This is a genomic window from Synechococcus sp. HK05 (assembly GCF_019104765.1).
Lineage (GTDB): Bacteria > Cyanobacteriota > Cyanobacteriia > PCC-6307 > Cyanobiaceae > Vulcanococcus.
The window spans coordinates 114,602-223,890 of sequence record NZ_JAHRXJ010000002.1 but is presented as its reverse complement, the minus strand read 5'-3'; the positions used below and the strand labels follow the sequence as shown (position 1 = coordinate 223,890).

General features: G+C 66.2%; 119 protein-coding genes, 2 pseudogenes and 1 riboswitch (2 of these 122 running past the window's edge). Of the genes and pseudogenes, 65 read left to right on the top strand and 56 right to left on the bottom strand.

The features are described from left to right. On the bottom strand, positions 1-397 hold the 5' end (the start) of the coding sequence (rpoD, locus tag KUL97_RS02345; protein ID WP_217795362.1) for an RNA polymerase sigma factor RpoD. It extends 1,019 nt beyond the left edge of the window; only the first 397 of its 1,416 coding nucleotides appear in the window; the start codon lies at positions 395-397; its stop codon lies off the left edge, out of view. A 545-nt stretch (positions 398-942) separates the two neighbouring features. On the opposite strand from rpoD, the gene priA reads away from it, so the two are divergent. Further along, positions 943-3,201 carry a primosomal protein N' gene (gene priA / locus KUL97_RS02340; protein ID WP_217795502.1) on the top strand — a complete coding sequence of 753 codons (2,259 nt, stop codon included), beginning with the start codon at positions 943-945 and terminating at the stop codon, positions 3,199-3,201. Position 3,202: 1 nt separating this feature from the next. On the opposite strand, the gene KUL97_RS02335 is transcribed toward priA, so the two are convergent. The 3 genes from KUL97_RS02335 to KUL97_RS02325 are packed head-to-tail and all read right to left on the bottom strand — an operon-like array spanning position 3,203 to position 5,783. Then, positions 3,203-4,330, bottom strand: a complete 1,128-nt coding sequence (locus tag KUL97_RS02335) for a DUF3153 domain-containing protein (RefSeq protein WP_217795361.1) — start codon at positions 4,328-4,330, stop codon at positions 3,203-3,205. 7 nt (positions 4,331-4,337) lie between these two features. After that, complete coding sequence (gene argB, locus KUL97_RS02330; protein ID WP_217795360.1) at positions 4,338-5,228, bottom strand: acetylglutamate kinase; 891 nt, start codon at positions 5,226-5,228, stop codon at positions 4,338-4,340. Between the two features lie 9 nt (positions 5,229-5,237). Beyond that, positions 5,238-5,783, bottom strand: coding sequence for a DUF2854 domain-containing protein (locus tag KUL97_RS02325; RefSeq protein WP_217795359.1), 546 nt, complete (start codon positions 5,781-5,783; stop codon positions 5,238-5,240). On the opposite strand from KUL97_RS02325, the gene KUL97_RS02320 reads away from it, so the two are divergent. Then, positions 5,773-6,009 (top strand): hypothetical protein, encoded by a 237-nt coding sequence (locus KUL97_RS02320; RefSeq protein ID WP_217795358.1) that lies wholly within the window; start codon positions 5,773-5,775, stop codon positions 6,007-6,009. The genes KUL97_RS02325 and KUL97_RS02320 overlap by 11 nt on opposite strands. Before the next feature lie 4 nt (positions 6,010-6,013). On the opposite strand, the gene KUL97_RS02315 is transcribed toward KUL97_RS02320, so the two are convergent. Next, a complete protein-coding gene (locus KUL97_RS02315; protein ID WP_217795357.1) occupies positions 6,014-6,499 on the bottom strand; it encodes a single-stranded DNA-binding protein in 486 nt (161 codons plus the stop codon). A 32-nt stretch (positions 6,500-6,531) separates the two neighbouring features. On the opposite strand from KUL97_RS02315, the gene KUL97_RS02310 reads away from it, so the two are divergent. Together KUL97_RS02310 and cutA are read left to right on the top strand one after the other, a co-directional pair. Continuing rightward, positions 6,532-7,329 (top strand): precorrin-6A/cobalt-precorrin-6A reductase, encoded by a 798-nt coding sequence (locus KUL97_RS02310; protein WP_217795356.1) that lies wholly within the window; start codon positions 6,532-6,534, stop codon positions 7,327-7,329. 7 nt (positions 7,330-7,336) lie between these two features. Beyond that, on the top strand, positions 7,337-7,657 hold the full coding sequence (gene cutA / locus KUL97_RS02305) for a divalent-cation tolerance protein CutA (RefSeq protein WP_217795355.1): 321 nt from the start codon (positions 7,337-7,339) through the stop codon (positions 7,655-7,657). Here cutA and KUL97_RS02300 read toward each other — a convergent pair. From KUL97_RS02300 to KUL97_RS02285, 4 genes are all read right to left on the bottom strand, one after another. Next, positions 7,618-8,625 (bottom strand): adenosine kinase, encoded by a 1,008-nt coding sequence (locus tag KUL97_RS02300; RefSeq protein ID WP_217795354.1) that lies wholly within the window; start codon positions 8,623-8,625, stop codon positions 7,618-7,620. The two genes, cutA and KUL97_RS02300, sit on opposite strands and share 40 nt — an antisense overlap. An 8-nt stretch (positions 8,626-8,633) precedes the next feature. After that, positions 8,634-9,953 carry an adenylosuccinate synthase gene (locus KUL97_RS02295; RefSeq protein WP_217795353.1) on the bottom strand — a complete coding sequence of 440 codons (1,320 nt, stop codon included), beginning with the start codon at positions 9,951-9,953 and terminating at the stop codon, positions 8,634-8,636. A gap of 168 nt (positions 9,954-10,121) precedes the next feature. After that, the gene (gene psb27, locus KUL97_RS02290) at positions 10,122-10,529 is read right to left on the bottom strand and encodes a photosystem II protein Psb27 (protein ID WP_217795352.1); all 408 of its coding nucleotides are present in this window, start codon (positions 10,527-10,529) and stop codon (positions 10,122-10,124) included. Positions 10,530-10,564: 35 nt separating this feature from the next. Next, positions 10,565-12,394: a proline--tRNA ligase gene (locus KUL97_RS02285; RefSeq protein WP_217795351.1), complete on the bottom strand. Its 1,830-nt coding sequence runs from the start codon at positions 12,392-12,394 to the stop codon at positions 10,565-10,567. Positions 12,395-12,584: 190 nt separating this feature from the next. On the opposite strand from KUL97_RS02285, the gene KUL97_RS02280 reads away from it, so the two are divergent. Then, the gene (locus tag KUL97_RS02280; RefSeq protein ID WP_217795350.1) at positions 12,585-13,028 is read left to right on the top strand and encodes a hypothetical protein; all 444 of its coding nucleotides are present in this window, start codon (positions 12,585-12,587) and stop codon (positions 13,026-13,028) included. A gap of 330 nt (positions 13,029-13,358) precedes the next feature. After that, entirely contained in the window at positions 13,359-13,874 is a 516-nt protein-coding gene (locus KUL97_RS02275) for an inorganic diphosphatase (protein ID WP_217795349.1), read from the top strand. Here KUL97_RS02275 and KUL97_RS02270 read toward each other — a convergent pair. Further along, positions 13,867-14,523 (bottom strand): class I SAM-dependent methyltransferase, encoded by a 657-nt coding sequence (locus tag KUL97_RS02270; RefSeq protein ID WP_217795348.1) that lies wholly within the window; start codon positions 14,521-14,523, stop codon positions 13,867-13,869. The two genes, KUL97_RS02275 and KUL97_RS02270, sit on opposite strands and share 8 nt — an antisense overlap. Before the next feature lie 130 nt (positions 14,524-14,653). On the opposite strand from KUL97_RS02270, the gene KUL97_RS02265 reads away from it, so the two are divergent. Together KUL97_RS02265 and KUL97_RS02260 are read left to right on the top strand one after the other, a co-directional pair. Continuing rightward, positions 14,654-15,013: a 2Fe-2S iron-sulfur cluster-binding protein gene (locus KUL97_RS02265; protein ID WP_010307298.1), complete on the top strand. Its 360-nt coding sequence runs from the start codon at positions 14,654-14,656 to the stop codon at positions 15,011-15,013. Further along, positions 15,010-15,381 carry a Spx/MgsR family RNA polymerase-binding regulatory protein gene (locus KUL97_RS02260; RefSeq protein ID WP_217795347.1) on the top strand — a complete coding sequence of 124 codons (372 nt, stop codon included), beginning with the start codon at positions 15,010-15,012 and terminating at the stop codon, positions 15,379-15,381. The genes KUL97_RS02265 and KUL97_RS02260 overlap by 4 nt, the downstream gene beginning before the upstream one ends. Here KUL97_RS02260 and KUL97_RS02255 read toward each other — a convergent pair. After that, positions 15,347-16,813, bottom strand: coding sequence for a hypothetical protein (locus tag KUL97_RS02255; protein ID WP_217795346.1), 1,467 nt, complete (start codon positions 16,811-16,813; stop codon positions 15,347-15,349). The genes KUL97_RS02260 and KUL97_RS02255 overlap by 35 nt on opposite strands. Before the next feature lie 62 nt (positions 16,814-16,875). Between KUL97_RS02255 and lepB the strand changes: the two genes are divergently transcribed. Beyond that, positions 16,876-17,625: a signal peptidase I gene (gene lepB, locus KUL97_RS02250; RefSeq protein WP_217795345.1), complete on the top strand. Its 750-nt coding sequence runs from the start codon at positions 16,876-16,878 to the stop codon at positions 17,623-17,625. Here lepB and KUL97_RS02245 read toward each other — a convergent pair. Next, positions 17,585-18,883, bottom strand: coding sequence for a dihydroorotase (locus KUL97_RS02245; RefSeq protein ID WP_217795344.1), 1,299 nt, complete (start codon positions 18,881-18,883; stop codon positions 17,585-17,587). The two genes, lepB and KUL97_RS02245, sit on opposite strands and share 41 nt — an antisense overlap. Beyond that, positions 18,880-20,232, bottom strand: coding sequence for a histidine phosphatase family protein (locus tag KUL97_RS02240; RefSeq protein ID WP_217795343.1), 1,353 nt, complete (start codon positions 20,230-20,232; stop codon positions 18,880-18,882). The genes KUL97_RS02245 and KUL97_RS02240 overlap by 4 nt, the downstream gene beginning before the upstream one ends. A gap of 100 nt (positions 20,233-20,332) precedes the next feature. Here KUL97_RS02240 and KUL97_RS02235 point away from each other — a divergent pair, with 100 nt between their 5' ends. From KUL97_RS02235 to KUL97_RS02215, 5 genes are all read left to right on the top strand, one after another. Continuing rightward, on the top strand, positions 20,333-21,760 hold the full coding sequence (locus tag KUL97_RS02235; RefSeq protein ID WP_368656062.1) for a lysostaphin resistance A-like protein: 1,428 nt from the start codon (positions 20,333-20,335) through the stop codon (positions 21,758-21,760). 25 nt (positions 21,761-21,785) lie between these two features. Further along, positions 21,786-22,295 carry a hypothetical protein gene (locus tag KUL97_RS02230; RefSeq protein ID WP_368656061.1) on the top strand — a complete coding sequence of 170 codons (510 nt, stop codon included), beginning with the start codon at positions 21,786-21,788 and terminating at the stop codon, positions 22,293-22,295. After that, a complete protein-coding gene (locus KUL97_RS02225) occupies positions 22,295-24,100 on the top strand; it encodes a penicillin-binding protein 2 (RefSeq protein WP_217795342.1) in 1,806 nt (601 codons plus the stop codon). The genes KUL97_RS02230 and KUL97_RS02225 overlap by 1 nt, the downstream gene beginning before the upstream one ends. Before the next feature lie 89 nt (positions 24,101-24,189). Then, entirely contained in the window at positions 24,190-25,362 is a 1,173-nt protein-coding gene (locus KUL97_RS02220) for a transaldolase (protein ID WP_217795341.1), read from the top strand. A gap of 41 nt (positions 25,363-25,403) precedes the next feature. Then, positions 25,404-25,784 carry a Crp/Fnr family transcriptional regulator gene (locus KUL97_RS02215; RefSeq protein ID WP_217795340.1) on the top strand — a complete coding sequence of 127 codons (381 nt, stop codon included), beginning with the start codon at positions 25,404-25,406 and terminating at the stop codon, positions 25,782-25,784. An 11-nt stretch (positions 25,785-25,795) separates the two neighbouring features. Here the strand turns inward: KUL97_RS02215 and KUL97_RS02210 are convergent, their stop codons facing one another. Genes KUL97_RS02210 through pyrH form a run of 3 tightly spaced genes read right to left on the bottom strand, consistent with a single transcriptional unit; the run spans position 25,796 to position 28,221 of the window. Then, on the bottom strand, positions 25,796-26,947 hold the full coding sequence (locus KUL97_RS02210; RefSeq protein WP_217795339.1) for a geranylgeranyl reductase family protein: 1,152 nt from the start codon (positions 26,945-26,947) through the stop codon (positions 25,796-25,798). Continuing rightward, the gene (frr, locus tag KUL97_RS02205) at positions 26,944-27,483 is read right to left on the bottom strand and encodes a ribosome recycling factor (protein ID WP_217795338.1); all 540 of its coding nucleotides are present in this window, start codon (positions 27,481-27,483) and stop codon (positions 26,944-26,946) included. The genes KUL97_RS02210 and frr overlap by 4 nt, the downstream gene beginning before the upstream one ends. 24 nt (positions 27,484-27,507) lie before the next feature. Then, positions 27,508-28,221, bottom strand: coding sequence for a UMP kinase (pyrH, locus tag KUL97_RS02200; protein WP_217795337.1), 714 nt, complete (start codon positions 28,219-28,221; stop codon positions 27,508-27,510). 100 nt (positions 28,222-28,321) lie between these two features. Here pyrH and KUL97_RS02195 point away from each other — a divergent pair, with 100 nt between their 5' ends. After that, positions 28,322-28,528 carry a hypothetical protein gene (locus KUL97_RS02195; RefSeq protein WP_217795336.1) on the top strand — a complete coding sequence of 69 codons (207 nt, stop codon included), beginning with the start codon at positions 28,322-28,324 and terminating at the stop codon, positions 28,526-28,528. Positions 28,529-28,534: 6 nt separating this feature from the next. On the opposite strand, the gene cobO is transcribed toward KUL97_RS02195, so the two are convergent. Both cobO and KUL97_RS02185 read right to left on the bottom strand, forming a co-directional pair. After that, on the bottom strand, positions 28,535-29,158 hold the full coding sequence (gene cobO / locus KUL97_RS02190) for a cob(I)yrinic acid a,c-diamide adenosyltransferase (RefSeq protein WP_217795499.1): 624 nt from the start codon (positions 29,156-29,158) through the stop codon (positions 28,535-28,537). A gap of 96 nt (positions 29,159-29,254) precedes the next feature. Then, positions 29,255-30,469, bottom strand: coding sequence for a site-specific integrase (locus KUL97_RS02185; RefSeq protein WP_217795335.1), 1,215 nt, complete (start codon positions 30,467-30,469; stop codon positions 29,255-29,257). 111 nt (positions 30,470-30,580) lie between these two features. Between KUL97_RS02185 and hemH the strand changes: the two genes are divergently transcribed. The 5 genes from hemH to KUL97_RS02160 all read left to right on the top strand — a co-directional run bounded on the left by hemH (position 30,581) and on the right by KUL97_RS02160 (position 34,766). Next, on the top strand, positions 30,581-31,756 hold the full coding sequence (gene hemH, locus KUL97_RS02180; protein WP_217795334.1) for a ferrochelatase: 1,176 nt from the start codon (positions 30,581-30,583) through the stop codon (positions 31,754-31,756). Then, complete coding sequence (locus KUL97_RS02175) at positions 31,725-32,279, top strand: M23 family metallopeptidase (protein ID WP_368656060.1); 555 nt, start codon at positions 31,725-31,727, stop codon at positions 32,277-32,279. The genes hemH and KUL97_RS02175 overlap by 32 nt, the downstream gene beginning before the upstream one ends. A 107-nt stretch (positions 32,280-32,386) precedes the next feature. Next, complete coding sequence (gene ilvB, locus KUL97_RS02170; RefSeq protein WP_368656070.1) at positions 32,387-34,180, top strand: biosynthetic-type acetolactate synthase large subunit; 1,794 nt, start codon at positions 32,387-32,389, stop codon at positions 34,178-34,180. Continuing rightward, entirely contained in the window at positions 34,180-34,545 is a 366-nt protein-coding gene (locus tag KUL97_RS02165) for a nuclease (RefSeq protein WP_217795331.1), read from the top strand. Before ilvB ends, KUL97_RS02165 begins: the two co-directional genes overlap by 1 nt. Before the next feature lie 5 nt (positions 34,546-34,550). Next, positions 34,551-34,766 carry a GIVxVP protein gene (locus KUL97_RS02160; RefSeq protein ID WP_217795330.1) on the top strand — a complete coding sequence of 72 codons (216 nt, stop codon included), beginning with the start codon at positions 34,551-34,553 and terminating at the stop codon, positions 34,764-34,766. 13 nt (positions 34,767-34,779) lie between these two features. Here the strand turns inward: KUL97_RS02160 and KUL97_RS02155 are convergent, their stop codons facing one another. After that, entirely contained in the window at positions 34,780-35,535 is a 756-nt protein-coding gene (locus KUL97_RS02155) for a Tic22 family protein (protein ID WP_217795328.1), read from the bottom strand. Between the two features lie 184 nt (positions 35,536-35,719). On the opposite strand from KUL97_RS02155, the gene KUL97_RS02150 reads away from it, so the two are divergent. Continuing rightward, on the top strand, positions 35,720-36,802 hold the full coding sequence (locus KUL97_RS02150; RefSeq protein ID WP_368656059.1) for an ABC transporter substrate-binding protein: 1,083 nt from the start codon (positions 35,720-35,722) through the stop codon (positions 36,800-36,802). Continuing rightward, positions 36,795-36,944, top strand: a pseudogene (locus KUL97_RS02145) (PEP/pyruvate-binding domain-containing protein); the annotation flags it as partial. The gene KUL97_RS02150 and the pseudogene KUL97_RS02145, both read left to right, overlap by 8 nt. A 398-nt stretch (positions 36,945-37,342) precedes the next feature. On the opposite strand, the gene KUL97_RS02140 reads toward KUL97_RS02145, so the two are convergent. Continuing rightward, positions 37,343-38,218 (bottom strand): LysR substrate-binding domain-containing protein, encoded by an 876-nt coding sequence (locus KUL97_RS02140; protein WP_368656058.1) that lies wholly within the window; start codon positions 38,216-38,218, stop codon positions 37,343-37,345. Between the two features lie 84 nt (positions 38,219-38,302). Beyond that, positions 38,303-38,593, bottom strand: coding sequence for a trehalose-phosphatase (locus KUL97_RS02135; RefSeq protein ID WP_254896085.1), 291 nt, complete (start codon positions 38,591-38,593; stop codon positions 38,303-38,305). Positions 38,594-38,597: 4 nt separating this feature from the next. Between KUL97_RS02135 and KUL97_RS02130 the strand changes: the two are divergent. Together KUL97_RS02130 and KUL97_RS02125 are read left to right on the top strand one after the other, a co-directional pair. Continuing rightward, positions 38,598-38,759 (top strand): annotated as a pseudogene (locus KUL97_RS02130) (Photosystem Q(B) protein 1); the annotation flags it as partial. 138 nt (positions 38,760-38,897) lie between these two features. Then, entirely contained in the window at positions 38,898-39,077 is a 180-nt protein-coding gene (locus KUL97_RS02125) for a hypothetical protein (RefSeq protein WP_217795322.1), read from the top strand. On the opposite strand, the gene chrA is transcribed toward KUL97_RS02125, so the two are convergent. The 3 genes from chrA to KUL97_RS02110 all read right to left on the bottom strand — a co-directional run bounded on the left by chrA (position 39,027) and on the right by KUL97_RS02110 (position 42,106). After that, positions 39,027-40,340 carry a chromate efflux transporter gene (gene chrA, locus KUL97_RS02120; protein ID WP_217795320.1) on the bottom strand — a complete coding sequence of 438 codons (1,314 nt, stop codon included), beginning with the start codon at positions 40,338-40,340 and terminating at the stop codon, positions 39,027-39,029. The genes KUL97_RS02125 and chrA overlap by 51 nt on opposite strands. A gap of 35 nt (positions 40,341-40,375) precedes the next feature. Then, positions 40,376-41,287, bottom strand: a complete 912-nt coding sequence (locus KUL97_RS02115; protein WP_217795318.1) for a fatty acid desaturase — start codon at positions 41,285-41,287, stop codon at positions 40,376-40,378. 84 nt (positions 41,288-41,371) lie between these two features. Further along, a complete protein-coding gene (locus KUL97_RS02110; protein WP_217795496.1) occupies positions 41,372-42,106 on the bottom strand; it encodes an MBL fold metallo-hydrolase in 735 nt (244 codons plus the stop codon). 82 nt (positions 42,107-42,188) lie between these two features. Here KUL97_RS02110 and KUL97_RS02105 point away from each other — a divergent pair, with 82 nt between their 5' ends. Further along, positions 42,189-43,871: an NAD(P)/FAD-dependent oxidoreductase gene (locus KUL97_RS02105; protein ID WP_217795316.1), complete on the top strand. Its 1,683-nt coding sequence runs from the start codon at positions 42,189-42,191 to the stop codon at positions 43,869-43,871. Here KUL97_RS02105 and KUL97_RS02100 read toward each other — a convergent pair. After that, positions 43,810-44,175 (bottom strand): AbrB family transcriptional regulator, encoded by a 366-nt coding sequence (locus tag KUL97_RS02100; RefSeq protein ID WP_217795314.1) that lies wholly within the window; start codon positions 44,173-44,175, stop codon positions 43,810-43,812. The two genes, KUL97_RS02105 and KUL97_RS02100, sit on opposite strands and share 62 nt — an antisense overlap. 111 nt (positions 44,176-44,286) lie before the next feature. Here KUL97_RS02100 and KUL97_RS02095 point away from each other — a divergent pair, with 111 nt between their 5' ends. Beyond that, entirely contained in the window at positions 44,287-45,999 is a 1,713-nt protein-coding gene (locus KUL97_RS02095; protein WP_217795313.1) for an FAD-binding domain-containing protein, read from the top strand. Between the two features lie 39 nt (positions 46,000-46,038). Here the strand turns inward: KUL97_RS02095 and pgeF are convergent, their stop codons facing one another. The 3 genes from pgeF to KUL97_RS02080 are packed head-to-tail and all read right to left on the bottom strand — an operon-like array spanning position 46,039 to position 49,171. Beyond that, on the bottom strand, positions 46,039-46,851 hold the full coding sequence (gene pgeF / locus KUL97_RS02090; RefSeq protein ID WP_217795311.1) for a peptidoglycan editing factor PgeF: 813 nt from the start codon (positions 46,849-46,851) through the stop codon (positions 46,039-46,041). Between the two features lie 11 nt (positions 46,852-46,862). Next, complete coding sequence (locus KUL97_RS02085) at positions 46,863-47,780, bottom strand: Tab2/Atab2 family RNA-binding protein (protein WP_217795309.1); 918 nt, start codon at positions 47,778-47,780, stop codon at positions 46,863-46,865. Continuing rightward, positions 47,777-49,171: a S1 RNA-binding domain-containing protein gene (locus KUL97_RS02080; RefSeq protein ID WP_217795308.1), complete on the bottom strand. Its 1,395-nt coding sequence runs from the start codon at positions 49,169-49,171 to the stop codon at positions 47,777-47,779. Before KUL97_RS02080 ends, KUL97_RS02085 begins: the two co-directional genes overlap by 4 nt. Before the next feature lie 63 nt (positions 49,172-49,234). Here KUL97_RS02080 and KUL97_RS02075 point away from each other — a divergent pair, with 63 nt between their 5' ends. The 6 genes from KUL97_RS02075 to folE all read left to right on the top strand — a co-directional run bounded on the left by KUL97_RS02075 (position 49,235) and on the right by folE (position 54,575). Further along, on the top strand, positions 49,235-50,062 hold the full coding sequence (locus KUL97_RS02075; protein WP_217795306.1) for a creatininase family protein: 828 nt from the start codon (positions 49,235-49,237) through the stop codon (positions 50,060-50,062). Between the two features lie 97 nt (positions 50,063-50,159). Then, a complete protein-coding gene (locus KUL97_RS02070) occupies positions 50,160-50,873 on the top strand; it encodes an aldehyde oxygenase (deformylating) (protein ID WP_217795304.1) in 714 nt (237 codons plus the stop codon). A gap of 79 nt (positions 50,874-50,952) precedes the next feature. After that, complete coding sequence (locus KUL97_RS02065) at positions 50,953-52,020, top strand: long-chain acyl-[acyl-carrier-protein] reductase (protein WP_217795302.1); 1,068 nt, start codon at positions 50,953-50,955, stop codon at positions 52,018-52,020. Positions 52,021-52,070: 50 nt separating this feature from the next. Continuing rightward, entirely contained in the window at positions 52,071-53,060 is a 990-nt protein-coding gene (locus tag KUL97_RS02060) for an acetyl-CoA carboxylase carboxyltransferase subunit alpha (protein ID WP_217795300.1), read from the top strand. 45 nt (positions 53,061-53,105) lie between these two features. Next, complete coding sequence (locus KUL97_RS02055; RefSeq protein ID WP_217795298.1) at positions 53,106-53,831, top strand: SDR family oxidoreductase; 726 nt, start codon at positions 53,106-53,108, stop codon at positions 53,829-53,831. Between the two features lie 21 nt (positions 53,832-53,852). Next, on the top strand, positions 53,853-54,575 hold the full coding sequence (gene folE, locus KUL97_RS02050) for a GTP cyclohydrolase I (RefSeq protein ID WP_217795296.1): 723 nt from the start codon (positions 53,853-53,855) through the stop codon (positions 54,573-54,575). 77 nt (positions 54,576-54,652) lie between these two features. Here folE and KUL97_RS02045 read toward each other — a convergent pair whose 3' ends face one another. Continuing rightward, a complete protein-coding gene (locus tag KUL97_RS02045) occupies positions 54,653-55,174 on the bottom strand; it encodes a hypothetical protein (RefSeq protein ID WP_217795295.1) in 522 nt (173 codons plus the stop codon). Positions 55,175-55,183: 9 nt separating this feature from the next. Further along, a complete protein-coding gene (locus tag KUL97_RS02040) occupies positions 55,184-55,876 on the bottom strand; it encodes a phosphoribosylanthranilate isomerase (protein ID WP_217795292.1) in 693 nt (230 codons plus the stop codon). Between the two features lie 56 nt (positions 55,877-55,932). Between KUL97_RS02040 and KUL97_RS02035 the strand changes: the two genes are divergently transcribed. Further along, on the top strand, positions 55,933-57,159 hold the full coding sequence (locus tag KUL97_RS02035; RefSeq protein WP_217795291.1) for a site-2 protease family protein: 1,227 nt from the start codon (positions 55,933-55,935) through the stop codon (positions 57,157-57,159). Positions 57,160-57,178: 19 nt separating this feature from the next. On the opposite strand, the gene KUL97_RS02030 is transcribed toward KUL97_RS02035, so the two are convergent. Beyond that, the gene (locus tag KUL97_RS02030; protein WP_217795289.1) at positions 57,179-57,904 is read right to left on the bottom strand and encodes a lipoate--protein ligase family protein; all 726 of its coding nucleotides are present in this window, start codon (positions 57,902-57,904) and stop codon (positions 57,179-57,181) included. Positions 57,905-57,946: 42 nt separating this feature from the next. Between KUL97_RS02030 and KUL97_RS02025 the strand changes: the two genes are divergently transcribed. Next, entirely contained in the window at positions 57,947-58,705 is a 759-nt protein-coding gene (locus tag KUL97_RS02025; RefSeq protein WP_217795495.1) for a sulfite exporter TauE/SafE family protein, read from the top strand. On the opposite strand, the gene KUL97_RS02020 is transcribed toward KUL97_RS02025, so the two are convergent. Continuing rightward, positions 58,698-59,174 (bottom strand): CRR6 family NdhI maturation factor, encoded by a 477-nt coding sequence (locus KUL97_RS02020; RefSeq protein ID WP_254896084.1) that lies wholly within the window; start codon positions 59,172-59,174, stop codon positions 58,698-58,700. The two genes, KUL97_RS02025 and KUL97_RS02020, sit on opposite strands and share 8 nt — an antisense overlap. Positions 59,175-59,314: 140 nt before the next feature. Here KUL97_RS02020 and psaM point away from each other — a divergent pair, with 140 nt between their 5' ends. The 4 genes from psaM to KUL97_RS02000 are packed head-to-tail and all read left to right on the top strand — an operon-like array spanning position 59,315 to position 61,298. Next, entirely contained in the window at positions 59,315-59,416 is a 102-nt protein-coding gene (gene psaM / locus KUL97_RS02015; protein WP_043717315.1) for a photosystem I reaction center subunit XII, read from the top strand. A gap of 60 nt (positions 59,417-59,476) precedes the next feature. Then, positions 59,477-59,992, top strand: coding sequence for a hypothetical protein (locus KUL97_RS02010; protein WP_217795287.1), 516 nt, complete (start codon positions 59,477-59,479; stop codon positions 59,990-59,992). A gap of 27 nt (positions 59,993-60,019) precedes the next feature. After that, positions 60,020-61,015: a protochlorophyllide reductase gene (locus KUL97_RS02005; protein ID WP_217795285.1), complete on the top strand. Its 996-nt coding sequence runs from the start codon at positions 60,020-60,022 to the stop codon at positions 61,013-61,015. A 34-nt stretch (positions 61,016-61,049) separates the two neighbouring features. Further along, positions 61,050-61,298 (top strand): hypothetical protein, encoded by a 249-nt coding sequence (locus KUL97_RS02000; RefSeq protein WP_254896083.1) that lies wholly within the window; start codon positions 61,050-61,052, stop codon positions 61,296-61,298. A gap of 7 nt (positions 61,299-61,305) precedes the next feature. On the opposite strand, the gene bchL is transcribed toward KUL97_RS02000, so the two are convergent. The 6 genes from bchL to KUL97_RS01970 form a co-directional block, all read right to left on the bottom strand. Then, positions 61,306-62,190, bottom strand: a complete 885-nt coding sequence (gene bchL, locus KUL97_RS01995; RefSeq protein WP_217795283.1) for a ferredoxin:protochlorophyllide reductase (ATP-dependent) iron-sulfur ATP-binding protein — start codon at positions 62,188-62,190, stop codon at positions 61,306-61,308. A gap of 164 nt (positions 62,191-62,354) precedes the next feature. After that, a complete protein-coding gene (locus KUL97_RS01990) occupies positions 62,355-64,220 on the bottom strand; it encodes an amidohydrolase (protein WP_217795281.1) in 1,866 nt (621 codons plus the stop codon). 73 nt (positions 64,221-64,293) lie between these two features. After that, positions 64,294-65,928 (bottom strand): ferredoxin:protochlorophyllide reductase (ATP-dependent) subunit B, encoded by a 1,635-nt coding sequence (locus KUL97_RS01985; protein ID WP_217795279.1) that lies wholly within the window; start codon positions 65,926-65,928, stop codon positions 64,294-64,296. Between the two features lie 11 nt (positions 65,929-65,939). Next, positions 65,940-67,217 carry a ferredoxin:protochlorophyllide reductase (ATP-dependent) subunit N gene (locus KUL97_RS01980; protein WP_217795277.1) on the bottom strand — a complete coding sequence of 426 codons (1,278 nt, stop codon included), beginning with the start codon at positions 67,215-67,217 and terminating at the stop codon, positions 65,940-65,942. 118 nt (positions 67,218-67,335) lie between these two features. Continuing rightward, positions 67,336-68,040 (bottom strand): TrkA family potassium uptake protein, encoded by a 705-nt coding sequence (locus tag KUL97_RS01975; protein ID WP_217795275.1) that lies wholly within the window; start codon positions 68,038-68,040, stop codon positions 67,336-67,338. Between the two features lie 25 nt (positions 68,041-68,065). Further along, complete coding sequence (locus tag KUL97_RS01970; RefSeq protein ID WP_217795273.1) at positions 68,066-69,472, bottom strand: TrkH family potassium uptake protein; 1,407 nt, start codon at positions 69,470-69,472, stop codon at positions 68,066-68,068. A gap of 50 nt (positions 69,473-69,522) precedes the next feature. Between KUL97_RS01970 and KUL97_RS01965 the strand changes: the two genes are divergently transcribed. Further along, the gene (locus tag KUL97_RS01965; RefSeq protein WP_217795272.1) at positions 69,523-70,536 is read left to right on the top strand and encodes a CNNM domain-containing protein; all 1,014 of its coding nucleotides are present in this window, start codon (positions 69,523-69,525) and stop codon (positions 70,534-70,536) included. On the opposite strand, the gene KUL97_RS01960 is transcribed toward KUL97_RS01965, so the two are convergent. Together KUL97_RS01960 and KUL97_RS01955 are read right to left on the bottom strand one after the other, a co-directional pair. After that, a complete protein-coding gene (locus KUL97_RS01960) occupies positions 70,527-71,042 on the bottom strand; it encodes a DUF2062 domain-containing protein (protein ID WP_254896082.1) in 516 nt (171 codons plus the stop codon). The genes KUL97_RS01965 and KUL97_RS01960 overlap by 10 nt on opposite strands. Positions 71,043-71,086: 44 nt before the next feature. After that, positions 71,087-72,919 (bottom strand): SLC13 family permease, encoded by a 1,833-nt coding sequence (locus KUL97_RS01955; RefSeq protein WP_254896081.1) that lies wholly within the window; start codon positions 72,917-72,919, stop codon positions 71,087-71,089. Between the two features lie 162 nt (positions 72,920-73,081). Between KUL97_RS01955 and KUL97_RS01950 the strand changes: the two genes are divergently transcribed. The 3 genes from KUL97_RS01950 to KUL97_RS01940 are packed head-to-tail and all read left to right on the top strand — an operon-like array spanning position 73,082 to position 74,214. Further along, complete coding sequence (locus KUL97_RS01950; protein WP_217795270.1) at positions 73,082-73,510, top strand: Rrf2 family transcriptional regulator; 429 nt, start codon at positions 73,082-73,084, stop codon at positions 73,508-73,510. A gap of 36 nt (positions 73,511-73,546) precedes the next feature. Beyond that, a complete protein-coding gene (locus tag KUL97_RS01945; RefSeq protein ID WP_217795268.1) occupies positions 73,547-73,864 on the top strand; it encodes a multidrug efflux SMR transporter in 318 nt (105 codons plus the stop codon). Further along, positions 73,864-74,214, top strand: coding sequence for a multidrug efflux SMR transporter (locus KUL97_RS01940; protein WP_217795266.1), 351 nt, complete (start codon positions 73,864-73,866; stop codon positions 74,212-74,214). Before KUL97_RS01945 ends, KUL97_RS01940 begins: the two co-directional genes overlap by 1 nt. Here the strand turns inward: KUL97_RS01940 and KUL97_RS01935 are convergent. Further along, a complete protein-coding gene (locus KUL97_RS01935) occupies positions 74,185-75,348 on the bottom strand; it encodes an aromatic ring-hydroxylating dioxygenase subunit alpha (RefSeq protein WP_217795264.1) in 1,164 nt (387 codons plus the stop codon). The two genes, KUL97_RS01940 and KUL97_RS01935, sit on opposite strands and share 30 nt — an antisense overlap. Before the next feature lie 97 nt (positions 75,349-75,445). Between KUL97_RS01935 and KUL97_RS01930 the strand changes: the two genes are divergently transcribed. Beyond that, positions 75,446-78,208, top strand: a complete 2,763-nt coding sequence (locus KUL97_RS01930) for a cation-translocating P-type ATPase (RefSeq protein ID WP_254896080.1) — start codon at positions 75,446-75,448, stop codon at positions 78,206-78,208. Here the strand turns inward: KUL97_RS01930 and KUL97_RS01925 are convergent. Beyond that, positions 78,169-78,492 (bottom strand): hypothetical protein, encoded by a 324-nt coding sequence (locus KUL97_RS01925; protein ID WP_217795262.1) that lies wholly within the window; start codon positions 78,490-78,492, stop codon positions 78,169-78,171. The two genes, KUL97_RS01930 and KUL97_RS01925, sit on opposite strands and share 40 nt — an antisense overlap. Before the next feature lie 86 nt (positions 78,493-78,578). Beyond that, positions 78,579-80,039, bottom strand: a complete 1,461-nt coding sequence (locus KUL97_RS01920) for an ammonium transporter (RefSeq protein WP_217795260.1) — start codon at positions 80,037-80,039, stop codon at positions 78,579-78,581. A 235-nt stretch (positions 80,040-80,274) separates the two neighbouring features. Next, positions 80,275-80,344, top strand: a riboswitch (Glutamine riboswitch). 63 nt (positions 80,345-80,407) lie between these two features. On the opposite strand from KUL97_RS01920, the gene KUL97_RS01915 reads away from it, so the two are divergent. Continuing rightward, positions 80,408-80,623, top strand: coding sequence for a DUF4278 domain-containing protein (locus tag KUL97_RS01915; protein WP_217795258.1), 216 nt, complete (start codon positions 80,408-80,410; stop codon positions 80,621-80,623). Between the two features lie 88 nt (positions 80,624-80,711). After that, the gene (locus KUL97_RS01910; protein ID WP_217795256.1) at positions 80,712-80,936 is read left to right on the top strand and encodes a hypothetical protein; all 225 of its coding nucleotides are present in this window, start codon (positions 80,712-80,714) and stop codon (positions 80,934-80,936) included. Here the strand turns inward: KUL97_RS01910 and KUL97_RS01905 are convergent. From KUL97_RS01905 to KUL97_RS01885, 5 genes are read right to left on the bottom strand one after another with little or no spacing between them, the layout of a single operon-like run. After that, a complete protein-coding gene (locus tag KUL97_RS01905) occupies positions 80,923-82,008 on the bottom strand; it encodes a calcium/sodium antiporter (RefSeq protein ID WP_217795254.1) in 1,086 nt (361 codons plus the stop codon). The genes KUL97_RS01910 and KUL97_RS01905 overlap by 14 nt on opposite strands. A 19-nt stretch (positions 82,009-82,027) precedes the next feature. Continuing rightward, the gene (locus KUL97_RS01900) at positions 82,028-83,149 is read right to left on the bottom strand and encodes a DUF389 domain-containing protein (RefSeq protein WP_217795253.1); all 1,122 of its coding nucleotides are present in this window, start codon (positions 83,147-83,149) and stop codon (positions 82,028-82,030) included. 48 nt (positions 83,150-83,197) lie between these two features. Next, positions 83,198-84,043, bottom strand: a complete 846-nt coding sequence (locus tag KUL97_RS01895; protein ID WP_217795251.1) for a DUF6671 family protein — start codon at positions 84,041-84,043, stop codon at positions 83,198-83,200. Continuing rightward, positions 84,044-85,387, bottom strand: coding sequence for a cation:proton antiporter (locus KUL97_RS01890; RefSeq protein WP_217795249.1), 1,344 nt, complete (start codon positions 85,385-85,387; stop codon positions 84,044-84,046). Positions 85,388-85,424: 37 nt separating this feature from the next. Beyond that, on the bottom strand, positions 85,425-85,586 hold the full coding sequence (locus KUL97_RS01885) for a hypothetical protein (RefSeq protein ID WP_217795247.1): 162 nt from the start codon (positions 85,584-85,586) through the stop codon (positions 85,425-85,427). Positions 85,587-85,676: 90 nt separating this feature from the next. On the opposite strand from KUL97_RS01885, the gene KUL97_RS01880 reads away from it, so the two are divergent. The 12 genes from KUL97_RS01880 to KUL97_RS01825 all read left to right on the top strand — a co-directional run bounded on the left by KUL97_RS01880 (position 85,677) and on the right by KUL97_RS01825 (position 94,680). Then, positions 85,677-86,036: a cation:proton antiporter subunit C gene (locus KUL97_RS01880; RefSeq protein ID WP_217795245.1), complete on the top strand. Its 360-nt coding sequence runs from the start codon at positions 85,677-85,679 to the stop codon at positions 86,034-86,036. Next, a complete protein-coding gene (locus KUL97_RS01875; RefSeq protein ID WP_217795243.1) occupies positions 86,033-87,505 on the top strand; it encodes a proton-conducting transporter membrane subunit in 1,473 nt (490 codons plus the stop codon). The genes KUL97_RS01880 and KUL97_RS01875 overlap by 4 nt, the downstream gene beginning before the upstream one ends. A 2-nt stretch (positions 87,506-87,507) precedes the next feature. Then, positions 87,508-87,924 (top strand): sodium:proton antiporter, encoded by a 417-nt coding sequence (locus tag KUL97_RS01870; protein ID WP_254896079.1) that lies wholly within the window; start codon positions 87,508-87,510, stop codon positions 87,922-87,924. After that, on the top strand, positions 87,921-88,169 hold the full coding sequence (locus KUL97_RS01865; protein WP_217795239.1) for a hypothetical protein: 249 nt from the start codon (positions 87,921-87,923) through the stop codon (positions 88,167-88,169). The genes KUL97_RS01870 and KUL97_RS01865 overlap by 4 nt, the downstream gene beginning before the upstream one ends. Then, the gene (locus KUL97_RS01860; RefSeq protein ID WP_217795237.1) at positions 88,166-88,435 is read left to right on the top strand and encodes a monovalent cation/H(+) antiporter subunit G; all 270 of its coding nucleotides are present in this window, start codon (positions 88,166-88,168) and stop codon (positions 88,433-88,435) included. The genes KUL97_RS01865 and KUL97_RS01860 overlap by 4 nt, the downstream gene beginning before the upstream one ends. After that, on the top strand, positions 88,432-88,932 hold the full coding sequence (locus KUL97_RS01855; RefSeq protein ID WP_217795235.1) for a hydrogenase subunit MbhD domain-containing protein: 501 nt from the start codon (positions 88,432-88,434) through the stop codon (positions 88,930-88,932). The genes KUL97_RS01860 and KUL97_RS01855 overlap by 4 nt, the downstream gene beginning before the upstream one ends. Continuing rightward, entirely contained in the window at positions 88,929-89,588 is a 660-nt protein-coding gene (locus KUL97_RS01850; protein WP_217795233.1) for a Na(+)/H(+) antiporter subunit B, read from the top strand. The genes KUL97_RS01855 and KUL97_RS01850 overlap by 4 nt, the downstream gene beginning before the upstream one ends. Before the next feature lie 82 nt (positions 89,589-89,670). Then, complete coding sequence (locus KUL97_RS01845) at positions 89,671-91,356, top strand: SulP family inorganic anion transporter (RefSeq protein WP_254896078.1); 1,686 nt, start codon at positions 89,671-89,673, stop codon at positions 91,354-91,356. A 74-nt stretch (positions 91,357-91,430) separates the two neighbouring features. Continuing rightward, positions 91,431-91,880, top strand: coding sequence for a phosphate-starvation-inducible PsiE family protein (locus KUL97_RS01840; RefSeq protein ID WP_217795231.1), 450 nt, complete (start codon positions 91,431-91,433; stop codon positions 91,878-91,880). A gap of 241 nt (positions 91,881-92,121) precedes the next feature. Next, the gene (locus tag KUL97_RS01835) at positions 92,122-93,093 is read left to right on the top strand and encodes a sigma-70 family RNA polymerase sigma factor (protein ID WP_217795229.1); all 972 of its coding nucleotides are present in this window, start codon (positions 92,122-92,124) and stop codon (positions 93,091-93,093) included. A gap of 10 nt (positions 93,094-93,103) precedes the next feature. Next, positions 93,104-94,375: an adenosylmethionine--8-amino-7-oxononanoate transaminase gene (bioA, locus tag KUL97_RS01830; protein ID WP_217795227.1), complete on the top strand. Its 1,272-nt coding sequence runs from the start codon at positions 93,104-93,106 to the stop codon at positions 94,373-94,375. Positions 94,376-94,440: 65 nt separating this feature from the next. After that, positions 94,441-94,680, top strand: a complete 240-nt coding sequence (locus tag KUL97_RS01825; RefSeq protein ID WP_217795225.1) for a hypothetical protein — start codon at positions 94,441-94,443, stop codon at positions 94,678-94,680. Positions 94,681-94,682: 2 nt separating this feature from the next. Here KUL97_RS01825 and KUL97_RS01820 read toward each other — a convergent pair whose 3' ends face one another. From KUL97_RS01820 to KUL97_RS01800, 5 genes are read right to left on the bottom strand one after another with little or no spacing between them, the layout of a single operon-like run. Continuing rightward, a complete protein-coding gene (locus tag KUL97_RS01820; RefSeq protein ID WP_217795223.1) occupies positions 94,683-95,084 on the bottom strand; it encodes a fasciclin domain-containing protein in 402 nt (133 codons plus the stop codon). Further along, positions 95,084-96,388 carry a CO2 hydration protein gene (locus KUL97_RS01815; RefSeq protein WP_217795221.1) on the bottom strand — a complete coding sequence of 435 codons (1,305 nt, stop codon included), beginning with the start codon at positions 96,386-96,388 and terminating at the stop codon, positions 95,084-95,086. Before KUL97_RS01815 ends, KUL97_RS01820 begins: the two co-directional genes overlap by 1 nt. Then, positions 96,385-97,884 carry an NADH-quinone oxidoreductase subunit M gene (locus KUL97_RS01810; RefSeq protein ID WP_217795219.1) on the bottom strand — a complete coding sequence of 500 codons (1,500 nt, stop codon included), beginning with the start codon at positions 97,882-97,884 and terminating at the stop codon, positions 96,385-96,387. Before KUL97_RS01810 ends, KUL97_RS01815 begins: the two co-directional genes overlap by 4 nt. A gap of 10 nt (positions 97,885-97,894) precedes the next feature. After that, a complete protein-coding gene (locus KUL97_RS01805) occupies positions 97,895-99,766 on the bottom strand; it encodes an NAD(P)H-quinone oxidoreductase subunit F (protein WP_217795217.1) in 1,872 nt (623 codons plus the stop codon). 53 nt (positions 99,767-99,819) lie between these two features. Continuing rightward, entirely contained in the window at positions 99,820-101,673 is a 1,854-nt protein-coding gene (locus tag KUL97_RS01800; RefSeq protein ID WP_217795488.1) for an APC family permease, read from the bottom strand. A 116-nt stretch (positions 101,674-101,789) separates the two neighbouring features. Between KUL97_RS01800 and KUL97_RS01795 the strand changes: the two genes are divergently transcribed. Beyond that, positions 101,790-102,173: a hypothetical protein gene (locus KUL97_RS01795; protein WP_217795215.1), complete on the top strand. Its 384-nt coding sequence runs from the start codon at positions 101,790-101,792 to the stop codon at positions 102,171-102,173. A gap of 6 nt (positions 102,174-102,179) precedes the next feature. Here KUL97_RS01795 and KUL97_RS01790 read toward each other — a convergent pair whose 3' ends face one another. After that, the gene (locus KUL97_RS01790; RefSeq protein WP_217795213.1) at positions 102,180-102,599 is read right to left on the bottom strand and encodes a hypothetical protein; all 420 of its coding nucleotides are present in this window, start codon (positions 102,597-102,599) and stop codon (positions 102,180-102,182) included. Positions 102,600-102,673: 74 nt separating this feature from the next. Beyond that, positions 102,674-102,982, bottom strand: coding sequence for a hypothetical protein (locus KUL97_RS01785; protein ID WP_217795211.1), 309 nt, complete (start codon positions 102,980-102,982; stop codon positions 102,674-102,676). A gap of 179 nt (positions 102,983-103,161) precedes the next feature. Between KUL97_RS01785 and KUL97_RS01780 the strand changes: the two genes are divergently transcribed. Then, positions 103,162-103,917, top strand: a complete 756-nt coding sequence (locus KUL97_RS01780; RefSeq protein ID WP_217795209.1) for a BMC domain-containing protein — start codon at positions 103,162-103,164, stop codon at positions 103,915-103,917. Positions 103,918-103,921: 4 nt separating this feature from the next. On the opposite strand, the gene rdgB is transcribed toward KUL97_RS01780, so the two are convergent. Next, positions 103,922-104,518: an RdgB/HAM1 family non-canonical purine NTP pyrophosphatase gene (gene rdgB, locus KUL97_RS01775; RefSeq protein WP_217795207.1), complete on the bottom strand. Its 597-nt coding sequence runs from the start codon at positions 104,516-104,518 to the stop codon at positions 103,922-103,924. Positions 104,519-104,749: 231 nt separating this feature from the next. Between rdgB and KUL97_RS01770 the strand changes: the two genes are divergently transcribed. The 6 genes from KUL97_RS01770 to KUL97_RS01745 form a co-directional block, all read left to right on the top strand. Then, the gene (locus KUL97_RS01770; protein WP_217795205.1) at positions 104,750-105,736 is read left to right on the top strand and encodes a sodium-dependent bicarbonate transport family permease; all 987 of its coding nucleotides are present in this window, start codon (positions 104,750-104,752) and stop codon (positions 105,734-105,736) included. Further along, on the top strand, positions 105,733-106,014 hold the full coding sequence (locus KUL97_RS01765; protein WP_217795203.1) for a transcriptional regulator: 282 nt from the start codon (positions 105,733-105,735) through the stop codon (positions 106,012-106,014). The genes KUL97_RS01770 and KUL97_RS01765 overlap by 4 nt, the downstream gene beginning before the upstream one ends. Before the next feature lie 248 nt (positions 106,015-106,262). Further along, complete coding sequence (locus KUL97_RS01760; RefSeq protein WP_010306728.1) at positions 106,263-106,577, top strand: BMC domain-containing protein; 315 nt, start codon at positions 106,263-106,265, stop codon at positions 106,575-106,577. A gap of 71 nt (positions 106,578-106,648) precedes the next feature. Next, positions 106,649-108,061 carry a form I ribulose bisphosphate carboxylase large subunit gene (locus KUL97_RS01755; RefSeq protein ID WP_217795201.1) on the top strand — a complete coding sequence of 471 codons (1,413 nt, stop codon included), beginning with the start codon at positions 106,649-106,651 and terminating at the stop codon, positions 108,059-108,061. Between the two features lie 81 nt (positions 108,062-108,142). Beyond that, positions 108,143-108,484 carry a ribulose bisphosphate carboxylase small subunit gene (locus tag KUL97_RS01750; RefSeq protein WP_010316537.1) on the top strand — a complete coding sequence of 114 codons (342 nt, stop codon included), beginning with the start codon at positions 108,143-108,145 and terminating at the stop codon, positions 108,482-108,484. A gap of 173 nt (positions 108,485-108,657) precedes the next feature. Further along, positions 108,658-109,289 carry the start of a CsoS2 family carboxysome shell protein gene (locus KUL97_RS01745; RefSeq protein ID WP_217795199.1) on the top strand. Its footprint extends 1,726 nt past the window's final position, so 632 of the gene's 2,358 nt are visible here — the first part of the coding sequence; the start codon lies at positions 108,658-108,660; its stop codon lies off the right edge, out of view.

Sequence of the window (109,289 nt, the reverse complement as noted above, 5' to 3'; positions counted from 1 at the left end):
CGGCAGCCTTGGCATCGGCAGCGGCCAGGAGCTGATCGGCAGCAGCGTCGAGATTGGCGGGTGCAGCGGACTTCGCCGACGCCTTGGCCGTGGTTTTGCTGGTGCTGCTCTTCGTCGCAGCCTTGGCTTTGGGCGCGGCCTTGGTCTTGGCGGCAGCGGTCTTGGAGGCAGCCTTGGCCTTCGTGGGGGTCACCTTGTTAGCCGCCTTGGCCGCGGTGGTGTCGTCGTCTGCCTTGGCCTTGCTGCGGCTGGCCTTGGGCTTGGCCTTCGCCACCGTGATCGTTTCACCGGAGGCGTTCGCCACCATCAGGATTTCGGGCTTAGCGGCCTTGGAAGCCGAGGCCTTGGCAGCAGAGGCCTTCGTGGTGGTGGTTTTGGATGCAGCGGCAGGGCTCATCGGGTTCAGAGAGACGGGCGAGGCGATCAACAGGACAAACCCAGACCTGGAGCAACACAACGGCCCAACCCAGCAAGGGATCGAGCAGAGCGGCTCCGCCACAACAAACGTTGGGGCGCGGGATACAGATGTGGGCGATAAGGGACGAGATCGCTCAGCCTGGTGCTCTCAACGGTTTTGACCGCTCGGCCCACGACAAGCGCGTGAACGGATCGGTGCTCAGATGCAGGGTTGAAGCAAGCAGGAGGAGCGGAGCCCCAGCTCATCAAACAGGTGGCGTGGAAGCGGACTGACGGAAGCAGGAACGACGGGCAGGAGCCCAGGCAACGCTGTCAGGGGTGGTCGCAGATCGGGAGCACAGGATCAAGCCTGGCTTTCCTCGAATCTTCCCGCTGGACGGAACTTTGCCGGGTTCCGACGACAGCCCGGTGGACTGTTCAACAATGTCATCTTAAGAAATGGCTGCCGGCTCCGCAAGCCTGAGCAACCGTCGATCCAACGCAGCCCTGATTGCCACCCTGAGCGAAGCGCAGCCTCAGCACGCCATGCAGCCTGAGCAGGGCTGCAGCCAACCGGGCTGGCTTCAGGTGTGGCTGGAGGCTGGCCGCGAAGGGCAGGTGTTCACCTACAGCAACCCGGCCGCCCTCGAGCTGGGCTGCGGCGACCTGGTGCAGGTGCGCCTGCGGGGGCAACGGCATATCGGCTTGGTGGTGGAGCTGCTGCAGGTACCGCCAGCCGAACTCAGCAGCCGCCAACTCCAACCGATCGAAGCGCTGCACCATCGGGCCGCCGTGGATCCCCACTGGCAGCAGCTGATCGAGGCCGTGGCCGAGCAGTGCCGCACCAGCGTGTTTCGCACCCTGAAAACAGCCCTCCCCCCGGGCTGGCTCGGGCAGCGCAAAGCGGGCCGAAGCCTCGGCAGCCGCCGGCAGCTCTGGCTGGAACTGAGCGATACCGGGTGTAGCGAACCGCTCGACGCGTTGAGCCCGTCCCAGGCACGGCTGATCGAGCAGTTGCGCCAGCAGAACGGATGCGGCTGGCAACAACAACTGCTCGAGCAGGCCAGCGTGAGCCGCAGCGTGGCGGATGCCCTGCTGAAACGACAGTGGCTCACGCGCACGTCCCGTCCCTTCAACCGCCAAAGCGCTGCGGGGCCCCTGGCCCATCAGGCCCTGGAGTCGCCGCAACCCCTCACCCCGGATCAACGGGCAGCACTCACCGCCCTCCAGGGAGCCGCTGCCGGAGAGCAGCTGTTGCTGTGGGGCGTCACCGGCGCGGGCAAAACCGAGGTGTACCTGCAGGCAGCTGCCCAGCACCTGCAGCAGGGGCGTTCAGTGCTGCTGCTCACCCCTGAGATCGGACTGATCCCGCAGTTGCTGGATCGCTGCCGGCGGCGGTTCGGCACCCAGGTGCTGGAGTACCACTCCGGCTGCAGCGATGGCCAACGGATCGAAACCTGGCGCCGCTGCCTCAGCGGCGACGAGCCCCTGGTGGTGGTGGGCACCCGCTCGGCGATCTTCCTGCCACTGGAAGGCCTTGGGCTGATCGTGCTGGATGAGGAGCACGACCGCTCCTACAAGCAAGACAGCCCCATGCCCTGCTACCACGCCCGGGATGTGGCGGCCCTGCGGGCGCAGGCCAGCGGCGCTCAGTTGCTGCTGGGCTCCGCCACGCCCAGCCTCGAAACCTGGCTGGCCTGCGGGGGCAGCACCCCCCGCTGCAGGCTGCTGCAGTTGCCGCAGCGCATCGGCGGACGCCCCCTTCCGCCCGTGCGTGTGGTGGACATGCGCCAGGAGCTGGCGGAGGGCCACCGGCGCCTGGTGAGCCGGCCGTTGATGGAACGGCTGGAAGCCTTGCCCGGCAGCGGCGGCCAGGCGGTGGTGCTGGTGCCGCGACGGGGCTACAGCAGCTTTCTGAGCTGCCGCAGCTGCGGCGAGGTGGTGCAGTGCCCCCACTGCGATGTGGCCCTCACGGTCCATCGCCAGCGGGAGCGCTCCTGGCTGCGTTGCCACTGGTGCGACCACCGCGCCGAGATCGGTGAACGCTGCGGTGCCTGCGGATCCACGGCCTTCAAGCCCTTCGGGGCCGGAACCCAGCAGGTGCTGGAGCATCTCGAGCAGGAGCTTGAGGGGCTGCGGCTGCTGCGCTTCGATCGCGACACCACCCGCGGCCGCGATGGGCATCGGCTGCTGCTGGAACGCTTTGCCGCCGGGGAAGCAGACGTGCTCGTGGGCACGCAGATGCTGGCCAAAGGGATGGACCTGCCCCAGGTGACCCTGGCGGCGGTGCTGGCGGCCGATGGCCTGCTGCATCGCCCGGATCTGCGGGCCGCGGAGGAATGCCTGCAGCTGTTGTTGCAGCTGGCGGGGCGGGCCGGTCGGGGCGAACGCCCCGGGGAAGTGCTGGTTCAGACCTACAGCCCCGAGCACCGGGTGATTCGCCACCTGGTGGATGGACGCTATGAGGCCTTCATGAACGAGGAGCTGGCGGAACGGCGCGCCGCTGCGCTGGTGCCCTTCAGCCGCGCCTGTCTGTTACGGCTGGCGGGCCCTTCAGCGAGCCGCACCGCCACCGCCGCCGCGCTGCTGGCGGAACACATCCGGCCCCGCAGCGAGGCGCTCGGCTGGTTGATCATCGGCCCCGCGCCGGCACCGGTGGCCCGGGTGGCGGGCAACAGCCGTTGGCAGTTGCTGTTGCATGGCCCCGCCGCCGGCGACCTGCCCGTGCCGATGGAGCGGGAGCTGCGGGCGCTGCTGCCGCGGGATGTGTCGTTGGCGATCGACCCCGACCCTCTGGAGCTCTAGCTCAGGCCGGCAGCTGGGGCAGCCCAAACCCCGCCGCCAACTTGAGCCGCTGCAGCAGAGCCACCAGCGCCAGCAACAGCCCGATCAGCACAGAGCCGACCCCCAGCCGGCTCCAGCGCCAGCACGACACCTCCAGCTGGTTGAGCGATCCGGGCTGGAGCCGCCAGATCACTCGGGCAGGCCGTCCACGCCGGGGCGCCATGGCCTGGACCGCCAGCGGTTCGGCGCGACGCACCGCCCGCTGGGGCAAGGGTTCGAGCGACAGGCTCAACTCCAGCCCCGGCAGCGTCTGCAAAGCGCGAAGATCCAGGCTGCAGCTGAACTGCTGCCTCACCCCCAGCAGCCAATTGCGCTCCACCAGGTTCAGCTCTGGCGGCGGCAGCGGCACGGCAGCCAGGCTTGCGGCCTGCTCCAGGGTGGCAGTCAGCAAATCCAGGGCCTGGCTAGCCGGCAGCGCCGGGGCCCGCAGGCTGAGCTGGCCATGATCCTGGCGCGTACTCCACGGTGTGGACTTCACAGCGGCCATGAGCTGGCGCTGCCAGGGCAAGGCACTGCCGGTGCTCGACGTGCTGGTCTGGCTGACCTGCAGCCGCCCGGGTGCCGGGAAGCGCAGGGTGGTGTCGACATCCACGCAGCCGCCGAGCAGGGCGGTGATCAACAGCAACACGATCACCACCACGGCAAAGCCGAGCGGAGCGCTGGTGGGGCCGGTGGGCGGTGCCGGCGGAGGGGGCGGCTGTCGGCGGCGGCGGCGGCGCGCCAGGGCCTGCACTTGCCCTTCGAGGGGTTGCACCTCTCCCAGTGGGGGCAGGGTCATCGACCACTCCCGCGGACGTTCGAGCGCCGGGGCCTCCAGCACCTCCTGCAGATCCTTGGCCTGGCTGCGCAGGCTGGCATCGCGGCAGGCCCGCAGGCTGCGGCAGGTGGCCGCTGCAGCGGTGCTATTGCCTTGCCCCATCTGGGCGGTGGCCAGCAGCAGGCGCAGTTGCCCGCCGAACGGAGTGCTGACGTGGTGCTGCTCCAGCAGGGGAGCCAGCAACTGCTGGCACCGGCCGTAATCGCCACGCTCCAGCGCCTGACGGGCGGGCTCGCTCAGCGCCTCCAGGGATTCGAACTCGCTCTGCTGCACGGACCGGCTAACGGGGCTGGGTGCTTCCCACCACCATGGTGCCGATGCCGGCATCGGTGAACACCTCCAGCAGCAGGGCGTGGGGAGTGCGGCCATCCACGATGTGCGCCGCCGAAACCCCCTGGGCCAGGGCGCGGATGCAGCACTCGGTTTTGGGCGTCATGCCGCCGGCCACCACACCGCTGGCGATCAGGCCGCGGGCCTCGGAGAGCGTCACCGAGCGAATCAACGACTCCGGATCGTCGCGGTTCTGAAGAATGCCGGGGGTGTCGGTGAGCAGGATCAGCTTCTCGGCCTGCAGGGCCGCCGCCAGCTCACCGGCAACGGTATCGGCATTGATGTTGTGGGCCTGGCCGTCGGCATCGGCAGCCACCGAAGAAATCACAGGGATATAGCCCGCCTCCAGCAGCGGGAAGAGCACCGCCGGATCCACGGCGGCCACATCCCCCACCAGGCCATTGCTGCCATCGCCATAGGTGCGGGCCCGCACCAGGCCGCCATCGCTGCCGCACAACCCCACAGCACGGGCGCCGAGGCGGTTGAGGCCATTCACGATCTGCTTGTTCACCCGCCCCACCAACACCATCTCCACCACATCCATGGTTTCGGGCGTGGTGACCCGCAGGCCATTGCGGAACTCGGGCTGAATCTGCAGCCGCCCGAGCCAATCGTTGATTTCCGGGCCGCCGCCATGCACCACCACTGGCTTCACCCCCACCGAGGCGAGCAGCACCAGATCGCGATACACCGCGTCGCGTAGATCGGCGCGCACCATCGCGGCACCGCCGTACTTCACCACCACGCGGCGGCCTGCGAAACGCTGGATATAAGGAAGGGCTTCGCTCAGAACCGACACCCTCAGGGCATCGCTGCGGTCGTGCTGAAGGTCGGCGGTCATGAACGTGGATCAGGCAGGCTGTACGGGCAGCAGTTCCAGCAGCAGCTCGCCGCTGGCAGGCTGGCTCAGGCGGGCCTCCAGGCCCTTATCGAAGAAGCGCCCAAGGCGATCCTGCTTCTCCTGCCAGCGCTCAAAGGGCACGCCTTCGGTGCGGAAACGCAGGGCCAGGCCATAGCGACCATCCACCGCCAGTTCGCTCACGCTTTCGAGCTGGGGAGGTGCCTCCTCATCCCAGAGCTTGAGGGCCTCGAGCGAGCTCTCCAGGTGCGCCTTCTGGCCGTAGCGCCAGCGGGTCACATCCTTCACCAACTTGCGCAGGGTCTGGCTGGCGGGCGCATCCCGCAGGGCCATGGCCTCAGGGGAGGGTGCCAACAGCTGGGCCGGGGGAAGCTCGGAGGATTTGAGTGCCAGGCCGCCCAGCAGGATCGGGATCCCGTAAAAAATCGTGGGCAGGCTCAGGTTGGGGTTGCTGGTGGCGTAGCCGATCCAGCCGATCACCGAGAGGGAGGCCCCAGCGATCGTGACTAGGCTGCCGGGGGAAGCGATGGAAAGCATGGCGACATCTTCGGTCAGCGGGGGGAGCAGCGGCGAACCATCCACCCTTGAACCGTCCACGGCTGAGCTGGTGGAGCAGCTGCGCGCCGATCGCCTCTGGCTGTTGCAGCAGATCGATGGCGGGCGCTGGCCGGAGCTGCGGCTGGATCTCGCTGCGCTCGAGCGGGAGCTGGGTCAGGTGTTGGAGCAGGCCCAGGAGAAGCTCCACCTGCCGGCCAACAACTGAGGCTTTAGAACGGGATTTCGTCTTCCCCTTCAGGCAGGTCCGGCACCAGGGGCGAAGCGTTCCAAGCGGGGGGCTGAGGCGCCGCCGGAGCGGCCGCTGCTGCAGGAGCCGCGGCGGCGCGAGCCGGTGCCGGGACGGCCGCACGGCTGGCCATGGGGGCTGGGGCACCAACGGCTGGGGCGGCACCACCCGCCAGTGGATGCAAGCGCGAAAGGGTGAATTCAGCGCGCTTTTCCTTCACCCCGTCCTGGCGGGTCACGGTGTTCATCCGCAGGCGCCCTTCAACCATCAGGCGCTGACCCACCTGCACCCGGTTCTGCAGGTCCTGCGCGAGGCTGCCCCAGCCCACCACCTTCAGCTGGCCCGGCGGATCATCGGGGCGAAGCCCATCGAACTGCACCGCCATCTCCGCCACCGGAGTTTGGTTGTCCTGGGTGTAGCGCACCTGGGGCGCCTCCAGCACCTCCACCTCCAGCAAGCAATGGTTCACGGCAGTGTTCACAGGCAGGGGGCCACATCCTGATGCACGGGCTGCGTTTGCACCAGGGGGGAGCGGCGGCCGGAGGCCGGATCTGGCTGTTTGCCGGCACGGCTGAGGGGCCGCCATTAGCGGCAACCCTGCTCGAGCGGGGCTGGAGCGTGCGGGTGAGCGTGGTCACCGCGGCTGCGGCGCGTGCCTACCGCCCGCACCCCAACCTGGAGCTACAGGTGGGTGCGATTGGCAGCGACGCTGCCCTGGAGCAACAGCTGAGGGCGTGGCGGCCCCTCTGGCTGGTGGATGCCACCCACCCATTTGCGCTGCAGATCACAGCCCGGCTGGAGCGGGTCTGCCAGCAACGGCAGCAGCCCTGGCTGCAACTCGATCGGCGCGCGTCGTCTTCTCCTGATGCCGATCCACTGGTGCAGCCCCTGCACAACCTGGCCTCGCTGAAGGCGATGGCCCTCAGCGAGGAACGCCTGCTGCTGGCGATCGGGGCACGCCAGCTGCCGCACGCCCTGGCGGCCACCCCCCAGTGCCATCACTACGCCCGGGTGCTCGATCAGCCGGGGAGCCTGCAAGCGGCCCTGGCCTGCGGGCTGCCCGATCACCACATCGCCTGCCTGCGGCCCACCGCCTCGGGGGATGGGCAGTTGGAGGAGGCCCTCTGCCGCCGCTGGCGCATCAGCCGCGTGCTCTGCCGCCAGGGGGGAGGGCGCAGCGAGAGGCTCTGGCGCCAGGTGTGCCAACGGCTGGGGCTGCCCCTGCTGTTGCTGCGCCGCCCCCAGCCTGCCGCCGGGTTGCCCCTGGCCGCGCTGCTGGAGAAGCTGGGGCACCCTTGATCCCCCCATGGCCAACCCCGCGATCCTGGCGCTCACCACCGAAGCCAATCAGGCCCTGGCGGAACAGCTGGCCACGACGCTGTTGGAACGCCAGCTCGCGGCCTGTGTGGCCCTGAAGCCGGTGCACTCGTTCTACCGATGGCAAGGCCGCATCGAGCGAAGCGAGGAGGTGCAAATCCTGATCAAAAGCCACCCAGCCTGCGCGGCCGCCCTGGAGGAGGCGGTGCACAGCCTCCACAGCTACAGCACACCCCAATGGCTGGTGTGGTCGGCGCAGGCCGGGGAGGCCTACGCCGCCTGGCTGAACGAATGCTGCGCCATCAGCTGACGCAGATCCACCTGGGGCCGCGGTCCCAGCTGGGTCACCACCTGCCCGGCGCACAGGGAGCCAAGCCGGCCGCAGGCGTCCACATCCAACCCTTGGGTGTGACCGTGCAGGAAGCCGGCGGCATACAGGTCACCGGCGCCGGTGGTGTCCACCAGGGGGCCAAGTTTCACCGGAGCGATCCGATGGGTACCGCTGCCGTTGAGGATCAACGACCCCTGCTCACTGCGGGTCAGCGCTGCGATGCGGCAGCGGCCGCGCACCTCCTCGGCGGCCTCCTCGAAGCTGTTGGCCTTGTAGAGGGAGGTGATCTCCATCTCGTTGGCGAACAAAATATCGACGTGGCCATCGACCAGCTCCTGGAAGCTCTCGCGGTGACGCTCCACGCAGAAGGCATCCGAGAGGCTGAGGGCCACTTCAGCGCCATGGGCCCGGGCAACTTCAGCCGCAGCGATGAAGGCCCGCTTGGCCTCATCGCTATCCCAGAGATAGCCCTCGAGATAGAGCACCTTGGCCTGGGCCACCATCTCCAGATCGAGGTCGCCGGGATCAAGCCCAACGGATGCGCCCAGATAGGTGCACATGGTGCGCTGGGCATCCGGGGTGACCAGGATCAGGCAACGGGCCGTGGAAGGACCATCGCTGGCCGCAGGGGTCTCGAAACGCGCCCCCACCGAGCGAATGTCATGGGCAAAGATGCTGCCCAGCTGGTCGTTGCGAACCCGGCCGATGAAGCCCGCACGGCCGCCCAGCTGGGCAATGCCAGCAAGGGTGTTGGCGGCTGAGCCACCAGAGGTCTCCAGGCCGGGGCCAACGCTGGCGTAAAGGCGCTCGGCCTGCTGCTCATCCACCAGGGCCATCGTGCCCTTGGTGAGTTCCAGGTTGTCGAGCTGGTCGTCGTCGGCATGCACGAGCACGTCAACGATGGCGTTGCCGATGCCGACAACGTCGAGGGTTTTGGTTGGGGCCATCAAAGGGATCAGCGGCTGAGCAGAGCCCGCTTGGGCCCATGGATCGGATCTTCCACCACGATCGTTTGATCACGGTCGGCGCCGAGCGACACGATCGCAATCGGCACCTCCATCAGCTCCGCCAGGAAGCGCAGGTAGCTCATGGCGGTGGGGGGCAGATCCTCGAGGCTGCGGCAGTCGGCCGTGGAGGTCTGCCAACCGGGCAGAGTTTCGAAGATCGGTTTGCAGCGGGCGAAGTCCTCAGCCGAACTGGGGAAGTGTTCGATGCGCTGTCCATCGAGCTCGTAGGCCACGCACACCTGGATCTCGTCGAGCTCGTCGAGCACATCGAGCTTGGTGATGGCCAGACAATCCAGGCCATTCACTTCCACCGCATAGCGACCGATCACCCCGTCAAACCAGCCGCAGCGGCGGCGGCGGCCGGTGGTGGTGCCGTATTCACCACCGCGGTCGCACAGGTGGTCGTTGAGGCTGCCCTCGAGTTCGGTGGGGAAGGGGCCTTCGCCCACACGGGTGGTGTAGGCCTTGGCCACGCCGATCACCCGGTCGATCAGGGTGGGGCCCACGCCGGCGCCGATGCAAGCGCCACCGCTCACCGGATTGGACGAGGTCACGTAGGGATACGTGCCGTGGTCGAGGTCGAGCAGGGTGCCCTGGGCGCCTTCGAACAGGATGTTCTGGCGGGCACGGGCGGCTTCGTGAATCGCCCGGGTGCAATCCACCACGTGGGGGGCCAAGCGCTGGCCATAGGCCACGTATTCAGCCACCACCGCCTCAAAATCGAGGGGCTCCAGGCCATACAGCTTCTGGAGGGTGTCGTTCTTCTCCGCCAGAGGGCCGGCGAGACGATCGCGCAAGCGCTCCTCATCGAGGATGTCGATGATGCGGATGCCGTTGCGCTGCGACTTATCGGCGTAGGTGGGACCGATGCCCCGGCCCGTGGTGCCGATGCGACGATCACCGCGCTGTTGCTCCATCGCCTGATCGAGCAGGCGGTGGTAGGGCATGGTCACGTGGGCCGTGGAGGCCAGGCGCAGACCATCCACCGGGATGCCGTTCTCGGCGAGCATGTCGAGCTCGCCGATCATCACCTTGGGATCCACCACGGTGCCTGAGCCGATCAGGCAGACCGTGTCGGGATACAGGATTCCGGAGGGGATCAGGTGCAGCTTCAGCACCTTGTCGTCCACAACGATGGTGTGGCCGGCGTTCACGCCGCCCTGATAACGCACCACCACATCGGCGGAGCGGCTGAGGAGATCGGTGATCTTGCCCTTCCCCTCGTCACCCCACTGCGCACCGATGACGACGACGTTGGCCAAGGACACAGCGGCCCGTAGCCGCTTCTAAGCACAAAGAAAGAGGATCTCAGATCGAGCTGCCCTCCGTCAAAGTTTCAGCCGCAGAAGCAGCTGCTTGACACAAAAAAAGCGGCCTGAGGGCCGCTTGGGGATGGGATCGGGATGTGCCCAGAACAAGGGGCTGGAGGGCAGGCCTCAGGCGCCACGCACCACGCCGGTTTCCGCTTTTTTCAGCTCCTTCGACACACGATCGCGCAGGGCATCGGGCACCGGCCGGTTGGGGTAGTTGGCGTAGTGGCCCGCCAGAGAATTGAGGGCGGTCTGCATCGTGGTGAACGAAGCCAGGCCATTCACCTTGGGCTGAGGCCGGTAGCGGGCCATGTAGTCGTTAATCAGCGCGCGGGCCGAGGTTTCCGCCTCGCTGCGCCCCGGATCGTCGGCGGGCAGAGCAATGGTGGCGATCAGGGTGTCGGCCACAGCCACTGTGTCTTCCACGTAGTTGCCGGTGAGGGGCCCACCGCCGGAACAGGCCGTGAGCATCAGCGAAAGGCACAGACACACCGCCACGACGGCTGCTTTGAGTTGACGCCAACCAGCCGCCATGGGGTTCCCGCAAGGATTGGGCGGATCCTATGGCGTCAGGCCGAGGCCAGCCCAGCTCGTTCACGCTCCAGTTGCCCCTGCAGCTGAGCCAACACCTCGGCAGCAGCGAGGTCGCTGCGCTCACCACCGGCGCGCTGCACCAGTTCCACTTGCCCCTCGGCGGCACCGCGGCCCACCACCACACGCCAGGGGATACCCAGCAGGTCGGCATCCTTGAATTTCACCCCGGCGCGCTCCGTGCGGTCGTCGAGCAGAACATCGATGCCGGCGGCCTGGAACTCCGCATAGAGCTGTTCACCGAGCTCGCGCTGGGGAGCGTCAGCCACGTTGGCGATCACCACGATCACCTCAAAGGGCGCGATCGCCGTGGGCCAGCAGATGCCATTGGCATCGTGGTGTTGCTCCACGGCGGCTTGGGCGAGGCGCGACACACCGATGCCGTAGCAGCCCATCCAGAGCGGTTCTTCCTGGCCGGCTTCGTTGGTGAAGGTGGCCTCGAGCGCAGCGGAATACTTGCGGCCCAACTGGAAGATGTGCCCCACCTCAATGCCGCGGCTGGCCTCCAGCTGCTGGCTGGCATCGTGCAGGCAGCGATCACCCGGCTGGGCGGCCCGCAGATCCAGGCTTTCGGGAGCAGGGCAGAGGCCGCCCCAGCTCACGCCCACGCGGTGGGAGTCGAGGCTGTTGGCGCCGCACACGAAGCTCTCCAGGGCGGTGGCGGTGGCGTCAGCCAGGCGCAGGAAGCGGGGCTGCCAGCTGCGAGCGCCCTGGAGCACGGCATCGTCGAGGTGAGGACCCAAGTAGCCAAAGGGAATCGGGGCGAGGCCCTCCTTGCCAGCCGCCTCTGCGGTGAGAGGAGTGATGTCGAGCAACGTGCCGTGCTCGCTGCTGCAGCGGGAGGTCACGGCATTAGCCAGCTTCACCTCATTGAGCTGTTGATCGCCCCGCAGGCTCACCAGCAGGGGCTGCAGACAACCATCTTCAAAGCGAGCCAGCAACAGCAGCACTTTCAGCGTTTGGCTGGGATCAAACCCATGGGCGCTGCACAGCTCCTCAATGGCGGTTTGCCCTGGGGTGGAGAGGGCGTCGCCAGCGCCACCGGCTTGCGCACCACCAGGCAGGGGCACCGCCTCAGCCGGGCGCGACACAGCCCGCTCCTGGTTGGCGGCATAGCGGCCATCGCCACTGGCGAGGATCAGGTCTTCGCCGGCGTCAGCGGTGACCATGAACTCCTGGCTGGCGGAACCGCCGATGGCACCGCTGTCGGCCTCCACCGCCACGGCCCGCAGGCCACACCGGCTGAAGATGCGGCGGTAGGCCTGATCCATGGCCGCATAGGTCTGCTGCAGGCAGGCCTCATCAGCGTGGAAGGAATAGGCATCCTTCATGATGAATTCGCGCCCCCGCATCAGACCAAAGCGCGGCCGAATCTCATCGCGAAATTTGGTCTGAATCTGATAGAGGTTCACCGGCAGTTGCCGGTAGGAGCGCAGCAGATCGCCGGCCAGGGCCGTAATCACCTCTTCATGGGTCGGCCCCAAACCCAGCTCACGGCCCTGGCGATCCTCCAGGTGAAACATGATCCCCTCGCCGGCGGTGTAACCGGCCCAGCGGCCACTGCGCTGCCAGAGCTCTGCCGGTTGCAGCTGGGGCAGGAGGGTTTCCAGGGCGCCGGCGGCGTTGAGCTCTTCGCGCACAATCGCGGAGATCTTCTGCAGCACCCGCCAGAGCAGCGGCAGGTAGGCATAGATGCCGCTGCCCACCCGGCGGATGTAGCCGGCCCGCAGCAGCAGCTTGTGGGAGGGGATCTCGGCTTCGGCGGGGTCATCCCGCAGCGTCACCAGCATCAGGCGGGAGACGCGCATGGGATGCTCAGCACAGAAGGAGGCCGGAAGCTACCACCGAGCTCAGGCCGCAACCGGCTACGGAAGCGCCACAAGGCCCGGGCGAAAGCAGAAAGATTTCCAGTTCAGCAGCGAAAACTCTGCTAACTTCCGCAGCAAGTCCAACCTGTCGCATCCACGTCTCATGCAAGCCCATTCGGTCTCAACGGCAATGGGCGGAGGCGCACAGTTCAACACCACCGCCGAGCCCGGCGTTCCGGCTGGCGAGGTGAACGAGAATCTGATCGGCATCGATGAAGTTCAGCGCTGCCTGAATCGTTCCCGCGCCTCGGTGTATCGCTACACCAACACCGACCCGCGCAATCTCAACCCACCCTTCAATCCCCGCAAGCTCAATCCCGAATACCGCAGCGACCAGAAAGAAGCGCTGCTGTTTCACCCCAACGAGGTGGCCCGCTTTGCCCGCGACGTGCTGCGGATCAAGGAAGTCACCGTTGAGGTGCTCAATTCACCCTCCACAGCAACGCAACAACTGCTGGGCTCGATCCTTGAAGAACTGCGCACGATCCGCAGCCTGCTGAGTGAAGCGGAGGGACGCCCCACCTCGCTGGAAAGCCGCCGCGATCAACATGATCAAGCCCGTCCAGCCGCCTGAACGGCTTTCCGCCCTTGCCAGCTGGGGTGGAAATGTCAAGCTGAGAAGACTTAGCAATCGAACCGCTGGGTTTTCGGCTCGCGGCCCCCTCGGGCTGCCGGCCATGCCCAGCCGCCTGCATGGCTTCAGAACCCCCTCCCCGAGCCTCCGACCAACCGTCTGAGTCGAGCGACGAACCCTTCAGTCCGCCTTATGGTTCCGGCAGCCTGTTCCACACGGCTGCTCCCCTGTTCGGCCTTGTGGTCGCCCTCTTTACTGTTGTGGTGCCCCTGGCAACTGTGATCAGCGATCGCCGCCCGGGCCCCCCATCCCCCTCACCCGCCACTGCCCATGGATTTGCGCAGTCTGCAGGCCTCTCCGGCGCCCGGGCTGGTGAACCTGATGGTGGAGATCCCCGCCGGCAGCCGCAATAAATACGAGTTCAACGCCGAAGCCGGCCTGATGGTGCTGGATCGGGTGTTGCACTCATCGGTGCGCTATCCGTTTGATTACGGCTTCGTGCCCAACACCCTTGCCGAGGACGGGGCTCCGCTCGACGCGATGGTGATCATGGATGAACCCACCTTTGCGGGCTGCCTGATCACCGCCCGGCCGATCGGCATTCTCGACATGGTCGACTGCGGCGCCCACGACGGCAAGCTGCTTTGTGTTCCGGCTGCCGACCCGCGTCAGCGCGACATCTGCAGCATTCGCCAGATCGCGGCCAACCAGCTGGAGGAGGTTGCGGAATTCTTTCGCACCTACAAAAACCTGGAGGGCCGCGTGATCGAGATCACGGGCTGGCTCGATGCGGATGCGGTGCCCGCCCTGCTGGAACGGTGCATCGCTGCAGCGCGGGTTAGCTGAGGCGCTGCAGCAGGAAGCCTTCAAAGCCCAAGGCTTGGAAGATGCGGGCGGGATCACCAAAGCCCGCCGCGTTCACCAAGCTGGTGAGCCGGGCAAGGCCAATCGGATGCAGCCCTTCCTGCAGCGCATCCTCCAGGCCGCTGGCCCGCTGAAAGCCACGCCAGGCCTGATCCAACTGCCCTTCCAGCGAGGGAAGGCTGGTTTGCATCAGATCCACCAGCACCAACTGGGCACCGGGCTTGAGGCAGCGGGCCAGGGCCGTGAGGAAGGCGAGTTTGCTGCCGTCATCCGGGAGTGACTGCAACACCAGCACCGACAGGGCTCCGGCAAAGCGCCCCGCCATCCCGGGGGTATCCACTAGCGCCTCCACGGTGGACTGCTGCCACTGAAGGCCCGGCTGATCGCCCAACCGTTGGCGCGCTTCCTCCAACATGTCGGCGCTGGGATCCAGGGCGGTAAGGCTCCAATCGGGCCGCTGGGCCACCGCCTCCAGCAGCTCCGATCCCGTTCCGCAACCAGCCACCAGCACATCCGCACCCGACTCAGCCGCCACGGGGGAGGCCGCCAACAGGGCCACCGACAGCCGCGCCAGGCTGCCGTAACCGGGGATCACCTGGCTCTGAAGCCGTTCGTAGCCGGAGGTCTGCACTGCGGTCTAGCCAAGACCCCAATGCTAGGCAGGCAGGCCAACGCGGCATTTGGTGTCAGCCCTCAACATCTGGCGCAGAACGCGGCTGCGGCCAGGTAAGTTTGTCGGCGCCGAAGATCCCCGTCCGACCGTGCCCACCATCCGTTTCGAACAGGAAGGCCAGCAGGTCGGATGCATCGAGGGAGCGAACCTGCGTAAGGCCGCCATCGATGCCGGCATCAACCCTTACAAGGGCCTGAACAACCTCAACAACTGCGGTGGCGTGGGCCAGTGCGGCACCTGCGTGGTGGAAGTGGTGGAAGGCATGCAGAACCTCTCCCCCCGCAGCGACGTGGAGCAGGTGTATCTGGCCGATCGCCCCGCCAACTACCGCCTCAGCTGCCGCACCAGCGTGAATGGGGATGTGACCGTTCGCACCCGTCCCCAGGCCGGTACAGGCGCAGGCTCCAACAGCCTCGTGGGCGCTCTCAAGAGCCTGATCGGCAAGTGAGCCAGCGGCTCCGGATCTACAGCTACCCCCAATGCGGCACCTGCCGTAATGCCCTGCAATGGCTCGCCCAGCAGGGCTTTTCTGTGGCAGAAGGCAACCTCGACGTGGTGAACATCACTGAGCAGCCCCCCGGTCTCGAGGAGCTCTCCACAGCCTTTGAGCAACTGGGGCGCAAACGCCTGTTCAACACCAGCGGCCAGAGCTATCGCGCCCTTGGCAGCGCCACCGTGGCCGCCATGGATGACCAAGCTGCCCTGGCGGCCTTAGCGGCCGATGGCAAGTTGATCAAACGCCCCTTCGCCATCACCGCCGGCGGCACCGCCCTGGTGGGATTCAAACCGGAGGAGTGGGAGTCGGCTCTGAGGTGAGCTCATCGAGCTCATCCATGAGGGCGTCGATGCCCGCGCGATTCACCTGGGCCACGTAGTTGAGCTTGAGCTGCTGCAGCAGCCCGCAGAGCAGCTCCTGGCTGCGTTCCAGCGTGCCGGCCTGCTCCAGGGCGGCGGCCAACTCCTCCCAAAAGCGATCAATCGCCTGCTGGAGCAGGGCGCTCTGGCGATCATCGCTGCGGGCCAGGCGCTGGGCCGTGCCACGGGAGAGATCCAGCAGGCTCTCCACCACCCCAGCGGCCAACTGGCGGCTCACGCCGGCGGGCACGATGGCTCCTCCAGGCACATCCCGCAGCTGTTGCTGGAGGGTGTGGCCCAACAGCGACTGCAACTCGGGCGCCAGCCGGGGCGTGACCTGCCCCAGCACCATCGGCCCCCACAGGCGCACCAGATCCACCAGCTGCTGCTCGTCGGCGCCGCTCACGCTTTGGTGGCTGCGCAGGCTGCGAATCCAGCGGGGCCACTGGGAGGAACGCACCAGCGACTGAGTGCCATCCACCAGCTGCAACGCCAGCACCTCAAACAGCTCCAGCGCCAGCAGCGACACCACGGCCCGGCTCACGGCAGCCCGCAGAGGCTCCACATTGATCAGCTGCGCCTGGCTGAGGCGCTCCACCACGGGCACCACCCGCATCCAACGCCAGAAGGGCAGCAGCAGCGGTAAATCAATCCAGCGCCGCAGCAGCGCATCCCGCCAACTCAATCCGGGGAAGCGGCGCCGCATCCGCAGCATGCGCAGCAGGATGTCGAGGCCAAACACGCTCTGGAAGAGCAGCAGATCCAGCCGCCAGAAATGATCGGTGGGGCGGCCGTTCTCATCGATGGAGCGCCAGTAGCTGGTTGCCACCAGCGGCAGCACCTGCTGCTGCCAGAAGCGGCGCTCCTCGCTCCAACGGCGCTGGCTCAGCCAGGCATCGCCCAGCAGCTGAGCCGCGGCCTGTTTGGCGCTTTCATCGGCGGCACGCTGCCGCAAACGGATTTTGATTTTCTCGAGGGTGCCGCTGTTGCCCGAGGCCGCAAACGGGTTCTCATTGATCATCGCCTCGGTGAGCCCCACCAGGCGCTGACGCTGAGCGGCGGTTTGGGCCGGAGTGGCACCTGCCAGCAGGGCCTGATCCAGGCGCTCAAAGGCCTCGAGATAGGCCTGGGTTTCGCGATGGGGCTCGATCCCCTTCACCGGGTCGTAGAGGGGGGTGAGATCGGGCAGCACGCGCAACGGCACCACCAGGGGCACCTGGGGCAGGGGCGTGAGGTTGCGCTGCAGCCAGAAGGTGCGCAGGGGGATGTAGGTGATGTCAAACAACACCAGCACCAGGTTCACCCCGGCCCACAGGGCGACGGCGCGATCCCAGTGGCGCCAGAGCCGCGAGGCCGTGACCCTCTGGGCCGACAACCAACGCGGACGAACCATCTCAAGGCCAGGCAACGGCCCTAATCTGCCTCACTTGCACCTGCATCCGGCAGCACGAGCCCTTGTCCAGCACCGATCAAGACGCGCCCGAATCGCAGGCAGAACCGCAAACCAGCACGCCCCAGGAGAGCCCTTGGGTGTTCTGGCGTGGTGTGCTGATCACCCTGGGCGTGGCCCTCGGCATTCGCCAGACGGTGATTGAGGCCCGCTACATCCCGTCGGGATCGATGTTGCCCGGGCTGCAGCTGCAGGATCGGCTGCTGGTGGAGAAGCTCAGCTACCGCCGCCGCCCTCCCCAGCGCGGCGAGATCGTGGTGTTCCATGCGCCCCACCATTTCGACCCGGTGCTCAAGGCCAACCACCAAGCGGGCCCGCTGCGCTGCCTGCTGGTGAATCTGCCGCTGGTGAACCTGGTGCCGGGCCTGCAGGAGCCGGCCTGCGAGGCCTACATCAAGCGCGTCGTGGCCGTAGCCGGCGACCGCGTGGTGATCAACCCGCGCGGGGAAGTGACGGTGAACGGCCAACGGCTCAACGAGCCCTATGTGAACAACTACTGCGCGGTGGACGAGCAGGGCATGAGCGTATGCCGCACCCTCAATGCCACGGTGCCGCCGGGCCACGTGCTGGTGCTGGGCGACAACCGCGCCAACAGCTGGGATGGCCGCTACTGGCCCGGCGGAGCCTTCCTGCCGGAAACGGAGATCATCGGCCGCGCCTTCTGGCGCTTCTGGCCGCTCGGCACCGCCGGCGATTTAAACAGCCGCGACCCGCTTAAGCCGCAGAAGCCTTCCAGCGCTGGAGCTCAGGGATAAGCCCAGAGGCCAACACCTGACCGGTGAGGCTGCCAGCCGCGCCGGGTTGATTGGCCGCTAAGGGGCCCCAGTGGTCGTCCGCGGGGATCCACGGGCGGTGGGGATCAAACAGCACCCACTGATCGCTACCGAGGCTGAGGCAGGGGGGCTCGAGCCCCAGTAAACGGGCGGGAGCGAAGCACAGCACACGCCAGAGCTGGGCCGCAGTCCAGCCGCGCCGCACCACCAACTCCTGCCAGAGGCCAGGCAGCACGCAGCGATGGCCCGCCACCCCAGGCTTGCGCTGATCCAGCGGCAGCAACTGCTCCTCCGCATCGAGCGCCTGGTGATGCACCGCCACCGCCGTGATCACGCCATCGGCCAGGGCCTGCTGCAGCGCCTGGCGATCGTTGGGTGTGCCCAGGGGCGGCACCACGCGCCAGCCCTCCGCAATCGGATCGAGGCTGCCGCTATCGGCCAGCAGGTGCCACCAGCACACCGTGGCTTCCGGGCGCTGCTCGACGGGGAGCGCCCGCAGCAGGGCCACACCCTCGGCGGTGGAGAGATTCATCAGCTGCAGCCGCCGCGCGGGATGGCGCTGGGCCATGGCCAGCAGGCTCTGCAGCGGCAGGGTTTCGCTGATGCAGGGATCGGTGGGCCAGCCGGCGCGCAGGGCTTCCACCCCCTCGCGCACGAAGCCCCCCTGGCTGAGGCTGGGATCGCGTGGGGCCAGCAGCAGCGGCGCACGGCCGCATTCGGCCAGGGTGAAGCCGCGCTCCAGCAACGCCAACGGGGGCAGCTGATCGGCTTCGGCCAGGCCAATCGCTCCGGCGGCCAGCTGATCGGCATGGGCGGCCAGCTCTGCACCCCCGGCGCCACGGCTGAAGCTGCCCCACAGCAGCAGCTGAAGCCGGCCGAGGGGCACGAGGCCCTGCAAGCGCTCCGGGCGGTCACGCCAGCTCGTGGCCCGGGGCAGCAGCGCCACGGTGCCGTAACCGGCCGCCAAAGCGGAACGCTCCAGGGAGGCCAGGGTTTCGGCGGATCCGGTGGCTGGATCCTCCAGCTCGGAATGGGGATCCACCAGCGGCGGTGCCAGCAACCACTCCTTTGCCTCCAGCAAACTGGCCCCACAGGCCTCTGCCTGCTGGGCCGCCTCCGCACCGATGGCCCGAAGCCTCCCCGCCTGGATGAGCACATCACAACGGCGCAGTTCGGAGCCCTCCGCTTCGAGCAGCTGAACCTGATGCAGCAGCAACGGCTGCTCGGGGTTGGAGGTCATAGAGCGCCGGCGGCGGTGCGATCCAGAACACCCCCAAGATGGGCCGTTTGGTTCAGACACACCACCACCGGAGGCTGATCGGGCCCGTGGGGGTAATCGATCACGGTGACGCCACCGTTGCCTTGTTTCACCGCCCAGATGTCGGCAGGGCCGAGGCCCAGCAGGGCGCAGAGGATGGTTTTGTTCACGGCGTCATGGGCCACCACCAGGGCGGTTTCATCGCTGTGCAGGCTGGCGGCGATGGTGTTCCAGCCCCGCAGGGAGCGATCCCACACGTCGTGGATGGTTTCACCAGCGGGCATCTGCACCGTTTCCGGGGCGCTCTTCCAAGCGGCGAGCAGCTCCCCCCAACCCTCGGAAATCTCCGATTCCAGGCAGCCTTCCCACTCGCCGTGGCCGATCTCCACCAGATCGCGCACGCTGGTGAGCGGAACGCCGGGGTGGTGGCTGAGGATGCCCTCGGCCGTTTGGCGCGGGCGCGACATCGAGCTGGTGTAGGCCCGCTGGAACGCCACCTTGCGTAGGAAATCACCGGCGGCAGCGGCCTGGGCGCGGCCGTTCTCGTTGAGGGGGATATCGATCTGCCCCTGGAAGCGGCCCTGGCGGTTCCAGTCGGTTTCGCCATGGCGCACCAGCAGCAGGCGCGGGCCGGCCCCCTTGGCGGGCAGGCGTCCGCCGCACACCTCGCCGTGGAGATGGGTGGTGCCGTTGAGCGACTCGATCTGCACCGCCACGGCGCCATCGGCCTCGGCGCTGAGGTTGAGCACAGACAGGGAAGCGTTATCGACGCGCAGACGGCGGAACCCCGACGCATCAAGGCCCAGCAGGCTGAGCAACAGGCAGCGCAGGATCGCGTTGTGACCCACCACCAGCACGGTCTGGGATGCAGAGCTGGCAGGGCTGTGCTGGGCAAGCAAGCGATCCACGAAGCGCCGCGCCTGCTCCATCAGCTCGGGAATCGGGGCGTAGCTGCTGCCGTCGGCGCGCTGCAGTTGGAGCTGCTCGGGGTGCTGCTTCCAGGTGCGGTAGGCCTCCGGGAAGCGCTCCTGCACATCCGTGCTGAGCAGGCCGCTCCAGGGAGCGAGATCCACCTCCAGCAGGTCGTCGTCGAGCTGGGGCTCCAGGCCACCACCGTGGGCGGCGAGCAGCGTTGTGGCGGTGTCATGGGCCCGGCGCAGGGGGGAGCTGTAGGCCGCCGTGATCGCTACATCCCGCAGGGCTTCACCAGTAGCCAGGGCCTGCTTTACGCCCTCCTCGGTGAGGCTCGACAGATCGTCGCGGCCCTGAATGCGGTGCTCGAGGTTGAAGCTGCTCAACCCATGGCGAACCAGCAGGATCCGGAGAGACACAGGCGCAGGATTGAGCAAAAGGCATCGTATTTGGTGGGCTTTCAGCCCAACGCCAAACGATGAGATGCTGCGCTGATCAGCACCAGGGAGCAGGCGCAGGGTGACAGGAGCCAACAGGCCCAGCGGCCGAGCGGATGGGGCGGCGCCGAGTTGGAAGGTGGCTTTGGCCCTGGTGAGCCTGGCCCTCAGCCTGCTGCTCTGGCTCAACGGCCTGATCGACAGCCTCAGCCGCCCGTCCGTGGGCAACGATCTCAACCGCCGCCAGCTGGAACTGGCTGTGTTGGCTGAACCCGAGCTGAGCGGTCCCCTGCGCAACGTGCTGGCCGGGCGCAACCCCATCGAAACCCTGCGCAAGGCCATCGCCGATGAGCTCCAGGAGGAGAGGGAAGCGGGCCGCACGCCCGATCCCGATCTGCTGTTGGAACAGGCCCTGCTGTTGCGGCGGCAGCACCAGGGCCAGACCTCTTCAGAGGCCTCTCCTGTGGCATCCGATGCCCTGCTGGCGGAAGTGGCCAGCGGCAGCGGACCCCAGGCCAACCTCGCCCAGGCGCTCCTGGAGCCTCAGGCCACCGCATCACGCGCGCCCAACAGCGCCTTGATCGCCGCGCTGCCCGAAGGCGGCGTGCTGCGCATCTGGAGCTGCGAAGCCCTCTCGCCGGACGCCGCTTGCGGCGCTGCACGGGCAAGCCGCCAAGCCGCTCTGCAGCTGATCGCCGTGAGCGTGCTGCCGGTGGCGTTGTTGGTGGTGGGCAGTGGAACGCTGCTGCGGGAGCTCTGGCAGCGCTGGCGCGGCCGGGCTGCCGACGCCCTGCCCCTGCAAGGCCCTGCGCTCAGTGGCCTCGATGCTGTGCTGCTGATCGCCGGCGGCTTCGTGGTGGTGGGCGAGCTGCTCACCCCCCTGCTGGTGGGCCCCGTGATCGCCGGCCTGCTGCAACGGCTGGCGGTGGCCAGCCCCCTGCGGGAGGGCATCAGCGTGGTGAGCCTCTATCTGGCCCTGATGGCGGGGCCCCTGCTGATCCTGGCGCTGATGCTGCGGGGCAAAGGAGAAGCGGGCTGGCTGCAGTTCCGCTGGACCCCGCTGGGCTTGAGCGTTCGCCAGGCACTGCAGGGGTTGTTGATGGTGCTGCCGCTGGTGAGCCTGGTGGGCTGGCTGCAGGGGCAACTGTGGGGTGATCCGGGTGGCAGCAATCCGCTGCTGGAGCTGGTGCTCAACAGCCACAACGTGCCGGCCCTGGCCTGCTTCGGTTTCACGGCCGTGGTGCTGGCGCCCTTGTTTGAAGAAACGATCTTCCGCGGTGCCCTGCTGCCAGTGGCGGGGCGCAAGCTGGGGGCCACGGGCGGCATCCTGCTGAGTGGCGCGGTGTTTGCCGTGGCCCACCTCAGCCTTGGGGAACTGCTGCCGCTGCTGGTGCTCGGCATCGGGCTCGGCTGGGTGCGCTGGAGCAGCGGGCGGCTGGGCAGTTGTGTGCTGATGCATGCCCTCTGGAACGGCCTCACCTTCGCCAACCTGGTGGTGCTGGGCTGGTAGCCGGCAGGGCGGTGAGTCTCAGTGCGTGATCGCCCCCTTGCTGGAGGGCCTGGCCCATGGTTCACTTGCGCAGTTCTGCCGCGCACCTGTGGTCGCCGCCCCGCTTCAACAGACCCAGGAGGGTCAACGGCGATCCACCGCGCGGCCCCTGGAACTGATCCAAGGGTCGCTGTCGTCGCGGAAGGCTGATCGCCAATCCCCCCTGCTCGGCAACCTGCATCGCATCGCCGATGGCAGCCTGATCGGCCTGGGTGTAGCGGTGCTGGGCCTGAGCGGCCTCACGCTGCACTGGCAAGGGCAGTGGACCCAGAACTTCCAGAAGCTGGAGGCCGCGCAGCGACTTGAGCACCGCCTGCAGGAATCGGCCGCCGTGCTGGAGCAGCATCACCTGGGCATGACCCGCAAACCGGCCCTGCTCGAACCCACCTCCAGCCAGAAACTCGTGTACCTCGAACCGCCGGCGGCCAATCCCCAGCCCCGCCTGCGCACGCTGCTGGCCCAGGTGAATCCTCGCGTCATCCTGCCGGGGTACTGATGGCGGTTCACCGCCTCGAGAGCCGGCGGCCGGCCCCCCGCAGCAGCAGGAGCGATGGGCGCCAGCGGCGCGTGTTAACGCTGAACCCCGTGCCCTCGGGCAGGCTCTGGGCGGTGTATCTGCTGATGGCCGCAGGCCTGAGTGGCCTGGCGCTGCGGCTGGCCTGGGTGCAGGTGGTGCAGGGGCCCGAGCTGCTGGATCGCGCCCGGGCGGTTCAAACCCAAACCATCACCCCCCTGGGCCGTCGCCGCACGATCGTGGATCGCCAGGGCAGCCTTGTGGCCCTCGATGAGGAGCGCTTCACCCTCTGGGCACACCCCCGCTATTTCGCCTTCCCCGGCGACGACATCGGCAAGCTGCGCAGTCCCCTGGATGTCGCTCGCAAGCTCTCGAGCGTGCTCGCCCTGCCCATGGCCGATCTGGTGCGCGCCATGGAGGGCCGCAAATCGGGCGTGAAGCTCAGCACCGATCTGGATCCAGAAACCGCCCAACGGGTGCGTGAACTCGGCATCAGCGGCATCGATCTCGAGCCCTACCCCCAGCGGGTGTACCCGCAGGGCAACCTGTTCGCCAACGTGGTGGGCTTCCTTAACCTGGAGCGGGTTCCCCAGGCCGGCCTGGAGCAAAGCCGCAACAGCGACCTGCGGCGCCATGAGGCCACCCGTCAGCTTCGGCGCGGAGCCGATGGCACGCCGTTGCCGGATGGGCTCAAGGCTGGTGTGCTCTATGGCGACGATCTACGCCTGCAGCTCACCCTCGATGCGCGCCTGCAACAGGTGGCGCAGATGGCGCTCACCAAGCAGGTGAAGCAGTGGAAGGCCAAGCGCGGCGTGGCCTTGGTGATGGATGTGCGCAACGGCGAACTGCTGGCGCTGGCCTCCACCCCCACCTACGACCCGAACCAGTTCTGGAAGTACAAGCCAGGGCTGTTCCGGGAGTGGTCCGTGCAGGATCTCTACGAGCCCGGGTCGACGTTCAAGCCGATCAACCTCGCCATCGCCCTGCAGGAAAACGCCATCGATCCAGCGGGCAAGGTGAACGACAACGGTCAGCTCACCATTGGTGGCTGGCCGATCTTCAACCACGACCGCAAGGGCAACGGGGTGATCGATTTCCCCACGGTGCTGCAGGTGTCGAGCAACGTGGCGATGGTGAAGGCGATGCAGCGGGTGAAGCCCGCCAAGTTCTGGAACTGGCTGCATGCCCTTGGGATCGACACCAAGCCCGATACCGACCTGCCTGGCGCCGTGGCCGGCCAGCTCAAGAGCCTGGACACCTTCCGAACCCAACCGATCGAACCGGCTACGGCCGCCTTCGGCCAGGGCTTCAACCTCACGCCGCTGAAGCTGATCCAACTGCACGCCATGCTCTCCAACGGCGGCAAGCTGGTGAGCCCCCACATCACCCGCGGCCTGCGCTCGGGCGACGATCTGGCACCGGCTCCCGCGGCCAATGGCCTCCAGCTGATCCGTCCGGAAATTGCCCAAACGGTGTTGAACTGGATGGAAACGGTGGTGGAGAAGGGGAGCGGCAAGGGCACTTACATCCCCGGGCACCGCATCGGCGGCAAAACCGGCACAGCGCAGAAAGCCGAAAACGGGGTGTACATCGCCGGGGCGCGGATCACCAGCTTTGTGGCCCACCTGCCGATCAACGACCCGCGCTATGTGGTGCTGGTGGTGGTGGATGAGCCCAAGGGAGCCAATGCCTACGGATCCACGGTGGCCGTGCCCGTGGCGCGGCAGATCATCGAATCGCTGCTGGTGATTGAGAAGATCCCACCCACCAAGCCAGTGGCTGGCTGAAGCCTTGGCAAGCGGGTAACCGCTTGATGACAGAGGCGGTTGTTCCCAGGATCGCGTCGCTAGCTTGAGCCCATCTCACGGGGCCCTGCATGGCCAACCTGCTCGATCAACTGGCCGCCATGACCGTGGTGGTCGCCGACACCGGTGACATCAACGCCATCCGTCAGTTCACACCGCGGGACGCCACCACCAATCCCTCGTTGATCCTGGCGGCGGCCCAGATCCCCACCTATCAAAACCTGATCGATCGATCGCTGCAGCAATCGCGCGAGGTGTGCGGCACGGCCGCACCGGCCGAAGAGGTGGTGCGCGAGGCCCTCGATGAAATCTGCGTGACCTTCGGCACCGAGATCCTCAAGATCGTGCCCGGGCGCGTGTCCACCGAGGTGGATGCACGCCTCAGTTTCGACACCGAAGCCACGATCACCAAAGCCCGCAAGCTGATTGGCCTCTACCGCCAGGCCGGCATCAGCCGCGATCGCGTGTTGATCAAGATCGCCTCCACCTGGGAGGGCATCAAAGCGGCCGAGGTGCTGGAGAAAGAAGGCATTCACTGCAACCTCACCCTGCTGTTCAGCTTTGCCCAGGCCGTGGCCGCCGCTGAAGCGGGCGTGACGTTGATCTCTCCCTTCGTGGGGCGCATCCTCGATTGGTATAAGAAGAGCACCGGCCGCGAGAGCTATCCCGGCCCGGAAGATCCCGGCGTGGTGTCGGTCACGCAGATCTTCAACTACTTCAAAACCTACGGCTACAAAACCGAGGTGATGGGTGCCAGCTTCCGCAACATCGATGAAATCATCGAACTGGCGGGCTGCGATCTGCTCACCATCTCGCCGAAGCTGCTCGATCAGCTCCGCCAAACCGAAGGAGAACTGATCCGCAAGCTCAACGCCTTCAATCCAGCGCCCACCGAAGAGCAACTGCATCTCGATCGCCAGGGGTTTGAAGCGATGATGCACAAAGACCCGATGGCCACCGAAAAACTGCAGGAGGGGATCACCGGCTTCACCCGCGCCATCGAAACCCTCGAAGCGCAGCTCGCCCATCGCCTGGGCGAACTCGAGGGCGCCGGCGCCTTCCAGCACGCCGCCCAGGAGATCTTTCTGCTGAATGATCTCGACGGCGACGGCTGCATCACCCGCGAGGAGTGGTTGGGCAGCGATGCGGTGTTCGATGCCCTCGACACCGACCATGACGGTCGCCTGATGCCCTCTGATGTGCGCGGCGGCCTGGGAGCAGCGCTGGCCATCAGCGGTTCTTAACCTTCCTACCCCACACTGGGGGCACTGTTTGAGTGCCTGCGTTGAACGCTCTCGACACCATGCGTGCCCTGGCCAGCCAGGGCGAGGTGCTGGATGTTGCCGCTGGTGCGCCGATCTTCAGTTCCGGTGAAACCGGCGACTGCATGTTCGGCGTGCTCGAAGGCAGTGTGGAACTGAGCTGGAATGACGAGAGCAGCCAGGAAATCATCCAGGCGGGCGATGTCTTCGGGGCTGGCGCCCTGGTGACACCGGAGCACCGGCGTTATGGCAACGCCAAGGCCCTCAGCCCCTGCAAGCTGCTGGTGATGAACCGCGAGAAGTTTCTATTCGCTGTTCAGGAATCTCCGATGTTTGCCATCGAACTGCTCGGCTCCATTGATAAGCGCCTGCGGCAGCTCAAAGACTGCACTCGCTTCAGCTGAGCGATCCGCTCTTAGCCCCGCTGGAACAGCAGGCGCTTGATCACCCGCTGGGCAATATCGCCGTAGCCCATCTCGCCGGAGAGGATTTGGGCGATGCGCTGGGGAGCCGTAGGGCGCTTGATGCCGAGCTGATAGCCCACCTTCGGCACCCGGTAAAACACCTGGGCAATGCGGCGTCCCCACGCCATCGACTCTCCCCATTGCTGGCGCATCACCTGGCTGTACCCCTGCAGCGCCTGCTCAGCCTGGCGGGAATCATCAGCCGCGAGATAACGATCCAGGGCCTCGGCGCTGCGCACACCACTCAGCAGGGCGGGCCGTAATCCCTCGGCCAGGAAGGGATCACAGAGCGACGCGGCATCACCCACGGCCACAACACCCCCGGCGCCATGCAGGGGGTAGTGACCATCCCACACCCGCAGCGGTGATTCCAGCCGCGTGCCGGCATCGGCAGGCAGGCCAAGGCTGGGCAAGAGCTGAGCCAACACAGCATCAGCATCCACGCTGCTGTTGCCGATGAAGCTACCCACGCCGATGCTGTAACCACCCTGGCGCGGGAAGGCCCAGCTGAAGCCATGCTTCACCAGGCCGAATTCAAAGCGGGCCGTGTTCGGATCGAGCACCGGGGTGTCGACCTCCACGGCCACAGCACTGGCAAAACGGGGACGGGGATTGCCGAGGCCGAGCTGGCCTGCAAAGCGAGAGCTGGAGCCATCCGCCACCACAACGGCGCGGCTGCTGTAGCGATCGCCTCCGGCATCCACACTCCAATGGTCGCCGTCGCGCGAGATCGCCACCACGGGTGCACCATCCAGCAGTTCAGCGCCAGCCGCCACAGCCTGTTGCGTGATGAATTGATCGAGGCGGGAGCGCTGCACAATCCAAAACGGTGCATCGCCCGGCAGCACAGCTGTAACGGGATCCTCAAGGCACCAGGTGAAACGCACCTGCTCGATCACCTGATCCACAGCTGGGCTGAGATCAAAGGGAAACCAACGCTGCACCGATGCCGCCATGCCGCCGCCACAGGGTTTGCGGCGAGGCATGGCTTGGGCCTCAAGGATCAACACCCGATGACCGCGGGACGCCAGGTGATAGGCCGAGGCAGCACCGGCGGCGCCGGCACCGACCACGATCGCGTCGACCAGCTGAGCGACGCTCACACCTTGAGGATGTCGGCTTCCTTATCAGCCAGCAGCTTCTCGATCTCAGCAATGAACTTGTCGGTGAGCTTCTGCACCTTGTCTTGTTCGTCGCGGCTCTGATCTTCCGAGAACTCGCCTTCTTTCTCCTGCTTCTTCACCTTGTCGATGGCATCGCGGCGGATGTTGCGAAGCGCCACCTTGCCCTCTTCGGCGTATTTGGCGGCGAGCTTGCAGAGGTCCTTGCGGCGATCCTCGGTGAGGGGCGGAATGTTGATGCGGATCACCTTGCCATCGTTGTTGCAGGTGAGGCCCAGATCGCTCATCGAGATCGCCTTCTCAATCAACGACAGCGAGCTGGCATCAAAGGGCTGCAGCTGAATGGTTGAGGAATCGGGCGTGCTGATCGTGGCCAGCGATTTCAGCGGCGTATCGGCGCCGTAATACTCCACCTGGATCTTGTCGAGCAGGGTCGCATTGGCCCGGCCGGTGCGGATGGTGTTGAAGGTGCGCTGGGTGGAATCCACCGACTTGCGCATGCTGGCTTCGAGATCCATGGGTGCTGACGGGAAAAAGAGGGCTCAGGCCGAAGGAAGGATGCTGGTGCCGATCGGCTCACCACGCACCGCCCGGCCGATGTTGCCGGCGCCGAACAGATCAAACACCACGATGGGGATGGCGTTGTCCTTGCAGAGGGCGATGGCGGTGCTGTCCATCACCTCCAGCTCGCCGCTGAGCACGTCGAGGAACGAGAGGCTCTCGTAGCGCACGGCATCGGCGTGCTTGTTGGGGTCTTTGTCGTAGACGCCATCCACCTTCGTGGCTTTGAACACCACATCGGCGCCGATCTCCGCGGCGCGCAGGGCGGCGGTGGTGTCGGTGGTGAAGAAGGGGTTGCCGGTGCCGGCGGCAAAAATCACCACCCGCCCTTTTTCCATGTGGCGAATGGCCCGGCGGCGGATGTAAGGCTCAGCCACCTCCTGCATCGAGATGGCGCTTTGCACGCGGGTGGGAATGCCGGCGCGCTCAAGGCCGTCCTGCAGGGTGATGGCGTTCATCACCGTGGCGAGCATGCCCACGTAGTCGGCTGTGGCGCGGTCCATGCCGGCGGCTGAGCCCTTCAGGCCGCGGAAGATGTTGCCGCCGCCTACCACGATCGCCAGCTGGCTGCCGTCGGCCACCACCGCGGCCACGTCTTTGGCGATGGCATTCACGATGGCCGGATCAATGCCGTAGCCCTGTTCTCCCATCAGGGCTTCACCACTGAGCTTGAGCAACACGCGCTGGTAAGCCATCCGTTCGCGCTTGCACGTCAGTTGGCCGAACAGTAGCAAGCGTGAGATCCCTTGCCGAGCCAGGCCACTGGCGCTTCGATAGGGCAACGGCTTCCCGCCCATGGCAGGCGCTTCACAGCCCAATCCCCAGCCACCGCGCAACTCCGGTGTGATGGCACGGCTCACCCTTTCGGCCGTGGAGCAGCTCGTGGCCGAACCCGGTGGCTGGCGTGAACCGATGGTGCATCGGGCCTTGCTGGTGAGCGGCCTGTCGGTGCTGTTGAGCAGCCTGGCGCTGCTGCAGGAGCACCCAACCAGCTCGGGCTAGGGGCCCTCAGAACTCAATGCCGGCCTGGGCTTTCACCCCCTGCTCGCGGAAGGGGTGGCGCAGCAGTTTCATCTCCGTTACCAGGTCGGCCCGCTCCAGCAGGCCAGCCGGAGCTCCACGGCCGGTGAGGGCCACGTGGGTGAGCTCAGGCCGCAGGGCCAGCCCTTCCAGCACCTGATCGAGCTCGAGGTAGCCCAACTTGAGGGCCACATTCACCTCATCGAGCACCACCAACTTGCGTTCACCATCGGCCAGATAGGTGAGGGAGCGCTGCCAGGCCTGCTGCACCAGCTCCCGATCGCGCTCACGATCTTGGGTTTCCCAGGTGAAGCCCTCACCGAGGGCGTGCCAATGCAGGGCCTCGCCAAACAGCGCGAGGGCCTTGGCCTCGCCCGGATGCCAGCCCCCCTTGATGAACTGCACCACCGCCACCTGCTCGCCATGGCCGAGGGTGCGCAGCACGAGGCCGAGGGCCGCCGTGGTTTTGCCCTTGCCATCGCCGGTGAACACAAGCACCAGCCCCTTCTCCAGGTTGCGCTCGCCCACCCGCTGCTGCTGCACCTCCTTCCGGCGCTCCATGCGGCGGCGATAGGCATCGGCGCTGGCCTCAGGCGCCAGGGTCCCGCCCATACCAAGCTCCGCGGCCGCTTGATCCAACTGCACAGGATCGAGCTGATCAGATGCCACGGCGAGCCTTCGGGTGGGCTCACTTTGGCAATGCTGCGCTCAGGCTGCCGAGCGGGCCCGAGCCAGGGCCGTATCCACCGCCTGCTGCTGGTCGCGGCGGGTGATCCAGTGGTGATAGGTGCGGGTGTGGATCGCCACGGAGTGGCCCATCATCCGGGCCGCCACAGTGTCGGGCAGCCCGATATGGATCGTGCGAACCGCCCAGGCATGGCGCAGGTCGTAGGGGGTGAGGGGCAGGTCGTAGCGGCGAAACTGCTCGGCCACGCGGCGGCCCACCTGTTGCAGGGTGGTGCGGCGCAGGTCGGTGCACACCGGCGGCAGCAGCTGGCGGGCTTCCCCCAGGCGGGATAGCTCAAAGCGCTCCACCCATTCAGGCTGGAAGGGCCACACCTGGTGTTCACCGGTTTTGCTGGTGGGCAACACCCGGATCACGCGATCGCCGCCTGGGGCGAGGGCGGAGAGGTCGGTGAAAAACACCTCGTGATTGCGCAGGCCGTAGGTGGCCATCAGGCCGTAGGCCAAGCGCCAGCCGGGGTTGGGAATGCGCTCGATCCAATCGAGGATCTGGGAATCGCTGGGCAGCTGCCGGAACTGAGCGGCATGCAGGCCATAGCCACCGGCGCGGTCGGCCCAGTCGGCCGGAAGCGCGATCTGCTCCGCGCGGGCCAGGGCGGCCAGTGCCGTGCCGCACTGCTGGCGGCCGCGGCTAGCGAGCGGATAGCTCTCGAGCACCGCCTCCAGCAGCTGGGTGGTGAGGGGCAGGGCCTGGCTATCGGCCTGCTGACGCAACCGGCGCAGATAGGGGAGATAGGCGCTGGTCCAGGTGGTGCGGCAGCCGGAAGGGTTGCGGCGGCGGCGGGGATCCGTGAAGAACTGTCGCTCGAAGCGCTCCACGGCCGCTGCCGCATCCGCACCCATCGCGGGCCGGGGGCTTGTGCTGGCGGCGGGGCCAACCGATGCGGCAGCGGCGCCGCCCCACTGGCTCCAGGCAAAGCTCTGCTGCTGTAGTTGCTGCATCACCCGCCGCAGGGCCTGGCGGGCCTGATCGAGGCCCTCCGCATCCGCCGCCAGGCCCAGGCTGATGCGCTGCACCCGCAGGGCCGTACCGCCGTGCCGGCAGGGCAGGGGCCCGCGCAGGCCCAGGCGCTCGCCGCGTCGCTCCAAGCGCAGGCTCACACCACTGGCGGCCAATTGCGCGTTGTGCTCGCGGATCGGCCCATCGAGGGGATGGGGCGGGGAGGCGGCAGCCGTCATGGCGCGGACCCTATCGAGTTCGTTCCGTTACGGCCAGTGGTGCCCAAACGGGAACCAGGCGCAAGCCAGCAGCGTTACGCTCGCCCCACATTCACCTGAACACCGCTGGGCATGGCCAAGGTCGGCGTGCTGTTGCTGAACCTCGGCGGTCCTGAACGGATTCAGGACGTGGGGCCGTTTCTCTACAACCTGTTTGCTGATCCGGAGATCATCCGGCTGCCGAACCCGGCGTTGCAGAAACCGCTGGCCTGGCTGATCAGCACCCTGCGGGCCGGCAAATCCCAGGCGGCCTATCGCTCCATCGGTGGCGGCTCGCCGCTGCGGCGCATTACGGAGCAACAGGCCCGCGAACTGCAGAGCAGCCTGCGCCAGCGCGGCATCGAAGCCACCAGCTACGTGGCGATGCGCTACTGGCACCCCTTCACCGAATCCGCCGTGGCCGACATCAAGGCCGATGGTGTGGACGAGGTGGTGGTGCTGCCCCTCTATCCCCACTTCTCGATCAGCACCAGCGGCTCCAGCTTCCGGGAGCTGCAGCGCCTGCGCCAGGCCGATCCCGCCTTTGCGCGGCTGCCGATCCGCTGCATCCGCAGCTACTACAACGACCCCGGCTACGTGGGTGCGATGGCGGAGCTGATCGCCAAGGAGATCCAGGCCTGCCCGGATCCGGCCAGCGCCCATGTGTTCTTCAGCGCCCACGGCGTGCCGAAGAGCTATGTGGAAGAAGCAGGCGATCCCTACCAGCAGGAGATCGAAGCCTGCGCCGGCTTGATCATGGATCGCCTCGAGCAGCAGCTCGGCCACCGCAACCCCTTCACCCTGGCCTACCAGAGCCGCGTGGGTCCGGTGGAGTGGCTTAAGCCCTACACCGACGACGCCCTGCACGAGCTGGGGGAGCAAGGGGTGAAGGATCTGGTGGTGGTGCCGATCAGCTTCGTGAGCGAGCACATCGAAACGCTCGAAGAGATCGACATCGAATACCGGGAGATCGCCACCGAAGCTGGGATCACCAACTTCCGGCGCGTGCCGGCGCTCGACACCACGCCCTCCTTCATTGATGGCCTGGCCAACCTGGTGCAGCACGCCCTGGAAGGTCCTGAGGTGAACCTCGATCAGGCCGCCGCCCTGCCCACCAAGGTGAAGCTCTACCCGCAGGACAAATGGGCCTGGGGCTGGAACAACAGCTCCGAGGTGTGGAACGGCCGCTTGGCAATGCTCGGCTTCTCCGCTTTCCTGCTGGAGCTGCTCAGCGGCCGTGGCCCGCTTCACTCGTTGGGATTGCTGTAGGGCTGCCACCTGCCTGGCGGGGGCCTTGCTTTTAGCCGGGCCGGCCCTGGCGGATGCCCGCTGGCGGCAGGGGGTGTTTCCTGTGGCGGTGTTTTCGGGCTACACCAGCCACTTCGGCCAACGCCTTGGCCCCTCGGGAGGCCTGGAGCCCCACCACGGGCTCGATATCGCAGCTCCCCTGGGCTCACCGATCCGCAACTGGTGGGGCGGCGTGGTGAAGGAGGTGATCGACGACGGCCGTTGCGGCCTGGGGCTGGTGATCCAATCGGGCCCTTACGAGCATCTCTACTGCCACCTGAGCGGCAGCGTGCACCACGGCACCTACCGCAGCGGGCCCGTGGCCCTGCGCAGCGGCAGCCGGGTGGGCAGTGGCGCGCTGATTGGCCATGTGGGCATGAGCGGCCGCAGCACGGGCCCGCATCTGCACTGGGGCGTGCGCTACGGCGGGCGCTGGCTCAATCCGGCGGCGATCCTGCGGGCGATGGCTGCGGCCCGCGCACCCAATCCCCGGGCCAGCCCTTAGGGTTGGGTCAAGATTGAGTGCTGCTCGCTGCCGTCGTGACCGTTACGTCTGTCTCGCCAACGGCCGCCGCTGCCGGTGATTCCCCCGACCAGAGCTTTCCCCAGCGGGTGAACGGCGGCTACGCCCTGATGGATTCCCTGCGCCGCCACGGCGTGGAGCACATCTTTGGTTATCCCGGCGGGGCGATCCTGCCGATCTACGACGAGCTGCACAAGGCCGAAAGCCGCGGCTGGCTGAAGCACATCCTGGTGCGCCACGAGCAGGGCGGCACCCATGCGGCCGATGCCTACGCCCGTGCCACCGGCAAGGTGGGCGTGTGCTTCGGCACCTCCGGTCCCGGTGCCACCAACCTGGTGACCGGCATCGCCACCGCCCATATGGACTCGGTGCCCATGGTGGTGATCACGGGCCAGGTGCCCCGGGCCGCCATCGGCACCGACGCCTTCCAGGAGACCGACATCTTCGGCATCACCCTGCCGATCGTGAAGCACTCCTGGGTGGTGCGTGACCCGCGCGACATCGGCCGCATCGTGGCCGAAGCCTTCCTGATCGCCGCCAGCGGCCGCCCCGGCCCCGTGCTGATCGATGTGCCCAAAGACGTGGGCGTTGAGGAATTCGATTACACGCCGGTGGAGCCCGGCACAGCCGTGCCCGCTGGGTTCCAGCTCACCCCCGCCCCTGAGCCTGCAGCCATCGCAGCCGCGCTGGACCTGATCCGCCAGGCCCGCCGGCCCCTGCTCTACGTAGGTGGCGGCGCCATCAGCTGCGGTGCTCATCAGCAGGTGCAGCAACTGGCGGAGCGCTTCCGCCTGCCCGTGACCACCACCTTGATGGGCAAGGGTGCTTTTGATGAGCAGCACCCCCTGGCGGTGGGCATGCTCGGCATGCACGGAACTGCCTACGCCAACTTCGCCGTCACCGAGTGCGATCTGCTGATCGCCGCCGGTGCCCGCTTCGACGACCGCGTGACAGGCCGCCTCGATGGCTTTGCGCCGCGGGCTCAGGTGATCCACATCGACATCGACGCCGCTGAACTCGGCAAAACCCGCACCCCGGATGTGCCGGTGGTGGCCGATGTGAAAGCGGCCCTCGAGGCGATGCTGGCAGCCACAACTGGAGAAGACTCCGCCGGCCGCACCGAGGCTTGGCTGGAGCGCATCAACAGCTGGAAGCAGCACTACCCGCTGGTGGTGCCGGCACCCGAAGGCGAGATCGCCCCCCAGGAAGTGGTGGCGATGCTGCAGGAGCTGGCCCCCAAGGCCTACATCACCACCGATGTGGGGCAGCACCAGATGTGGGCGGCCCAGTTCCTGCACACGGGCCCGCGCCGCTGGATCAGCTCCGCGGGCCTGGGCACGATGGGCTTCGGCATGCCTGCGGCCATGGGCGTGCAAACCGCCTTCCCGCACGAGCAGGTGATCTGCGTCGCCGGCGACGCCAGCATCCTGATGAACATTCAGGAGCTCGGCACCCTCAGCCAATACAACCTGCCGGTGAAGGTGGTGGTGCTCAACAACGGCTGGCAGGGCATGGTGCGCCAATGGCAGGAGAGCTTCTACGGCGAGCGCTATTCCGCCTCCGAAATGACCGGCGGCATGCCGAATTTCCCTCAGGTGGCCGAAGGCTTTGGCGTGAAGGGCGTGCGGATCAGCGAGCGCGCTGAGCTGCGCGCCCAGCTCTCGGAAGCCTTGGCCCATCCCGGCCCCGCCTTCATTGAGGTGCAGGTGCGCCGCAATGAAAACTGCTACCCGATGGTGCCCCCCGGTGCCAGCAACGCCCAGATGGTGGGTCTGCCCTCCCATCCCGAGCTGGCGATCGACACCAGCCGCGAGTGCCACAGCTGCCACCACACCACCGCAAGCTCGAGCCTTTACTGCCCCAACTGCGGCACCAAGCTCTGATGCCCCGCTGGATGCTGGCGGCCGCGATGGCCGTGGTGCTGTTGATCGGTGCGACCGCTGCCCAGGCGGCGGAAGTGCTTCAGGTGCGCAGCGGCACCCTGTTGCAGGTGGGCGATCACAACCGCACCTACACGGTGGAGCTGGCTTGCGTGGCTGTGCCCGCTGGCAGCGATGATGCAGCAGCGTCCTGGTTGCGTCAGGCCCTGCCCCGGCGGACCAAGGTGAACCTGCGGCCGGTGGGCAACGATGGCGGCACCCTGGTGGCCCGTGTGCAGCGCCTGGGCTCCGTTGATGCCGGCAGCGCTTCTGATCTGGGGTCTGGCCTGGTGGCCGCAGGGCTGGCTAGCGCCAAGGTGGACTGCTGAACGCGATGGGCATCAACCGCACCGCCAAAGGCATCGTGCTGGTGCCGTGCCTGCTGCTCGGTGCTGCCTTTCTGGCGGCCGCGGTGTGGGGGGATGAAGCGGCCGCCGCCAACCAGCGGCTGGCCCTCATCCTGGGGTGCGCACTGATGGGGGGCGGCCTGCTGGCCCAGTGGATCCCAGAAGCAGCGCCGGAGCGGGATCAACCCGCTCCCAAAGACTGAGCCCAGCCCAAGCTCACTGGGCCGGCTTGCCCTTGGCCTGATTTTCTTTCACCAACCGGAAGTATTCGGGGGTGGGGTAGATGGTGAAGCTGTCGGTGGAGGCATTGATGATCTCCCGCAACACGGCGGTGAGATCAGCCACCTGGGGCTTGAGCTTCTGGCGCTCCGCCACCGGCAGCTTGGCCAGGGCGTTTTGCAGATTTTCGTAGCTGAAGAAGAACACACCCCGGGGGCCTTCTGGGGTTGTGATCGTGAGGAAGGGCTTGGTGAAGAACACCGGCACATTCAGCCCTTCTTGGATCTGCTTCTCGGTGAGCCCCTGCTCCTTGAGGATCTTCACGGCCTGGACACGATCGCCGTCGTTGCCGATGATCGGCGCCACAAGGGATTTGCTCTTGTCTTTGAGCTGTTTGTTGAGCTCCACCACCTTCTCGTTCATCACGTTGAGGGGCAGGGCCACCACACCGGCCTTGATGCCGGGGTTGTTCTTGTTGAGGGCAGCCAACTGCTCATTGGCCTTGGCGCTCTCGAGGTAGAGGGGCAGCACCAATTCCTTCTCGCGGGGAATCGGCAGCGGCACACCGTTGGAATCGGTGATCACAAACACCGGCACCACCTGCAGCTTCTTGATCGCTTCCGCCTCAGGGATGGCCTGAGCGGGGGCAGGCAGCAGGGAGATCGCACCAGCCCATGCCAGACCAGCGCTCAACGCGACAGAACCGAGCTTGCGGCCCAGACGGTGGCGCATGGCATTGCGGCGTGAGTGCATGCGATCAACTGTTGAAAGGTTGAGCTTAGGGAGGAAAATCCACCTAGCTTTCGGCGGCTGGACGGTGCCGGCCATGACCACTGCAGAACAGCCCCGATCGGTTGCTGCTGACACGCCGCACTCTGGGCTGAGGCAGACGGGGCGGACAGGCCAGTGGCAGCGCCCGCTGGGCTGGGTCGCTGCGGTGAGTGCCGCGCTGCTGGGCAGTCAGACCCTGGCCGCCAGCACACCGCTGCGCAGCGATGTGCGGCTGCTGCTCCCCAGCGAAGGGCTCCTGGCGGGACTGGGCGATGGGCTGCGGCGGGGCTACAGCGTGGCCATGGAGGAAAGCCGCCGCTGCGGAGTTGAACCCCCGAGCCTGCAGGTGGGCTGGCTGCCTCCGGGCGCCAACCCGCAGCAACCGGTGGGGGGTGCCCCGCGCAGCCAACTGCTGGTGGCGCCGCCCGCTGCACCCCTCCCGGCCTATGGCCAGCTGGCCGATCAACAGCGGCTCACCGTGCTGCTGCCCCTGCAGCGGGGCGTGTCGCTGGAGGGGCTGCCGCAGCTGCGCGGTTCCGATCGGCTCTGGCCGCTAATGCCCGGCCGCAGCCTGGAGGCCGATCGCCTCGCCGAGGCCCTGCTGGGCGACAAGATCAAGCGGGTGATGGTGGTGCGGGATCGCAGTGCCGAAAGCAAAGCCCTCACCGATCGCTTTGTGGCGAGCTTCGCCAATGGAAAAGGGGAGGTGATCGGCCCCACGGCCGCCCCGATCAGCGTGACCGGCGACGACCCAGCCGCCATGGCGCAATTGGAGGGAGATGTGGATTGGTATCGCCCACCGGCCCTGGTGGTGATCACCCAGCCCGGCAGTGCGCTGGCGAAAGCGGTGCGCGCCGCCTCCTGGCCCGAAACCCTGCTGCTGGCCTGGAACGCTCCGGTGGAGCAACCCCTGCCTGTGGAGCAGATCGGCGTGAACCCGCTCGGCCGGGGGCCGGGCTGGAAAGCCTTCGCCCAGCGATTTGAGCAGCACTGGGGCTATGCCCCCGGCGTGGTGGAAAGCGCTGGCTATGACAGCGGCTTGATGAGCGCCTTGGCCTCGGTGCCGGCGAACGGAGCCCGCGGCTGGGATCTGCAATGGTTCAGCGCCAATGCCAAGCCGCAACCGTTGTGCACCGCCCTGAAGCTGCGGGCCCAGGGGGCGAAGGTGCGGCCCCAGGCGGCGAGCAGCCAATTCGATCTGAGCCCAGGAGTGCCGCCCACGGCGCAGCTGCAGCTGAGCCGTGGCTGAGCTGGTTGTTGCCCTTGAGGCGGTGGGCCTCGAGGCGATTGGCGAGGTGGGCGGCAAGAACGCCTCCCTCGGGGAGATGATCCGCCAGCTCTCAGCGCAGGGCGTGAGCGTTCCCGGTGGCTTCGCCACCACGGCCGCGGCCTCTACTTCAACAGCGCCACCCGTCGTGGCTGTATTCCCCACCCGCTCGGGGCCCTGAGTGAACACGGCCTGCTGGGAGCCACGGTGCTGGGCCGCAGCCGCCGTGACGCCTGAACGCTGATGCAGCGAATGCGCAGCGAGGGCAAACGGGCGTGATCAGCGCCTCTATGCCGAAGAACTCACGTCGATCAGCACCGATCGTCTCCCCAGATGAGCCAACGCCACGCCAACATCTGCCGATGGGTCCTGCTGGCCTTGCCGCTGCTGGCCTAGCCTGCCCAGGCCCAGCCCAGCAGCTTCGAGGAGCGACGCCAGCTGATGCGGCAGATGAGCCAACAGCTGCAGGCGCGGCTCGAGCACCGGCTGGCATTAGGGCCCCGGCATGGGCGGCCCTGCGGCTCAGATCACCAGCTCCACGTCGTCGAAGCGTGCAGCCACCTGCTGGGCCTGCTGCTGAAGATGCTCCACAAGCTGCTGAATGGCTGGTTGATCGAGCAGATCGCGGCGCACCACCATGGCTTCACCGGAGATGAGGCCGAGGTCCCAATCGAGGCGCACGGTGCCGGGTTGCAGCGCCTCCGTGAGGCTCTGGCCATAGGTGAGGGTCACGCCATCGGCGCAGCGCCCCTCCCAGCGATCGGGGTCGTAGCGCTTGATGCGCACCTCATCACTCCACAGACCCTGTTGCTTCAAGATCGCTTCGGTGCGGGGAAACCAACCCGGCGGTAGCGCCAGGCTGGGAAATGGCTCCAGATCTCCCTGGCTTAGATCACGCACATGGGCCAGGGGATGATCCGGCGCCGCCAGCAACTGCACCGGTTCCCGCAACAGATCGAGCACCCACCACTCGGGATCATCCGGGCCGGGCAGATCCGGCTGATAGCTCCCCACCCAGGCATCGATCACCCGATCCCGCAGCAACGCCAGCGGGCGCGCCATGCCAGGCAGATCGAACTTGCCCAGCACCCAGCCCTCAGGGGGGGACGCCAACAACCACGGCCCCGAGGAATAGGTGGCGTCGACCCGCAACGGCGCCAATCCGCGCAGCCTGGCCTGTTGATGCACAAAGCGCTCCGCCAGCAGCAACGATGCATCCCCAGCCAGCTCTAGGTGCTCTGAACCGCGACTGAGCTTGAGCGCAAACAACTTCAGAGCCGAACGGATCTGCCGAGACACCGTGCTCTGGTGCACGTTGGTGGCGGCACTAACGGCCAGCTCCTGCTCCATCCACAGGTAGAGATCGAGAACGGCGAGATGTTCAAGCGGAAGAACCACTCAGCAGCAGGTCACCGGAACAGATGATCAATCCACATAACGAGCTCCACCCCTGCAATGGGTCAAAGCGATACACATTGATGATCAAGTGGCGAGCTGGCGATCCAGCCCCTCCAGCCAGCGGGTCACTCCGGCCGGCCCGCTGAGGCGATAACTGGCCGCGGTGTGGGGGGCTCCAGGGCCGACCCTCACACCCAACACCCCGGGCCACAAGCGGAAGACGTCTTCATCTGTGTCGTCGTCGCCGACATACAGCCGCAGCGGCGCAGTGGGATCTGCGGCAGACCACACCCCCCGGCACTTCGCCGCTGCTTCCAGCCACTGCACGGCATCAGCCTTGGTGTGCAGGATCGCTGGCCTCACCTCCAGCACCATCCGCTTCAACTTCAACCACGCGGTGCTTGATCATCAAGGCCGCGTGATTCCCACCAGGGCCGATGTGCTCAACCGCGGCAATCTCGGCATCGAGGCGATGCATGAGCGCAATGCTCATCAGTTTCCCCTCGATCTAGCAACGCAAGCTGTCGCACCAATCAGCTAGATCACAGACGAACCCAACAAAGGCGCCCCTTATCGGGCGCCTGATCACCGGTTGCGCAAGGTCACCTTGGCCGATGGCTCCTCTCTACGGGATGACGCACACACAAAGCATCCAGCTGCTTGCCATCTGGTGGCATCCATGATCACGCTTGAGCTCACAGCCCAGGAGTTCAATCTGTTGCGCAACACCATCCGCGCCCGCCAGATCTACAAGCCCTGCCAGCACACCCTGGCCCGCGGAATCTGGCAGCCCTGGATGGCTCCCCTCCTAGAGAAGCTCTGCCAAGCCGAAGCGCAGCACTCCCAACAGCGCCGCTGAGCCGATCAACGTCACCACACCCCAGCGCTGCCGCAGCAACAGCAGCAAGGCCAGCAGCGTGATCAGCGCCGCCATGGGATCGGGGCGCCCGCCCGGTAGCAACACCGGCACGGCAAAGAACACCGCCAAGCTGGCGATCACCCCCACCAGGGCGGCGGTGATCGCCGTGAGCGGAGCGGTGAAGCGCAGATCGCCGCGGCTCGCCTCCACCAGCGGTGCCCCCGCCAGGATGAAGCCAAACGACGGCAAGAAGGTGAACCACACGGCAACCGCCGCTGCCGCCCAGCCGCCCGCGTCGCTGTTCCAGCCCCCCAGAAAGCCCACGAAGGCCAGCACCATGATCAGCGGCCCCGGCGTGGTTTCCCCCAGGGCCAGGCCATCCAGCATTTGGGCAGCACTCAACCAGCCGTGCTGCTCCACCGCCCCCTGAGCCACATAGGGCAGCACGGCGTAGGCACCGCCAAAGCTCACCAACGCCACCTGGGTGAAAAAGCGCGCCATCAGGGCCAGCGGGCCATCCCACCCCCCCAGGCGCACCAAGGCCGCAAGGGGCAGCGCCAGCGCCAGCCCCCAGGCCAGCAGGGTGATCAGCAGGGCTCGCCCACGGAAGCGAGCGTGGGCCGGGGTGGGCGTGTGGTCGCCATGGATCGGCTCAAGAGCAGGCTCCGCCTCGGCCGCCGGTGCTGGTGGCGGCAGCGCCCGCTCGGCCGGCAGGATCCAGCGCGGCCGCCAACAACCCGCCAGCCAACCCACCAGCGCCGCCCCGAGCACCAGGGCGGGATAAGGCAACGACGAACCGGTGAGCAGCACCAGGGCCAGGGCCGCCAACAAGCCATGCAGCGCTGTGCACAGGGTGCGCCGTGCCAGGCGCCAGGCGGCCACCACCACGATGGCCAGCACCGCCGGCTTGAGCGCCGCAAACACCGCCATCAGCAGCGGCAGTGTTCCCCACTCCACATACAGCCAGCCCAGTGCACTGAGGAGCAGGGCGGAGGGCAACAAAAACAGCGCACCCGCGATCAGGCCGCCAGGCCAGCCATGCATCAACCAGCCCAGGTAGGTGGCCAGCTGCGTGGCCTCGGGGCCGGGCAACAGCATGCAGACATTGAGCGCATGCAGGTAGCGCTGCTCGCTCAGCCAGCGCCGCTGGTCCACCAGCTCCCGATGCAGCAGGGCGATCTGGCCGGCCGGCCCACCAAAACTCACCCAGCCGAGACGCCACCAGAAGCGGCTGGCCTCCAGCAGGCTCACGCTGCGCGTCACACCGGGGTGCCATCAACGGGCTCAGTCTGGCGGGTTCAGCCCAGCTGCTTGAAGGCCTCGGCGTAGCCCAGGCAACACGGCAACGGCGGGTAGCCATGGGCGCGCAGCACCTGCTGCAGCCGCGCCGTGGCCAGCGGCAAGAGGCGCGTAGGGATCGCCGGGAAGGCGTGGTGGGTGCTGTGGTGAGGCAAACCACCCAGCCAGCCGTTTAGCCAGATGGGAACGGCAACGGTGCGGGAGCCATACAGCTGGCTGAGCAATGGATGGGGTTGGGGTTGCCAGAGCTGCCAGTGCTCGATCGCACCGCGCAGCTGCAGCAGGGCACCCGCCACCCGCTCCACCACGAGCCACCCCACCCCGTAGGCGAGCAGCTGCCCGTGCTGAATCACCACCACCAGGATCAGGGCCTGCACCAGCACGATGCCCAGCCCATCGAGCAGCAGAGCCCGGCGCAGCCCCGGCTGCTGCGCCTGCAGCCGCAGCGCTTCCTGCAGCGTGTGCAGGATCAATCCGGCCCCACCGGCCAGCACCAGCCAGCGCCGACGGCCGGGCTCCTGATGGCGGATCCGCTCGGGATCACGCGGATCGCGATTGTTCCAGCGGTGATGCAGGCGATGCAGCAGCCGATAGGTGCAGAACGGCCAGGCCATCGGCCAGCTGATCAGCGCCGCCACCACCTGCTCGAGCCGGCGGTGGCCCAGCAAGGTGCCGTGGCAGGCCTCATGGCTGGCGATCAACAGCAGGGTTTCCGCCAGGGCCACCAGCAGTGCCGCCGCCAGGCGCAAGGGCCAGGCATGGAGCTGCCAGTAGGCGAGGCCACCCCCTGCCAGCAAAGCCAGCAGCAGCAGCACTCGCCCCCAGGCCGGTTGCAACGCCGCGACCTGCAGATCAGCAACGGCGGCATGCAAATCGCGAATCAGCGGGCGCAACGCAACCGGATCAGGCATCAACGGCAGACGCGATGCGGCCACCGTATGGAGCACAGGCCAGCCAACGGGCCCGCTGCAGCAACGCTGCGGCAAAGGCGACGATCAGGCAGAGGCCAGCGCATAGCGCTCGCCCACCTGCGGATCGATCAACTGGCTGCCCGCCGGCATCGCCGCCGCCGCCTCAGCCGGGCTGCCCTTCATCCACAGCAGCCGGGTGAGCAAACCGCTGAAGGTCACATCGCCACCGGCGGTGCTGGCCAGCACCGTGCGCGGCTGAAACCGCTCCAGCAGCTCAGGCAGCACCGCCTGGCCGCGCACAAACGCTCCCGCCAGCGGCAGGCCCAGATCCACCACCGGCGTGATCACCGCATCGAGAGCCCGGGCCGGTAGATCGGCCGGGAGGTAGCCATGGGGTTCGAGATAGAGCGATCCCTCGGGATGCTCCAGCAGATAGCCGTTCTCCACCTGGGGCACCGGCGCGCCGGCCGTGGCCGTGATCTGCAACTGGCCGTGGCGACAGTGCTCACCGGGCCGCAGAGCGGTCACCGTTTCAAAGCCGAGGCCGCGCACCTTCGCCGCGGCCGACGCCGAACCCACCACCGGCAGGGAGCGGGGCAGCAGCTGCAGGGTGTCTGGATGGGCGTGGTCGTCGAGCCCTTGGGTGAGCAGCAGCAGATCCAGATCCGCCGGCACCGGCTGACTCCGCGGCAGTTGCCCTTCAAAAAACCAGGATCCCGGCGGAAACCGCAGCGCGCCGGTGAGCCAGGGGTCGACCAGCACCCGCAGGCCACCCAGCTCCAGTAGCCAGCCATTGGCCCCGAAATAGGTGGCGTACATCGGCAGCGGCAGCAAGGATCGCGACCCTAAACAGCGCCGCAGCGCGGGTGCTGGAATGCAGGAAAGGGGATCAACGCTGCCGATGCTGCGGCTCAACGAACTGAAGCTGCCGCTCGACCACGAGCCCGATGCGATCCGCGCCGCCCTCTGCCGCCGGCTGAAACTCAGCCCCGAGCAGCTGCGCTCGGGGCCGGAGGTGGTGAAACGCAGCGTGGATGCCCGGCGCAAAAGCCAGATCCAGCTGGCCTACAGCCTGGAGTTTGAGCTGGAGCCTGCCCTGGAGCAGCGGCTGCTCAAGCGCTTTGCGCGCGACCCCCACCTGCAGCCCGCCCCCGACACCACCTATCAGCTGGTGGCCGAGGCGCCGGCAGACGCCGATCTGCCGCGGCCAGTGGTGGTGGGGGCGGGCCCCTGCGGCTACTTCTGCGCACTGCTCCTGGCCCAGATGGGCTTCAAGCCGCTGCTGCTGGAGCGGGGCAAGCCGGTGAAAGAACGCAGCGCCGACACCTTCGGGTTCTGGCGGCGCCAACGCCCGTTCAATCCTGAATCCAATGCTCAATTCGGTGAAGGGGGAGCGGGCACCTTCTCCGACGGCAAGCTCTACAGCCAGGTGCGCGACCCCCGCCACCTGGGCCGCAAGGTGCTCGAAGAGCTGGTGGCCGCCGGCGCCAACCCCGAAATCCTGGTGCTGCACCGCCCCCACATCGGGACCTTCAAGTTGGCCACGGTGGTGCGGGGCCTCAGGGCCCAGATCCGAGCGTTAGGCGGTGAAATCCGCTTCGAGAGCCGCGTGGATCGGCTCGAGCTCAACCCAAGCGATCACTCGGTTCGCGGCGTCAGCCTCGCCGATGGCCGCTTCATTCCCGCCCAGCAGGTGGTGATGGCGGTGGGGCATAGCGCCCGCGACAGCTTTGCCATGCTCCACACCCAAGGCGTGGCGATGGAACGCAAACCGTTTTCGGTGGGGTTCCGGATCGAGCACCCTCAGCCCTTGATCGATGCAGCCCGTTGGGGCAGCTGCGCTGGCCATCCCCAACTGGGAGCCGCCGAATACAAACTCGTGCACCACGCCAGCAACGGCCGCTGCGTGTACAGCTTCTGCATGTGCCCCGGCGGGCTGGTGGTGGGCGCCACCTCCGAACCGGGCCGCGTGGTGACCAACGGCATGAGCCAGCACTCCCGCAATGAGCGCAATGCCAACAGCGGCATCGTGGTGAACATCGAGCCCGCCGATGTGGAGCCCTACGGCAACGGGCCCGACGACCCTCTGGCGGGGGTGGCCTTCCAACGGCATTGGGAATCGCAGGCCTATGCCCTGGGGGGCAAAACCTTTGCCGCACCGGGCCAGCGCCTCGGTGATTTTCTGGCGGGCCGCAGCAGCCAGACAACCGGCAGCGTGCAGCCCTCCTACGCACCGGGGGTGACGCTCACCGATCTGAGCAGCGCACTACCGGAGTACGCGATTGAAGCCCTTCGAGAGGCCTTACCAGCCTTCAACAGCAAGATCGAGGGCTACGCCATGGACGACGCCATGCTCACCGGCGTGGAGACGCGAACCTCCTCCCCGATTCGGGTGCCGCGGGATGAGCAGCTCGAAAGCATCAACACCCCAGGGCTCTATCCAGCGGGAGAGGGGGCCGGCTTCGCCGGCGGAATCCTCTCGGCCGCCATCGATGGCATCCGCGTGGCGGAAGCCGTTGGCCTCACTCTTCTTCGTCGGGAGCACCCAGGGGTGCCAGGCGAATCTGCTTGCGGCCCAGCTTGATTTCAAACTCATCGCCGGGCTTGAGATCCAGCAGCGCGGTGTAGGCCTTGCCCACCATCAGGTTGCCGTTGAACTGCACCTTGGTGGTGAAGCTCAGCTTGCGGCCGCCTTTGCCCACCTTGGCGGTGCCGCCACCAAATTCAACGCCTTTGGCGTTGAGCAGCGCTTCGTAGAAGGCGGTGAAGTTCAGACGCTCGGAGCCATCCTTCTTCGTGGACACATACCCGCAAGCCCGCACGATGTCGGACTTGCTGACATCGCCAAGCTCTTTGACCTTGGCGAGGAGATCTGCTCCTGTGAGCATCAGTTCGTTAATTATGCAACATTTGCATTATCGCATCGCCAAGGACAGCTCGCAACAAAGAACCCCCCGCAACCAGACTGCAAGCCTTCTTCGCCCGCCCAGTGAAACGCCATGGCGTGCACGGTGGTGTGGTTTCGGCGTGATCTGCGCCTGAGCGACCACGCAGCCCTCAGCCAAGCCTGCAGCCAGGGCGCGGTCCTGCCGGTGTTTGTGCTGGATCGCGATCTGTTGTTTCACCCGGAAACAGCCGTGGCACGGGTGGCGTTCATGCTCGAGAGCCTGCGGGCCCTCGATGGGGAACTGCGGCAGCGGGGCGGCCGCCTGTTGATCCGCAGCGGCGATCCAGCCGAACAACTGCTGCAGCTGGTGCGCGCCAGCGGTGCCGATGGCGTGATCGCCCACACCGACAGCGAGCGGCTGGTGGGCCGCGTGCGCGATGCCCGCGTCAGCCGCACCCTGGCCGCCCACCGCATTCCCCTGCGTTGGCTGGAGCCGGCCGGCGCCTGCGGCGAGCTGATGGCTTACAGCGGCTGGAGCCGCCAGTGGCACCAGGCCATGGCCAGCCCGGCCCTGCCAGCGCCGGAGCGGGTTGTGGTGCCGCCCCCTTCCAACGCCCTGCCGGACACACCAGTGCCGAACCTGCAGGAGTTGGGCCTGCGCCCGGATCACAAGCCGATCCCTCCAGGCGGCAGCGCTGCAGCGCTGCAACGGCTCGAGCAGTTCTGCGAAGGCTCCGCTTCCCGCAGCTACTACTGGGAGCTCAGCTACCCCTCCGCGAAGGTCACCACCGGGCTGAGCCCCTACCTGAAATTCGGGGTGGTTTCCCCGCGCCAGTGCCTGCAGCGCCTGGCCTGGCTGCTGCCCCGGGGCGGGGAAGCTGGCCGCCGCGATCCCCGCAGCCGCAGTGCCGTGCAGCTGGCCAGCCGCCTGCGCTGGGGCTGCGCCATCCACCAACGCTTTCGCTACCTACCCCAGCTGGAACTCAGCGCGCTCTGGAGCCCCCTCGAGGCCAGCTGGAAGCTCAGCGCCCAACAGGAGGAGCTCTACGCCGCCTGGTGCGAGGGCCGCACGGGCTTTCCAATCGTGGATGCCGCCGCCCGCTGCCTGCAGGCCGAAGGCGGCTGGCTGGAGCTCAACTTCCGCAGCCGCGCCATCTACGCCAGCTTTCTCTCCAACCTCTGCGGCATCGATTGGCGCTTCGGGGCCTTGCACTACATGCGCCACCTGATTGATGGCGATTGCCCCATCGATCACTACCAATGGGCGATGCAGGCGGGCGTGACCTATCACGGCAACAAAGCCTGGACGCGCATCTACCACCCAGGGCAGGTGGCGGTGGATCGCTGCGACCCCCATGGGCTGTTCATCCGCCGCTGGCTGCCGGAACTGCGGGGCCTCACCAACGACCAGCTGGGCACCCCGCCCGCCATGGCCGACTATCCCGCCCCGGTACTCGATTACGAAACATCGCGCCGGCTGCGGCTGGAGACGTTGGAGCAGCAACGTCTCCGAATTGGAGACGTTCAATCCGCAATGGCTCGCCTTCCGAGCCATATCCATCCCTTCGGCTACCAGCGGATCGCCGGTTGCGAAGTGGGCTGGGCTGATCTGTGGGCAGCCCAAGCGCCATCAGCGCTGCAACCAAGCGCCGTGGATCTCGATCGACTCGACCCAGCCGGCTGGCGAGCGCTGATGAGCTGGTTCAGCGGCAGCAGCCGAGCCAGTGGCACGCCCGCAAGCCGCGCCAGAAACCGCGCCAGCGGCCGCAGCCGCCGCGCGCAAGCCAGCCCCGGGCAACTCAGCCTCGATCTTGGAATCGCCTGAGCGCGCGCGTGTCAGACCATGGCCTTGGGGGCCTCAGCCTCACAACTGCTGCGACACGATGCCGCTCCACTGCACCGCCTTCACCTGATCGCGGCGCCAGGAATGGAACAGCAGCTCCTCCCCCACCGTGCAAAGCGGGCACACGCTGATCTGCTCCGCCGGCACACCGGCCAACTCCAGCTGGCGGCGGGTGGCGGCGCGAATGTCGAGGCGAACGCGGCCGGGGTCGGGGTCGCTCTGCACAGCACCGCAGCGCTCCAGCTCCGCCATGGCCATAAGGGCCCCGCCGCCCTGCCCCGGCAGCGAAGCAGCCACCTGTTCCGCCACGCTCCGCTCCACCTGATAGCGCGCACCACTCACCGCTGGGCCGAGGGCCACCAGCAGATCGGAGCGTCGGCAGCCGGCCTGCTCCAGCTGGGCGATGGCCTCCAGCAGGATGCCGCTAGCCACACCGCGCCAGCCCGCATGGCAGGCGGCCACCCGACCGCTGCGGGGATCGGCGAGCAACACCGGTGTGCAATCGGCGCCGCACACCCACAGGCTCTGGCCGCCCACATCGCTCACCAAGCCATCGGCCTCCGGCCAGGGTTCGGCGCTGGCGGCACTGGCCGGCAGCACCAGGGCGCTGTGCACCTGCTTGGGACGGTGCACACTCACACCAGCGCTCACATAGCCCGCCAGCACCTCCGGGCCGCGGCCTGCCCATTGGCGGGTAAAGAAGCCGTGCTCAAAACCGGAGAGGAGATCGGCCTGGAGGTAATAGCCGCCGTAGCAGCCGATCCAGGTCCAGCCCTCCAACAGGTTGAAGCGGGCGTCGGGACGATCAAACGGGGGATCAACGGCTTCCGCCATGGCCCGCCTCCTCAGGCGTCGGGGAGATCGCGCAGCACCCAGAAGCCATCGAAGCCGTTCTGGGCATCGCTGCTTTGCACGGCCAGAAACTGCACGCCACCGGCCTGCTGCCGCGCCGCGCGGAAGGCCTGGGCCGCCGCCTCAGCCTCCTCCGCCTCGAGATTGCCCAACAGCCAGCGATCCTCCAGACCCGCCTCCAGCACCAGCTGGTTGCCGCTCACCTCCAGGCGCACCGGCTCCAGGCCCGCAATCCAGCCGGCTATAGCCAGGGAGCGGGTGGAGCTGAACAGGCGCAGGCCGCTCACCATCACGTCGTCGTCGCCGGTGCCATCGAGGGGCACCAAACCGGCAAAGCTCACATCCCACTCAGCGGCCTCCCGCAGGGCACCGAGGGGAAGCGAAGCCCAGCTCCAGCTATCGCCGCGCGCGGCCTCGGGCAGGGGCACAGCCACCGGCTGAATCGGCAGAGGCGCCGGCGCCAGGGGCCCAGCCATGTAGCCCTCCTCGGCGGGATACACCGTGGCCTGGCGCTCCTGGAGCCACTCCACCAGGGCGTAGCAGCGGCGGCTGGGGATCAACTCCAAGCTCAGCTGCTCCGCCGCACGCGACACCATCGTGCGCATCGAAGCCCGCCAACAGCGCAGCTTGCGGGGGGCGGCAAAGCCCTCGGCCGCGGCCTGTTCGATCGCCTGCTCGAGGGCCTGCTTCAGCCACTGCGAGTTCACACTCGACGCGGAGCAGTTCTGCACAAAGCGAAAACCGGGCCCCGCAGCACCAGGGGCCGGGGTGCTGCAGATCAACAGCTCCCAGCGCTTTTTGCCATCGGGCTCCAGGATCGGCCGGGAGTAGTAGTCGAGCTCCCAGTCGAGCTGCAGCGGGGCTGCAGTGCGACGGGTGGGATCAGCAACCTGATCGGTGGCCTGACTCATCCGGCGCTCTGTTCCTGTTGGCGCAGCACGCTACGAGCACGGTTGGCCCGATCGGTGGCTTCGGCCATCACCTTGTCGCGATCGATGAGCAATTCCCCGGGTTGGCCCTCCAGCAAGGCGGTGTTGAGGGCGATGCGACCGCGGCCGGGATCGAGCTCGGTGATCAGGGCCTTCACCCGATCGCCCTGGCCGAACACCTCGCGCAGATCGCGCATCTGACCGCCGGTGATCACCGATTGGTGCAGCAGGCCGCTGATGCCGCCCAGATCCACAAACAGGCCATAGGGCTTCACCGACACCACCTGGCCTTCCACCAGCTGACCCACCTCCAGGTTCTGGAACAGGGCGGCCGTGGCAGCCTTCTTCTCGGAGAGCACCAGCTTGCGGGTTTCGGGATTCACCTCCAGGAAGGCCACGCCAAGGGTTTTGCCCACCAGCGCCTCATGGTTTTCGCCCTCCTGCAGCTGGGAGCGGGGAATGAAGCCCCTCAGACCTTCCACATCGGCTGTGACACCGCCGCGGTTGAAGCCGTTCACCTTCACCTGCAGCACCTTGCCCTCTTTCTCCAGGGCGCGCACCTTCTCCCAGCTCTGACGCAGGGCCAGGGCACGGGCGCTCACCGTCACCATGCCGTCGGCGTTCTGCTCACGGGTCACGAGCACCTCCACCTCGGTGCCGCGGGGGAAGCGTTCCTTGAGGTTGGTGATCACCCCCAGGCCGCACTCCTTCTTGGGCATGAAGCCGGGGGCCTTGCCACCGATATCCACATACACGCCATCGCTCTCGAGGCCCACCACCGTGCCCACGGCCACCTCACCGGTGGTGCCCACAAACTCCTGCTCATCGAGGGCGGCCAGGAAGGCGTCGGCGTCGAAGTCAAAGTCGTCCACGGTGCGTGCCGGCACCGCAGCCGCGCGCTCGGGCTGGGGCGGGGCCATGCGGGCGCTGCCGGAACCACCGGAGCCCGAGCGGCCGCCGCGACCACCGCGCTTGTCATCGGGGCCGAGCAGATCGGCCATGGTGAGGCCCTCAAAGCCGCTCATATCGAACAGCTCGTCGTCGCCGCCGGAGCTACGGGAGGGGGCGGCGGGGGCGCTGGGACGCTGCGGGGCCACGGGGGCCTCGCCACGGGAGGCGCGCACAGCGTTTTCCAATTCAGCGGCGCGCTGGGCAGCGGCTTCCGCGGCGGCGCGGGCTTCGGCGGCCTCGCGCTCGAGCTTCAGTTGCTCTTCCTTCTTATTGATCTGCAGCACCTGGGGCGGCTTGCGCGCCGGGGAAGACCCCGCCCCCGAGCCCGCCGGCGGCCGCGGTGACGCGGGAGGCACAGGGCGCGGCGACTGAACTTGCTTGGCCGAAGGCTGGGAGGGCTGCTGGTTGCCAGGACCGGCCATGAAACAAGCACAGATGCACAGCGCCACACTGTAGTGAGGCCCCCTCAGCCGAGTCGTCAGCCCATGGAGTGCAACCACCGAGCCGGCACCCGTCGGCTGGAGCAGCTGGCCTGGCCGCAGCTGGTGCAGGCGGCATCCCAGCCCGGCAGCACGGTGGTGTGGCCGTTCGGCGCCTTCGAGCAGCACGGCCCCCAACTGCCCCTGGGCACCGATGCGCTGTTTGCTGATCAGCTGCTCAATCGGGTGCTGGCGGGGCTGCCCGAAGCGCTACCGATCTGGCGGCTACCTGTGCAGAACCTGGGCTTCTCTCCCGAACACCTGGGCTTCCCGGGCACCTTGAGCCTGCCGGCGGAGCTGCTGATCCGGCAGATCGAGGTGATCGGCGCGCAGCTGGCCGATGCGGGCTTCCAGCGCCTGGTGCTGTTCAACGGCCATGGCGGCCAGATCGCCCTGCTGCAGGTGGCCGCCCGCCAGCTGCGCGCCCAGCGGCCGGAGCTGGCCGTGCTGCCCTGCTTCCTCTGGAGCGGGCCGGAGGGCATCGGCGAGCTGCTGGAGGAGCCGGAACGCAGCCAGGGCCTGCACGCCGGCCTCGCTGAAACCAGCCTGATGCTGCAGCTGGCGCCGGAGCTGGTGGGCCCGGAGCGGCCGGCGGATGGCCTGCTGAGCGAACCGCCCCCGGCGGGCTGGAGCCTGGAGGGGGCAGTGCCTGAGGCCTGGCTCACAGCCGACCTCTCCCGCACGGGCGTGGTGGGTGATAGCCGCGGAGCCTCAGCCGAGCTGGGGGCTGCGCTGGAGCAGCGCCTGGTGACCGGCTGGCAGCGGCTGCTGGAGGCCCTGCTGGACAGCGCCTGGCCCCCCGGAGCCGCCAACGGGGCTGGAGCGCGCGCCTGATGGTGCGGATCCCCGGTGCTCAAAAGCTTTCACAAGCCCAACTGCACCCGCAGGGGATGGTTACAGTCGATTCCACTGCGATGTGGATCAGGTAGCCATGGCGACCCTTGAAGCCCCGGAACTCGGCACCGAAACCTGCAACCTGCCCGACTTCACCACCGAGACCTACAAGGACGCCTACAGCCGCATCAACGCGATCGTGATCGAGGGCGAGCAGGAAGCCCACGACAACTACATCGCCATCGGCACCCTGCTGCCTGATCAGGCCGAGGAGCTCACCAAGCTGGCCCGCATGGAGCTGAAGCACATGAAGGGCTTCACCGCCTGTGCCAACAACCTGGGCGTGACGGCCGACATGGCGTTTGCCAAGGAGTTCTTCGCTCCCCTGCACAACAACTTCACCACCGCCCTCGAGGCCGGCAAGGTGCCCACCTGCCTGCTGATCCAGGCCCTGCTGATCGAAGCCTTCGCCATTTCGGCCTATCACATCTATATCCCCGTTGCCGATCCCTTCGCCCGCAAGATCACCGAGGGCGTGGTGAAAGACGAGTACACCCACCTCAACTACGGCCAGGAGTGGCTCAAGGCCAACCTGGACAGCTGCCGCGAGGAGCTCGAGCAGGCCAACCGCGACAACCTGCCCCTGATCCGCCGCATGCTCGATCAGGTGGCTGCCGATGCCGCCGTGCTGCACATGGATAAGGAAGACCTGATCGAGGATTTCCTGATCGCTTACCAAGAGGCCCTCACCGAGATCGGCTTCAGCACCCGCGAGATCGCTCGCATGGCCGCCGCCGCCCTGGTGGGCTGAGCGCACCCAGCCCCAAACCGGCGTTGCCCTTTAATCGGGTGACTTCAAGGCCGGTGTGTCACCAGGAGCATCTGCACGCATGTTTGGTCTGATCGGTCACTCCAGCAGCTTCGCCCAGGCCCAGGAAAAGGCCCGCGAACTGGGACTCGAGGAGATGGCCGAAGCCGACATGCTGGCCTGGTGTTCCGCCCCGCCCCAGTTGCTGGAAACCTTTGAGGTGACCAGCCGCACCGGCAAAACGATCGAAGGCACCTACATCGACTCCTGCTTCGTGCCGGAGATGCTGAGCCGCTTCAAAACGGCCACGCGCAAGGTGCAGAACGCCATGGAGATGGCCCAGAAGCAAGGCATCAACGTGACGGCCCTGGGCGGCTTCACCTCGATCATTTTCGAGAACTACGACCTCTCGAAGTTCCAGCAGATCCGCAACACCACCCTCGAGTGGCAGCGCTTCACCACCGGCAACACCCACACCGCCTGGGTGATCTGCCAGCAGGTTGAGCGCAATGCACCGCTGCTGGGCATCGATCTGAGCCAGGCCAAGGTGGCCGTGGTGGGAGCCACCGGCGACATCGGCAGCGCCGTGTGCCGCTGGCTCAGCCAAAAAACCGGCGTGGGCGAACTGCTGCTGGTCGCCCGCCAGCAGCAGCGCCTTCAAGACCTGCAAACCTCCCTGGGCGGCGGCACGATCCTCAGCCTCGAGGACGCGCTACCCCAGGCCGATGTGGTGGTGTGGGTGGCCAGCCTCCCGCAAACCCTCACGATCGATCACGCCAGCCTGCGCAAGCCCTGCTTGATGATCGATGGCGGCTACCCCAAAAATCTCGACGCCAAGGTGGCCGGCGATGGGGTGCACGTGCTCAAGGGCGGCATCGTGGAGTTCTGGCAGGACATCGGCTGGCAAATGATGGAAGTGGCCGAGATGGACAACCCCAAGCGCCAGCTGTTCGCTTGCTTTGCCGAGGCAATGCTGCTGGAATTTGAGGGAATCCACACCAACTTCAGCTGGGGGCGCAACAACATCTCGCTGGCCAACATGGAATTGATTGGCAATGCGTCGCTGCGCCATGGATTCCAGGCCATCGGACTCAACGCTGCCCAACTGAGCCGGGCAGTCCAGGGCGGAGTGGAATTGGCGGCTGCCTGAGCCACCCGTCCGCCTCCTCCCACGTCCAGCCCAGCCTTTCTCCTGCTGCCATGGCCCGCCGTCCGCTGCTTGATTTCGAGAAACCTCTGGTGGAGCTGGAGGAGCAGATCGAGCAGATCCGCCAGCTGGCCAAGGATTCCGAAGTGGATGTGAGCCAGCAGCTGCTGCAGCTGGAAACCCTGGCGGCCCGCCGGCGCGAGGAGATCTTCAGCAACCTCAGCCCGGCCCAGAAGATCCAGGTGGCGCGCCACCCCCAGCGGCCCAGCACCCTGGATTACATCCAGGTGGTCACCGATGAGTTCATCGAGCTGCACGGCGATCGCCGCGGCAATGACGACCAGGCCCTGGTGGGCGGGGTAGGCCGCATCGGCGATCAGGGCGTGGTGCTGCTGGGCCACCAGAAGGGGCGCGACACCAAGGAAAACGTGGCCCGCAACTTCGGCATGGCCTCCCCCGGCGGCTACCGCAAGGCGATGCGGCTGATGGAGCACGCCGATCGCTTTCGCCTGCCAATCTTCTCCTTCATCGACACCCCCGGCGCCTACGCCGGCCTCACCGCGGAAGAGCAGGGCCAGGGCGAAGCCATCGCCGTGAACCTGCGCGAGATGTTCCGGCTGCGGGTGCCGATCGTGGCCACAGTGATCGGCGAGGGCGGCTCCGGCGGCGCCCTGGGCATCGGTGTTGCCGATCGCCTGCTGATGTTCCAGCACAGCGTTTACACCGTGGCCAGCCCTGAGGCCTGCGCCTCGATTCTCTGGCGCGATGCCGGCAAGGCCCCGGTGGCAGCGGAGGCCCTGAAGATCACCGCCCCGGATCTCTTGAAGCTGGGGCTGATCGACGACATCATTGCCGAGCCCTCCGGCGGCAACCACTGGGCACCGCGCCAGGCCGCTGAAACCCTCAAGGCCGCTCTTCTGCGCCACCTGGGCGAGCTCCAGGCCCTCAGCGAAACCGAACTCACCAACCAGCGCTACGCCAAGTTCCGGGCGATGGGGCGCTTCCTCGAAGCCGGCCAGCAAGACGCGAGCCTCAGCTCTTAAGGTTTCCTTTCGTTTCATGGACGGCCGCCTGGTGGTCCAGCCTGTGTGACCTCCAGCCGTTCATCCCCCACCGCCCTGATCACCGGTGCCTCGCGCGGCATCGGTGCTGCGGCAGCCAGGGCCTTTGCCCAGGCGGGCTATCAGCTGCTGCTGGTGGCCCGCTCCAGCGAGGCCCTCGAAGCCCTCGCCAGTGAGCTACGCAGCCACGGCCAACGGGTGGAAACCTTGGCCCTCGATCTGGCCGATCCTCAAGCCATCGCCCCAGGCCTCGCGGAGCTGCTCAGCCGCGGCCTCACCCCCAACGTGCTGATCAACAACGCCGGCGCGGCCTACACAGGCAGCCTCGCGGAGATGCCGCTGGAGCGCTGGCACTGGCTGCTGCAGCTCAACCTCACCAGCGTGTTCCAGGTGTGTCAGGCGCTGCTGCCGGCCCTGCGCCAGCAACAGGGCCTGATCATCAACGTGAGCAGCCACGCAGCTCGCAACGCCTTCCCCGAGTGGGGGGCGTATTGCACCAGCAAAGCAGCCCTGGCGTCGTTCAGCCGCTGCCTGGCCGAAGAGGAGCGCGCGCACGGCATCCGCGTCTCCACGCTCACGCTCGGTGCGGTTAGTACGCCCCTTTGGGACAGCGAAACGGTCCACAGTTCCTTTGATCGCCGTGCCATGCTTGCGCCAGAACGCGTGGCCGAGGCGTTGTTGTCTCTGGCCCAGCAACCTGCCTCCCAAGTCGCGGAGGACATCACCCTCATGCCCGCCGCTGGCGTTCTCTGATTCGCTGCGCGGGACCTATCCATGACTTCTACTCTTCCTTCAAGCGTTTCCGGCCAGCTGGCTCCCGTGAGCCGCCGTATTCGCGATCGTCTTGAAGCCGCTGGCGTGCCCTATCTCGCCAACGACAACATCTCTGAGCACCTCGAAGAGGGTGAGCTCGACCAGCTCGAGATCGAAGTGGCTGGCAAGGTGCGCGAGCTGCTGCGCAGCCTGGTGATCGATATCGACAACGATCACAACACCGAGGAAACAGCCGAGCGTGTCGCTCGCATGTACCTCCACGAAGTGTTCAAGGGTCGTTATCACCAGCAACCCAAGATCGCCAGCTTCCCCAATGTGAAGAAGCTGGATGAGATCTACACCGTGGGCCCGATCACAGTGCGTTCAGCCTGCTCCCATCACCTGGTTCCCATCCTCGGCAACTGCTGGATCGGAATCAAACCTGGTGATCGCGTGATCGGCCTGTCGAAGTTCTCCCGTGTGGCCGATTGGGTGTTCTCGCGCCCCCACATCCAGGAAGAAGCGGTGATGATCCTGGCCGACGAAATCGAGCGCCTGTGTGAGCCCCAGGGCCTGGCGATCCTGGTCAAAGCTCAGCACTACTGCATGAAGTGGCGCGGCGTGAAAGAGCCCCAAACCAGCATGGTGAACTCAGTTGTGCGTGGTGATTTCCGCCACGATCCCAGCCTCAAGGCCGAGTTCTTCGAGTTGGTGAAGCAACAGGAATCCCTGCTCCTGCACTGAGCCCAGCGCCAACGTGGCGGAAGGGTTGCCCAGGTGGTGCATCGGCCACCCGGGCAACCCTTTTTGCTGCAAAGCCCTCAGGGCTGAACCGGGCCCAGCGGTTGAGAGGCCACCCGCTTCACGGTGCCGTTCTCGTTCACCACAGCCACCACCATCAGGTTCTGACCGATGTCCACCGGGGCAGGCACATAGGTGGTGCCGTTAGCGCCTTCAATCAACACCCAGCTGCGCTGGCCAGGCTTCAAGCGATACCAGTGGTAGTTGGCGGTGGGAAGAGCCGCTTGGGCATCGGCCACGGCGGTGGCGGTGAGCACAGCCCCCACAGCGGCGTTGCCGTCCAGCACCAGCTGCTTCAGACCATTAATGCGCTGCTGCACCACCCCTTCGAGCTGAATGTCGGTGGAGATCTCCTGCTGCATTTGCTGGATCTGCAGCTGGGGGCTTTCATCCACACCCGGCACGCACTGCAGCGTGGCGCCCACCAGGCGGCAGCCCACCAGATCCTGGGCCTGCAGCGGCGTTGCCGTGGCGGCAGCCAGGGCAGCCGCCGGGAGGGCCAGCCGCAGCAAGCGGCGGGCTGGGGAGCGCATCAGGGCCATGGGGTGGGTTCAGGTGGGGCGATCCTGGCGGAAGGCGGCAACGGCCGTCACGAGCTGGGCCACCCGATCGAGGTTTTTGTCGCCGGGGGCACGCTCCACGCCGCTGGAGGCATCCACCCCCACCGGAGGGTTCATCGCCAGCGCCTGCAGCGCATTGGGAAGGCTTTCGGGCGTGATCCCACCGGCTAGCCACCAGGGCAGCGAGGGCTGGAACCCCTCCAGCCATTCGATCGGGATGCGGTGGCCGGTGCCACCGAGCTGATCAGGCTCCCAAGCATCGAGCAGCAGGGCATCCACCACCGCGGCATAGGCCTCCGCCTGCACTAGATCCTGCTGGCTGCGGATGCGCAGCGCCTTCCAAAGCATCAGCTCGGGCCCCAACCGCTGCCGCAGCGCGGCGCAACGCTCGGGGGTTTCGCTGCCATGGAGCTGCAGCACCTGATGCCCCGCTTCCGGCCCCATCTGAGGCAGATCACCATCCTCTGGATCCGCCACCACCAACACTCCCAGGCAACCGGGCCGGGCCGCCGCCATCGCCTGAAACAGGGCAGGGCGCCGCTCCGGCGCTAGCCAACGCGGCGATGGTGGCACTGCGATCACGCCGATGGCATCGGCGCCCAAGGCCGCCACGGCAGCGGCCTGCTCCGTGCTGCGCAGGCCGCACACCTTGAGCCAGGGCTGCGCGGCAGGAGGGATGAACATCACAAACAGCCGCAGCAGCCAGGCCTTTCTAGGATCGGGGCATTGGGAAGCACCGAGTGGGCGAGGGCTGGCAGCTGCTGAAGATCCGCGGCATCCCCCTGCGCATTCATCCCAGCTGGTTCGTGATCCTTGGTTTGGCCACCGTGGCCTTCCAACAGCAATACAGCCAGCAGCTGAGCGGCAGTGGCAGCAGCCTGGCGCTCTGGGGGCTAGGCCTCCTCACGGCCGTGCTGCTGTTCGTGTCGGTGCTGCTCCACGAGCTGGGCCATTCCCTAGTGGCGCTGCAGCAGGGCGTGCAGGTGCGCAGCATCACCCTGTTTTTGCTCGGTGGCGTGGCCAGCGTGGAGCGAGAGTGCCCCACCGCCATCGGCTCACTGCTGGTGGCCGCCGCCGGGCCGTTGGTGAGCCTGGTGCTGGCGGCGCTGCTCCTGGCCAGCGGCCACAGCGTTGCCCATGCCTCTCCGCTGCTGGGGGCGATGGTGAACGAACTGGGCGGCCTCAACCTGGTGCTCGCCCTGTTCAACCTGCTGCCCGGCCTACCCCTCGATGGGGGCCTGATCCTGAAGGCGCTGGTGTGGCAGTTCAGCGGCAGCCAGCGCAAAGGCACCCAGGTGGCCACCGCCACGGGCCGCTTCCTCTCGCTGCTGGCGATCGGTCTGGGGGTGGTGTTGCTGCTGCGGGGCGCCAGCGTGGGGGGCCTGTGGCTGATGCTTCTCGGCTGGTTTGGCCTCGGCGCCGCCCGCAACCAAAGCCAACTGCTGGCCCTGCAGGGGGTGCTGCGGCAGCTCAAAGTGAAAGACGCTGCCCAACGCCGCTTCCGCGTGCTGGAAGCCGACAGCACCCTCAAACAACTCAGCCGGCTGCGCCAGAGCGATGGCCCCGGCCTGCCGGACTGGCTGCTGGTCACACGCCAAGGCCGCTGGCAAGGCTTTATCAGTGATGAACCCCTGCAGCAATTACCGGTGCAGCGCTGGGAGCAGGAGCAGGTGGGCGATCACCTGCAACCCCTCGATCAACTGCCTCAGATCAGCGCCGAGGCACCGCTGTGGCAAGCGGTGCTGCGCCTCGATCAACCCGACACGCCACGGCTATTGGTGCTCGGCCCCGCCGGGCTCCCCAGCGGCACCCTCGAGCGGCCCGAGCTAGCAGAGCGCGTGCTCGAAACCTTGGGTGTGCGCCTACCCCAGCCGATCCTGGAGGCAGCCCGCCGCCAGGGGGTGTACCCGCTGGGGATGGGACTAGCCCCCGTGGCCCGCAGCATCGAAGCCAGCGGCGAAGGCTGAAACCAGCAACAGCGCGGCTTTACACCCGCCCCAGGGGTTCCAGGGCAAGCACGGCCTCCCATTCGGCCGGACTGAGGGGCTGGCTGAGCAAGCCGCCGCTGCAGAGGTGCTGCTCCGCGGCTCGGCGCAACAGCGGCTCCAGCTGATCGGCACTCCAGGCCAGGGGGGCCAAAGGTGGTGGATCCGCTCCAAACAGCTGCTTCCAGAGGGACAAGGGCGGATCCAGCAGCAGGCTGCCGTGTTGCAGCAGGGCGCCGCCGTGCCAGAGCTGGGCGCTGCCGATCCGCTTGGCACCGCTGGCGCTCACCAGATCGGCGGCGGTGGCGGTGGCAAAACAGCTGCTGCGCTGGGCCGCTGCTGCAGGGCTTGCCACACCGAACTGGAGTGGCTCCCCAGCCAGGGCCAACGCCTCCTGTAACCAGCGGCAGCAGTGGCGATACACCGCTTCGCGATCGCGTTGCTCGGGCCGAAGCACCAGCGCATAGGTGAGTTCGCCGGCGTGGAGCACCGCCCGGCCGCCGCTGGGTCGCCGCACCAGCTCCACACCGGCCGCGTGGCGCCAGTGCGCTGGCCAGCGCTGCTGGTGACGGCCGAGGGAGAGGGCCGGAGCGCTCCAGCGGTAGAGCCGCAGCAGCGGCGGCCCACCCGCCAGCAGTTGCTGCAGCATCCAGCGGTCGATCGCCATCTGGGTGGCCGCCGCGGCCGTGATCGGCGGAATCCAGCGCCAGGGCCCAGCCTCGCTCAACCGCCTTCAGGGATGCTGGATCCACCTTGCCGCGGCCGCGCCATGCCCTGGGACCTGCTGCCGCTGCTGCCCCTGGGGTTGCTGGCGGGCCTGCTCTCCGGCCTGCTCGGCATCGGCGGTGGGTTGATCTTTTCGCCGCTGCTGCTGGCCGTGGGTCTCACGCCCCACCAGGCCCTGGCCACCAGCACCCTGGCGATCCTGCCCACCACCCTGGCGGGCAGCTGGGCCCATCTGCGCAGCGGCCAGGTGCCCGCGCGGGCCGTGCTGGCCATTGCCGGCGGCGCGATCGCCGGGGCGCTGGTGTTCAGCCAGGCAGGTGATGACCTGGAGGACTGGCATCTCTTGGGACTGCAGGCGCTGATGTACGGCGTGCTGGCCCTGGTGATCGCGCCGCGCCGCAGCGACCAGGCCGAGGCGCCGGACCATCTGCCCTTGGCTGGCCTGAGCGGTGTGGGCCTGGTGGCGGGATGGTCGAGCGGGCTGCTGGGGGTGGGAGGGGGCTTGGTGATGGTGCCGCTGATGGTGCAGGGCCTGGGGATTCGCGTGTATCAGGCGATCCGGCTGAGCACGATCGCGGTGTGCGCCTCAGCGGCAACCGCCGCGATCACCTTCACCAGCGATGGCCGGGGCAACCTCGGCATCGGTCTGCTGCTCGGGGGGGCCGCCGCCGTGGCCGCCCAATGGTCGGCGTCGCGGCTGCAATCGGTGAGCGAAGCCAAGCTGGTGTGGCTGCTGCGGCTGCTCTGCGTGCTGCTGGCGTTGGACGCCACCCGCCGAGCGGTGCAGCTAGCCCTCAGCTGAGCCCCTGCCAGAAGCTGCCATCGAGCTCAAAACCGAGCACCGCCGCCATCTGTTCGAGATTGCCACGGCAATTGAGGCCGTGGCCGCGCGACCAGTGATCGAGCAGAAACAACCGGTGGGTCATCCACAGCTCGAGGCTGTCGGGCGCAAAGCGAATACCCTCGCTGCGGCTGAAGCTGTGGGGCAGCAGCATCGCCACATGCCGCGTGAGTTGGCCGCTGCTGCGATCCAGCAACAACGGCAGCCAGGGACACAGGGCATCCGCCCGCAGACTCCAGACCCGCAGCTCCGGGATTTCGGAGAGCTCGCGGGGATCGTCGCTGGCGCGAGGCCACTCGAACGTGAGCTCGAGGCTGCCGCTCTGTTGCAGCAGTGCTTCCGGCTCCAGGGAAAACCAGGGCTCCAGCGGGGCGAGGCTGCGCTCCAGCACCTGCTGCTGAGCGATCAACAGGGGTCCTGCAGGGGACAAGGCTGCGGCCGGCAATGGACGTTGACCGTAGCCAGCAGCTGGGGCGAGGGGGTGTCGAGCTGTGACAGGCCAGGGCCACAGCCCTGGCAAGCCCACGCAGCTGCGGAAGAATGGGTTGGATTTCTGCTTTGAATCAGGCCATGACGTCCCTCACCCAGGCCGAAGTGCTGATTGCCCTGGTGGTGGCTGCCCATGCGGGCGTGCTCGCCGTGCGTCTGGCGGCCAGCCTCTACCGCGCCTGATCCCTTGGCAGCGTGGTTGCGGCCTGCTAAAAGCGGGCCATAACCACGTTTCAGCAAGCTTTGGGCCTGCCCCGCACCGCACAGCCATCGCAGCGGCGATCCGCGCCTCGGGGCAAGCACAGCAACGGTGGTCGCGCCCACCGATCCACACCATCACCCGCACCACAGCAGGCGTCCCCCGCGCCAACCTCGCTGCGGCCCTCAACGCCGGCTCAGGAACTGCTCTGCAGCGGCATCGGCCTCACCCTGAAGGCGGGCCTGGGCCTGGTGGCGGTGGTGAGCCTGGTGCGCCTCGGCGGCGCCTACCGCGAACGGCTCGATCGCTACGGCGAAATCACGGCCGTGCTGAACATCCAGCAGGCCAAGCTCAACAAAGCCCAGCAGCGCTTCGACGATCTGTTCACGACCGGCGGTGAACAGCGCCTGATCCAGGAGCAAGACCAGTGGATTGCCCCGAACCGGATGCGGGTGGTGTGGACCACACCGGGCCAAAGCAGCGGCTCAGCGGCTGCGGCCCCATTTCCAACTGTTGAGCAGCAGCAGCCCAGCACCGAGAAGCCGCAGGCCAGTCGATAACTTGAGGCCCGCCGTATTCCGGGCTTCATGGTGGCCAGCAGCAGCGCATCCAGCTCCAGCAGCAGCCCCGGCGCTGTGTTGATCACAGGCACCACCTCCGGGGTGGGCCTCAATGCCACCAAAGCGCTGGTGGAGCGCGGTTGGACCGTGGTGACCGCCAACCGTGATCCCGTGCGGGCCGCCGCCGCCGCCGATGCCCTCGGCATCCCCAGCGATCGGCTGCATCACCTGCGCATTGATCTCGGTGATCTCGAGAGCGTGCGGGTGGGTGTGGAAACCCTGGTGAGCTCCCTGGGCTTCGGCCTTGATGCCCTGGTGATCAATGCCGCCGTGTACAAGCCGCGGCTGAAGGAGCCCGAGCGCTCCCCCCAGGGCTATGAGCTCTCGATGGCCACCAACCACCTGGGCCATTTCCTGCTGATCCAGCTGCTGCTGCCCGATCTACAGCGCTCCCAGCACCCCTCCCGCCGGGTGGTGATCCTGGGCACCGTGACCGCGAACTCCAAGGAGCTGGGGGGCAAGATCCCCATCCCCGCCCCCGCAGACCTGGGCGATCTCAGCGGCTTCAAGGCTGGCTTCAAGGCGCCGATCGCCATGGCCAATGGCAAGCCGTTCAAGCCCGGCAAGGCCTACAAAGACAGCAAGCTCTGCAACATGATCACCACGCAGGAGCTGCACCGCCGCCTGCACGCCTCCACCGGCATCGTGTTCAGCTCGCTCTACCCCGGCTGCGTGGCGGATACGCCCCTGTTCCGCAACACCCCCAAGGCGTTCCAAACGATCTTCCCCTGGTTCCAGAAGAACATCACCGGCGGCTACGTGAGCCAGGCCCTCGCCGGCGAGCGGGTGGCCCAGGTGGTGGCGGATCCAGAGTTTGCCGCTTCCGGCGTGCACTGGAGCTGGGGCAACCGCCAGAAGAAAGAGGGCAAGCAGTTCAGCCAGGAGCTCTCCGATAAGGCCAGCAATCCCGACACGGCCATCGGGGTGTGGGAGGAATCGATGAAGCTGGTGGGGCTGGCCTGAGATGGCCGCCTGAGCCCCCCATGCGCAGCGTCTGATGTTCCGTCAGCTCCCCGTGTTGCTCCTGGGCTTTGGGCTCGGCCTCGGCAGCGCCATGGCCCTGGCGCTCGCTCCAGCCGTGGCCCTCTGGCCGCTGGTGGTGCTGATCAGTGTGGCGCTGGCCTGCAGCGCCCTGATGCTGATCAGCCGAGCCGGGATCCGCGTGGAGATCTTCACGCGCGATTCGATCAGCGTGAGCACCCGCCGCGGCGCCATTCAGGCGGAGGTAACGCGTCTGCGGATTTAGCCGCGGCCTAATCGAAGCCCAGCAGATCGAAGATCTCGCGGTCTTTGAGGGGTTCGGCCTCGAGCGGCTTCACGCTCTCGAGCATCGATTGCGCCAGGCGCAGGTATTCGTTCTGCACCGCCTCAACCTCGGGGGTGGACTCCATCTCGAAGATCGTGCACTTCTTCAGGCGTGAACGGCGGATCGCATCGAGGTCGGGGAAGTGGGCCATGGTGCGCATGCCCACGCGGTCGTTGAAGCGATCGATCTGGTCGGTGTCTTTGGAGCGGTTGGCCACCACACCGCCCAGACGCACCTTGTAGTTCTTGGCTTTGGCCTGAATCGCCGCAATGATCCGGTTCATCGCGAAGATCGAATCAAAATCGTTCGCGGTCACGATCAGGCAGTAGTGGGCGTGCTGCAAGGGGGCCGCAAAGCCGCCGCACACCACATCGCCGAGCACGTCAAAGATCACCACATCGGTGTCTTCCAGCAGGTGATGCTCCTTGAGCAGCTTCACGGTTTGGCCAGTCACATAGCCGCCGCAACCGGTGCCGGCCGGCGGGCCGCCCGACTCCACGCACTGCACACCGTTGAAGCCCTCGAACACGAAATCTTCCGGGCGCAGCTCCTCGGTGTGGAAATCCACGGTTTCGAGGATGTCGATCACCGTGGGCACCATCTGCTTGGTGAGCGTGAAGGTGCTGTCGTGCTTGGGATCGCAGCCGATCTGCAGCACCCGCTTGCCCAGCTTGGAGAAAGCAGCCGAGAGGTTGGAGCTGGTGGTGCTCTTGCCGATGCCGCCCTTGCCGTAAACGGCAATCACCAGGGCTCCCTCCTCGATCTGGAGGCCGGCCTCCTGGTGCACCTGAACGCTGCCTTCACCATCGGGCCGCGTGAGCGTGGTGGTCATACCAGCAAGGGCTTGGATGTCTTCATCCAACCCCTGCACCGGTGAATCGCAACAGCTGTTCGTGCAAAGCGAAACATCGATCCCCGCGCTGTGCGGATGCGCACACACATCACAAGCACGAACCCCACAGAATTGCTAGGTATAAATACTTATTTTGCAGCGATTCAGGCCCCCGAGCGTGCATCATGGCGCGCCACACCATCCATCAGCGTGAGCAGGCAACGGGCGCTGTACAGGCGATCGGTGGGAAGAGCAGTGAGGTCTTGATCGAACACGCACAGATCGGCGCGTTTGCCCTCCTTGATCGAACCGGCCATGCCGTCGATCCCCAGCTGCCGAGCACCGGCGAGGGTGTAAGCCTCCAGGGCGCCATCGAGGGTGAAGGCATCCTCCATGGGAGGCAAGGGAGCAGTGGGATCTGGCCCCAAGGATTCAGCGCCCATGGAGGCCATGGCCTGCTGCAGTGGCGGCGGCGGTTGGCGCAGGATCGCCGCCTGCACATTCAGCATCGGCTCCACCCCGAGCGTTCCGCTGGCGTAGGTGGCCGGCCAATCACTACCCAGCGCCACATTCACACCGTGATCGCGTTGCAGGCGTCCGAAGCGGAACATGTTGTTGTAACGGTCGGCTCCAATCGCCCGCTCCACCGCCTGGAAGCGGATGCACCAGATGCCGGTGCTTGTGATCAGTGGCTTGAGCCTGGCCAGGCGCAGCTGATCGGCATCATCGGCAATCTGAACGTGGGCCAGGGTGACCTTCGGGCTCACACCCTGCTGACGCACGGTGCTGAGGGCATCCAGGATCTGGCGCAGTGAGGCATCACCAATGGTGTGATAGTGCAGATCAAAACCAGCCTGATCACACTGCTTCAGCAGACGCACCACCGATTCCGTCGAGATTGCCAGGCGCCCATGGCTGCCCGCCGGCTCGAGGTAGGGCTTGATCAATGCGGCCTGGCGATTCTCAATCACGCCATCGCCGATGATTTTCAAGGTGGACACCCGGAAATGATCCGAGCCGTACTGCTGGTGCAGTTGAGCGAGGCGATTCACCGCGTCTTTCACATCGCCTTCAAAACTCACGGTCTGGGTGGCATGCAACCGCACCGGTAGGGCACCGCGCCCATCCAGCTGCTCCACCGCCGTGTAGATCGCCTCCTGGCCGAAGGGCATCGCCGCATCAAACACACTCGTGAAGCCCATCGCCGCAAACTGATCCAGAAGCCGCTTCAGCGATGGGCCGTAAACCTCGGGCTGCAGCAGATTCAGCGCATTGATCACCGGCAACATCGCCGGGAGCTCCCGAATGAACCCCGTGGGAGTGCCATCGGCATCACGGGCGTAACCACCCACAGCTGGATCAGCCGTTTTGGCGTTGATGCCCGCCAGTTCCAGCGCCTTGCTGTTAGCCCATCCGGAATGTCCATCGGAGGAGAGGAAGAACAGCGGCCGATCGCTGCTGATCGCATCCAGATCGCGGCGATGCGGGCCGCCCTGATCGCGGAAGAGGTTGGTATCCCAGCCCTGACCAAAGAAAATGCCGGTTCCTGGGTTGGCCTTCACATAGGCATCGATGGATTCGAGCACCTCCCGCTCGCGCGATTCGATCTTCAAGCTGATCCCACCGCGCAACAGCGCCCCCAGCAACGGATGCACGTGGCTATCAATCAGCCCAGGCAGCAGGATCCGCCCCTTGAGATCCACCCGCTGCGTGTTGGCTCCCAACCAGCGCTGGGCGCCGCGGCGATCACCCACGTACACGATCGTGTTGCCGCGCACCGCCACCGCTTCGGCGCGGGGCTGGTTGCGCTCCATGGTGAGGATCGTGCCGCCTTCAAACAACCAATCGGCCTTGCCATCGGCGGGCACCGCCTTCGCCTCGGCCTTGAGCAGGCTCGGTGCCACGGCTGATGCGGCCATCAAGGCTCCGGCCTGCAGCACCCGGCGCCGGCTTGTGGTGCCGGCCCGGGCGAGCACCGCCTGGCTGAAGCAGCTGCTCAGCTGCTGGCTGAGCTCACATCCGATGCACATCTGGGCCCTGCTCCTCTCCCCAAGGGTGCAGGCCCATGTCGATCACGCCACAGCTTGTAGGGGTCTGTGATGCTCAGCGACTGAAGTGAGCCTTGGCCTCGTACAACGCCTCGCTGTCGATCACCGCCAGGCCCCGCTCGCGGGCGAAGGCCTCGGTGTTTTTGCGCACCTTCCCCCGCACGAAAAACGGGATCTTGGCCAGTTCGGCCTCACCCTCGGGGCTCCAGCTGAGGGCGCCCGCGTGCAGCGGCGGGGCAGCAACCGGGGCCGCTCCAGCGGCGGCCGGAGCTGCGGCAGCAGTGGCTGCGGATGGAGAAGGAGCACCGTCGCCCAGATGGCTGCGGTGGCCATCCACAAATTCGAAGTCGTGGCGGAACATGCCGATCAGGTGTTCCTCCAAGCCCATCATCAGCGGGTGCACCCAGGAATCGAAGATCACATTCGCCCCCTCGAACCCCATCTGCGGGGCGTAGCGGGCCGGCACATCCTGTACATGCAAAGGCGTGCTGATCACCGCGCAGGGGATGCCGAGCCGCTTGGCGCTGTGGCGCTCCATCTGGGTGCCGAGCACCAGCTCGGGGGCCGCCTCGGCGATGGCGGCCTCCACCGCGAGGTAGTCGTCGCTGATCAGGGGCTCAACGCCGAGCTCGGCGGCGGCAGATCGCAGCTCGCGGGCCATTTCGCGGCTGTAGCTGCCCAGACCCACCACCTGAAAGCCCAGTTCGCGGCTGGCGATGCGGGCAGCGGCGATGGCATGGGTGGCATCGCCGAACACGAACACCCGCTTGCCGGTGAGGTAGGTGGAATCCACCGAGCGCGAATACCAGGGCAAGCGGGAGCGGCGCTCGGCCTCGCACACCCCATCGGCTCCGGGCTGCAACTCCGCCGGCAGCTCGAGATCCAGCAGGCTGTGCACCTCTCGCAGGAACGCCACCGTGGCGCCGATACCGATCGGCACGGTGCGCACGCAGGGTATGCCGAACTGGCGCTCCAACCAACTGCAGAGCGTGCCCGCCACTTCGGGGTAGAGGCACACGTTGGCATCGGCCGTAGGGATGCGCTGCAGATCAGCCGGCCGCGCCCCCAGCGGTGCCACCACCGCCACATCGATGCCGTAGCTGCCTAGCAGCTGGGTGATCTCGCGCACGTCGTCGCGGCAGCGGAAGCCGAGCAGCGAAGGCCCCAGCAGGTTCACCCGGGGGCGGCGACCCTCAGTGCGCCAGCGGGCTGGATCGGGCTTGGGCGCTCCCGGCGCCGGCAGTTGCGGCTTCAGCAGGGTGCGCACCAATTGATAGAAGGTTTCTGCCGCACCCCAGTTCTCCTTTTTGGAGTAGGCGGGCAGCTCCAGATTCACGATCGGCAGCGCACCAAAACCCATTCCGGCTGCCAGGGCACCGGGTTGGTCTTGGATCAGCTCAGCAGTGCAGCTCTCACCCACAAGCAGCGCTTCGGGCTCAAACCGCTGCACCGCATCCGCGATCGAGCGCTTCACCAGCTCCGCCGTATCGCCGCCGAGATCACGGGCCTGGAAGGTGGTGTAGGTCACAGGCGGGCGCTTGTCGCGCCGCTCGATCATCGTGAACAGCAGATCGGCGTAGGTATCGCCCTGGGGGGCATGCAGCACGTAGTGCACCCCCTCCATGGAGGCGGCGATGCGCATCGCACCCACGTGCGGGGGGCCTTCGTAGGTCCAGAGAGTGAGTTCCATCGAGCGGGGCCTCAGGCGAAAGACAGGGCAGCGCGGCGGCGCAAGGGCCGGGCGAACAGTTCGGCCAGATCAGCGGCCTGATCAATGCCATGGATGGGGCTGAACACCAGCTCGATCGACCACTTCGTGGCCATCCCCTCGGCCTCCAGGGGATTGGCGAGCCCAAGGCCGCACACCACCAGATCCGGACGCTGCTCGCGCACCCGCAGCAGCTGGTTCTCCACGTGCTGGCCCTCACTGAGCTGGGTGCCGGCGGGCAGCAGCGCCAGCTCCTCGGCCATCAGCTGGCGATCGAGATAGGGCGTGCCCACCTCCACCAGTTCCATGCCGCACTCCCTCGAGAGGAAGCGCGCCAGGGGAATCTCCAACTGGGAATCTGGCAGCAGGAAGAGCCGTTTGCCCGCCAATGTCTCCCGCTGGGGAGCCAAGGCGCGCTGGCCGCGCTCCACCAATGGATCGAGCACACTGGCCACCTGAGCCGGCGCAATCCCGAAGGCCGCGGCCGCCGCCGACATCCAGTCGCGACTGCCCTCCACCCCGAACGGATAGGGGGCGCGGATCAGCTCGGCGCCGCGATCCACCAGGGCCCGGGCGGTGCCACTCAAAAAGGGCTGGGCCAGCAGCAGCTTGGTGCCCGGCCCCACGGCCGGCAGCTCCGTGGAACGGCGCGGCGGCAAGCTGGCCACCCGCTCGATGCCGAGCTTCTGAAACAGGCCGATCAGCCGGTCTTCCACCGCATCGGCCAGGGTGCCGGCGAGCAGCAGCTGCTGCTCGCTGCTGGAGGGCATCAGCGGGATCAGGGCCTGCAGGGCGCCGTCTTCCCCCTGGGTGAACGTGGTTTCGATGCCGCTGCCGCTGTAGTTCAGCACCATCACGCGGCCGGCGTGCTGGCGGTTGAGGCGCTCGGCGGCCTTGGCCAGATCGAGCTTGATCACCTCGCTGGGGCAGCTGCCCACCAGGAACAGGGTGCGGATCTCAGGGCGACGCTCCAGCAGCTGCGCCACCAAGCGATCGAGCTCCTCATTGGCATCCGCCAGACCCGCCAGATCCCGCTCCCCCAGGATCGCGGTGCCGAAACGCGGTTCGGCAAAGATCATCACGCCCGCGGCGCTCTGGATCAGATGCGCGCAGGTGCGTGAACCCACCACCAGGAAAAAGGCATCCGGCATGCGCCGGTGCAGCCACACGATCGAGGTGAGCCCGCAGAACACCTCCCGCTGGCCGCTTTCCTTGAGGGGCGGCGGCAGATCCGCCTCCGCCGATGCGCGGGTGGCGATGCTCGATGCCATGGGCCGGCCTCCTGCCGTGCCCACCCTCGCTAGCGCCAGCTGGAGGGTGCAGCAAACCCCCTGTGCACAACCCTTAAAGCAGCGGTGTGGAAACAACCACAAGCTGGCCGATTGCTGATCAGCTGCCCGGCAGGGAGCGCAGCGCCTCCTCCGAGCCCATCACCACCAGCAGCTCCCCCTCGGCCAGCACATGGGAGGCCGGTGGATTCACATCCAGATGCCCCACGGGCCCTGCCGCCAGCACGTTCACGTTGTAATGCTTGCGCAGGTTGAGATCGCGCAACGAGTGGCCCACAAAGGAACTCGGCACCTTGATCTCCTCAATGCAGCTGCGGTCGTCGAGGCGGAGCTGCTCGAGCAAGTTGGGGCGCACCAGCTCCAGGCCCAACCGCTGACCCATCATTTTTGAGGGGAACACCACGCGATCGGCGCCCACCCGCTGCAGCATCTTCATGTGTAGATCGCTCGTGGCGCGCGCGATCACCTGTTTCACCCGCGTGCCCTTGGCGTCTTTGCAGATCAAGGTGGCGGTGATGCTGGCTTCGATCGGCTCACTCATCGCCACCACCACCGTTTCCAGATCAAGCACCCCGGCGGCGCGCAACGCCTCCTCATCGGTGCAATCCACCACGCGGCATTCGATCGAGGGATCGAGCTGGCGCAGCGCATCGATCGCCCGTTGGCTGGAATCAATGGCGAGCACATCCGCTCCGGCCCGCAGCAGCTCCGAACACACCGAGCTGCCGAAGCGGCCCACACCGATCACCGCGAATCCACCACGGCGGCCCTCACCCTCAGCGCCCCACTGCCACCACTGGTTCACGGATGCACCTGCAAGCCCACCTTTTCTAGACGTAGAGGTCTTCCCTGGGATAGCCCACCCGCAGCTGGGGGCGGTTGCCGTACAGCGCCGAGAGCAACAGCAAAATGCCAATCCGCCCCACAAACATGCCCACCATCAGCACCAGCTGACCCCAGCGGTTGAGGTTGGCCGTGACGCCCAGATCGAGGCCCACGGTGGCGAAGGCCGACACACAGGTGAACAACTTCTCGAGAAAACTGAAGGTTTGATGGCCGCTCGCCCCGGCAGCTGAGGGGCCGATCCCCAGCAACAGGGCCATCAGCACCACAAACAACACCGAGGCCAGCGTGACCCCCACCGCCCGCAGCACGGTGCCATCGGGGATCTGGCGCCGATGCATCAGCACATCACTGCGCCCCTCAAGCGTGGAGCGGGTGGCCCCCATCAGGATCGCGAAGGTGGTGGTTTTGATGCCGCCGCCGGTGCCGCCGGGGCTGGCGCCGATGAACATCAGCAGGATGATCAACAGCAGGCCGGCGTCGGTGATTGATTGCGCCGACAGGGGAATGGTGTTGAAGCCCGCTGTGCGGGTGGTGATCGACTGAAACAGGGTGATCTGGATCTTTTGCCACAAACTCAGATCCCCCATGGCGGTCGCCCGGAAGCCGAAGTGCTCGGTGATCAGCAGACCAATCGCACCAACAACGATCAACAGCACCGTGCTGCGCACCACCAGGCGCGTGTGCAGGCTGAGGCGGCGCAGCTTCCGCAGGCGCAAGCGATTGGCCCAGAGGTCGTTGATCACCCGCCAACCGATGCCGCCGATCACGATCATCGAGGCGATCACGCCGTTCACCACGGCGTTATCGCGGTAGTCGACGAGGCTGTTGTCCCACAGGCCGAAGCCGGCGTTGTTGTACGCGCTGATCGCATGGAACACCGAGGCCCAGAGCCGCTGGCCGGGCTGTTCGATGTTGGTGAAGCCAAAGGCGTAGAGCACCACCGCACCGATGCCCATCACGCAGGTGGCGGTGATCAGGATGCTGTTGAAGGTGGGGCCGATGCCGCCCACGCCGAATTCATCCAGGGCACGGCCCTTATCGAGGCGATGGCGCAAGCCCGAGCGCCCCTGCACAAACCCCTGAAGGAAGGTGGTGATCGCCATCAGGCCCAACCCGCCGGTAAGGATCAGCCCCGCCAGCACCACCTGCCCGAAGGGCGTGAGATCGTGGCTCACGGAGATCACCGACAACCCCGTCACAGTGATCGCCGAGGTCACCGTGAACAAGGCCTGCCAGAGGCCCACCGTCTCGCGCGAGCACAACGGTGAGGCCATCACGAAGGTGCCCACCACGATCACCAGCAGACCGGTCACCACCGTGAATTGGGGCACGGTGAGCTGATGGCGCCAGCGCTGCAACGCCTGAACCGGATTGCTCGGAGACGAGTTCATCCCGCAAACCGTAGGTAAGGTCCGGTCCAACTCGCATCCCCACCCCAGCGATGAATCCGATCGTTGTGCTGCTGGCCATGGCAGCGCTGATCCTGGTGGGCTCAGCGCTGGCCTCCAGCACAGAGGCGGCGATGCTCACGGTGAACCCGATCCAGGTGCACACCCTGGTGCAGCAGCGGGTTCCCGGCTCACGCGCGCTCGAACGCATCAAAGCGCGCCCGGGGCGAGCCCTGGCGCTGCTGGTGGTGATCAACAACCTCTTCAATATCTCCGGCTCGATGCTGCTGGGCAGCCAGGCCGATCACACCTTCAAACACCAGGCCGGGGGAGCGGCTGCACTGGTGCTCTTCAACGTGGGCTTCACCGTGGCGGTGATCCTGCTGGCCGAGATCTTGCCGAAGGCGATCGGCAACAGCTTTGCCATGCCGATCTCCCTGGCTGCATCGCGGGTGCTGCTGCTGCTGGAGCGCCTCACCCTGCCGCTGCTGTTATTGCTGGAAAAGCTGATGCCGGCAATCACCGCCGAGGCCGATCTCACCACCAATGAGCGGGAGATTCATCTGATGGCGCGGCTGGGCTCCCAACAGGGCCAGATCGAAGCCGATGAAGCCGCGATGATCGGCAAGGTGTTCGCCCTCAACGACCTCACCGCCCGCGATCTGATGGTGTCGCGGGTGGCGACGCCATCGCTGCCCGGTACGGCCAGCCTCGAATCCGTGCGCCAGGAGATTCTCCAGGCCCCAGACGACGCCTGGTGGGTGGTGCTGGGGGAAGAGGTGGATGAGGTGCTCGGGGTGCAGAGCCGCGAAGAAGCCCTGGCTGAGCTGCTGGAGGGCGGCGGAGCGCGGCTGGTGTGCGAGCTGTGCGACCCACCTCAATACGTGCCCGAGATGATCCGGGCCGACCGACTCCTCACCACCTTCCGCCGCGGTGATCGCAGCTCCGTGCGGGTGGTGGTGGATGAATTCGGGGCCTTCGTGGGTCTGGTGAGTGCCGCCGACATCCTCGGGGTGCTGGCGGGCTGGAAACGTCTGCCCGACAACGCCACAGCCACTCAGGACTGAGTCTTGGGACGGCGGCGATGCTGGTGCTCCAGCAGCAGCCAGTAGCCACCGCCCAACAGCACGGCTCCTATCAACCCCACCAACAAAGAACCCAGTAACAGCCGGCCGCTCATGGCCATCCCCAGATCCCAGAGCGGCGCCCGCTGCAGCTCCTGCATCGAAGGGAAGGCGGGCCCAGGGCCCAACACCCAACAACCGAACTGGTAGTTGAACCAGTAGAGGGGGAGATAGGTGAGGGGATTGCTGATCCAGGTGCCGGCGGCCGCCAGGATGTGGTTGCCGCGCACCACGCTGGCGAGGGCCACACTCAACACAATCTGCAACCCGAAAAACGGGAAGCAGCCCATAAAGATGCCCACCGCCAAACCCCTGGCCCGCTGGCCATGGCTGCCCTCGTGGTGCCAGAGCCAGAGCAGCCGTTGCCGCAGCAACCGCAACAGGCTCTTGTGACGTGAGGGGCGGCGATCCGAAGAACTGGCGCTGGGCCGCACGGGCTCAACCGTCAACAAGGCGGCACCATCCTGATGGATCGTTGTGCAGCGTGGCAGGCTCAGAGACCGAACCAGCGGCAGATCAGGAACGGCACCGTGATGGTCATCGTGATGGTGAGCGGAAATCCATAGCGCGGGACATCGAGAAAGCGATAGCGACCGGGGCCTAACACCATCAGGTTGGTTTGGTAGCCCACCGGGCTGAGGAAGCTCTGACTGGCGCCGAACAGCACGGCATAGATGAAGGCCATCGGCGGCTGATCCAGGCCCTGGGCCAACTGGCCGGCAATCGGAATCAGCATGGCCACCGTGGCGGCATTGCTCATCACCTCGGTGAGCAGGGTGGTGAACAAAAACACCACCAGCAGGGCCGCATACACCGGCCAGTTGCGAAGCCCCAGCAGCAAGGCCTGGGCCAGGGCCGCTGCCAGGCCGGTTTTCTCCAGAGCCACGCTGAAGCTGGCCAGGGATCCCAGCAGCAGGATCACATCGAGGCGAATCGCCCGCTGCAGCTCGCCGGCCCGCAGGCAGCCGCTGGCCACCATCGCCACGGTGCCCAGCAACACCGATGCCACCAGGGGCATCAGGTCCAAGGCCGGAAGCAGGATCACCAGGGCACCGATCAGCAGGGCGATGCGCTTGCGGCTCACCGTGGGCAGATCCTTCTCCAGCTGCTCGAGCACCACCAAATCGTTGCTGGCCTGGAGGCCGCGGATGGCATCCTTCGGGCCTTGCAGCAGCAGCACATCGCCATCGCGCAACTGCACGCGTCCGAGCCGCTCGCGCAGCACGGCATTGCCGCGGCGCAGCGCCAGCACAGTGGCGTTGTAGCGCTGACGGAAACGCAGATCCCGCAGGCAATCGCCCGCCAGGGTTGAGCCCGAGGGGAGCAGCACCTCCACCATGCGCTGATTGTTCTGCTGATCCGGTGCCACCGGCTCCTCCGGGGTGGGAGCCAGCACCACGGTGTGGTCTTGCTGCAGACGCAGCAGATCCTCACGGCTGCAGCGCAGCAGCAAGCGATCACCCAGGGCCAGGGTGCGATCGGCCAGGGGCGGCAGAAAACGCTCGTTGCCGCGGTGCAGCTCCAGCACATCCACATCGAAGCGCCGCTGCAGGCGGCTGGCGTGCAGGGAGCGGCCGATCAACTCGGAAGCGGGAGGAATCTCCACCTCGGTGAGGTAGCCGCTGCCGGAGAGGTCGGCCATCAGATCGTCGTCATTGCTGCCGCGATCCGGCAGCAACCGGTCGGCCAGAAGCAGCATCACCAGCCCGCCCACCAGCCACACACCGATGCCGATCGGCGTGAAGCTGAAGAGCCCGAACGCGCCGTAGCCGAGCTTGCTGCTCACCTCGCTGGCCAGCAGATTCACCGAGCTGCCCAGCAGGGTGAGCGTGCCCCCAAGAACAGTGGCGAAGGACAGGGGCAGCAATACCTTCGAGGGCGAGATGCGGCGCCGCTGGCACCAGCCCTCGATCACCGGCAACAAACTCGCCACAATCGGTGTGTTGGGCACCACGGCGGACACAGGGCCCACCGCAGCCACCATCAGCGCGATCATCCGCCTGGGGCTCCGCACGGCATCGGAACCGATCAGCGCCCTGAGCCGGTCCAGAGCGCCGCTGCGAAACAGCGCCGCCGCAATCGCGAACAGGCCCATCAAGGTGATCAGCGCCGGACTGCCGAAGCCCGCCATGGCCTCCGTGGGCTGCAGCACCCCGGTGGCCACCAGCGTGCCAGCCGCCAGCAGGCCGGTGAGCTCCGGAGCCAGCCAACCACTCACGAACAACACCACCGAGCCCAGCAGCACCACAAGGGTGATCAGCGCCCCTGGCTGCAGCAGAGCAGCAAGCAGATCCGTCACGGCCTGGCAGCAGGATTGATTCAGCATAGAACGGCGATCAGATCGGATTTTTGCCTGAATCCTGAGATCAACTGCAGCACAACTGGTTCTGCGGAGCAGAAGCGCAAAAAGACCGGCAGTCAGCCCCAAAAGACGACCCATTCACCGTGGTTTCAATGCCAGACTGCACAGCGACGGATCCATCCAGCCGTGGGCTTCTGCGCCAAAACCACCTACGGCCTGCTGGCACTGCTGGAGCTGGCAGGCGTGCAAGGCCGGGAGGAACGCCTGCAGGTGGCGGAGATCGCAGCCCGCCAGGCGATCCCCGAGCGCTATCTCGAGCAGATGATGGCGATGCTGCGCCGAGGAGGCCTTCTGCGCAGCATCCGCGGCGCCCGCGGTGGCTTCCAGCTGGCCCGGCCCGCCGCTGAGATCACCCTTTTGGAGGTGATCCTGTGCCTGGAGGGCGAATCCAAAAGCATCAGCCCTGGCGCAAGCAGTGCCGAACGGAGAGTGATCGAGCAGCTCGGCAGCGCCCTACTCCAGCAACGCCTGGCCCGGCTAGAGGCCATCAGCCTGGCCGACCTGCTCCACGAACGCGATGCCATGCTGCAGGCCCAGACGATGTATTTCATCTGAATGCAAGCCACCAGTGCACGCCTGCGCCTGCGTTGCATGGCAGAGCTGCTGTTTGCGATCTCAGCAGAACAGGCCGGAACACTAGCTCTGAAGGCCTCGGAAGGCTTCACACAGGCCCAGCCTTCAGCCATCGCCGTGATCGGCTACATCCTGTCGTTCTATTTCTTCGGTCGCAGCATGCGTGCGCTGCCGATGGGCCTGGCTTATGCGCTGTGGTCTGGACTGGGCATGCTGATCGCCACGGCAGCGGGAATTCTTTGCTTCTGTGAGCAATTCACACCCGTGAGCGCCTTGGGCGTCTTGATGGTGATCGCAGGGGTCTGCGTGTTGAACCTGGGATCGGAGGCGGCGTGATGTGGGCCGGCTATCTCACTCTCGCCCTGGCCATCGGTTTCGAGAACCTCGGAACCACTGCCCTGAAGGGATCTGACGGTCTGAAGAAGCCTGCACTGGTAGCGCTTTCGGTGCTGGGATATGTGCTTTCTTCCCTGATGTTGGGTCTAACGTTAGCCCGCCTCCCCCTCGGGCTGACCTATGCACTCTGGTCGGGACTTGGCCTCACGTTGGTCACATGTCTGGGTGTGTTGCTCTATGGAGAACGCTTCAGCCGTCGCAGCGCCCTTGGCCTCGTGCTGGTGATTGGGGGCATCCTGTTGATCAATCTTTCATTGCAATCAGGCGCCCCTGGCATCGGACTCAAATGAGCCCGGCTCACGCGTGGCATTCAACTCAGGGATCAGCGCCCTGAGCATGTCGTGATGCTCGCGCAGGGCCTTCTCCGAGTCACCCAGGATCGCTTGCTCCCAGTAGCGAGACGCTGTTGCCTGAAAGTGAAGCTCGCAGACATGTTTATCTTCTTCCATCACCGCAGCATCAATCTGCTGAGAGAGCGCGCGGGCTTCGCGCATACTCTCTGATTCACCGTCATAGCGATAGGTCGCTCCAGTCATCACTGATGTGGTGGCATCCAGGGGGATCGAGCGGTAGAAACCAGCAGATTCCGGATAAAACACCAACACCGATACCGGGAACAGGCCGATGTACAACCAGGCCTGGGGAAGGCTCGCGAACGGTTCGGGATGCTGGTCCACCAGCTCGCGATAGTCGCGATTGATCTCGTGCCGCGATTCCGATGCGTTGAAGGGCCCACGGATGCGATGGGTCCCGTCGATCCAGGGGCCCTCCTCATAACGGCGACCGTACAGATCACTGAGGCCTGGATGAGCGGTGGGGCAGTGATAGCACTCGTTATCCACATCCACCATCGCCTTCCAGTTCACTGGCGTAACGGGACTGCTGTAGAAGCCATCGGTGGGTTGCAGGGATTCCAGCGGATAAGGGTGCAGCTCTTGTTCATGGCGAGCCATCAACGTGGCAACGGCGGGCTGAGGCCCAGGCTCGAAACGCAGAAACAACAGACCGCGCCAGACCTCCAGCTCAAGACACTTCAGCCCCCACCCCTGGGAGTCCAGCTCGGGAAACTTGTCCGGCTGAGAAGGCGTTTTGAGCTGACCCTCCAGGTCGTACACCCAGGCGTGAAAAGGACAAACCAGGGCCCCGCGGCACTGACCGCTCTCGCCTTCGACCAGGCGCGAACCACGATGGCGACAGGTGTTGTGAAAGGCGCGGACCACACCATCCTTGCCGCGCATTACCAGGGCCCGCTCGCCCAGCAGATCGAAGCTCAGCCAGTCGCCGGGTTCACGGACATCGTTGAGGTGGCCCACCACATGCCAGTGATTGAGGAACACCCGCTCGGCCTCCACCGAAAGCAACCTCTCGCTGCGGTAGGTCCAGGCAGGTAAGCCAGCACGATTCCAATCCTGGGGCGAGGGCATTGGCAGGACGGTGTCTATCGAGCTCTTTAGCCATGCTCTCCTGAGGCAGACAAGCCGCTGAAATCCAACAGACTCAAGGCAGCTGCTGCGGGCCGCGTTGGCTGACTCCGCCTCCATCCATTGGCATGCCATGGACACCGAGGCCTGTTGCGCAGCCCTTCGCAGTGATTGGGATGGCCTGAGCAACGCCGAGGCCAAGCGGCGCCAGGCCTCCAGCGGCCCCAATCGCTTGCAGCTCTCCGCCGGCCGCAGCCCCTGGCGGATCCTCTGGGATCAGTTCAGCAACGTGATGCTGCTGATGCTGCTAGCGGTGGCCGCCGTATCTGGCGCTGCGGCCCTGCATCAGCAGGAGTTTCCAAAGGATGCGATCGCGATCCTGGTGATCGTGCTGCTCAACGCTCTACTGGGCTACCTCCAGGAGAGCAAGGCGCAGCAGGCTCTGCTGGCGCTGCGCAACCTGGCTCAGCCCCTCGTGCACGTGCGCCGGGATGGGCAGTGGCAACGGCTGGCCAGCGAGGAGCTCGTGCCGGGCGATCTGATCCGCATCGAAGCCGGTGACCGAATCGCCGCCGATGCCCGCCTGCTGGAGGTGGCCGATCTCGGCGTGCAGGAATCGGCGCTCACGGGCGAGGCAGAGCCCGTGTTCAAGCGGGCCGATCTGGTCCTGGAGCCCGGCACGCCCGTGCTGGAGCGGCTCAATTGCCTGTTTCAGGGCACCGAAGTGGTGCGGGGGCGAGGCGTGGCCGTGGTGAGTGCCACCGGCATGGGCACCGAGCTGGGCCAGATCGCCAGCATGCTCAACACCGCCGGCGGGGAAAGCACCCCCCTGCAGGATCGGCTCGATGGCTTAGCCAAGGCGCTTGTGGGCGGTGCCCTCGGCCTGGTGGCCGTGGTGGTGGTGCTGGGCTGGCTCCTGGGTCAGCCCCTGCTCAACCTGCTCGAGGTGTCGCTCTCGATGGCGGTGGCGATCGTGCCGGAGGGGCTGCCGGCTGTGATCACGGTGACCCTCGCCATTGGCACCCAGCGCATGGTGCGCCGCGCCGCCCTGATCCGGCGGCTGCCGGCGGTGGAAGGGCTCGGCTCGGTGACGGTGATCTGCTCCGACAAAACCGGCACCCTCACCCAGAACCGACAGGTGGTGCAGCAGCTGCGGGTAGGCACCACGGTGGTGGAGGTGTCGGGTCAGGGATATGAACCCGAGGGCCAGTTGCGCACCGAGGCGCTACCGCCGCCCCCCGGAGCGCGAGCAGGCTGCCCAACGGAGGCGCAAACCCTGTTGCTGCAGGCCGGGGTGCTCTGCAGCGATGCCGAACACCGCCAGCGGGCCGATGGCCGCTGGGAGGTGCTGGGAGATCCCACGGAGGGAGCGCTCTCGGTGGTGGCCTTAAAGGCTGGCATCGATGACTTCGAGCTGCGCAGCCACTACCGCCGCAGCGCCGAAATCCCCTTCAGCGCGGAGGAGCAGCTGATGGCGGTATGGATCGAAGATCCTCACGGCGACCTCCAGGCCCCCCTCGGGACCAGCGCGGCCGGATCCGCACGCTTGCTGATCAGCAAAGGGGCACCGGAGGTGATCCTCAGCCTCTGCGATCGCTGGATCGATGGGGGCGGCGTGGTGCCGATGAGCGCTGCGCAGCGGCACTGGTGGCTGGAGCAAGCCCTGGAGCTGGCCGGAGCCGGGCTCCGGGTGCTGGCCTTTGCCTGCGCCCCCCATCACCCGAGCCCGAGCCAGGGGCTGAACGGGCAAGTGTTGCTGGGCCTGATGGCCCAGCTCGACCCCGCACGGCCTGAGGTGGCCGCCGCCGTGGCCACCTGCCGGCAAGCCGGCATCCGGCCCCTGATGATCACGGGCGACCACCCCCTCACCGCCCGGGCCATCGGTGCGGCCATCGGCCTGGCCGATGCAGGGAGCGAGGTGATCGTTGGGCGCGAGCTCGATGCCCTGGATGCCGCCGAGCTCCAGCAGGTGGTGAGCCGCTGCAACCTGTTCGCGCGGGTGGCTCCTGAGCAGAAGCTGCGCATCGTGAAAGCACTGCAGGCCAACGGTGAGGTGGTGGCGATGACCGGCGATGGCGTGAATGATGCCCCGGCCCTCAAGCAGGCCCACATCGGCGTAGCCATGGGCATCACGGGCACGGATGTGAGCAAAGAAGCCGCCGATGTGGTGCTGCTCGACGACAACTTCGCCACGATCGTGAAGGCCGTTGCCGAAGGGCGGTTGGTGTACACCAACATCCGCCGCTTCGTGAAATACATCCTCGGCAGCAATGTGGGAGAACTGATCACCATCGGATCGGCTCCACTGCTGGGGCTCGTGGGCGTACCGCTCACCCCCCTGCAGATTCTCTGGATGAATCTGGTGACCGACGGCTTGCCGGCCCTGGCCCTGGCGTTGGAACCGGGCGACGATCAACTGATGCGGCGAGCGCCGGCCCTACCGGGGGAATCGATCTTTGCGCGTGGGCTGGGGGCTTACATCCTGCGCATCGGCGTGGTGTTTGCCGCCCTGGTGATTCTGATGATGCTGCTGGCCAACCGGGCCGGCGCGCCCTGGCCCACCATGGTGTTCACCACCCTCTGCCTGGCGCAGATGGGCCATGCCCTCTCCGCCCGCAGCGAACGGCCGCTGCTCCAGGTGCCGGCCTTTAGTAATCCCTGGTTGTTGGTGGCGGTGAGCTGCACCAGCGGCCTGCAATTGCTGCTGCTCTATGCGCCGCCGCTGTCGCGCTTCTTTGGCACCACGGCCCTCAGTGCCCACGATCTGCTGATCTGTGTGGGCTTCAGCCTGCTGCTGTTCCTTTACCTCGAGCTCGACAAGCTCTATGGACTCTGGCGCCGCCGCTGCGGCGCAGATTGCTGAGCCTGGCGGTTCTGCAGCACCCGTCCCATGGTGGTCCGCCCGAGGCGTGCCCGCTGATTTCGGGAGGCAGAGGAGTCATTGAGAGGCGAGATGCTGAACAGCAACAGCGGCAGCACCAGCAGCAGAAGCAGCAGCAGCCAACGGCGCAGATTGAGCTGGAGCCACAGATAGGGGGGCAGCCCAGGTTTCACCGGCAGGGGGCGTCCGCAGCCGGCGCAGATCAGGCGGATCGGCGGTTCCGTGGACACGGCCACCAGGCGAGCACCACAGCTGGGGCAGGCCACGGTGAACCAGCAACAGGGCCTCAGGATGCCAGAACAGCAAAAAGCCCGCCTGACGGCGGGCTGGAGAGGTCAGCAGAGGCCGACGATCACTTGGCGGAAGCGAAATCGGGATAGGCCTCCATGCCGTGCTCACCGATGTCGAGGCCTTCCACCTCTTCCTTCTCGGTGACGCGGATGCCGCCGAAGATGGCACCAATCACAGACCAGGCGATCCAGCAGGTCACCAGGGTCCAGATGGCGTAGGCGGCGCAACCGAGGGCCTGAGCACCCAGTTGGGAGATACCACCACCGTTGAGCAGGCCGATACCAGCAGCGCCGGGATCCATGCCATCAACGCCCCAGAGGCCAATCACGAGGGTGCCCCACACACCGCACACACCGTGCACGGAGAACGCACCCACGGGATCGTCGATACCGGAGGCATCCAGAGCGGATACGGCGAACACCACGATGATGCCGCCCACGGCACCAGCAACCCAGGAGCCCACCAGGGTGAGGTTGCCGCAACCGGCAGTCACGCTCACCAGGCCGGCCAGGGTGCCGTTGATGATCATGGTGAGGTCAGGCTTGCCGGAAGTCATCGTGGAGACGATGGTGGCGGCGATAGCGCCACCGGCGGCGCCCAAGGTGGTGGTCACAGCCAAGAAGGGCACGTACTGGTCCATGGCCAGCTCAGAGCCCGGGTTGAAGCCGTACCAGCCGATCCAGAGGATCAGGGCACCCAGGGTGGCAATCGACATGTTGTGGCCAGGAATGGCCTGAGCCTTGCCGTTCACGAACTTGCCGATCCGGGGACCCAGCAACATCGCGCCCACCAAACCAGCCCACGCACCCACGGAGTGGACGATGGACGAACCAGCGAAGTCGATAAAGCCGAGCTCGCTCAACCAACCGCCGTTCCACTGCCAGGAGCCGGAGATCGGGTAGATCACAGCGGTGAGAACCAGGGCGAAGATCACGAACTCGCCAAACTTCACGCGCTCAGCCACCAGGCCAGACACGATCGTTGCGGCTGTGCCCGCGAAAGCGGCCTGGAAGAGGAAGTCAACGCTCGGGACCAAACCACCCTCAGCGATCAGCTCAGGGGTCACGGTTGGGTCGAAGAACAGACCGTTGAAATACAGAACGCCTGCTGCCACCGGATCCCCGTACATCAGGGAGTAGCCGACGAACCAGTAGGCGGTGACGGCGAGGGCAAACACGAAGAGATTCTTCGCGAGGATGTTGACCGCGTTCTTTTGGCGGCACATCCCGGCTTCCACCATGGCGAAGCCGGCGTTCATGAAGATCACCAGGATGGTGGCGACCAGTAGCCAGAGGTTGTTCGCCAGAAATGCAGCGTTGAGCTCAGGCAGCTCAGCCGCATGGGCGGAGAGGTTGAACAGACCAAGGCCCATCAAGGCGATGGGCACACAGGCCAGCCAGGTAAGCGTGCGGTTGGAGGAGAGGCCGCGAACTTTGCGCAGCAGCAGCTCAGGAGCCTCCAACAGACTCGCTTCCTGCAAACTTCTCGGCCGGCGCCGAGAAGCGGGCGAGGCAACAGTCATAAGAATCGCTGGTTGGTGATGGCGGTTTTCCGCCATTGGGGGAGATCATTCGCGATTGCGGTGCCCCGGATTGTTACGGCCGCTACAAAACGGCGCACAACTTCCCTCGGCGCGGCAATGGATCAGCGCCGCAAAGGCTTGCGTAAGCACATTCACAATCATCGTTCTGTAAAGAAATTGGCGTTTTGTTCACCATGAACAGTCTTGATTCGGCAGAATCGGCTGAGAAGGACAAAACGTTGGGTGAACCGCCCCTGGGCCCTGGTTCACCGGAAGTAGCCCACCGCGAGGCGAAGCAACGCTCCTTCCCACGAAGCGGACCCGTCTGAACTCCCAGACCCTCCTCCAACCCTTCGAGGCCCAATCCCATGACCAAACTCCAATACCGCGGCGTCAGCTACGACAACGCCACCCACGAGCAGCCCAGCCCCCAGCCCGTGGATCACGCTTATCGCGGGCAGCACTACGACGCTCCCCTCCGCCACGAAGCCGCCGCCGTGGACACCGAGGTGGAACTGCAATACCGCGGCCACGCCTATCACCACCGCCAAGCCGAGGCAGCCCAGCAGGTGAACGAGGGCTGAGTTCACCACCAAAGGCTCAATCGGTGGTTGTTGTTACGACAGCCCTCTGCGCCTCCCCCTCCAATAGGGGGAGGTTTTTTGTTGGGTCATGGATCGCCACGGCACAGATCTGAGCCTCACCGCCAAGGGCGACAGCTTCCAGCTCGAGCCCCGTTCAGTGATCGGGATGGTGTGGCTGCAGACCCATTTCGAAACCAGCACCTGGGATCTGATCTGTTCGGGCTCGGTACGGCTCAAAGCCGAAAGCTGTGATCACCTCTGCAGTGATGCCCAGGAAGCCGGTCTCAACGTGGCACGCCTCAGCCTCGTTTGAGGCTGCGCTGCCGCCACTCCAGAGCATTCCAAGCCACGAACACCAACACCAGCGGCACCACAGTGGCGAGCACCACAAACCGGAACTGATCCAAACCGGTTGATGCGGTGCTTTGCAGCACTTGTTCAGTCAGATACAGCACATACAAACCCAGCAGCACCCAGCCCTCCTGGCGGCTGATCACCCCATCACTCCAGAAGATCGGCAGGCAAGCCAGGGTGGTGGCCACCATGATCGGAAAGTCGCGGGTGATCAGCAGCGGATCCACCAGCAGGCCATCGGAACCGGAGACCAGTCCACACACCCCAAGAATCGCCACCTGATTCAGCAGGTTGCTGCCCACCACATTGCCGATCGCCAGATCAGCCTTGCCTCGGTAAGCCGCCACCAAGGAGGTGACCAACTCCGGCATCGAGGTTCCCGCCGACACGATCGTGAGGCCGATCACGGCTTCGCTCACACCAAGGCCCTGCGCGGCCGTGATCGCCCCTTTCACCAACACCTGGGACCCGAGCACCAACAAGCCCAGGCCCGCCGCCAGCTTGGCCGCGGCAACAAAACCGCTGGGTCGGGCCGACGCATCGAGCTCGTCGCTGAGCTCTTCAGGCTCCTCAGACGCGGTGCGTGTTTCCCAGATCAGGTTGATCACCAGGGCGGTCAGCAGAGCCAAGCCCGCGATCCAGGTAACCCGGCCGCCCGATGCCATGCCCCAGGTGGCCATCGAGACCCCCAGAAGCAGCGGCACATCGCGCCGCACCAAGCGGCTCTTCACCCGCAGCGGCATCACCACGGCGCTGGCCCCCAGTACCACCAGCACGTTGAAGATGTTGGAGCCCACCACATTGGTGACGGCAATGGCATCCCCGCCGGTGCCGCCCTGCAGGGTGGAGAGGAGGCTCACGAACAGCTCCGGGGCGCTGGTGCCCAGCGACACCACCGTGAGGCCGATCACGATCTGGGGAATCCCCAGCAGCATGGCCAGAGCCACCGATCCGGCCACGAACAGTTCACCGCCACCGAACAGCAACAAGATGCCGGCAACGATCTGGAACGCACTCAGGGCGTAGGGCATGTAGCGGTCAACACATGCCTCAATTCTCGGCTAGCGGGGGCTTGTTGTCTGCAGGGGGCGGATCGGCCGGCAACGGTGGCAGCGGTGGTGGTGAGGAGGGGGGTGTGGGCACGCTGATCCCGGCTGCTTCATCGCTGCTGGCCGGCTCGGGGTTGGGTGCAGCCTCAGGGCCGATCACATCGATCGACACCCGCTGCACCAACAGGCGGTAGTTGAACGACTGCTGCTTATTGATGAAGTCTTGAACGGCCGCCACCTGCTTAGGCGTGGGCAGATTCGGCCGGCTCACACTCACCGCCGCCTTGATCAGCGGCGGGTTTTGGTTCCAATCAATCGAAACGCTGGTGAGCTCGGAATCCTTGCCCAGGGTGATCGTGCGCTGGCGCAGGCTTTCCGTGATGGCGCGCTCCACCTCTTGCAGTGCCACGCGCCGCTGGGCCTGGGCCACCAGGCTGAGGAAGCTGCCGGTGAGGGGAATCAGCAGCAAACCGGTGAGCAGCAGACTCACCAAACCAATCCGGCTGCGCCAAAGCTGCTGCCGCAGGCTGGCCTGGCTCACCACCAGGGTGAGCAGACCACCCGAGAGGATGCCCAGCAGGTTGGCGGCAAACAGCAACGCCGCCCCACGTGCAGGCCCCCACTGCTGGATCGAGAGCAGCAGGCCCAGCACACACACCGGCGGCACCAGGGCCACGGCAATGGCCGTGCCGGCGATCGACGACACCGCCTCCTGGCGCAGGCGCCCGTAGGTGGCGATTGAGCCGGCCACCAGGGCGATGCCGAGGTCGAGCAGGTTGGGCGTGGTGCGCCGCAGCACCTCATCGCCCAGCACCGGCAAGCGCGCCAGCCATCCCAGGCCGGCGGACAGGGCGATGGTGATCGTGACCCCCACCGCCAGGGTGAGCAAGGCCCGGCCCGCCAGGTTGAGGCGGCCGTCGATGATCGCAAAAGAGGCACTGCGCAGCGGCAGGATCCACGGGGCGATCAACATCGCCCCGATCACCACGGCGGCGCTGTCTGCCAGCAGGCCCAGGGTGGCGATCAGGCTGGCCGCCACGGTGAGCACCACAAACGGCTCATCCAGGCGGGCCTCCCGCTCGAAACCCGCCTCCAGGGAGGCCAGGCTGGTGGGTTCGGCCATCAACGATGGGCTCGGCTCAGCCCAGGATGACGGATGTGACCGATTGGGCTAGGGATTGCACCACGGACACTGACCGGGATCCGCCTGAAGCCGACCATCCCGGCGAGGCTGCTCGCGGCGGGCGCCGCACTGCTGGCAGCCCCAGATCTCGCTGAGGGTGAGCTCGGTAGCCGTGCCGCACTCACGGCAAGGCAGGCCGGGCTGGGTGTTGAGCAGGCCCCAACCGGGGCAGCCGCACTCGGGGCACGGGGTGCGCAGCCTTCGCACCAGCTCCACACCCAGGCGCCGAATCGAGCGCATGCGGGTGGGATTGCAGTGGGCCCGCATGTCGGTTTCCAGCCAAACACGCCCGTTTGGATCGGCGGCGCGGCACCTGGCGATGGCCTCAGCCAGGGCGGCGGTGCCATTCAGCGCTTTGAACAGAAGGCCCGCCTCGTGCGCCGCCGGACGGACGATCACAGCGTGAGAGGGGAACTGCACCTGGGCCAGCCAGGGGCCTGGATCGCCATCGGGTTCCAGCACGGTGTGGCTGTAGTTGGTGCGCCACTCGAGCCGCTGCTCCATCACAGAGAGAGTCCGCTCCTCATCCACGAACACCAGCAGTTCCATCCCTACCGGCAGCATCGGCATCGCTGGATGCGGGCCGAAGCTCGCCTCACTGGCGAGGCCCAACGGCAAACCACTGGCTTGCATGCCAAGGCGTGCCTTGGCCACACAGGTGGCCACCGCATCAGAAAGGCGAGGGATCTCACCGCTGAAGGTGCCCAACTGGTCGGTGTCAACAGCGCAGAGCTCGAGCTCCGCCCCCAGACCCCAGCGAATGGGCAAAGCCAGCGCCCGCTCTTTGCCGTGCTGGGTGGCCAGCGCAATCGAGCGGCCGCTGTAAGCCTGCACCTAAGCAGCCTCGGCCTCCACCACAATCGGTGCGGAGGGAATCACCACCCGCAGCAAGATCGGGGCGAGGAAGGTGGTGCCGATCACCATCAACAAGATGGCGGCTTCCAGCGCCGGGCTGAGGATGCCGGCCTGGCTGCCCAGCCCCAGGAAGATCAAACCCACTTCACCGCGGGGCATCATGCCCAGCCCCACCACCAAACGATTGGTGGGCTCCGAGCTGATGTAGCTCCAGCCGGCTGCAACCTTGCCGGCGATCGCCACAACCAGCAGGAACGCCGCCACGATCAGGCCTTCGCGATTGGCGGGATCCAGGGGGTTGAGCACCGAGAGATCCATCCCCGTGCCGATCAACACAAAAAACACCGTGGCGAAGAGGGCCACCAGAGGCTTGACCGCCGCTTCGATGTCGTGGGTGTGCTTGGAGGCGCTGAGGATCAACCCACCCGCGAAAGCACCCAGAGCCGCTTCCAAGCCGATGGCCTGAGCCGCGAAACAGCAGAGGGTGAGCACCACAAAGCTGGCCACGGCCACATCGCCGGGGGCCTTGAGCTGATCCACCACCCAATCAAAGGCGGGAGCCGCCTTCCGGCTCAGCACCAGCGCCACCGCCACAAAGGCCACGGCCGCCAGGCCCAGCTTGATCACCGGGCCGAGGGTGAAGCTGCCGCCGCCCACGATCGCCACCACCACGGCGAGGATCACGATGCCGAGGATGTCGTCGAGCACGGCAGCGCCGATCACAATCTGGCCCTCTTTGCGCTTGAGCCACTTGAGCTCACCGAACACGCTGGCGGTGATGCCAATGGAGGTGGCCGTCATCGCTGCACCGGCGAACACCGCTGGAATCAGCGGCACATGGAAGATGTAATAGAGGCCCGCTGTTCCGAGGGCAAAGGGGAGCACCACACCCGCCACCGCCACCGTTGTGGCTTGAACGCCCACGGCGACGAGCTCATCAAGTTCGCTCTCCAGGCCGGTGAGGAACAAGAGCGCAAACAAGCCGATCTGGGAAACGGCCTGAAGGCTCGGGAAGGTTTCGTTGTAGACCTCAGCCACTTCATCGGGCCGGATCTCTGCGAGGGAACCTAATAGTGAGAGCAGGGCCCCACTGATCTGCGCCTGCGTTTCCGGCGGAACGATCAGATGCAAGCCTGAGACGCCAATCAGCACGCCGGCAACAAGCTCACCCAGGATCGTGGGCAGCTGGAGGCGCACCATCACCTCCGCGATGGCGCGAGCAGCGATGAAGATCACCAGAAAGCGACCCACCTGAAGGAGGGTTTCCGCCACTTCCAGCTGATGGGGGCTGATCTCAGCGATCAGCGCCAGAGGGGGAAGCATGAAGGGCCTGAACCGGGCAGCTGGTTATAGGGGTGGTTCAAGGCGTTCTGGGTGGCTCCGGGAGCAAACCGCGTTGCTTGAGCTCAGATTGGAACGCACGGCCCAGTTGCGCTTCTGGTGTGTGGCGCTCCACCTGGGCCAGCACCATCACGGTGCGCAGTGCCAACCAGCTCAGGCCCACAAACAGCAGCAGGGTCATCGCCCATGACCAAAGAGGGGTCTGAGCTTGGGCCGGATCCACCCACGCTGGGGGGTGTGGTGCCTAAGTTCCCGCCACCGCATCGCCTGCATGGCCCCGATCCGACTGTTGGAGCTGCTGATCCTGCTGGCGGTGTTGGCCGGCTTTGCAGGGTTGCTGCTGCGGCGCAACCTGTTTCTCAAGGTGCTCTCCATGGATGTGATGGGGAGCGCCGTGGTGGCGTTGTTTGTGCTGCTGGCGGCCCGCTCAGGCCTGCGCAGCCCGATCCTGCCGCGCTCCGGCGAACTCCTCGCCGGCGACTACGCCGATCCGATTCCCCAGGCCGTGATCCTCACCGCGATCGTGATTGGGCTCTCAATCCAGGCCCTCTTGCTGGTGGTGATCACCCAGATGGCGCGGATCGATCCCAGCCTGAATGCGGCCAGCTTTGAACCCACGGATCAGCCATGACACCGAGCTGGATGAGCCCGGACCCCCTGCTGATCGCCTGGCTGTTGGTGCCGTATCTGGCGGCCTTTCTGGCGGTGCTATTGCCATCGCTGAGCCATGGCCTCGTGCTGCTGTGCTGCGGTGCCACCACCTGGGTGGGTGCTGAAACGCTGCTCACGGGCACCACAAAACCGTTGCACCTGCTGGGCGAGTACGGCGTAGCCCTCAGCCTGGAGCCCCTGGCTGGTTGGTTTGTGCTGCTGAACGGGCTGGTGTGCCTGGCGGTGTGGATCGAAGCGCGGCGGCAGGGTTGGGATCGCACCGGCTGGATGCTGCTGCTGGTGCTGCTTGGGTCTCTGAACACCAGCTTTCTCACCACCGATCTGATCAGCCTTTATGTGGCGCTGGAGGTGGTAGGCATCACCGCCTTTCTGCTGATTCTCAAAGGCAACAGCGCCAATGCTTCGTGGATTGCGCTGCGCTACCTGCTGATCGGCAACACCGCCATGGCCATCTACTTGATTGGCGCCGGGCTCGTGTACGCCCAGGCGAGCAGTTTTCGCTTTGCGGCCCTGGCCCAGCTGCCGCCGGGCGCGCCGCTGGTGCTGGTGCTGGTGGGGCTGCTCACCAAAGCCGGTGTGTTTCTCAACGGCCTCTGGCTCCCCCGCACCCACGCCGAAGCGCCAGCGGAGGTGTCGGCCCTGCTTTCAGGCGTGGTGGTGGGCGGCGGCGCCCTGCCGCTGCTGAGGCTCGAGCAACTCAACAGCGCCATCGGCGAGCTGCTGCTGCCCATCGCCATGGCCAGCGCCGTGCTCGGCTTGATCTATGCCCTGGGCGTCACCGACGCCAAGCGCCTGCTGGCCTGGAGCACCCTGGCCCAGATGGGGCTGGTGCTGCTGGCACCAGCGACCGGTGGCTTGATGGCCTTCTCCCACGGTGTAGCCAAGAGCGGCCTGTTTCTCACCGCACGCCAGTGGCCCAGCCGTTCTCTGGACACGTGGCGGCAACGGGCGCTTCCTGCTCCACTGCTGCTCACGCTGCTGCTGGGCTCCTGTTCCATTGCAGGCCTGGCACCGCTGCTGGGCTACACCGCCAAAAAGCAACTGGAGAGTGCGATGACGCCGGGGATCGCCGCTGCCCTGGTGGTGTTGTCCGTGGGAAGCGTGGCGGTGTATTGCCGGCTCTGCCGTGCGCCCCTGGCGGCCGCATCCGATCTGCAGGCGGCCCACACCGCTCTGCCCTGGGGCGCCTGGTTGCTGATGCTGCCCCTGGTGGGGGGCGGCGCGCTGCTGCTGGCCGAGGTGAAACGTGGCTGGCTGGTGAGCTTGCTGTTGCTGGGCTTGGGGCTGGGCCTCGATCAGCTGCTGGAGCGGCGGCGGCAACAAGCCAGCCATGGCCTGCCCTCCCTGGATCGCCTCCCGGATCTAGTGGGGGGCCTGGGGCTGGTGGGCGCCGGCCTGCTGCTGTCGATCGGTGCGGAGCTGGGCTGATGATGTTTTTGCTGAGCTGCCTGTTTCGGCTGCTGCTGTGGACCTTGCTCACCGCTGATCTCAGTGCGGTGAACCTGGCGATCGGCGCTGGCCTGGCCGTGCTGCTCCCCCATGCCCGTGGCCCCAGACATCCACTGGCGCCAACGCTGCGGGCGTTAGGGCGCAGCTTGCTCGCCGTACCGCTGGCCTATGGCGAAGCTCTCGCCCTGATCAGCTCCGGCGATCGGGAGCAGGAGAGCTGGATCGAGCGACCCGCCGGTGATCCCCGCCATCGCCTGCTGATTTTCCTGGAGGTGCTTGCCATCACCCTCACACCCTTCACGATCGTGCTCGGCCTCAACGACGGCAGCCGCGGCCCGCACTACAAGATTCATCAGCTGCGGCCGCGCCGCGGCAAGCCCGAGGAGCTGCAGCCATGACCCTGCTGCTCTGGGGCATGGTGCTGGCCCTGTTGATCCCGATTGCCGTGGTGTGCAGGCCCTGCAGCGTGTGGGACCGCATGGCCGCCTTCGGCAGCATCGCCTCCAAGGTGGCCCTGATCACCATGGTGGTGGCGGTGCTGCGGGGCGACTGGATGCTCGGCCTGGTGGGAGCGATCAGCCTCAGCGCCGGCAACGCCGGGATGCTGCTGCTGGCCAATCTGCTGCGGGAGGTGGAGCGATGAGCTTGCTGCTGCTGGGGGCCGGATTGGCGTTGTGGTTCTGGGGAACCTGGCCGCTGCTGGAGCAACGCAGCTATTTGAGCAAGCTGCACAAGCTCTCGGTGTCCGACACGCTCGGCTCCGGGTTGATGCTGCTTGGCTTGCTGCTGCGCATCCCCAGCCAATGGCCCCTGCTGGCGTTGGCCCTGCTGGGGCTGATGGTGTGGAACACGATTTTTGGCTACGTGCTGGCGCGCTGCTCGCAACCCGCGGAGGTGAACCAGCGATGAACGCTCCCCTCAGCCTCGGCAGCGAACTCGATCTGCTCCTGCCGATCACCGCTTTGCTTCCGATCACCGCACTGCTGCTGGTGAGCCAGAGCAATCCCTATCAAACCCTTGTGCTGCGGGGCATCTTGGGTTCTGTGGCGACGCTGCTTTACGCCTTGCTCGGCGCTCCCGATGTGGCACTCACCGAGACGTTGGTGGGCACGCTGCTCTCCACCACGCTCTACGCCGTGGCCCTGCGTTCCTCCATGGCCCTGCGGCTTGAAGATCGCCGCACCAAGCCCGACCCCAACCGCGATGCTCAGCTCATGGCTTGGATCGCACCGCTGCATCTGCGGCTGCGCTGGCAGGCAGACGCCAGCCATGGCTGGCTCAACGACAATGGCCAACTGGTGCTGCTCCAGCCGCCCCTGCGCCGGCAGCTGCAGCAGTGCCCGGGCTACGCCGAATGGCGCGCCAGCGGCGGCGAACTGCATCTGGCTTCCGAGGTCCAACCATGACCTGGCTGTATCTCCTGGCGGCCATCGCCCTGTTTGCAGCGCCACTGGCCAGCCCCTTGCCCGACGCCGCAGGGATCACCCCCCTGATCGAAGCGCTCAAGGCGCAGACCCAGGTTCCCAACCTTGTTTCAGGCGTGATCCTGCACACGCGTCTGTTCGACACGGTGGCGGAAGTGGTGGTGTTCACCCTGGCGGCCATCGGCGTGCGCCTGGTGCTGGCTGGTGATCCGGAGCGCAAACGGATCCGCTCACTCGACGACGCGCCCTCTCAGGTGCTGTGTGAGCTGGGCTCCACCATTGCCGCCCTGGTGGCGGTGGAGCTGGCGCTACGCGGACATCTCAGCCCCGGCGGCGGCTTTGCGGCGGGGGTGGCCGGCGGCTCAGCCATCGGCCTGTTGCTGATCAGTGGCGGGGCGGATCGCAGTGAACGGCTCTACAGGCTCTACCGCGCTGATCTGTGGGAAAAAGCGGCGGTGGTGGGCTTCCTGCTGGTGGCCCTGATCAGTCTGGTGGGCCTGGATCCAGCAGCGGGTCGCTTCGGCAGCCTGCTGAGCGGTGGCTGGATTCCCCTGCTCAATCTGTTGGTGGCCCTGAAGGTGACGCTGGGCTCCTGGGCGATGGTGCAACAGCTGTTACGCCACCGAGGCCTGCTCTGAGCACCGCGCCACCTCGCAGCAGAACCCCACCCAGATTCCGCGCACACCCCCTAAGGTTCCGCGCCAACCCTGTTCTGTTGCGATGACCTCCGCCTCGGCCCCACCCGGGCGTTCACCGCTGCGGCTGCTGAATCACATCAGCACCAACAACATCAAGGGCGATCTGTTCGGCGGTGTGACTGCCGCCGTGATCGCCCTGCCCATGGCCCTGGCCTTCGGTGTGGCCTCTGGCGCCGGCGCTGCTGCCGGCCTCTGGGGCGCCGTGCTGGTGGGTCTGTTTGCCGCGCTGTTTGGCGGCACCCCCACGCTGATTTCCGAGCCCACCGGTCCGATGACGGTGGTGATGACGGCCGTGATCGCCAGCCTCACCGCCAGCGATCCTGAAAACGGCCTGGCCATGGCCTTCACCGTGGTGATGCTGGCTGGTGTCTTCCAGATCGTTTTCGGCTTCCTCAAGCTGGGCCGCTACGTGACCCAGATGCCGTACACGGTGATCTCGGGCTTCATGAGCGGGATTGGCTTCATCCTGATCATTCTTCAGCTCGGGCCCTTCCTGGGGCAGGCCATCCCGAAAGGTGGGGTGATGGGCACCCTCAAGGCCCTGCCGCAACTGATCAGCAGCGCCCGGCCCTCCGAGGTGGTGCTGGCCGTGGTCACCCTGGCGATTCTCTGGCTCACCCCCAGCCGGGTGAAGAAGATCGCCCCTCCCCAGCTGATCGCCCTGGTGCTCGGCACGATCCTGTCGCTCACATTGCTGAGCGGTGGTGGCGAGGAGATCCGCCGCATCGGTGAAATCGCCTCCGGCTTCCCGCAGCTGCGCACGCCCTATTTCGATCTGCCGCACCTCAGCAGGATGCTGATCGATGCGGCCGTGCTGGGCATGCTCGGCTGCATCGATGCGCTGCTCACGGCCGTTGTCGCCGACAGCATCACCCGCACCGAGCACGACTCCAACAAGGAGCTGATCGGCCAGGGCCTGGGCAACATTGCTTCCGGGCTATTCGGTGGCCTCGCCGGTGCCGGCGCCACCATGGGCACCGTGGTGAACATTCAGGCCGGCGGACGCAGCGCCCTCTCGGGCATCAGCCGCGCCGTGATCCTGATGGTGGTGATCCTCGCCCTCACCGGCGTGGCCGCCCAGATTCCCCAGGCTGTGCTGGCCGGCATCGCCCTGAAGGTGGGTGTCGACATCGTGGATTGGGGCTTCATCAAACGCGCCCACCGCATCTCGATCAGCGGCGCACTGATCATGTACCTGGTGATCGCCCTCACCGTGCTGGTGGATCTGATTGCCGCCGTGGGCATCGGCGTGTTCATCGCCAACATCCTCACCATCGACAAGATGAGTGAGCTGCAAAGCAGGAGCGTGAAGTCGGTGAGCACCGGCGATGGCGATCTCGACATCAGCGATGAGGAGCGCCGCCTGCTGGATCAGGGCCGCGGCCAGGTGCTGCTCTTCCAGCTCAACGGCGCGATGATCTTCGGCGTGGCCAAAGCGATCGGCCGTGAGCACAACGCCATCGGCGAGTGCAAGGCCGTGGTGTTCGATCTCACCGAGGTGTCGCACCTGGGCGTGACCGCGGCCCTCGCGGTGGAGAACGCTGTGGAAGAGGCGATTGAGAAAGGCCGCGAGGTGTTTGTGGTGGGGGCCAGCGGCACCACCCAGCGCCGGCTCGAGAAGCTCGGCCTCTACAGGAAGCTGCCATCGGAGCGCACAAGCATCGATCGCCGCGATGCCCTGCAGCAGGCCGTCGCCGGCCTGGCCTGAACTCAGGCCTCTTCCCCCAGGGCATCCCTCCGCTGGATGCCCTTTTTTCATGCGTTGTTTGTGATCCCCAGCTGATGAAGCTCTTCGACGACAAGCAGTTCCTCAACGCCATCCATAGCTACGAACGGCAGCTGGCCAAATTGCTGGCGATCCTGCTGGCGGCGGTGGTGGGCTTCGCCGCACTGGAGCTGCTGGTGGAAACCGGCGTGGGACTGGTGGAGCGGCAGACCAACTGGTTTGACGGCAGCTTGATCAAGCTGCTCGATCGGCTGCTGCTGATCTTCATCGCCCTGGAGGTGCTCCAAAACGTGACCGCCTACCTGCGGGATCAGGTGGTGCAGATCGAGCTGGTGCTGCTCACCGCCCTCACGGCCGTGGCGCGAAAGGTGATCGTGCTGCCACCGGGCACCGAAAACAAACCAGCACTGATGGCCGGCTTCGGCGTGATCGTGGTGGGCTTGGCAGCGGCCTACTGGCTGGTGCGGCAGGCACGCCGTGATCACCAGCCCGCTCAACCCTCCTGAGTGGCTTAATCCGGTGATTTCATCAACAAAAACACCGATCGGATTAGGAATGCGTTAAGTACAGGAGCCTGCTGGGAAATGAACACCAAGCCCTGGGTCAGATCGCAATCATGATGCGGTGTCTGGCGGATTGATCAGCTGCGCTGATCAAGGCGATTGCCGTTGCTGCATCCGCACCAAAACCCACCCACCCCGGCGCAGATGTCCTTAACGTTTCGCCACCCCACAGACATCTCTCTCGATGCCTGCGCCACAGAAGCTCCGCAAAGGAGACTGCGACGCAATCAGCCGGCACCTGCGTGCCATCGGCCGTATTCCGCTCCTCTCCGCTGACGAGGAAATCAGCCTGGGCCGTGCCGTGCAAAACGGCCGGCGCCTGCTCGAAGCGGCTGAAGAGCTCAAACTCCGCTCCGGCGGCCAGGAGCCCAGCTTGGAATCCTGGGCCAGCAATGTGCAGCTCACGCCCCGCCAGCTGCAGCGCGAACTGAAGCTGGCGGAACGCGCCAGTGAGCGCATGGTGACCGCCAACCTGCGGCTTGTGGTGAGCCTGGCGCGCCGCATCAGCCACCGGCGCCTTGATCTCGAGGATCTGATCCAGGAGGGAACGCTTGGGCTGATCCGGGCGGTGCAGCGCTTCGATCCCACCCGCGGCTACAAGTTCTCCACTTACGCCACCTGGTGGATCCGGGAGGGCATGGGGCGTGCCCTGCAGCAACAGAGCCGCAGCATCCGCTTACCGGCCCACATGCAGGATCGCCTGCAGCGCTTGCGTCGCTGCCAGCAGGAGCTGCGCCAGATGCTGGGCCGTGAACCCAACCTCGAGGAGCTGGCTGAAGCCACCGAGCTCAAAGTGCTCGATATCCGTGAAGCCCTGTTCCGCGCCCAGGAACCCCTGAGCCTCGACAGCAGCCACGGCCAGGACGACGACCTGCGCCTGCTCGACACCCTGCGCTGCGACGCCCAGCTGCCCAGCGATCAGCTCACCGCGGCCCATCTGCAGACCGACCTCGTGGCCCTGCTCGATGAGCTGCCGGAGCAGGAAGCTGAATTGCTGCGGCTGCGCTATGGCATCGATCAACCCACCCCGATGAACCTCAGCGCCGCGGCCCGGCAGATGGGGCTCAGCCGCGACCAAGCACGGGGCATGGAGCGGCGTGCCAATGCAGCGATCCGCCGCCTCTCCGATCGGGTGATCGACTACCTGGAGGCCTAAGCATCACCCCATGAGCTGGCACCCCCACCTCTGGCATCCCACCACCCAGGTGGCCACCAGCCCGATTCCCCTGCAGGTGGCGCGCGCCCGCGGTTGCGTGCTCGAGCTGCAGGATGGGCGCCAGCTCATCGATGCGATCAGCAGCTGGTGGGTGACGCTCCACGGCCACGCCGAGCCTTCGATTGCCGCCGCCATCGGCCGCCAGGCCCTGCAGCTGGAGCAGGTGATCTTTGCCAACTTCAGCCATCAGCCGGCGGAACAACTCGCCTCCCGCCTAGCCGCCCTCACCGGGCTTGAGCGGCTGTTCTTCTCCGACAACGGCTCCACCGCCGTGGAGGTGGCTCTCAAAATTGCCTGGCAGTGGTGGCGCAACCAGAGCAGCGATCGCCGCCAGTTGATTGCCTTTGAGGGGGCTTATCACGGCGACACCTTCGGGGCCATGGCCGTGGGGGATCGCTCGATCTTCACCGACCCCTACGAGGAACTGCTGTTCGATGTGGCCCGCATCAGCTGGCCCCACACCCACTGGGGTGACACCTCGGTGGAGGAACGAGAAGCTCAAGCGCTCCAACAGCTGGAGCAAGCCCTCGCCGTGCCCACGGCGGCCGTGATCATTGAGCCGCTGATCCAGGGAGCTTCCGGGATGCACATGGTGCGGCCGGCGTTTCTGCGGGCCGTGCAGGAGCGGGTGCAGGCCCACGGCGCTTTGCTGATCGCCGATGAGGTGATGACCGGCTTCGGACGCACCGGGTCCCTCTTTGCCTGCCAGCGCGCCGGCCTGAAGCCCGATCTGATGGCCCTCTCCAAAGGGCTCACCGGCGGCTTCCTGCCCATGGGGGTGACCATGGCCAGCGAGCGGCTGTACCGCGGTTTCATCAGTGAAACCCCCGCGCAAACCTTCTTCCACGGCCACAGCTTCACCGCCAATCCGCTCGGCTGCGCCGCCGCGCTCGCCAGCCTCGATCTGCTGCAGCACAACCCCGAGCGCTACCAGCAGTTCGATGCACGCCACATCCCGTTGCTGGAGGAGCTGGCGCAGCAGCCGCTGGTGAAGCACATCCGCAGCCAAGGCACGGTTGCCGCCTTCGAACTCGATGCCGGCAACACGGACTATCTCAATCCGATCGGCAAACAACTGCAGCGCCTTTGCCTCGATCAAGGGGTGTACATCCGACCCCTGGGCAACGTGGTGTATCTGCTGCCGCCGCTCTCGATCAGCGAGGCGCAATTGCAGCAGTGCTATACAGCGATCCGATCCGGCATCGAGATCCTTCAAGGCTGAACCAAAACCCTTGACGCCGCCCCGCCATCCGATACAAAAGCCCCACGGACGCCTGCGATCTGGCCATGCCTGACACCTTTGCCCTGCTGCTGGCCGCCGGCATCATCGGCACTTCGGTGGCCCTGGCCAGCGCCATCCTGTTCGACGAGGCCAGGGGCCGGCAACGCACCATCGAGCATTACCGCAAGCTGGAGCGCGAGCGCATCCTGCGGGTGCGGCGTTTGCACAATCAAGTGCGCAAACCCAACAGCGGTCGCGGCAGCTGGGATCACTATCTCGACGGCAAAAATCAAAGAGCCGCCTGACTTCACCCCGGCAGGATCACCCGATCAATCACATGCACCATGCCGTTGTCGCACACCACATCGGCGGTCACAACGGTGGCGTTCTTCACCTCAAAGGGATCTTTGCTGCGGATCGGAATCGGAGCACCTTCCAGGCTGTCCCAGTTGTCCTCAGCCACCAACTGCTCGCGGCTGTAGGCACCGGAGAGCACGTGATATTTGAGGATCCGCGCTAACTGCGGCGGGTTATCCACCAGGGTTTGCACTGTGCCTGGCGGCAGAGCTGCAAACGCGTCGTCCACCGGGGCAAACACGGTGAAGGGGCCTGGGCCCTCCAGCGCATCACGCAGCCCAGCGGCATCTACAGCAGCGAGCAGGGTGTTGAACACGCCTACGGAAGCAGCGGTTTCGAGAATCGAAGCCATCAGCGGTAGTCCTGGGATTGAATATCGGCTAGGCGGGCCTCCGGCCGCAGGAAGCGATCCATCTGCGCCTCGAAGAAGCGGCGGTTCGCCATCAGATGCTCGGAGTTGGTGTCATCCAGCGGGTAGAGCAGAGCGCAGCGGAGGGCCTGAATCACCGCGGAGGTCACGTTGTACATCGAGCGCTGGAAGGTGATCCCCAGCTGCACCAGCTCATCCTCCTCACCGCGCTTGTGCTCCCGGTAGATCTCCTTGAGATAAGGAGGCAGAAAATGCAGCATGTCCTGCATCAGCAGGGTGGGAGGAATGCCGGCTGAGCCCACGGGGAACACATCGGCGTAGAGGATGCCGTAGTGGAAATCCGCCTGATCCGCCGGCACCTGGCCGGCCTGAGCGTTGTAGCTCTTGGTGCCCCGGAAGGGTGCAGTGCGATAGAACACAGCCTCCACATAGGGCAGGGCCGCCTCATAGAGCCAGGTGAAACCCTCGCTCTTGGGGACGATCTCGTAGCACTCCTCGCCGATATAAAGGTGGTGGTAGATCGGGCGCCCAGCTGCCGCAAAGATGCCGTTCACGAGGAACTCCATCGCATCGGGCACGCCCTTGAAGCCACCCTCGTCGTAGATGTCGCTCATCTCGAAGAACACCGGCGCCATCACTTCCCAGAAGAGACCGAGGTTGGCGGTGTAGCTCAGCTGGCGCACCTGCTCCAGGAACATGTCCGGGAACAGCGCATAGAGGCCGAGCATCAGGGGGTTGCCTTTGAAGTAGGCCTTGATCGCCCGATCGGCGTTGGCCTTGTAGGCGTCGCTCTCCAAGTAGTCGTTGAAGCGGCCGCCCATACCCTGGTGCCAGAGCATGGCCTGCATACAGGCCTCGGCGAACTCCATGTTCACCCGGTCATGCCAGAGGTGATGGAGCAGCTTGGGCATGCGGCCGGTTTCGCCGCGCTCCATGAAGGCCAGAAGTTCCGGATGCGCTTTCTCACCGCCGCGCCAGATGCGCAGCTGTGATTGATCGCCCGCATAGCTGTTGGGGCGATCGAGATACTCCTGGGGGATGAAGTATTTGAAGGCCGGCAGCGGATTGAGAAACACCCGCTCCGCGATGTAGAGCAGGTCGCGCCAATAGAAGTCCATCGGCACGGCGTAAGCCTTGTAGATGCCGATGATCTGCTTGAGATTCTCCGGGGTGTCGGGCAGCATCGAGCCGCCGGCTTCCAGCCGATGGATCACATCGGCGTAGCGGTGGGTGGAGAGGGGAATCAACGGAACCTTGCTGCGCTCCGAGGCGACGGTGGCAGTCATGCGGGGAGCTGGGCGGAGTTGACGGTGGCGGGAGCCATGGCGATCACAGTGACGGCGTCACTGGAGCGCAAGGCCAGCGGAGCAGTGGCCGTTTCGCTGAAGCCGGTGAGCATCGAGGGCCAGAGGCCCGCCACCAGCACCAGAGCGGTGAGCACCAGAGCCGGAGCCCGCTCACCCCAGCTGGTGCTCACCCAATCGGCGCGGTCGTTATCGAGGCGGCCAAAGCCCACGCGGTTGAACAGGCGGATGGCGTACACGGCCGTGAGGCCGGAGGCCAGCAGGCACACCAGCGTGGGCCAGGGGAAAGCCACCCAGCTGCCCTCAAACACCAGCAGCTCGGCCACAAAGCCCGCCAGGCCGGGCACACCAGCCGCGGCCAGTAGCGCCAGCAGCATCAGCCCCAGGGTGAACGGCAGACCCCGCTGCGGATTGAGCAAACCCGAGAGCTCCGGGATGGCGCTGGTGCCGGTGCGCAGCTCGATCAGGCCCACCAGGCAGAACAGCAGCGCAATGATCAAACCGTGAGCCAGCATCTGGGCGATCACGCCCTGCAGGCTCAGCGGTGTAGCCGCCGCCAAAGCCAGCAGCAGCATGCCCATGTGGCCCAGCGAGCTGTAGGCCACCAAGCGGCGCATCTCCAGCTGAGCAATCGCATTGAGGGCGCCGTAGATGGCGCTGATCGCCCCCACCGCTGCCAGCCAGGGCGACCAGGCCGCCCAGGCATCCGGCAGAAACTCCAGGCCGAAGCGCAGCAGGCCGTAGGCGCCCAGCTTCGACACCACACCGCTCATCAACATCGCCACCGGCGTGGGCGCCTGGCTGTAGGTGATCGGCTGCCAGCCATGCAGGGGCACCACCGGCAGCTTCAGGCCGAAGGCCAGGAGCACCAGCGCCAGGATCCAGCGCTGCTGCTCAGCCGTGAGGTTGTGATCCGCCAGGGCGGCGTAGCTGAAGTTCAGGCCGCCCGGTTGCAACCAGCCCAGGGCCAGCACCGCCGCCAGGAGCGCCACGCCAGACACGGCGCCGTAGGTGAGGAAGCGGATCGCGGCGCCAGCTCGGCGCTCACCACCCCAGGTCGCCACCAGCAGGGTGGTGGGGATGAGGATCAACTCGTAGGCCAGCAGGAACAGCAGGGCATTGCGGGCCAGGAAGGCACCGATCAGGCCCACGTTCGTGGCCAGCATCAAGGCAAAAAACAGGCGCGAGCGGCTCTGATCCACCGGGCTCGCCATCACGGCCATGGCCGTGAGCAGGGCCGCCAGCAGCACCAGCGGCAGGGTTAGCCCATCGAGCCCCAGCTCAAGCCGTAGGCCCAGCTGCGGCAACCAGTCGGAGGAGATCGCTGCCGGTGGGTGCTGACAGAGCCAGAGGCCATCGAGCAGCTGCAGCAGGGCAGCCGCCAGGGCACCGCGGCGCACCCAGGGGGAGCCAGCGGGCAGGAGCGGCAGGAGCAGGCCCGCCAGCAGGGGGATCAACAGGAGAAGCAACAGGTCCATGGCGTTCACGTCAGCGGGACAGGAGCCAGGCGGCCATCAGCAGCACGCCAAGCACGAGCGAGAGGGCATAGGTCTGGGAGCGACCGCTGGTCGTGTAACTGAGGCGGCGGGCTCCCTCCATCGCCGCACCACCGGTGCCGCTCGAGAAGCCATCCACCAGCTGCTGATCGCTCCAGGCACTCAACCGCGCCAGGCCCACCACCAGCGCCACCACGGTGCGGTGATAGAAGGCCTCGGTGTGCATGTCTTCCGCCAGCCAGTGCTGCAGGCCGCCCAGGCCGGAGGGCAGCTCGGCCAGGGGATGGGGGCGCAGATAAAACCAGGCTGAGGTGCCCGCACCCACCAGGGTGGAAAGCAACAGCGGCCAGCCCATCGGCCCCCAACCCGGCACGGGAGAGAGCGTGTAGACGCCCAGGTGCACCAGCAGCTGGGGGATGTGCAGCACCAGGCCCAAGAGCAACATCACGGGTAGCACCATCAGCCACAGCACCTCGGGCGAGCGCACAGTGAACGGCGTGGTACGGCCACCCCAGATCAACCCGAACACCCGCATCAGCGCCGCGCTAAGCAGACCATTGGTGATCAGCACCAGGCCACCCAGCACCAGCGGCATTTGGCTGTTGGCCGCCAGCTCCAGCAGTTCCCTCAGGGCGGCGAAACCACCAAAGGGCGGCAGCCCAATCAAGCCGGCGGCGCCAGCCAGGAAGGCAATCCCCATCAGCGGCCGGCGGCTCCACAGGCCGCCCAGCTGCGTGAGGTCTTGGGTGACGTTGCTGATCACGATCGTGCCGATCGCCATCAGCATCAAGGCCATCGGCAGGGGGTACACCAGCAGCAGGTGATCGGCCACGCCGATGCCGCCCAGGCCCACCGCCACAAACAGCAGCCCCAGCCAGCTGCTCACCAGGAAGCTCAGGGCGCGCTTCACATCGAATTGGCCTAGGGCAATCAGTGAGGCCACCAGCGCCGTGGTGCCGCCCACCACCACCAGCACACCCTGCACCAGGGGGCTGAGGGCGATCAGCGGCTCCAGGCGCAGCAGCACCCAGGCACCCCCGATCACCACCACCGAATTGCGCAGCACCGTGGAGGGCAGCGGGCTCTCCATCGCTTCATCGAGCCAGAGGTGCAGCGGAATCTGGGCGCATTTGCCCATCGGGCCGGCCACCAGGGCCAGCAGGATCAGCTGGAAGCCGGGGGGCAGGGGCTGAGCGTTGTTGGTGAGATCCGCAGCCCAGGCCTGCAGGCCGTGGAAGTTCCAGGTGCCGGTGATCGGCAACAGCGCGATCACACCCGCCAGCAGGATCAGATCGCCGATGCGCTTGGTAAGAAAGGCATCGCGGGCCCCCTTCACCACCAGCGACTGGTTGTACCAGGTGCCCACGATCACGTAGGTGCCCACCGTGAGCAGCTCCAGCAGCACGTAGCTGAAGAACACCGAATCGGTGAGCACCAGACCGCACAGGCCGGCCTCAAAAAAGCTCAGGGCACCGAAGAAACGCGGCCAGCCCCAATCCATCTCGAGGTAGCCGATCGAGAAGATCTGCACCAGCACGTGTAGGCCGGTGATCACCGTCATAGCGATCAGGCCGGGTTCGGTCACCAGGCCATCAAACCCGATGCTCAGGCCTGAGGTTTGCAGCCAGATCCACTGAAAGCTCGGCGGGGCATAGATCGCCGCCTGACCGGCCTCCGAATTGCTGCTCAGGCTGAGCAGCGCCATCAGGCTGTGGCCGAAGGCGATCGACACCATCAGCAGGTTCATGTACCCCGAGGGGCGCGGCCCCGTTCGGGAAATCAACCCGGGCGACCACAGCAGGCTGAACAGCGCCCCCAACAGGGGATACAGGGGAACCAGCCAGACCGTTCCAAGCCAGGTCACGTATTGAACGGCTCAAGGTGGCGGAAAGGTAGTCACCTGAACGATCAGATGGGTCAGGCCGGCAGGTAGTAGCGCACCAGGGTGAACACGCGATTGCGGCGTGCATCCAGGCTGCGGCGCATATTCACGCCCCGCTGATTGAGCAGCAAGCCATCGAAGCGGTAGCGGGGAATGGCCATCGGCATCACGATCGTGAAGGTGGTTTCGGGATGGCGCTGCTCTTCCTGGGCCACAAACTCCGCGAAGGGATCCACCAGCGAGGCAAACGGGCTGTCCAGCAGCACCAGCTCCAGGCCCTGGGGCTCGGGATCCCCCACGCACTGCTGCCATTGCCGGCGGATCTGCGTGGGGTCGTCGTCTTCCGCCAACACCCACACCGCCACCACCCGATCCGACACGGTGGCGGCGTAGCGGAGCGCATCCAGGCTGGGGCGACTGAGGGAGGGCACCCACACCAGGCTGGTGTTGCCCACAGGATCACGGCGCGCAGGCAGGCGCAGGCTGCGGTCGTCGCCGGGATTGAGCGTGATCGCCCGGTAGACGCTGTCGTAGCGGTAGCGGATTCGAGCCAGCATCCACACCAACAGGGGGATGGCGATCACCACCGTCCAGGCGCCTTCATCGAATTTGCTCAGCACGATCACGATGAGCACCACAAACGTGGTGAGTGATCCGAGCGCATTCATCAACAGACGCCCCAGCCAGCCGGGGCCACGCAACCGCCACCAGCGCACCACCATTCCCGCCTGCGAGAGCGTGAAAGCGCTGAACACACCGAGGGCATACAGATTCACCGCCACGGTGGTGTCGCCTTCGCACACCAGGATCACCAAACCGGCGGCCACCAGCAGCGCCACAATGCCGTTCTGAAACACCAGTCGATCGCCGATCCAGGCCATCTGGCGAGGCAGGAAGCGATCCTGCGCCAGCATCGCCGCCAGGCGCGGAAAGCCTGCGAAGGCGGTGTTCGCCGCCAAGGCCAGGATCAGCAGGGTGGTGATCTGCAGGGCCCAAAACAGGGGACTGCCCTCACCGAACACGCGAATCCCAATCTGCGCCAACACGGTGCGATCAGGGTTCGGGGCCACGCCATAGAGCCAGCCCAGCCCGCTCACCACAAGGAACATCAGGCTGAGCATCGCTCCCATCACGAGCATCGTGCGCTGGGCACGCTTGGCGGCGGGCTCGCGGAACACCTTCACGCCGTTGGCAATCGCCTCGATGCCGGTCATGGCGGAGCAGCCAGAACTGAAGGCGCGCAGGATCAAGAACAACCCCAGCGGTTCCATCGCCCGCACCACCGGTGGAGCATCCGGCGTGAAGCCATGGGCAAACACCAGGTTTTGCAGGCCGAACAGGGCCAGCAGCACCACCATCACCACAAAGGCATAGGTGGGAATGGCAAAGGCCCTGCCCGCCTCCTTCACGCCGCGCAGGTTGGCCCAGCCCACCAACACCAGCAGCACCAGCGCGATCGGTGTTTCGTAGGGCAGCAGAGCCGGCAGGAGCGAGGAGAGCGCCTGGGTGCCGGCCATCAGGCTCACCGCTGCGGTGAGGGTGTAATCCACCAGCAGCGAAGCCGCGGCGATCAGGCTGGGCCACGTGCCGAGGTTCTCCCGCGCCACCACATAGGAGCCGCCGCCCTGTGGGTAGGCCTCAATCGTTTGCCGGTAGGAGAGCACCACGATGCCGATCAGCAGCACGATGGCGCCGGTGATCGGCAGCGAGAGCTCCAGCGCCTGGCTGCCCGCCAGGATCAGCACCCCTAGCGCCGCCTCGGTGGCATAGGCCACCGACGAAAGCGCATCAGAACTGAGGATCGGCAGCGCCTCAAAGCTGGGCAGCTTCTCCGAATCCGACTGACTGCGCGGCAGGGGTTTGCCGAACAGCCGTCTGGCCAGATTGATCAGCACGGGCTGAGGGGGATCTGCACCCAGGATGCATCGCGTTGCCGCGAATGGCCCCCTTGCCGCGAATACGCCGCCGGTGCCATGACGGAACCAACGCTGCGGAGGGAGGGCCAATGCGCGCCACCCTTCATCAGCTGTTGCAGCAATTGGTGCAACGGGGTTGGCCGAAGATTGATCAGCCTGAAGAGCACCGCAGGAGCGGCGGCCAGGCCCCCTGGTGGACGATCGATGTGGGATGTGTGGCGCTCGGCAACGTCACCACCGTGACGCTGCATCCCTGGCAACACGGGTTGCTCGAGTTTTCGATCACCGTGCTGGTGGATGGCGATGACACGATCCAGTCGTTCGAGCTCGACTGCAATGCCATGCCGATCCCAGTGGCCCTGGTGAACTGGTGGGGCAACTTGGACATCGCCCTGGCCCAGGCCACGCAACTCAAAGATCAGCTGATCGCCGCCTGGGATCGTGAAATCAGCACGGGCGGCGACCTTCCTTAAATAGCTTCAGGCGAAGCGGCGGCGGCCGTCGTTGAAGGCACCAAACTGAGCCACCTCACCGCGGCGCTCACTGGCGCGGGCTTCGCTCAGCTTCCACACATTGCGGCTGACGCGCCGCGCCCGCAAGCCGCCACGCTCCACCTCGGCGCTTCCGGGACGGGCACCCATCAGATAGGTGACCTCAGCAGTGCTCAAGGGAGCACCGGTTTGCAAGGCCAGCTGGGTGAGCTCCAGCCGCTGGCGCAGAGCCGCCACATCGCAGCTGCCGCCATCCTCGGCTTCGTTCCACATCCAAGGCAGCTCACCACTGGCCGCCATCTTCTGCATTAGCCCCATCCCCACCAGCGCCAGGGCCTGCTCAGCGTTGAGATCGGCGGCTTCAGGGGCGGAAGCAGCGGGGGCGGGGGCAGAACGCTTGGCGGCCACGGGCAAAGCTGCGAGTGATGGCCGGACGGTACCGGCTGCAACGCCAGGCGCAAGGGGCCCAGGCGCCTGGCGGATCAACTGCGCCGCAACCAGTCCGGTGCCTGACCAAACCAATCGCCGAGATCACCGGGATCCTCAGGATCAGGACGGAACGGCGGACCAGGCTCCGGATCACCGAGGTCGAGTTCCGCCATGAGACGATCCAGGTGGTCGCCGGTGCTGGCCTGCTGGCGTCGACGTGCCTGCCGCAGCCAATCGGCAACGGTGCGGTCGCGATCCGCAAACTTCTGCAGATAAATACGTTCGCCCAGGGTGACGGCATCCCCACTGCCGATGCGGGAGACGATCGCCTGAAGCTTGAGACGGGTCGAAGCACTGAGCATGGCGAGCAACGCTCGGATGCCCTGTGTTAGACGCGCTGGAGCCAGCGGTTGTGTGATTGCGCACGGTTGCGGCGCCACGTCAGCAAGCGAGCACGTGAAGTGGTGGCGGTAAGATCGCGCGGCATTTGAGAGCAGCCTCCGCCTTGCCGCAACGGATCCCAAGGCGACGCTCCTCTGCCGTGCAGATCACGGGGACCGAGCTGGGATTCAGCGGCAGCGGCACCCCCCTCGACGACTTGCATCCGTCGGCGGCCAGCTGCGTGATCACCACCGACAGCGAAGCGCGCCTGGTGAGCCAGGCCAGCGCGGTGGAGTCGATCGAGCTGCGCACCTATGTGTTTCTCGATTCGCTGCAGCCTCAGCTCGCCGCCTACATGGGCACGGTGAGCCAGGGCTTTCTGCCGATCCCGGGTGATGCCTGCCTCTGGCTCGAGGTGTCACCGGGCATGGCCGTACACCGCGTCACCGACATCGCCCTCAAGGCCAGCACCGTGCGCCTGGGCCAGATGGTGGTGGAGCGGGCTTTCGGCTCGCTGGCGCTGTATCACCGCGATCAGAGCAACGTGCTCCATTCCGGGGATGTGGTGCTGGAAGCGATCGGCAGCAGCGTCGACCAGCGGACCCGCTGCAGCGTGACCTGGACCGAAGTGATCCGCGCCATTACGCCCGATCACGCTGTGCTGATCAACCGCCAGAACCGCCGCGGTTCGATGATTCAGGCGGGGATGAGCATGTACATCCTGGAAACCGAGCCGGCGGGTTACGTGCTGCTGGCGGCCAACGAAGCCGAAAAAGCCAGCAACATCACCGTGGTGGATGTGAAAGCCGTGGGTGCCTTCGGCCGCCTCACCTTGGCGGGCTGGGAAGGCGACGTGAATGAAGCGGCTGCTGCCGCGATGCGCTCGGTGGAGCAGATCAACCGCCGCTCTCGCTGAGCCCTCAGCCGACGCCCAGCAGCCGCTTCAGCTCCCCAGCCAACTGTCGTGCTGCCTTGCCGCGGGATCCGAGCTTGTCTTTGAGGTGCTGCCCCATCTGCGCATAGGTCATCCCGGCCTCCCGCACCCAGAAGATCGGGTCGTAGCCACCGCCATGACCCACCGGAGCCGTGAGGATCTCACCGCGGCAGATGCCCTGGGCCTCCAGCACCGGCTCCCCATCGGGGGAGGCCAGCACCATGGCGCTGTTGAAGCTGGCACTTCGATAGGGGGTGGGGCCCAAGTCCTGCAGCAGGCGGTGAATCCGCTCGTGGTCGGTGGGTGCGTAGCGGGCTGAATACAGGCCTGGGGCGCCGCCCAGGGCATCCACCTCGAGGCCAGAGTCGTCGGCCAGGGCCCACTGACCCGTGAGCCGCGCCACCTCAGTGGCCTTCAGCCGGGCGTTCTCCAGATAGGTGCTGCCGGTTTCCTCGATCTCCAGGCCCTCAGGCTGCTGCCGCACCTCGAGATCCACCGCATCGAGCATGGCGCTGATCTCCGCCACCTTGTAGGCATTGCCGCTGGCGATCACCAGCAGCGGCCGGGTGGAGGGAGGGCGCATCAGGGCCTGAGCCGGGTGTGGGGGCCCATTGTGACCCGGCGGGGCACCGGCAGATTGGGGGAGGCAGGGACGGGTTGAACATTCCACCCCCCAGATAGCTCCAGGGGTTCCTGCCTCAAACCAACCGTAGGAATGGTTTCCCCAGGCCACAACCGCAGCAGCGATGGTTGTGTGCGTGCGCGAACAGTTGGGGATGGGCGACTTAGCCTGCGGTTCTGCAGCAGAGCGGCGGTGGACACGAGCCTGATCCTGCAGAACCTGCTAACCCCACCGGTTCTGTTCTTTTTCCTCGGGGTTCTGGCTGTGCTGCTGGGCTCCGACCTGGAGATCCCAGCTCCGCTGCCCAAACTCTTTTCGCTCTATTTGCTGCTGGCGATTGGCTTCAAAGGCGGTCTGGAGCTGCAGCACTCCGGCGTGGCAGGCCCTGTGCTGTTCACCATCGCTGCAGCCATGGCGATGTCGCTCTTGGTGCCCCTCTACAGCTTTGCGGTGCTGCGCCTGAAGCTCGACGGCTTCAATGCCGCGGCGATCGCCGCCACCTATGGCTCGATCAGCGCCGTGACCTTCATCACGGCGGAAAGCTTTCTCGACACCCTGGGGCTGCACCACGACGGCTTCATGGTGGCGGCACTGGCCCTGATGGAATCACCGGCGATCATCGTGGGTCTGCTGCTGGTGAAACTGGCTGCTCCGGCTGGAGAACAGCCCGGGCAGGGCATGCGCTGGGGGGCCGTACTCAAAGAGGCACTGCTGAATGGATCCGTGTTTCTGCTGGTGGGCAGCCTGGTGGTCGGGGTGCTCACAGCAGCCAACAGCCCGGCAGGCGCCGAAAAGATGCTGCCCTTCACCGACAAGCTGTTTTATGGCGCGCTGAGTTTCTTTCTGTTGGATATGGGCATCGTGGCCGCCCAACGGCTGCGCGACCTTCGCGAAGCCGGTGCCTTCTTGATCGGCTTCGCGTTGGTGATGCCCCTCCTGAATGCCGGGCTGGGGGCTGTGATTGCGAGGGGTCTCGGCCTCGAGGCCGGCAACGCCCTGCTGTTTGTGGTGCTGTGTGCAAGTGCCTCTTACATCGCCGTTCCGGCCGCGATGCGCATGACCGTGCCGGAGGCCAACCCGAGCTTCTATATCTCCACCGCACTGGGGCTGACCTTTCCCTTCAACATCGTGGTGGGTATACCTCTGTATATGGCCCTGGTGAATCGGTTGCTGCCATGAAACGGCTCGATCTGATCCTCAGTGAGCGGGAGCTGGAACCCGTTCTCAAGGCCATCGATCAAGCCGGGTGCAGCGGTTACACCGTGATGCGCCACGTGACGGGGCGGGGGCCGAGGGGTGCGGTGTCCGACAACATGGAATTCAGCGGCCTCGGGGCCAACGCCCACGTGATCGTGTTCTGCCCGCCCGACCTGCTTGATCCGCTGCGGGTGTCGCTGCGGCCGTTGCTCAGCTACTACGGCGGCGTGGGGTTCGTCTCAGAAGCAGAGCCACTCTGAGCCGATCTTCCCCGCGGTGGACAGCGCCGCACGCGTGTCGGGAAAAACCGTGTCCAGCACAACGGTTTACGCCTTAGTAGCGGGAGCGACGAGAAGCACTTCCAAAGTTTTGTGATGCACTGATCAGGCCGCCTTATCAGTAGCAACGAAGACGGTGATCGTGACAACAGCCCAAATGGCTTGACGGGAGGTTCGGCTGCCGAGCAAGGTTGCAGGCGAACATTCCACCCCTCCTCCAGGAGCAGGTAATGGCTAACGAAACCATGGGCATCGCCCTCGGCATGATCGAGACCCGGGGTCTGGTCCCCGCGATCGAGGCCGCTGACGCCATGACCAAGGCTGCCGAAGTGCGCCTGGTCGGCCGTGAATTCGTGGGCGGCGGTTACGTGACCGTGCTCGTCCGTGGCGAAACCGGCGCTGTGAACGCTGCCGTTCGTGCCGGCGCTGATGCCTGCGAGCGCGTGGGTGATGGCCTGGTTGCCGCTCACATCATTGCTCGTCCCCACCGTGAAGTGGAGCCTGCTCTGAACAGCAGCGCCGGCTTCGTTGGTTCGAAGGACTGAGGACTGAGCCGCGCCCCTGAGGGCCGCTCCATCCTCTGACTCATTTCCCTCGACCCACCCGGAGATTCTCCATGGCTAAGAAGTACGACGCTGGGGTTAAGGAGTACCGCGACACGTATTGGACTCCTGATTACGTTCCCCTCGATTCAGACCTGCTGGCTTGCTTCAAGTGCACCGGCCAGGAAGGCGTTCCCCGCGAGGAAGTGGCTGCCGCTGTGGCCGCTGAATCCTCCACCGGCACCTGGTCCACTGTGTGGTCCGAGCTCCTCACCGACCTCGACTTCTACAAAGGCCGTTGCTACCGCATCGAAGACGTTCCTGGTGACAAGGAATCCTTCTATGCCTTCATCGCCTATCCCCTCGATCTGTTCGAGGAAGGCTCCATCACCAACGTTCTGACCTCCCTGGTCGGCAACGTGTTCGGCTTCAAGGCGCTGCGTCACCTGCGTCTGGAAGACATCCGCTTCCCCCTGGCGTTCATCAAGACCTGCATGGGTCCGCCGAACGGCATCCAGGTTGAGCGCGACCGTATGAACAAGTACGGCCGTCCCCTGCTGGGTTGCACCATCAAGCCGAAGCTCGGCCTGAGCGGCAAGAACTACGGCCGCGTGGTGTACGAGTGCCTCCGCGGTGGTCTCGACTTCACCAAGGACGACGAGAACATCAACTCGCAGCCTTTCCAGCGCTGGCAGAACCGTTTCGAGTTCGTTGCCGAAGCTGTGAAGCTGGCCGAACAGGAAACCGGCGAGAAGAAGGGTCACTACCTCAACTGCACGGCAGCGACCCCCGAGGAGATGTACGAGCGCGCTGAGTTCGCCAAAGAACTCGGCCAGCCGATCATCATGCACGACTACATCACCGGTGGCTTCACGGCCAACACCGGTCTGGCGAAGTGGTGCCGGAAGAACGGCATGCTGCTGCACATCCACCGCGCCATGCACGCGGTGATCGACCGTCACCCCAAGCACGGCATCCACTTCCGTGTGCTGGCCAAGTGCCTGCGCCTCTCCGGTGGTGACCAGCTCCACACCGGTACCGTTGTGGGCAAGCTCGAGGGCGACCGTCAGTCCACCCTCGGCTACATCGACCAGCTGCGCGAATCCTTCGTTCCCGAAGATCGCAGCCGCGGTAACTTCTTCGACCAAGATTGGGGCTCCATGGGCGGCGTGTTCGCCGTGGCCTCCGGCGGTATCCACGTGTGGCACATGCCCGCGCTGGTGAGCATCTTCGGCGACGATTCCGTGCTCCAGTTCGGTGGTGGTACCCACGGTCACCCCTGGGGTTCCGCTGCTGGTGCTGCTGCCAACCGCGTGGCTCTCGAAGCCTGCGTCAAAGCACGCAATGCCGGTCGCGAAATCGAGCGCGAAGGCCGCGACATCCTCATGGAAGCCGCGAAGCACAGCCCTGAGCTGGCCATCGCTCTCGAGACCTGGAAGGAAATCAAGTTCGAGTTCGACACCGTCGACAAGCTCGACGTCAACTGAGCCAATCGCTAACGGGATCAGGGAAACACCTTCGGATTGTTTCCCTCCCAAGCATTCATTCCATCCATCTCAAGGAACCCCATGCCTTTCAAGAGCACCGTGGGTGACTACCAAACAGTCGCCACCCTGGAGACCTTCGGCTTCCTCCCGCCGATGACCCAGGACGAGATCTACGACCAGATCGCGTACATCATTGCCCAGGGTTGGAGCCCGCTCGTTGAGCACGTCCACCCCAGCCGCTCCATGGCCACCTATTGGTCCTATTGGAAGCTGCCCTTCTTCGGTGAGAAGGATCTGAGCGTCATCGTGAACGAGCTCGAGGCTTGCCACCGCGCATACCCCGACCACCACGTGCGTCTCGTGGGCTACGACGCCTACACCCAGAGCCAAGGCGCTTGCTTCGTGGTGTTCGAAGGCCGCTGATCCAGCGCCTTCTGAATCTGTGGTCCCGGAGTTGATTCGGGACCACGCTTTCTTCACTTCCTTTCTGAAGCAGTTCACCGCAAGTGAGCTGGTTCAGCTTTCCTGCAACGCTGCAGCGCTTGAGTGCTCTGCACGGTTGCGAGAAACCCAGTCATTCCATACGCCGGGCGGACATGGCCACTAAATCGAGTCGCGAAGCAGCCCTGGAGCGCCGTAAGGCCCTCACGGAAGGTGGCAAACAAGCTGCCAAGCGCCACAGCTCCGGTGGTGGTCGCGTGCGCACAGCAGCCGATGCGCGCCCGACCCGCACCAATGCCGCTCCGGCTCAAGCCACCGCTCCAGTAGCGCCTGCGCCTGCAGCACCAGCCGCTCCCGCCCGCAGCCTGAGCGTGGCCGCACCGGCCCGCACGGGTTCCGCCAAGCGCGTCAGCAACCCCAGTCGTGATCTGGTGCTGGCCCGTCGCGAGGCCCTCTCTCGCGGTGGCAAGCGAGCCAGCCAATCCAAGGACCGCACCCGCATGGATGTGGCCCGCGAAACCAGCAAACCCGCTGCCGCCGCACCTGCCGCGGAGCACAAGTGCAAGTGCCAGGACAAGCAACCTGAAACCAGCAGCCGTCAGCGCGAAACGACGGCAACCCTGTCACTGAGTAGCCGGGGTAGTGCAGGTGCTCCCAGCAGCAACCGCCCGGCCACCCGCAAGGCTTCCGCACAGCACAACCCCAGTCGTGCTCTGGTGCTGGCTCGCCGCGAGGCTCTCTCCAAGCGGGGCAAATCCGCCAGTGGCACCAGCAAAACAGGTCCGGC

What these genes read in the sequence shown, in the direction of transcription:
- priA (WP_217795502.1), top strand. Translation starts at nt 943, where the DNA reads ATGCAGCCTGAGCAGGGCTGCAGCCAACCGGGCTGGCTTCAGGTGTGG.
- argB (WP_217795360.1), bottom strand. Translation starts at nt 5,228, where the DNA reads ATGACCGCCGACCTTCAGCACGACCGCAGCGATGCCCTGAGGGTGTCG.
- KUL97_RS02320 (WP_217795358.1), top strand. Translation starts at nt 5,773, where the DNA reads ATGGAAAGCATGGCGACATCTTCGGTCAGCGGGGGGAGCAGCGGCGAA.
- KUL97_RS02325 (WP_217795359.1), bottom strand. Translation starts at nt 5,783, where the DNA reads ATGCTTTCCATCGCTTCCCCCGGCAGCCTAGTCACGATCGCTGGGGCC.
- KUL97_RS02310 (WP_217795356.1), top strand. Translation starts at nt 6,532, where the DNA reads ATGCACGGGCTGCGTTTGCACCAGGGGGGAGCGGCGGCCGGAGGCCGG.
- cutA (WP_217795355.1), top strand. Translation starts at nt 7,337, where the DNA reads ATGGCCAACCCCGCGATCCTGGCGCTCACCACCGAAGCCAATCAGGCC.
- KUL97_RS02300 (WP_217795354.1), bottom strand. Translation starts at nt 8,625, where the DNA reads ATGGCCCCAACCAAAACCCTCGACGTTGTCGGCATCGGCAACGCCATC.
- psb27 (WP_217795352.1), bottom strand. Translation starts at nt 10,529, where the DNA reads ATGGCGGCTGGTTGGCGTCAACTCAAAGCAGCCGTCGTGGCGGTGTGT.
- KUL97_RS02285 (WP_217795351.1), bottom strand. Translation starts at nt 12,394, where the DNA reads ATGCGCGTCTCCCGCCTGATGCTGGTGACGCTGCGGGATGACCCCGCC.
- KUL97_RS02280 (WP_217795350.1), top strand. Translation starts at nt 12,585, where the DNA reads ATGGGCGGAGGCGCACAGTTCAACACCACCGCCGAGCCCGGCGTTCCG.
- KUL97_RS02275 (WP_217795349.1), top strand. Translation starts at nt 13,359, where the DNA reads ATGGATTTGCGCAGTCTGCAGGCCTCTCCGGCGCCCGGGCTGGTGAAC.
- KUL97_RS02255 (WP_217795346.1), bottom strand. Translation starts at nt 16,813, where the DNA reads ATGGTTCGTCCGCGTTGGTTGTCGGCCCAGAGGGTCACGGCCTCGCGG.
- KUL97_RS02245 (WP_217795344.1), bottom strand. Translation starts at nt 18,883, where the DNA reads ATGACCTCCAACCCCGAGCAGCCGTTGCTGCTGCATCAGGTTCAGCTG.
- KUL97_RS02225 (WP_217795342.1), top strand. Translation starts at nt 22,295, where the DNA reads ATGGCGGTTCACCGCCTCGAGAGCCGGCGGCCGGCCCCCCGCAGCAGC.
- KUL97_RS02220 (WP_217795341.1), top strand. Translation starts at nt 24,190, where the DNA reads ATGGCCAACCTGCTCGATCAACTGGCCGCCATGACCGTGGTGGTCGCC.
- frr (WP_217795338.1), bottom strand. Translation starts at nt 27,483, where the DNA reads ATGGATCTCGAAGCCAGCATGCGCAAGTCGGTGGATTCCACCCAGCGC.
- pyrH (WP_217795337.1), bottom strand. Translation starts at nt 28,221, where the DNA reads ATGGCTTACCAGCGCGTGTTGCTCAAGCTCAGTGGTGAAGCCCTGATG.
- KUL97_RS02195 (WP_217795336.1), top strand. Translation starts at nt 28,322, where the DNA reads ATGGCAGGCGCTTCACAGCCCAATCCCCAGCCACCGCGCAACTCCGGT.
- cobO (WP_217795499.1), bottom strand. Translation starts at nt 29,158, where the DNA reads ATGGGCGGGACCCTGGCGCCTGAGGCCAGCGCCGATGCCTATCGCCGC.
- KUL97_RS02185 (WP_217795335.1), bottom strand. Translation starts at nt 30,469, where the DNA reads ATGACGGCTGCCGCCTCCCCGCCCCATCCCCTCGATGGGCCGATCCGC.
- hemH (WP_217795334.1), top strand. Translation starts at nt 30,581, where the DNA reads ATGGCCAAGGTCGGCGTGCTGTTGCTGAACCTCGGCGGTCCTGAACGG.
- KUL97_RS02165 (WP_217795331.1), top strand. Translation starts at nt 34,180, where the DNA reads ATGCCCCGCTGGATGCTGGCGGCCGCGATGGCCGTGGTGCTGTTGATC.
- KUL97_RS02160 (WP_217795330.1), top strand. Translation starts at nt 34,551, where the DNA reads ATGGGCATCAACCGCACCGCCAAAGGCATCGTGCTGGTGCCGTGCCTG.
- KUL97_RS02155 (WP_217795328.1), bottom strand. Translation starts at nt 35,535, where the DNA reads ATGCACTCACGCCGCAATGCCATGCGCCACCGTCTGGGCCGCAAGCTC.
- KUL97_RS02135 (WP_254896085.1), bottom strand. Translation starts at nt 38,593, where the DNA reads ATGGTGCTGGAGGTGAGGCCAGCGATCCTGCACACCAAGGCTGATGCC.
- KUL97_RS02125 (WP_217795322.1), top strand. Translation starts at nt 38,898, where the DNA reads ATGATCACGCTTGAGCTCACAGCCCAGGAGTTCAATCTGTTGCGCAAC.
- KUL97_RS02115 (WP_217795318.1), bottom strand. Translation starts at nt 41,287, where the DNA reads ATGCCTGATCCGGTTGCGTTGCGCCCGCTGATTCGCGATTTGCATGCC.
- KUL97_RS02110 (WP_217795496.1), bottom strand. Translation starts at nt 42,106, where the DNA reads ATGTACGCCACCTATTTCGGGGCCAATGGCTGGCTACTGGAGCTGGGT.
- KUL97_RS02105 (WP_217795316.1), top strand. Translation starts at nt 42,189, where the DNA reads ATGCTGCGGCTCAACGAACTGAAGCTGCCGCTCGACCACGAGCCCGAT.
- KUL97_RS02100 (WP_217795314.1), bottom strand. Translation starts at nt 44,175, where the DNA reads ATGCTCACAGGAGCAGATCTCCTCGCCAAGGTCAAAGAGCTTGGCGAT.
- KUL97_RS02095 (WP_217795313.1), top strand. Translation starts at nt 44,287, where the DNA reads ATGGCGTGCACGGTGGTGTGGTTTCGGCGTGATCTGCGCCTGAGCGAC.
- pgeF (WP_217795311.1), bottom strand. Translation starts at nt 46,851, where the DNA reads ATGGCGGAAGCCGTTGATCCCCCGTTTGATCGTCCCGACGCCCGCTTC.
- KUL97_RS02085 (WP_217795309.1), bottom strand. Translation starts at nt 47,780, where the DNA reads ATGAGTCAGGCCACCGATCAGGTTGCTGATCCCACCCGTCGCACTGCA.
- KUL97_RS02080 (WP_217795308.1), bottom strand. Translation starts at nt 49,171, where the DNA reads ATGGCCGGTCCTGGCAACCAGCAGCCCTCCCAGCCTTCGGCCAAGCAA.
- KUL97_RS02075 (WP_217795306.1), top strand. Translation starts at nt 49,235, where the DNA reads ATGGAGTGCAACCACCGAGCCGGCACCCGTCGGCTGGAGCAGCTGGCC.
- KUL97_RS02070 (WP_217795304.1), top strand. Translation starts at nt 50,160, where the DNA reads ATGGCGACCCTTGAAGCCCCGGAACTCGGCACCGAAACCTGCAACCTG.
- KUL97_RS02065 (WP_217795302.1), top strand. Translation starts at nt 50,953, where the DNA reads ATGTTTGGTCTGATCGGTCACTCCAGCAGCTTCGCCCAGGCCCAGGAA.
- KUL97_RS02060 (WP_217795300.1), top strand. Translation starts at nt 52,071, where the DNA reads ATGGCCCGCCGTCCGCTGCTTGATTTCGAGAAACCTCTGGTGGAGCTG.
- folE (WP_217795296.1), top strand. Translation starts at nt 53,853, where the DNA reads ATGACTTCTACTCTTCCTTCAAGCGTTTCCGGCCAGCTGGCTCCCGTG.
- KUL97_RS02045 (WP_217795295.1), bottom strand. Translation starts at nt 55,174, where the DNA reads ATGGCCCTGATGCGCTCCCCAGCCCGCCGCTTGCTGCGGCTGGCCCTC.
- KUL97_RS02040 (WP_217795292.1), bottom strand. Translation starts at nt 55,876, where the DNA reads ATGTTCATCCCTCCTGCCGCGCAGCCCTGGCTCAAGGTGTGCGGCCTG.
- KUL97_RS02025 (WP_217795495.1), top strand. Translation starts at nt 57,947, where the DNA reads ATGCCCTGGGACCTGCTGCCGCTGCTGCCCCTGGGGTTGCTGGCGGGC.
- psaM (WP_043717315.1), top strand. Translation starts at nt 59,315, where the DNA reads ATGACGTCCCTCACCCAGGCCGAAGTGCTGATTGCCCTGGTGGTGGCT.
- KUL97_RS02005 (WP_217795285.1), top strand. Translation starts at nt 60,020, where the DNA reads ATGGTGGCCAGCAGCAGCGCATCCAGCTCCAGCAGCAGCCCCGGCGCT.
- KUL97_RS02000 (WP_254896083.1), top strand. Translation starts at nt 61,050, where the DNA reads ATGTTCCGTCAGCTCCCCGTGTTGCTCCTGGGCTTTGGGCTCGGCCTC.
- bchL (WP_217795283.1), bottom strand. Translation starts at nt 62,190, where the DNA reads ATGACCACCACGCTCACGCGGCCCGATGGTGAAGGCAGCGTTCAGGTG.
- KUL97_RS01990 (WP_217795281.1), bottom strand. Translation starts at nt 64,220, where the DNA reads ATGTGCATCGGATGTGAGCTCAGCCAGCAGCTGAGCAGCTGCTTCAGC.
- KUL97_RS01985 (WP_217795279.1), bottom strand. Translation starts at nt 65,928, where the DNA reads ATGGAACTCACTCTCTGGACCTACGAAGGCCCCCCGCACGTGGGTGCG.
- KUL97_RS01980 (WP_217795277.1), bottom strand. Translation starts at nt 67,217, where the DNA reads ATGGCATCGAGCATCGCCACCCGCGCATCGGCGGAGGCGGATCTGCCG.
- KUL97_RS01970 (WP_217795273.1), bottom strand. Translation starts at nt 69,472, where the DNA reads ATGAACTCGTCTCCGAGCAATCCGGTTCAGGCGTTGCAGCGCTGGCGC.
- KUL97_RS01965 (WP_217795272.1), top strand. Translation starts at nt 69,523, where the DNA reads ATGAATCCGATCGTTGTGCTGCTGGCCATGGCAGCGCTGATCCTGGTG.
- KUL97_RS01955 (WP_254896081.1), bottom strand. Translation starts at nt 72,919, where the DNA reads ATGCTGAATCAATCCTGCTGCCAGGCCGTGACGGATCTGCTTGCTGCT.
- KUL97_RS01945 (WP_217795268.1), top strand. Translation starts at nt 73,547, where the DNA reads ATGGCAGAGCTGCTGTTTGCGATCTCAGCAGAACAGGCCGGAACACTA.
- KUL97_RS01940 (WP_217795266.1), top strand. Translation starts at nt 73,864, where the DNA reads ATGTGGGCCGGCTATCTCACTCTCGCCCTGGCCATCGGTTTCGAGAAC.
- KUL97_RS01935 (WP_217795264.1), bottom strand. Translation starts at nt 75,348, where the DNA reads ATGCCCTCGCCCCAGGATTGGAATCGTGCTGGCTTACCTGCCTGGACC.
- KUL97_RS01920 (WP_217795260.1), bottom strand. Translation starts at nt 80,039, where the DNA reads ATGACTGTTGCCTCGCCCGCTTCTCGGCGCCGGCCGAGAAGTTTGCAG.
- KUL97_RS01915 (WP_217795258.1), top strand. Translation starts at nt 80,408, where the DNA reads ATGACCAAACTCCAATACCGCGGCGTCAGCTACGACAACGCCACCCAC.
- KUL97_RS01910 (WP_217795256.1), top strand. Translation starts at nt 80,712, where the DNA reads ATGGATCGCCACGGCACAGATCTGAGCCTCACCGCCAAGGGCGACAGC.
- KUL97_RS01905 (WP_217795254.1), bottom strand. Translation starts at nt 82,008, where the DNA reads ATGCCCTACGCCCTGAGTGCGTTCCAGATCGTTGCCGGCATCTTGTTG.
- KUL97_RS01900 (WP_217795253.1), bottom strand. Translation starts at nt 83,149, where the DNA reads ATGGCCGAACCCACCAGCCTGGCCTCCCTGGAGGCGGGTTTCGAGCGG.
- KUL97_RS01890 (WP_217795249.1), bottom strand. Translation starts at nt 85,387, where the DNA reads ATGCTTCCCCCTCTGGCGCTGATCGCTGAGATCAGCCCCCATCAGCTG.
- KUL97_RS01885 (WP_217795247.1), bottom strand. Translation starts at nt 85,586, where the DNA reads ATGACCCTGCTGCTGTTTGTGGGCCTGAGCTGGTTGGCACTGCGCACC.
- KUL97_RS01880 (WP_217795245.1), top strand. Translation starts at nt 85,677, where the DNA reads ATGGCCCCGATCCGACTGTTGGAGCTGCTGATCCTGCTGGCGGTGTTG.
- KUL97_RS01875 (WP_217795243.1), top strand. Translation starts at nt 86,033, where the DNA reads ATGACACCGAGCTGGATGAGCCCGGACCCCCTGCTGATCGCCTGGCTG.
- KUL97_RS01870 (WP_254896079.1), top strand. Translation starts at nt 87,508, where the DNA reads ATGTTTTTGCTGAGCTGCCTGTTTCGGCTGCTGCTGTGGACCTTGCTC.
- KUL97_RS01865 (WP_217795239.1), top strand. Translation starts at nt 87,921, where the DNA reads ATGACCCTGCTGCTCTGGGGCATGGTGCTGGCCCTGTTGATCCCGATT.
- KUL97_RS01860 (WP_217795237.1), top strand. Translation starts at nt 88,166, where the DNA reads ATGAGCTTGCTGCTGCTGGGGGCCGGATTGGCGTTGTGGTTCTGGGGA.
- KUL97_RS01855 (WP_217795235.1), top strand. Translation starts at nt 88,432, where the DNA reads ATGAACGCTCCCCTCAGCCTCGGCAGCGAACTCGATCTGCTCCTGCCG.
- KUL97_RS01850 (WP_217795233.1), top strand. Translation starts at nt 88,929, where the DNA reads ATGACCTGGCTGTATCTCCTGGCGGCCATCGCCCTGTTTGCAGCGCCA.
- KUL97_RS01845 (WP_254896078.1), top strand. Translation starts at nt 89,671, where the DNA reads ATGACCTCCGCCTCGGCCCCACCCGGGCGTTCACCGCTGCGGCTGCTG.
- KUL97_RS01840 (WP_217795231.1), top strand. Translation starts at nt 91,431, where the DNA reads ATGAAGCTCTTCGACGACAAGCAGTTCCTCAACGCCATCCATAGCTAC.
- KUL97_RS01835 (WP_217795229.1), top strand. Translation starts at nt 92,122, where the DNA reads ATGCCTGCGCCACAGAAGCTCCGCAAAGGAGACTGCGACGCAATCAGC.
- bioA (WP_217795227.1), top strand. Translation starts at nt 93,104, where the DNA reads ATGAGCTGGCACCCCCACCTCTGGCATCCCACCACCCAGGTGGCCACC.
- KUL97_RS01825 (WP_217795225.1), top strand. Translation starts at nt 94,441, where the DNA reads ATGCCTGACACCTTTGCCCTGCTGCTGGCCGCCGGCATCATCGGCACT.
- KUL97_RS01820 (WP_217795223.1), bottom strand. Translation starts at nt 95,084, where the DNA reads ATGGCTTCGATTCTCGAAACCGCTGCTTCCGTAGGCGTGTTCAACACC.
- KUL97_RS01815 (WP_217795221.1), bottom strand. Translation starts at nt 96,388, where the DNA reads ATGACTGCCACCGTCGCCTCGGAGCGCAGCAAGGTTCCGTTGATTCCC.
- KUL97_RS01810 (WP_217795219.1), bottom strand. Translation starts at nt 97,884, where the DNA reads ATGGACCTGTTGCTTCTCCTGTTGATCCCCCTGCTGGCGGGCCTGCTC.
- KUL97_RS01795 (WP_217795215.1), top strand. Translation starts at nt 101,790, where the DNA reads ATGCGCGCCACCCTTCATCAGCTGTTGCAGCAATTGGTGCAACGGGGT.
- KUL97_RS01785 (WP_217795211.1), bottom strand. Translation starts at nt 102,982, where the DNA reads ATGCTCAGTGCTTCGACCCGTCTCAAGCTTCAGGCGATCGTCTCCCGC.
- rdgB (WP_217795207.1), bottom strand. Translation starts at nt 104,518, where the DNA reads ATGCGCCCTCCCTCCACCCGGCCGCTGCTGGTGATCGCCAGCGGCAAT.
- KUL97_RS01765 (WP_217795203.1), top strand. Translation starts at nt 105,733, where the DNA reads ATGAAACGGCTCGATCTGATCCTCAGTGAGCGGGAGCTGGAACCCGTT.
- KUL97_RS01760 (WP_010306728.1), top strand. Translation starts at nt 106,263, where the DNA reads ATGGCTAACGAAACCATGGGCATCGCCCTCGGCATGATCGAGACCCGG.
- KUL97_RS01755 (WP_217795201.1), top strand. Translation starts at nt 106,649, where the DNA reads ATGGCTAAGAAGTACGACGCTGGGGTTAAGGAGTACCGCGACACGTAT.
- KUL97_RS01750 (WP_010316537.1), top strand. Translation starts at nt 108,143, where the DNA reads ATGCCTTTCAAGAGCACCGTGGGTGACTACCAAACAGTCGCCACCCTG.